Source organism: Pseudomonas sp. FG1, assembly GCF_034313875.1.
GTDB lineage: Bacteria > Pseudomonadota > Gammaproteobacteria > Pseudomonadales > Pseudomonadaceae > Aquipseudomonas > Aquipseudomonas veronii.
Genome location: NZ_JAVIWP010000001.1, coordinates 4912346 through 5026805 on the forward strand (window position 1 = coordinate 4912346; position 114460 = coordinate 5026805).

Here is a 114460-nt window from a genome sequence, read left to right on the forward strand (position 1 = left end):
GCTCCAGTACAGCAAAAACGCAATCACGCTGACCACGCCATAGGCCGCCAGCGGCAGCACGGTCTCGCCGCGATGCCACACCAATACCGAGCCCAATAACGGCGCCGCGCACAACAGCGCAAAGATCAGCGCCTTCAGGCGTGGGTGCTGAATCATCATGCCTTGGCCGCAGACCAATCGATCCAGCCGAACTGCCAGGTCGCCAGGATCAGCAAGCCGAATGCAATCCGATACCAGGCAAATGCCGCATAGCTATGGCTGGCGATGAACTTGAGCAGGCCCTTGACCGCAATCATCGCGAAGATGAACGAGGTGACAAACCCGATGGCGAACACCGGCAGGTCAGCCGGCTGGAACAGGTCGCGGTACTTGTAGCCCGAATACACCGCCGCACCGACCATGGTCGGCATGGCCAGGAAGAACGAAAACTCGGTGGCAGCCTTGCGCGACAGGCCGAACAGCAGGCCGCCGATAATGGTCGAGCCCGAGCGCGAGGTGCCCGGGATCATCGCCAGGCACTGGGCAAAACCGACCTTGAGCGCGTCCTTCCAGCTGATCTCATCGACGCTCTCGGCATGCACTTCATGCTCGCGCCGCTCGGCCCACAACATCACGATGCCGCCCACCACCAACGCCGTGGCGACGGTGATCGGGTTGAACAGGTAATGGTGAATCAGGTCAGCGAAAATCACCCCCAGCACCACGGCCGGCAGGAATGCGATCAGCAGGTTGACGGTAAAGCGCTGCGCATTGCGCTGGGTCGGCAAACCGGTCACCACGTCGAGGATCTTGCGGCGAAACTCCCAGACCACCGCCAGAATCGCGCCGAGCTGAATGATGATGTTGAACGCCATGGCGCGTTCGCCACCAAAGTTAAGCAAATCGGCGACGATAATCTGGTGGCCGGTACTGGAGATCGGCAAAAACTCCGTCAGCCCTTCTACCACGCCGAGTATCAACGCCTGTGCGGCGGTCCACAAATCCATACGTCCCCCAAAGGTCTTGTTCTAAGACAAGCCTCGTTAGTCTTTTTAATGGTTCACTGACGACGAGCGCACAAAAAGGCCCGGTGCTGATAATCAACGCCGGTCTGCAAAAATTCCGTGAAAAATCAGGCAGTACTCAGGTTTTTCGATTTCAGGCCGAAAGCCTATCAGACAAGGCTTAAAAGTCGATGCAGCGCCGACAATTATAAAAAGTACGGAGTGACAGGACGATGAACAGTTTACGCAATATGTCGATCAGCCGCCGTCTCTGGTTGATCCTGGTAGTTGCCGTGTTGATGCTGTTGGCCCTGGGTTTGCTGATGCTCAAACAGATCCATGACGACCTCTATGAAGCCAAAAGCCTGCAGACCCGACACGTCGTACAGACCGCCAGTGGAATCCTGACGTTTTATCACAGCCTCGAAACCAGCGGCGTCATGCCCCGTGAAGCGGCACAAAAACAAGCCCTGAGCGCGGTGCGCGGCCTGCGCTATAACAAAGACGAATATTTCTGGATCAACGACCTGACGCCGGTGATGATCATGCACCCGGCCAACCCCAAGCTCGATGGCCAGAACCTCTCGTCGATTCGCGACCCGGACGGCTTTGCGATATTCAACGAGTTCGTGAGCCTGGCCAAGGCCAAGGGTGCCGGTATCGTCAATTACCGTTGGCCGAAGCCGGGTGCCGATACGCCGATAGAAAAAACCTCGTATATCCAGTTGTTCGAACCGTGGGGCTGGATCATCGGCTCCGGCGTGTATGTGGATGACGTGCAAGCCGAATTCAACGCGCAAGTGTGGAAAGCCTCGGGTGTCGGCCTGGGCATCGCCGTGGTCATGGCCCTGCTGGTCTCGTTGATTGTGCGCAGCATCGTGCGCCCGCTGCAGGCCGCCGTGAATGCCATGGCCAGTATCGCCAGCGGCGAGAGCGACCTGACGCGCAGCCTCGACACCCATGGCCGCGACGAAGTCACTCAACTGTCCCAGCACTTCAACAGCTTCACCGCCAAGCTGCGCCACGTCGTCGGCCAGTTGCAGATGTGCGCCAATGCGCTGGGCCAGTCGTCCACGGAGCTGGGCAACAACGCCAGCCAGGCCCACGACCGCAGCCAGCAACAGTCGCAACAGATGGAACTGGTGGCCACCGCGGTCAATGAAGTCACCTACGGCGTGCAGGACGTGGCCAAGAACGCCGAGCATGCCGCCAGCGAAATGCGCGATGCCCAAGCCCAGGCCGAGCAAGGCCAAGTGAACATCGACAGCAGCTTGCAGCAGATCGACCAACTGTCCACCACCATCAGCCAGGCCGTGGAAGTGATTCGCACCCTGTCGAGCGAAAGCACGCAGATCGGTGGCGTGCTCGAAGTGATCCGCTCCATCGCTGACCAGACCAACCTGCTCGCCCTCAACGCCGCCATCGAAGCCGCGCGTGCCGGCGAGCAAGGCCGCGGGTTTGCGGTGGTGGCGGACGAAGTGCGGCTGCTGGCCCAACGCACGCAGAAATCCACTGCTGAAATCCAGGTCATGATCGAGCGTCTGCAAGGTCACTCGGAAGCGGCGGTCAAGGTCATCAGCGACAGCCACAGCGCGTCGCAACTGACCATCGAACAGGCCGGCCAGGCCGGGGCCAGCCTCACCGCCATCGGCCAGGCCCTGCGCAACCTCAATGGCCTGAATGCCTCGATCGCCAGCGCCACCCTGCAACAGGCCCACGTGGTCGAGGACATCAACCAGAACGTGACCCAAGCCGCCGGGTTGTCCCACAACACGGCAGTGGCGGCCGAACAGTCCAGCGTGGCCAGCGCACACTTGCGCGGGTTGAGCGAGCAGCTCGACGGCCTGCTGCGTCAATTCAAAGTCTGACGCCACTCAAACTGTGGGAGGGGGCAAGCTCCCTCCCACATTTGCCTTCCTGTGTTTTGAAGATTGGTTACAATCCCCGCCCTTTCCCTCTCTCCCAAGGAACCACCATGTCCGGGCTTGAACTGTTCGCCGCCGCGCTGGGGGTGATCGCTGTCTGGCTGACGGTCAAACAAAACCCCTGGTGCTGGCCCATCGGCCTGGTGATGGTGCTGCTCTACACTTGGGTGTTCTACGACGTGAAACTCTATTCCGACATGCTGTTGCAGGTGGTCTACGCCGCCCTGCAAGTCTACGGCTGGTGGCAGTGGACCCGACGCGCCGGGGACATCAAGCCAGGTCGCCAGGTCACCAGCCTGGGCTGGTCCGCGATCCTTACCAGCCTGGCTATCGGCGCGGTCGGCAGCCTGTTGCTCGGCGCCGCCATGGCCCACTGGACCGACGCCGCCCAACCCTGGCTCGACGCCGCCCTCACCGGCTTCAGCCTGGTGGCGCAGATGTGGATGGCGCAAAAGCGCGTGCAGTGCTGGCCATTGTGGATTGTCGTGGATGTGATTTTCGTCGGGCTGTTCCTCTATAAAGGCCTCTACCTCACCGCCGCGCTCTATGCGCTGTTCACCGCGATCGCCGTGCAAGGCTGGCGCGAATGGCGTGCCGACGCGGCGTTGCGCGCATGAAGGTGGTGGTCCTGGCCGGCCCCGAATCCAGCGGTAAAAGCTGGTTGGCCGCGCAGTTGCAAACGCAGTTCGGCGGGCTGATGGTGGGCGAGTACGTGCGGCACTTCATCGACCACCATCAGCGCGACACCACGCTGGCCGACATCCCGGCCATCGCCCGTGGACAACTGGCCTGGGAAGATGCCGCCCGCGCCGAGCGCCCTGCGCTGTTGATCCTCGACACGCACCTGCTGACCAACAGACTCTGGAGCCAGACCCTGTTCGGCGACTATCCGACATGGCTTGACGACGAACTGCTGGCCCGCCACTACGACCTGCACCTGCTGCTGTCCCCCGACGACGTGGAATGGACCGCCGACGGCCAGCGTTGCCAGCCGGAACTGGCCGACCGCCAGGCGTTTTTCCAGCACAGCCTGGATTGGATGCAGCAGCATCGACAGGCCCTGGTGGTGATCAGGGGAAATTGGGAAGAACGCCGCGCCAAAGCCTTCGCAGCCGTCAACCAACTCCTGTAGGAGCGAGCTTGCTCGCGAAAAACGCAAGAACACCGCGTTAATCCAGAATGCCCGCGTTATCGTTGACGCTCTTCGCGAGCAAGCTCGCTCCTACAGTGAGTTGCGGCGCTTAGTAGCCCAGGGACAGGCCGGTATTGCGACGCGGGTCGTTGGCCCCATAGAAACGGTTGTTGCCGACCGGCTTGCCGTCCAGGGACGGCGCGCCCACCAGGATCGCCGCCAAGTGGTTGGCATCCTGTGGCCCGGCAAACTTGTGGCCCCAGCTCTCAAGGATCTTCTGCGTATCCGGGCTGACCGCGAAGGTCTCCAGGTTAGTGGTGTCCGGCATCCACTGCTGGTGGAAACGCGGCGCGTCGACGGCCTCCTGGATGTTCATCTTGTAATCGATGACGTTGAGAATGGTCAGCAAGGTCGCGGTAATGATGCGACTGCCGCCCGGCGTGCCGACCACCATCACCGCCTTGCCATCCTTGGTCACAATGGTCGGGCTCATCGACGACAGCGGCGCCTTGCCTGGTGCGATGGCGTTGGCTTCACCCTGGACCAGGCCGTACATGTTCGGCACGCCGACCTTGACGGTGAAATCGTCCATTTCATCGTTGAGGATCACCCCGGTCTTGCTCGCCATCACGCCGGCACCGAACCAGTCATTGAGGGTGTAGGTCACCGAGACCGCGTTGCCCCACTTGTCGACGATGGAATAGTGGGTGGTGTTGTTGCCTTCATGGGGCGCTACGCCCGGTTTGATCGCCTGGGAGTCGCCGGCCTTGTTCGGCTCGATGGCGTCCCGCAGTTTCGTGGCGTAGTTTTTGTCCAGCAGGTGTTCGATCGGGTTCTTTACGAAGTCCGGATCGCCGAGGTAGCTGTTGCGGTCCACATACGCGTGGCGCATGGCTTCAATCTGGTAGTGCAGGCCCTGGGCCGAGTGGTAGCCCAGGTCGGCCATCGGGTAGCCTTCGAGGATGTTCATGATCTGGCAGATCACCACGCCACCGGAGCTCGGCGGTGGTGCCGAAACCACGTGGTAGCCACGGTAGTCGCACTCGATGGGCGCCAGTTCACGGGTCTTGTACTTGTCGAGGTCGGCCTGGGTGATGATGCCCTTGCCGGCCTGGCTGGAATCCACCAACGCCTTGGCGACCCAGCCTTTATAGAAACCGTCGCTGCCCTTGGCGGAGATTTCCTTGAGGGTCTTGGCCAGGTCTTTCTGCACCAGCTTCTGGCCGACCTGCAACGGCTGGCCGTTGTGCAGGAAGATTGCGCGCAGGTCCTTGTCTTTTTCGAACTCGCCGGTGGCGGTGTGCAGCAGGTCGATATCACCCTGCTCCAGCGCGAAGCCGTTTTCCGCCAGCTTGATCGCCGGGGCAATCACCTGGGCGCGCTTGAGGGTGCCGTATTTGCTCAGGGCCAGCTCCATGCCGGACACGGTGCCGGGGACGCCGACGGCCAGGTGGCCCTTGGCGCTCAGGCCTTCGACGACGTTGCCGGCCTTGTCCAGGTACATGTCGGCGGTGGCGGCCAGCGGGGCTTTTTCGCGGAAGTCGAGGAAGGTCTTGCGCCCGTCGGCCAGTTGCACGGTCATGAAGCCGCCGCCGCCCAGGTTACCCGCCGCCGGGTACACCACTGCCAACGCGTAGCCCACGGCCACGGCGGCATCCACCGCGTTGCCGCCGGCCTTGAGCACATCCACACCGACATGCGTGGCCAAATGCTGGGCCGTTACCACCATGCCATTTTCACCGGCCACCGGGGCCTGGGAGGCGGCTTGCACGCCGCTGACCGTCAATACCAGCGCAGTGGCAATCAAAGTACGGCTGAAGGGTTGGTATTTCATCCTTGGCTACTCGGGTTATTGAGATGCACCAAAATAGCCCGACTTGGATGCAATCCCCAGCGCAGTGGCGTTTTTATGACAGAACCTGTCGGTCACGGAACGATTCAGCGCTGGCCTCGACGGCCAATGGCGCTAGAATCGGCGCCATTCTTCACCTGACTCTCCGACACGAGCCTCCCCATGAGCTTTGATTTCGACACGATCCACCCCCGCCTCGGCACCGGCAGCACCAAGTGGAACCGTTACCCGCCCGACGTGTTGCCGATGTGGATCGCCGACATGGACATCGCCGCGCCACCCGCCGTGCTTCAAGCCCTGCACCAGCGTCTCGACCAGCAGATTCTCGGCTACAGCGTGGCCGGCCCGGACGTGCGCGCGGCCATCGTTGCCGACCTGTGGGCCAAATACGCCTGGCGCGTGCAACCGGACGAATTGCTGTTTCTGCCCGGGGTAGAACCCGGTTTCAATATGGCGCTGCATGCCTTCGTGCAGCCCGGTCAAGCGGTGGTGCTGCAAACCCCCAACTATCGGCCGATTCGCCTGGCGCCCGGAAACTGGAACCTGCCGCGCATCGAGGTGCCGTTCAAGCTGGTCAACGCGCAGTACATCACGCCGATGCCGCTGCTGCGCCAGGCGCTGACAGGGGCCGGCGCATTATTGCTGAGCAACCCGCACAACCCGGTGGGCAAAGTCTTCCCCCGCGAAGAACTGCTCGCAGTGGCCAATGCCTGCCTGGAACAGGGCGCGCTGATCATCAGCGATGAAATCCACGCCGAGCTGTGCTTCGACGGCCGTCGCCACATCCCCACCGCCAGCCTCAGCCCGGAAATCGCCCAGCGCACCATCACGCTGATGTCCGCGAGCAAGGCCTACAACGTGGCCGGCCTGAAGACCTGTTTTGCCGTAGTGCAAAACGCCGAGATGCGCGAGCGCTTCAACCAGGCGCGTTGCGGCATGGTCGACAGCGTCAGCCCCCTGGGCCTGGAAGCCACCCGCGCGGCCTACAGCCAATGCAGCGACTGGCTCGAGGCGTTGCTGCAGTACTTGCAGGCCAACCGCGACTACCTGCTCGACGCGGTAAAAACCCGCCTGCCCGGCGTGGTCATGCATGCGCCTCAAGGCACCTTTCTGGCGTGGCTGGATTGCAGCGCCCTAGGCCTGGACGACCCGCAACAGTTCTTCCTGGAACAGGCCAAGGTCGGTTTGAGCGCGGGGATCGAATTCGGCGATGACTGCCAGCAGTTCGTGCGCCTGAACTTCGGCTGCCCGCGGGCGTTGCTGGAAGAGGGTCTGCAGCGGATGGAACGCAGCTTGCTCACCCGTTAAAACTGACTGGCCCCTTCCCGGAGCCAGTCGTTCGATGGTGTTGGCCCACCCTTGGGCGTGCGTCAGGTTTGAGGATTACCAGTTTCAACCTTCATGCTGCTCACCTGCACAGTCCGGATGGATGAGACCGCTTGGCGTGGCGCATTTATCACCATAGTCACACCGTCGTTGGTGATGAACATTGGTCGTGCCCGATCATCCTCCGTATCGCTGGAAAAGGCATTGTTGAAGACAAGTGCGCGGCTATTCCACGGCGTATCGCCGCTCGTATCAACGGATAAATCACCGGTGGGCGAAACACGCCAGCCAGAGTTGACCGTTGAGCGTGAACATATGGTTCTCATCATTACCCTGGATAAAACTTTGCCCTCGTTCAACCGTAGTCACATTGGAAAAAGACTGGAAATGCGCGATTTTCTTCAGCCCTTCCGTATTCGATTCCTGGGTTTTTATCGAGATCGTATTCGTCTTGAAGTTAACGACGTGCCCCGCGTATCGGGCTACTTTGTCCGCTCCATCTTCTTTATAGGGGGTCGTTAGTATGATATTATCGACTTAAGTTCCCTGTATAGATGAATGCCTTGATCGGAAAACACTAGCAAAGCAAAAAGCATTCAACTGTCAGACTTATCTATTTACCGTCATTATCGTTTGATAACAATATATTTCGACTGCACGCCTGAAACTCAAACACTAAAGAATACGCGCGACCAATGCCCTTGCCCCCTTCCACCCAAGATCGGTACGCAGCTCCATACGCGGCTCAAAAACAGCGCCAACAGTAAGAAGGTCGAAACCCACAACGACACTCCCAAACTGTTTGACTACCTGCAGCGCCCCCTCACTAAGTTCCAGGCATTTATCTCATTTTATACCCTGCACCAACGCTCATAAAAACCATGCACCCTTTGAATACTCCGACAGGTTCGACTCAGCCAGGACTTCGAGTCCCTCTGCGGCGTAGTTGCCAGCCAGAACGCCGGCGACCAGAGCCTCGGCGTCAACAGCGCCGCCATCGCCAGCAAGCGGGCGCCTACAGTGAATTACGCAAGTCTTTAGAGTTTGGCGATGGAAACTTCAGTCGATTTCACAAAGGCAATCACTTCACTGCCCACCTTCAACTCCAGGTCACGCACCGAGCGCGTGGTGATCACTGAAGTAACGATGCCGGACGCGGTCTGCACGTCGATTTCCGACACCACTTCCCCCAGCAGAATCTCCTTGATCACGCCCTTGAACTGATTACGCACGTTGATCGCTTTAATGGTCATGTCGGCTTTCCTTTTGGCTGTCAGGTCGATCTGCACGAATGTGCAGAGCCTCAAAGTGCGCCACCCACAAAAACATTAAAAGGAATATATAACTATTTGTTTATTCCATGCGGGTATATCAAGACTGTTTCACCGCCAACAGTCGATCAACAGCTTGCCCTCCCCGCTACAGCCTTCTCCGCTCGAAACCACGTAAACATGCGTGGGCTGGCCTTGCAACCACGCGAAGCCGTCAGCCTGCTGGGCCCCAGTGTCTGAAACCTTCCGTCGAAACGAAACAAAACAACTGCCACATTTTTGATCGCCAGTGTCTTCAAGTGAGTGTGACCCAATACCGCGTCCGCGCCTGCACCTCGAACCCTAGACTCGAGGCCAGCAGGCTGAGGATGCGGTCGGTGTCATCCAGGCGAAAACTGCCCGTCACCCGCAACGTCTCCAGGTTCGGCGCCCAGCGCAACACCCCTGGGCGATAGCGCGCCAGCTCACGCAGAAAATCCCCCAGCGCCTGGTTCTGTGCAGTCAGCACGCCGTCGCGCCAGCCCAGTTGCAGCACATCGAACGGCACCCACGCACCGAGCCCGCCGGCGCTCAATGGCGCTTGCTGGCCGTCCTGCAACGTCGCCAGTTGCCCGTTCACGTCGCGCACCTGCACGCGGCCCTTGAGCACCGACACCCGGCAGCCGGCAGCCAGTTCGCGCACGCACACCTCGGCCTGACTGACCCGTACCTCGCCGTAGCGCGTGCGTAGCGTCATCGCGTGTGCGCCCGGCACGTTCAGCGCCAGTTCGCCGTCCACCAGCGTGATGCGCCGTTGCGCCGGGTCCACATCCACGGCCGTGGCGGTATTCAGTTGCAGGCTGCCGCCCTCGGCCAACGGCAGGCGCCTGCGCTCGCCGGTGGCGGTGTGCAGGTCGGCGCGCCAACTATCTATAGGTAACTGGCGACTGATCAACCAGGCCGTCGGCACCAACGCCGCCACGCCCAACGCACGCTTGAGCAACGCCCGCCGCCCCACTTGCGGGCGGTCGAGGCTGGCCATCGCCAACGCCTGGGGCAGCGCGCTGAAGCGCTGGCGCAGGGCCTGGGCTTTCTGCCAGGTGTGTTCGTGCTGCGGATGACTGTCGCGCCAGTGCTGCAACGCGGCATGATCGCGTTCAGTGGCCGCCCCCGATTCCAGCAGCGCCAGCCATTGCGCGGCCGCTCGCGCAACCTCACGGTTCACAGGTCCACCAGCAGGCAATGTTCATAGGCTTGCGCCATGTAACGCTTGACCGTGCGCTCCGACACCTCAAGCCGCTCGGCAATCTCTCGATAGCCCAGGCCCTCCAGCTGACTCCAAAGAAACGCCCGGCGCACCAGTGCAGGCAAGCCGTCGAGCAATTCATCCAGGGCTTGCAGGGTTTCCAACACCAGCCAGCGCTGCTCGGGAGATGGCACGCAGGCTGGCGGCAGGTTGCCAAGAGCCGTCAGATAAGCCTGCTCAAGGCTGCGTCGCTGATGAAAATTAACCAGCAGGCGCTTGCCCACCGTCACCAGATAGGCCCGCGGTTCCTGCATCTGCGCGAGCGGCTGGGCACTGGCGAGCACCCGCACGAAAGTGTCCTGGCTCAGGTCAGCCGCATCCCAGGCATTGCCCAGGCGCCGCCGCAGCCAGCTTTCCAACCAACTGCGATGGTCGCGATACAGGCTCGACAACGTCGGTTCGGCGGCGTGCGAAGGGACAACAGCATCATTCATGGCAAGCAACCTGCGCAGCGCGATTGAGTCTCAAATGAGATTAATTCTAATTAATATCGCGGCGAGACACCACGTTCTTTTCAACGGGGCGTTCATACGGGCATCAAAGGCCAGTGAACCCAGGCTTTGCCACCACAGGTGTGCCTGGCAGCGACCTAAAACCGCACACGTTGTCCGTTGACCATGCTGATCACACCCCATATAGTGTGCCCACGCCAACAAACAACCACTACATAGTGTGCGAACTCGTAAAACGCTGACCACACTATGCGCAGTATTTCAATGCCTTGAAGCCTGCAAATCACTTATTTTTGGACGGGTTCACACACCGTCAGCACAGACCAGGAAGGAGTATTTCAATGCTGAGTTGGGATGAAGTCGACAACGAAGACACCGGTGCAGCGGTGATCAGAGGCGCCAACGCCGGCCACGCCACCGAAGCCAACATGGACCGCCTCGACGGTGCCGGCGCCGCTGCCGCCATCGAAGCCCGCGCCGTCACCGCCAACGACTCCGCCGCGATCATCCGCGCCAAGGCTGCCCTCGACAAACTCGACATCGCCGAAGGCCTCGCCGAACTCGAAGGCGCCTCCGCCCGCGTCGCTGTCGACGAAAAGCGCATGATCAACTGCCGCGCCGACCTCAACCAACTCGTGCCCTTCAAGTACGACTGGGCCTGGCAGAAATACCTCGACGGCTGCGCCAACCACTGGATGCCGCAAGAGGTCAACATGACCGCCGACATCGCGCTGTGGAAAAACCCCGAAGGCCTGACCGACGACGAACGCCGCATCGTCATGCGCAACCTCGGCTTCTTCTCCACCGCCGACTCGCTGGTCGCCAACAACCTGGTCCTGGCCGTGTACCGCCTGATCACCAACCCGGAGTGCCGCCAGTACATCCTGCGCCAGGCCTTCGAAGAGGCGATCCACACCCACGCCTACCAGTACTGCATCGAATCGCTGGCCATGGATGAAGGCGAGATCTTCAACATGTACCACGAGATCCCATCGGTCGCGAAAAAAGCCGCCTGGGGCCTGAAATACACGCGCTCCATCTCCGACCCGAAATTCGAAACCGGCACCGTCGACACCGACAAAGAATTGTTGCGCAACCTGGTGGCCTACTACTGCGTACTGGAAGGCATCTTCTTCTATTGCGGCTTCACCCAGATCCTCTCCATGGGCCGCCGCAACAAAATGACCGGCGTGGCCGAGCAGTTCCAGTACATCCTGCGCGACGAGTCGATGCACCTGAACTTCGGCATCGACGTGATCAACCAGATCAAAATCGAAAACCCACACCTGTGGGACGCCGAGATGAAGGAAGAAGCGACCCAGATGATCCTGCAAGGGACCCAACTGGAGATCGAATACGCGCGCGACACCATGCCACGCGGTGTACTCGGCATGAACGCGGCGATGATGGAGGACTACCTCAAGTTCATCGCTAACCGTCGTCTGTCACAGATCGGCTTGAAGGAAGAGTATCCAGGGACGACTAACCCGTTCCCATGGATGAGCGAGATCATGGACTTGAAGAAAGAGAAGAATTTCTTTGAGACCCGTGTGATCGAGTACCAGACTGGCGGTGCGTTGAGCTGGGATTGATTGAAAAAACGGCCCCTTCAGGGGCCGTGTTGTTTCACCTGTCGATGTTTTTTTATGCCCAATCAAACCATCAAGACCCCCTGCGTCGGCCTGTGCTCCACCGTTTACGGTGACCTGGTCTGCCGCGGGTGCAAGCGTTATCACCATGAAGTCATCCAGTGGAATGGCTACAACGCCGAGGAAAAACAGGCGGTGTGGCTGCGCCTTGAGCAACTGCTGGTGCAGGTGATGGCCTCCAAGCTGGACGTGTTCGACCCACAACGCCTGCGCCAGCAACTGGAAAGCCGCAAGATTCGCTTTATGCCGCATCAGTCGCCGTATTGCTGGGCCTACCAGTTGATTGCCCGGGGTGCGCGGGTGATTACCAGGCTGGATGCATATGGCCTGGTGTTGCTGCCGGAGTTTCGCGAGCACAGCCTGGCGGATTTGCGCGATGGGATTGATCGCGAGTTTTTCCTGCTGTCCGAGGCGCATTACCAGCGGTATATCGCCCCCGTGTTCTTGAAAGAGGCCTTTGGGCCAGCCCTGATCGCCACGCTCTAAATGTGGGAGGGGGCTTGCTCCCGATAGCAGTGTGTCAGTCAGCTTATATGTCACTGACCCGGCGCAATCGGGGGCAAGCCCCCTCCCACATTTAGGTCCAGGACGCTGCACGCTCCGCCTGGAGGCCATAGCGTTCAATCGCCTGCTGGCATACCTGCCGATCCAGACTGCCCTGCTCCGCCAATGCCGTCAGCGCGGCCAGCACGAGGTGATGGCGATCCACCTCAAAAAAATCCCGCAACGCCGCCCGTGTATCGCTGCGCCCGAAACCGTCGGTGCCGAGCACGGTGTAGGGGGAATCCAGGTACGAAGCAATCATCTGCGGCACCGCCCGCACGTAGTCCGACACCGCAACCACCGGGGCGCCCTTGGGCAAGCAATCATTCACATGACTGACGCGCTGGATCGCCTGCGGATGCAAGCGATTCCAACGCTCCACCTCCCGCGCCTGCCGTGCCAGTTCGCTGAAGCTGGTCACGCTGTAGACCTCACTCGCCACCTGCCAATCGTCCGCCAATAGCTGCGCAGCCGCCTGGGCTTCACGCACCAGCGTACCCGAACCGAGCAGGCGCACCTGGGCGTCAGGCGCGCCCTGCAAGCGGTACATACCTTTGATGATCGCCGCTTCCACCCCCTCGGGCAGGCTCGGCTGCGGGTAGTTTTCGTTCATCAGGGTCACGTAGTAGAACTCGTCGACATCATGCTCCAGCATCTGGCGCATGCCGTGGTCGAGGATCACCGCAAACTCCCCGGGAAACGCCGGGTCGTAGGCACGGCAGTTGGGGACGCTGGCGGCGCTCAGGTGGCTGCTGCCGTCCTGATGCTGCAGGCCCTCGCCGCCGAGGGTGGTGCGGCCGGCGGTGGCGCCCAGCAGGAAGCCACGGGCGCGCTGGTCGGCGGCGGCCCAGATCAGGTCGCCCACGCGCTGAAAGCCGAACATCGAGTAATAGATGTAGAACGGCAACATGCGCAGGCCATGCACCGAATAGCTGGTGGCCGCCGCGACCCAGGAGCTGATGGCGCTGGCTTCGCTGATGCCCTCTTCGAGGATCTGCCCGTCAGTGGCTTCGCGGTAGCTGAGGATCGAGCCGATATCTTCCGGCTCGTAGCGTTGGCCGACGCTGGAGTAGATGCCGATCTGCTTGAACAGGTTGGCCATGCCGAAGGTACGCGCCTCGTCGGCGACGATCGGCACGATGCGTGGCCCCAGGTGCTTGTCCTTGAGCAAGTTGGTGAGCATACGCACGAAGGCCATGGTGGTGGACATCTCCTTACCCGCGGCAGCCGTGGCGAAGCCGGCGTAACCGGCCAGAGGCGGCACACTGACCGGCGCGGCGGCCTGGCAGCGACTGGGCACATAGCCGCCCAGGGCGTTGCGCCGTTGATGCAGGTAGCGCAACTCCAGGCTGTCAGCGGCCGGTTTGAAGAAACTCAACGACTCGGTCTGCTCATCCGTCAGCGGCAACTGGAAACGATTGCGGAAGGCGATCAGCGCCTCGCGATCGAGTTTCTTCTGCTGGTGGGTGGTCATCTTGCCCTGCCCGGCTTCGCCCATGCCGAAGCCTTTTTTGGTCTGGGCCAGGATCACCGTGGGCTTGCCCTTGACCCGCCGCGCCGCGTGGTAGGCGGCGTGGATCTTGACCATGTCGTGGCCGCCGCGCTTGAGGCGGTCGATCTGTTCGTCGCTCATGCCCTCGACCAGCCTGGCCAGGGACGCGCTCTGGCCGAAGAAGTGCTCGCGGTTGTAGGCGCCGTCCTTGGCGGCGAAGGTCTGGAACTGCCCGTCCACGGTCTGCGACAGCGTATTGACCAGGGCGCCGTCGCTGTCCTTGGCGAGCAAGGCGTCCCAGTCCGAGCCCCACACCAGCTTGATCACGTTCCAGCCGGCGCCGCCGAACAACGCCTCCAGCTCATCGATGATCCGCCCATTGCCACGCACCGGGCCGTCGAGGCGTTGCAGGTTGCAGTTGACCACCCAGGTCAGGTTGTCCAGGCCTTCGCGAGCGGCCAGGGTCAGGGCCGACATGCTTTCCGGCTCGTCCATTTCGCCGTCGCCGAATACGCCCCAGACGTGGCGCTCGGTGGTGTCCTGCAAGCCGCGGTGCTGCAGGTAACGCATAAAGCGCGCCTGGAAAATCGAGCTGATCGGGCCGATGCCCATGGAGCCGGTGGGAAACTGCCAGAAGTCCGGCATCAACCACGGGTGCGGGTAACTCGACAAACCGCGCGCGCCGACCTTGGCCCCGCCGATTTCCTGCCGGTAGTGCGCCAGGTCCTGCTCGCTCATGCGCCCCTCCAGGAACGCCCGCGCATAAATGCCCGGCGCGGAATGCGGCTGGTAGAACACCAGGTCGCCGCCAAAGCCGTCGTGGCGGGCACGGAAAAAGTGATTGAAGCCCACTTCGAACAAATCCGCCGCGCTGGCGTAGCTGGCGATATGACCGCCGAGCTCGCCATACGCCTGGTTGGCGCGCACCACCATGGCCAGGGCGTTCCAGCGCACCAGCGAGGCCAGGCGCTCTTCGGTGGCCAGGTCGCCGGGAAACGCCGGCTGCTGCTCGACGCTGATGCTATTGATATACGGAGTGCCGTGACGGGGTTTCCAGTCGATGTGCGGGGCGCCGCCTTCACGGGCCAGCACGTCGAGGATCTGCCGCGCCCGCGCGGGGCCGGCGTTGGCCACCAGCGAGGCCAGGGCGTCGCGCCACTCGTCCTGCTCGATTTGATCACCGGCGAGCTGATCCGTTGTGGTGTGATTCACTGCGCTCGCAAAACCGTTCATGGGCACCTCCAGGCTTTTTTTCCAGTTTATGTCGATGACTGAGGATTTTTTGCCTGATATCAGGCGTACCAAAGCGTATTTTGAGCATGAATCGCTGCCAATCAGACGTTTCCCAGCACGTTGTGCTCCAACCCCCCGAAACCTCGCCATTGTGTTTAAAATGCCGCCCGCTCAACGAACGACGCTCAACGATGAACCCCGACGCCCTCGCCACACTGCACGCCCACCTGCTGACCGCCCTGGCCACGCCACCGACCGAAACCCGGCGCCTGTTCCACGGACGCGGCCGGTGCTGGCCGGGCCTGGAGCAACTGACCGTGGACTGGCTGCAGGGCGTGGTGCTGGTTGCGCTGTTCAAGGAGCCGGAGGCGGCGCACCTGGACGCGCTGAAACAGCTGCTGGTTCAGTTCGAATGGGCGCAGTCCGGCGCCCACACGGTAGCCCTGCAGCACCGCTACCTGCCGCAAAGCACCACCGAATGGCTGGTGGGCGATGCGATCGATGAGCTGACGATTACCGAAGGCGGCCTGCGCTACCTGATCGACCTCGGTAAAAAACAGAACAGCGGGCTGTTTCTCGACATGCGCTACGGCCGCAACTGGGTGCGCGAACAGGCCAAGGGGCTGCGGGTACTCAACCTGTTCGCCTACACCTGCGGGTTTTCCGTGGCGGCCATCGAGGGCGGCGCCGAGCATGTGGTGAACCTGGACATGGCCCGCGGCGCCCTCAGCCGGGGTCGCGACAACCATCGCCTGAATGGGCATGACCTGAGCCGCGTTACCTTTCTTGGCCACGACTTGTTCAAGTCCTGGGCCAAGGTCATCCACAGCGGCCCCTATGATCTGGTGATCATCGACCCGCCGTCCTTCCAGAAAGGCAGTTTCCTGCTGACCAAGGATTACCAGCGCGTGCTGCGCCGCCTGCCGGATTTGCTCACGCCACAAGGCACGGTGCTGGCGTGCATGAATGACCCGGCGTTCGGCGAGGACTTCCTGATCGATGGCGTGACCCGCGAAGCACCGGGCCTGCGCTTTGTCGAGCGGCTGGAAAACCCGCCGGAATTCCCGGATATCGATCGGCAAAGCGGCTTGAAAGCCTTGGTGTTCCGCCAAGGCTGATGCCGAAACGTCCGACGCTTGCTACGCTAAGCAATCACCGGGGTGGTGAACCTTATCCTCCCCTTCCCGGTCGATACCTGCATCCCCTGGCCAGACTCGACGCTGCCACAGCGTCGGCTGCCCCGTTTCACCCTTTGGAGAACCGCCCGTGATATCGACCCTGCATGTAGCCAGACTGAAAGCCTGGGGCGCCCACGGCTTCACTGCCACCGGAGTGGTGTTGGCCTTCCTGGCCACGCTGGCCTTGCTGGAGAACTCACCCAAGGCGTGCCTGCTGTGGCTGGGCCTGGCACTGGTGGTCGATGGCGTCGACGGTTCCCTGGCCCGCCGCGTGAATGTCAGCACGGTACTGCCCAGCTTTGACGGCTCGGTGCTGGACCTGGTGATCGATTACCTGACCTATGTGTTTATCCCGGCACTGTTTATCTACCGCTATATCGACCTGCCGGACTTTACCCACCTGTTCACGGTGTCGGTGATCCTGGTGTCGTCGCTGTTCTGCTTCTGCAACGTGAACATGAAAAGCAAGGACAACTACTTCGTCGGCTTCCCTGCCGCCTGGAACGTGGTAGCCCTCTGCGTGTATATCATCCAGCCCGACGCGTGGGTGACGTTGCTCACGGTGATTGGCCTGGCGCTGCTGACCGTGACGCCGATGAAGTTCCTGCACCCGTTCCGGGTCAAGCGGTTCATGCCGATCAACATCGCGGTGACCACGCTCTGGTTGCTGTGCAGCTTCTTGATGGTGGTGGATTACCCGAACACCAACCCGTGGACGTTTGGGTTGTGGTCGCTGATGTCGGCGTACTTCCTCGGGATCTGCATCTGGCGCACCGCGCTGGAGTGGCTGGGCACCCACAAATAGCCAGGCCGGCACCGTTTGAATGTGGGAGGAGGCTTGCTCCCTCCCACATTTGGATTTGCGTACACCGGGCAGGTAAGATGGCCGCCTTTCGCATAGCGCCCTGCCAACCATAAGCCCTGCCCATGCCCTTCGAACTCAGCGTAGACCTCACTACCCTCGCCATCCTGGCCGTCGTTGCGTTCATCGCCGGCTTCATCGACGCCATCGCCGGCGGTGGCGGCTTGCTCACCACCCCGGCCCTGCTCACCGCCGGCATGCCGCCCCATTTGGTACTGGGCACCAACAAACTCAGCTCCACCTTCGGCTCGGCCACCGCCGGTTTCACCTTTTACCGACGCAAGCTGTTTCACCCGCGCCAGTGGGTACATGCCATCGTCGGTACGTTTATCGGCGCCCTGGCCGGCGCCATCGTCGCCCACTACCTGCCCGCCGAAACCCTGAACAAGATGCTCCCGGTGATCGTCTTCGGTTGTGGCCTGTACCTGTTGTTCGGCGGCACGCCCAAGGCGCCGCTGGAGGGCGACGCACCGATCAAGAAGAAATGGCAGGCCACCCAAGGCTTCGGCCTGGGCTTCTACGACGGCGTGGCCGGCCCCGGCACCGGCGCGTTCTGGACGGTGAGCACGATGCTGCTGCACCCCATCGACCTGGTCAAAGCCAGCGGCGTGGCGCGCAGCATGAACTTCGTCAGCAACGCGGCGGCGCTGTCGGTGTTTATCATCAACGGTTCGGTGGACTGGATCGTCGGGCTGGCCATGGGCGTGTCGGTGATGGTGGGCGCGTTCTTTGGCGCACGCAGCGCAATCAGCGGCGGCGCCAAATTCATTCGCCCGGTGTTTATCACCGTGGTCCTCGGCCTGACGGTGCGCCTAGCCTGGCAGCACTGGTTCAGCGTGGCCTAAGCGACGGGCCACGTAGAGGTCGATCAGATAACGCGCAATCGAGCGTGACGCCGGCAACGGCGGCAAGTCGTGGATGTTGAACCACTGCGCGTCCTCGATCTCATCGGCCTGGGGCACGATATCGCCACCGGCGTACTCGGCATGGAAGCCCAGCATCATCGAATGAGGAAACGGCCAGCACTGGCTGCCCACGTACTGGATATTGCGGACTTCCAGCTGCACTTCTTCGTGAACTTCGCGGATCAGGCAGTCTTCGGCCGACTCACCCGGCTCGGCAAACCCCGCCAGCGTGCTGTAGACCCCGGGGACAAAGCGCGGCGACCGCGCCAGCAGGATCTCGTCGCCACGGGTCACCAGCACAATCATGCTCGGCGAGATGCGCGGGTAGCTGCGCAGGTCACAAGCCTCGCAGAACATCGCCCGCTCCCGAGGCACCTGGACCATGGCCTGACCGCAACTGCCACAAAAACGGTGTTCCCGCGCCCAGGTGCCGATCTGCGCGGCATAGGCCAGCACTTTGTACAGCCGATGATCGCCTTGCAGCATGAAGCCGCGCAGGCCTTGCCAACTGCATCCAGGCACGTCGCTGGCGGCATTGAGTTCGAGCAGGTACACCGGCTCGCCGTCAAGATGGCCGATGCCGTGTTCGGCGAACACCGCCAGGTCCTGGCGCTTGAGCCATTCCCGCGGGAACAGCGCGCCATTGGTGTCGTGTAAAAAACCCTCGCGGCTGCGCGCGACGGCCCAGCCGCCGGGGGTTTGGTTGTCCAGCAGTGTGGTGGTAATCCAGCCTGGGGTCATATCAGTCAATCCACGAATTCGGGTTTCTGCTTGCTCATATGGGCCGCGATGGCCACGCGCAAGTCGTTGGATTGCAACATAGCCGCGTTCCAGGTGGCAACGTATTCCAAACCGTCATTGACTGTATGGTCACGCATGTAGCTGATCATGGCCTTGGTGCCGGTCACGGCAATCGGCGATTTGGCGGCGATTTCCCGGGCGATGTCCAGTACGCCGGCCAACAGGCTTTCCTGATCGGGATACACGCGATTGACCAGGCCGATACTGCGCGCTTCCTCGGCGCCGAACTGGCGACCGGTGTAGGCCAGCTCGCGCAGCATGCCATCGCCGATGATGCGCGGCAGGCGCTGCAGGGTGCCGACGTCGGCCGCCATGCCGATGTCGATTTCCTTGATGGAAAACTGCGCGTCCTCGGCGGCGTAACGCATGTCGCAGGCGCTGATCAGGTCGATGGCACCGCCGATGCAGTAGCCCTGGATCGCGGCCAGCACCGGCTTGCGGCAGGTGTCGACAGCGTTGAACGAGGCTTGCAGTTCGAGGATCTTGCGCCGCAACAGGCGTGCATTACGGCCCACGTCCTTGCCAAAATCATTGGCCACCGAGGCCAGCATCATCAGGTCGATGCCGGACGAAAAATGTTTGCCGGCACCGCTGAGCACCACGACGCGCACGGCGTCGGTGTCGTCGACCCAGCGGAAGATATCGATGATCTCGGTCCAGAACGCCGCGTTCATGGCGTTGATCTTTTCCGGGCGGTTGATCTGCACATGGGCAACGCTGCCAATGAGCTCGACGACGAAGGCTTGGTATTCGGACATGGCAGTGATCCCTGACTGGCGAGTAATAAGAGCCGAACTATAACAAGGGTGAGCCACGGCGCATCAGCCAAAAACGGGACTGCTAAAATTCATCCGGGACGGGCTGCTGGCCTTGGAAAAGGCTGGATAAAAACCGCCTCAGGCGCCATCCTTCGCGCTTTAAGCCGCTGCCGCAGCGGCGCTCGACGTTTAAAGGATACGCCCCATGCTCACCCAACCTCTGGCCCCCGCCGATTTCGACCTGATCGAAGAAACCCTGCTCAAGTACGGTGACGACCACTCGGTGCTGAACCTCGCCGAACTCGATGGTTACTTCTGCGCACTGGTGTCCAGCCCGGCACCGGTGGATATCGCCGAGTGGTTCCCGGCGATCTGGGGCGGGCAGAACCCGCAGTGGGAAAGTGCCGAAGAAGCCAAGCAGTTCCTCGAACTGTGCGTTCGCCACATGAACGCCCGCGCCGCCCAACTGGCCACCGACGCCAAAGGTTTCCGGGCGCGCTTCGACGACACGGAGCATCAGGGCCAGACCCTGACCCTCGCCGAAGAATGGTGCTTTGGCTATATCCGTGGCGCCGCTATCGGCAACTGGCCTGAACTGCCCGCCGAACAGGCCGCACTGCTGGAGAAAATCTCCTGGTGCGCCGAACAGGACAACTTCGAACTGCCGGCGGACCTCGATGTACAGGCGCATCAGCAGCGCGTCAGCGAGATCGAACCGGCGGCGCGGGCGCTGCATGATTACTCGCTCGCCCAGCGCTAAACCTCGACAAGCGTGACGTCTATGCCCGATTATTCGGGTCCGCCCGTCGGCCACTCCGTGCCACCTTGCCTTGAATCAGGAGCCTTGTACCTTGAGTTCGCAGAAAACCGTGACCGTTACACCGCCCACTTTCCCCCTCAATGGCAAGGTCGCGCCCCCCGGCTCCAAATCCATTACCAACCGCGCGCTGTTGCTCGCCGCCCTGGCCAAGGGCACCAGCCGCCTCAGCGGCGCGTTGAAGAGCGATGACACCCGGCACATGTCGGTGGCCCTGCGCCAGATGGGCGTGATCATCGACGAGCCGGACGACACCACCTTCGTGGTCACGGGCCAAGGCCAGCTGCAATTGCCTGCGCAGCCGCTGTTCCTCGGCAATGCCGGCACCGCGATGCGTTTTCTCACCGCCGCCGTCGCCACCGTGCAAGGCACCGTGGTGCTGGACGGCGACGACTACATGCGCAAACGCCCGATCGGCCCGCTGCTCGCCACCCTCGGCCAGAACGGCATCCAGGTCGACAGCCCGACCGGTTGCCCGCCGGTTACCGTGCATGGCGTGGGCAAGGTCCAGGCCAAGCGCTTTGAGATCGACGGCGGTCTGTCCAGCCAATACGTATCGGCCTTGCTGATGCTCGCGGCCTGCGGCGCAGCGCCGATTGAAGTGGCGCTGACTGGCAAGGACATCGGCGCCCGCGGCTATGTGGACCTGACCCTCGACTGCATGCGTGCATTCGGCGCGCAGGTCGAGGTGGTCGACGACACCACCTGGCGCGTCGCTCCCAGCGGCTACACCGCCCATGACTACCTGATCGAACCGGACGCCTCCGCCGCCACCTACCTGTGGGCGGCTGAAGTGCTGACCGGCGGGCACATCGATATCGGCGTCGCCGCACACGACTTCACCCAGCCGGACGCCAAGGCCCAGGCACTGATCGCGCAGTTCCCGAACATGCAGGCCACAGTGGTGGGTTCACAAATGCAGGACGCGATCCCGACACTTGCCGTACTGGCCGCGTTCAACAACAGCCCGGTGCGCTTCACCGAACTGGCCAACCTGCGGGTCAAGGAATGTGACCGCGTGCAGGCGCTGCACGACGGCCTCAACCAGATCCGCCCAGGCCTGGCCCGCATCGAAGGCGATGACCTGCTGGTGGCCAGCGATCCGGCACTGGCAGGCACGGCCTGCACTGCACTGATCGACACCCACGCCGATCACCGCATCGCCATGTGTTTCGCCCTGGCCGGACTGAAGGTCTCGGGTATTCGTATTCAGGACCCGGACTGCGTGGCCAAGACCTATCCTGACTACTGGAAGGCACTGGGCAGCCTGGGTGTCGCCCTGCGCTACTGAGTCCGCGGCGTCGAGATGGGGAGGGCTTGATCATGAACATTCGCCAACCCTGCCCGCCCGGCGCCTGTGTCTGTGACCGCGAACAGCTGCTGCAAACCCCAGGCGCCGACCTGCGCATCCTCAACCTGACGCGCCAGGAAGAAAAACGCCTGATCGAACGCCTGGAAGACCTGCAAAGCCTGCAAGACCTCGAACACATGCAGCAGCGCATGTACGCGCTATTGGGTATCCGCGTGCAGGTCGCGCCGGGGCACACCGAGGTCAAGAGCATGCGCGGGATTCAGATCGTCATCGACGAACTGCCCGGCCTGTGCCGCAAGACCCGGCAATCGATCCCGGCGGCGATTCGCCGAGGCCTGGAGAAACGACCGGAGATTGCCTACCGGCTGCTGGATGCACATGACCTGCTTGGACTCTAGTCGGTCCTTTCAGTGCATCGGCACCAAGCTGCGGCTCCAGGCCTGAGGCGTGCCGCAACTAACGTAGTTACCAGATGAAATTATCGCCGCCTTTCACGCCATGCCCATTAAGCACGTCCCGGTAAGTCATAGTGGGATACTTGATAAGCCTGTCCACTTGCTCGGAGTTCAAATCTTGAACTTCTCTAGGCGATATATTTGGAAACTCTTTCCCATGTGCATCCACCACTTGCTGAAAGTTCATATTGGGATATTTATCGAGCGTATTGTGTTGGTCAAAGGTCAAGTTTTGCAGGTCGCCATTCGATAGATTTGGAAACGGACTGTCTTCGTTCGCATTGTTTTCCTGCTCTTGTCTCACTTGATCTTGCGTGGGTTTTCCCTGGGATGTGTCAATGGGAGGAGCAATCGGTGCGGATCCAGATGCAGCAGAAATTGAAGTCATTATCAAATCTCCAGTGATTGTGAACGCCTTGATTGGTCGTCGAACGGTTTCTGGTTCCCTGCTCGCAACGAAATCATCCGGCGACCGTCTCGGTTTCGAACAGACCCTGGCCCACTGCCTTGGCGTGATCCAGATGCACCTGCACCTGGCCGCTTTCCGACTCCAGCAGCAACGCTGACGTCAGCACCTGCGCGCCACAGTAATCGAAGATCCCGTAATCGATCTGCGTGTGCATGGCCTTGGCATAACCATGGCGCTCAAACGCGCTTTGATCGGCAGCACCGAGGGCCAGCAGGTGAACCTGCAAGTGCCGCAGTTTCTTCACCACCGGAGTGTCGGGGCCGTAGTCGATCGCCCAGCCGTTGACGAACACGCGGTCGATCCACCCCTTGAGCAGGCCTGGCAGCGACCACCAGTAAATGGGGAACACCAAAACCAGGGCGTCGGCGCGGTCGATGCGGGCTTGTTCGGCGGCGACGTCAGCCGGCGGTTCGGCGCGGGTGCGATGTACGCGCTGGTCGGCAGCGTTGTAGCGCGGGTCGAAGCCTTCGGCGGCAAGGTCGGCGATTTCGAACGTATGGCCAGACGCGCTCAGCCCGGCGGCGACTTGCGCGGCGAGGCTGTGGGTGAGGGATTGCGGGTCGTGATGAGCTACAACGATCAGTGCGTGCATGACAGTGACTCCCATTGGGTTTATGCTGGGCTTAAGTTACCCTTGGTAAGTTACTTTTGGTATATAAGCATGTCAAGCAGTGAATCCCCTGCCCCGCGTCGTCGCCTGTCGCGTGAAGATCGTCTGCGCCAATTGTTGGACGTGGCCTGGCAACTGGTGCGTGAAGAAGGCACCGAAGCCCTGACCCTCGGCCACCTGGCGGAACGAGCGGGCGTGACCAAGCCGGTGGTCTATGACCATTTCGTTACCCGCGCGGGGTTGCTGGCGGCGTTGTATGAGGATTTCGATGGGCGCCAGAATCAGGTGCTTGCCGACGCCCTCGAAGCCAGCAGCCCGACCCTGGAAGATCGCGCGTGGGTGATCGCCTCATCCTATGTCGACTGCGTGTTGTTGCAGGGCCGGGAAATTCCGGGGGTGATCGCGGCGCTGAGCAGCTCGCCGGAGCTGGAAAGCCTCAAGCGCAAGTACGAAGCACTCTTTCTCGATAAGTGCCGCGACGTCATGGCCCCCTTCGCGCCGGGCGGCAGCGTGTCCCAGGCCGGGCTGCGGGCCATGCTCGGGGCGGCGGAGGCCTTGTCTCATGCGGCGGCCAGCGGTGAGCTCAGCCGTGAAGAGGCGCAACAGGAGTTGCTGGCGACCATTCTGGCAATGGTCAATCGCGGGGCGCGCAGCGCCCGTTGAGAGGCGTTTTTCAGCCTCGCCCCTGCACAAACAAGCGGACCTTGTGCGCCAGTTGATCCAGGTGCCGGTCGCGTTGCTTCTCGGCATCCACCATGGCGCGCTTGCCATGTTTTTGCAGCAGGTAGGTATGAATCTGCCGCACTTCCAATGAGCTATAGATAGCGGCTACATCCAGCACGCCCATCAAGCCATCGGTGGCGTAGGCGCGGGTGTTCATCAGCACCTGCGTGCCGCGCGCGCCGCGCACCTGAAAGCCCATCGCCGCGAAGGCCGGCACTTTGTCCACGGCGCAGGCCAGTTCGGCGTGAGGGTAACGTGCCAGCACCTCTTGCATCATGCCCCGCGCCACGCCCTGGCGCCGGCTGCCTGCCTGTACGGCCATGAACGCCACACCGCAGGCTTCTGGGTCGTCCTTGACCGGCAAGTACAGCAAAAACCCAATGACTTTTTCCGGGTCTTGCGCAGACGTCGCGACGATCAGTTCGACCGCGATCCCCTTCGACCCGTCCAGCGCCTGCAGGTACAAATGCACCTCAAAGCCGATGGCATATTGGTAAATGTTGTAGAGCAGGTTACTCGGCGGCAGCGCGACGCTGCTGATGTCGGTGAGGTTGTCGACCACCATCTGCAGGATCTGGCTGTTGACCGGTTCGGGGCACGGCGTGGTGTAGCGGGTAAGGCTGAACATGCAAATTCCTGGGGTTTCGCGTCAAGGCAGATGGGATTGTACCTGTTGCAGCAGGTTCGGGATCGATAGGCATACCCGCCATGCTCTGCACGCCTGGCGGCTCGCATGCACATCGCCCCGGGGACGGGCCGCACTGTCATCGTCCGCACACCTCGCGCAAACATCCGCGCAACCAACGATGGGCTAGATCGGCGTCCAACCGTGGGTGCCAGAGCATTGCCACGGTAAACGCGGGTAACGCCACCGGCAGCGCAAAACAGAACAGGTCGCGCCGGTCTGGGGTATAGCGTTCGGGCACCGAAGCAATCAGGTCGGTGTTGCGTGCCAGGGCGATGGCGCTGGAAAAACTCGCGACGATGCTGCCGATCTGCCGCGTCAGGCCCTGGGCTTCAAGGACGTCGTCGATCTGGCCGCGGTCCTGGCCGCGCCGCGATACGTAAAGGTGTCGGCCCTCGGCAAACCGTGCAGCGCTGATCTCGCCTTGGCTCAGGGGATGGCCGCTGCGCACCACGCCGATCAGGCGATCGCGAAACAGCGCCTGGGTCAGCACTTCAGGGCTGGCCGTGGGGTCGACCACGCCGATGTCCAGGTCGACGCTGCCTTCGCGCAGTTGCGCAGTGTCCTTGTCGGTCTTGCTGACGAAGCGCAGGCGCACGCCGGGGGCGTCCTCGGCGAGACGGGCGAGCAACGCCGAACCGAAGCCTTCGACAAACTCCTCGCTGGTTCGCAGGGTGAAGGTGCGGACCACGTGGGCCATCTCCAGCGCCTGTGCCGGGCGCAACACCGCCTGGGCGCCCTGCACCAGTTGGCTGACCTGTTCGCGCAGTGCCAACGCCCGGGGCGTCGGCACCAGGCCACGGCCAGCGCGGACCAGCAACGGGTCGCCGGTGGTCGCACGCAAGCGCGCCAACGCCCGGCTCATGGCCGAAGGGCTCAACCGCAGGCGCTTGGCCGCACGGGCGACACTGCCTTCGGCGAGCAATACATCCAGGGTGATCAGTAAATTGAGATCGGGCATCAGCGCTCCATGGTAGGCGTCACATGCAGGTATTTAGTGCAACTCATGCGTCTTCCGCCATGTTAGGCCACGCCGTAGATTTGCGACAGTTGCGTTCATTCAAGGAATCTTCCATGCATACCTCTTCCCGTGGCGGTCTTGTCAGCCTGTGCCTGTCCATGTTGCTGGCCGCCCTTGGCACCAGCATTGCCAATGTCGGCCTGCCCAGCCTCGCGCAGGCCTTCAATGCATCCTTTCACGCGACGCAATGGGTGGTGCTCACCTACCTGCTGGCGATCACGGCAGTCATCGTCAATGCCGGGCGCCTGGGCGATCGGCTGGGGCGACGGCGGCTGTTGATCGCTGGCTTGCTGCTGTTCGCCTTGGCCGGCGGGTTATGCGGTGTCGCGCCTGGCCTGCGGTGGCTGATTGCAGCGCGCAGCCTGCAAGGTTTGGGCGCGGCGATCATGATGGCGATGACGTTAGCGATGGTCGGCGACACCGTCCCCCAAGCGCGCACTGCGCGTGTCATGGGCTTGCTCGGCACGATGTCAGCCGTCGGTACCGCCATGGGCCCCGGCGTGGGCGGCCTGTTGCTCAGTGTGTGGGGGTGGCGCGCGCTGTTTCTGGTGGGGATGCCGCTGGGCTTGCTCGCGGCCGCCCTCGCCTGGCGCTACTTGCCGGTGGATCAGCCACCCGCGCCACTGGCCAGCGGCACCGGCATTTGGCGCTCATTGCAGTCGACCTCGTTGCGCGCCGGCCTGGCGATGAGTGCGTTGGTGTCGGCGGTGATCATGGCCACCTTTGTCGTCGGGCCGTTCTACTTGTCCCGAGGGCTTGGGCTCGATCCGGCCGGGATGGGCCTGGCAATGGCCGTCGGCCCTGGTGTCGCGGCGCTCACCGGCATTCCGGCCGGTCGTCTGAGCGAACGCTTTGGCAGCCACGTCATGACACTCGTGGGGCTGGCTGTCTGCGGCAGTGGCGCCCTGTCGCTGTGCCTTGCGTCCGGGCTGGTCACTTATCTTGCCTCACTGATTACGCTGACCGCGGGCTACAGCCTGTTCCAGGCCGCCAACAACACTGCGGTGATGAGCGAAGCCGATGCGGCACGCCGAGGCACGATCTCAGGCCTGCTGAACCTGTCACGCAACCTGGGGCTGATTTTCGGTGCGTCGGCATTGGGCGCGATGTTTGCCTGGACCACTCCCGATGTCACCCACGCCACGCCGCAATCCGTGGCTGACGGTCTGCACGCAACCTTTACCGCAGCATTCGCTTTGATCCTGCTCGCCAGCGCCATGGCATGGCGGCGACAACCCGCGCGTCAGCTGGCGTGAGCCGAATATCCTCGCTCATGAAGGGTGGATCAGCCTCGCCATGCCGGCGCGGCGGGTGGTGGCGTTTGCCTTGTATGACTAGGGCCGTGAACATCCGGCATTCAAAACCCGAGGAAAAAAGTTCGGACCAACGGGTGCATGGACGCCCCTACATCGCGCATCATGGGCACTTTCAAGTTCAAGGGTAACGTCCATGCGCGTGCTGTCATTGATGATGGGTCTGACGACGCTGGCCGCCAGCCTGGTGTTCTGCGCCAGCGCGATGGCGAATGAAGAAAGTCAGTTAGTGCAACAGATCAACGCTTACCGCAGCCAGGTGCAACGCTGCGGCGACCAAGGTTCCCAGGAACTGCCACCGCTGGCCAGCGATACACGCCTGGTGCTGCCGGCCAGTAATGTCGGCGACTTGCAGCAGGCCCTCGCCCGCGCGGCGTACCCGATGGTCAACGTGCAGGCAATCAGCCTGTCCGGGCCCAAGGATGCCCAGGCGGCCATGAAAGCCGTGCGCGAGAGTTTCTGCCGCGTGGTGCTGGACCCGCAATTCGTCGACATCGGCGTGAGCAACAGCGGCCAGGACTGGCGCATCGTGCTCGCCCGCCCACTGCTGTCCAGCGGCCTGGGCGATTGGCAGACCGAAGGCAGGCAATTGCTGAACCTGATCAACGCCGCCCGCACACAACCGCGCCAATGCGGTCCCCAGGCGTTCACCGCGACCACGCCACTGTCGTGGAACGACACCTTGGCCAGTGCCGCCAACAGCCACACACGCAACATGGCCAACGGCAATTTCTTCGACCATCTGGACCACGACGGCCGCACCCCGGGCGACCGTGCCGAGCTGGCCGGGTACAGCGCGAAGAACATCGGCGAAAACATCGCGGCCGGCCTCGACACCCCGCGCAAAGTGGTGGACGGCTGGCTCGCCAGCCCCGGCCATTGCGCCAACCTGATGAACCCGCAATTCCGTGAATTGGGCGCCGCCTACGCCATGGACCCGAAGAGCGATGCAGGCATTTATTGGACAGCGGTGTTCGGAACACAACAGTAAGTGAACACCCGCGATGAGATCTATCCCAGCGGGTGAAGCATCAAAGTGCCATCTCATGGATAATTGCGCTGAACCGGCAGCAATCATTTCTGTCTGTTGCTTATTGGCCTGACGCATCAGGCATCCAAACAGACCGTGGCAAACAAGGTGTTCACCCGATGATGAATTGGCTGCAAAGCAGCAGCGACATGGCCGAGCGGGTACGCCAGCACGACTGGGCCAGTACGCCCCTGGGTCCGCTGGAACACTGGCCGGATGTGCTCAAGACCACCGTGGCGCTGTGCTTTGCTTCAAGTTTCCCCCAAGCCATCGTGTGGGGGCCTCAATTGACGACCCTCTATAACGACGCGTTCATTCCGATACTGGGCAATAAACCCTATGCCCTGGGGCGTCCATTCAGCGAGATCTGGAGCGAGGTCTGGGACGACATCAGCCCCATCGCCGATGCGGCTTTCCAGGGCCATGCGACCTATATCGAAAACTTCCCGCTGGTGATCGAACGCGGCGCGGCGCCGGAACAAGCGTACTTCACGTTCTGCTATAGCCCGATCCGCGACCCGCGGGGCCACGTCGTCGGCATGCTCGACACCGTGACCGAAACCACCGCCACGGTGTTCCTTTCGCGCCGCCTTGCGGTGCTGGATACCATCGGCAGCACGGTCGCCAATGCCACCGATGCCGAAGCCATCGTGACCGCCACCACGCACCTGCTGGCGCAGCACCTGCAAGTGTCCATCTGCGCCTACGCCGATATGGACGCCGATGAAGACGGCTTCACCATCCGTGACAACTGGACGGCTCCCGGCTCGCCCAGCATCGTCGGCCACTACCGCCTGCAGGCCTTCGGGCAGACCGCGGTTAAGTGCCTGCGGGCCGGTGAGCCACTGGTGATCGGCAACAACCGGCTCGAACTGCCCGCGCAGGAAGCCGCGGCGTTCCAGGCCCTGGGCATCACCGCCACGATCTGCATACCACTGATCAAACACGGTCGCCTTACGGCCTTGATGGCGGTTCACAGCACAGCAGAGCGGACCTGGTCGCCGTATGACCTGGCGCTGTTGGCCGAAGTCACCGAGCGGTCCTGGGCGCACATCGAACGGGTGCGCGCCGATGCCGCCGTGCGCGAAGGGTTGGCGGCCTTTACCGAATTGAACGCCACCCTCGAGCAGCGTGTGGAAGAACGCACCGCTGCGCTGGCCCAGGCCGAAGCGGCGTTGCGTCAATCGCAGAAACTCGAAGCCATCGGCCAATTGACCGGCGGCGTGGCCCATGACTTCAACAACCTGCTGACCATCATTCGTTCGTCGGTGGACTTTTTGCGTCAGCCCGGGCTGCCCGAAGAACGGCGCCAACGCTACATGCGCGCGGTATCCGACACCGTCGAGCGCGCCAGCAAGTTGACCAGCCAGTTACTTGCGTTCGCGCGCCGCCAACCGCTGAACCCGGAAGTCTTCGATGTGGCGCAGCGGGTCAAGGACATTGGCGAGATGCTCGAGAGTGTCACCGGTGCGCGCATTCATGTGCAGGTTCAATTGCCCGAGCGGCCGTGCCATGTCCGGGTCGACTCGAGCCAGTTCGAAACCGCGCTGATCAATATCGCACTCAACGCCCGCGATGCCATGGACGGCCAGGGCACCCTGACCCTGCGCGTGGACACGTTGGACGCGATGCCGCGCATCCGGGGCGATGCCCAAGCCTGCCAGCCGTTTGTCACGGTGGCCCTGGCCGACACCGGCAGCGGCATTCCGGGGGAAACGTTCGAGCGCATTTTCGAGCCGTTCTTTACCACCAAGGCCGTGGGCAAAGGCACGGGCCTGGGGTTGTCACAGGTGTTCGGCTTCGCCAAGCAGTCCGGTGGCAATGTCGACGTGGCCAGCCGTCTTGGCCAGGGCACAGTGTTTACCCTGTATCTGCCCGAGGTCGAACCGGAGGACGCCCGCCACGAGCCCTCCCCTAGTGACCCGGCACCGCCCCACGACACGAGCCTGCGCAACATCCTGATCGTGGAAGACAACCTGGACGTAGGCCGTTTCGCCAACCAGATCCTCCAGGACCTCGGTTACCAGACCACCTGGGCGACCGATGCCGAACAGGCACTGGCGCTGGCCGGTCCGGATGCCGCGGCTTTCGACGCGATTTTCTCGGACGTGGTGATGCCGGGCATGACCGGCGTGGCGATGGCCAGGCTCCTGCGCCAACGTCGCGCCGACCTGCCGGTGGTGCTCACCTCCGGCTACAGCGAAGAACTCGCGGAAAGCGGCTACGAAGGGTTCGAGTTCCTCGCCAAGCCCTACTCCGCCGACCAAGTGGCGCGGGTGCTGGCCAAGGCCATGTTCAAGGACTGAGCCCTACTCCGCCACGGCCACTTGATTGCGGCCGAGGGCCTTGGCGCGGTATAGCGCCTTGTCGGCGGTGTTCATCAACGCGTGCAGGTCGCCATCCAAGGTGCAGGTCGACGCCACGCCGAGACTGGCGGTCATGCCCTGCACAGGTTCGGAAGCCATGCAGGAGATGGCCTTGATCAACTGCTCAGCGATACCCCGGGCGGTTTCCAGCGAGGTATTGGGCAGCAACACCGCAAACTCCTCGCCCCCCAGACGACCGTACACATCGGCCTGGCGAAACGACGCGGTGATCACTCCGCCGATCTGCCGCAATACCTGGTCGCCGGCCTGGTGGCCGTAGGTATCGTTGATTTCCTTGAAGTGGTCCATGTCGATCATCAACGCGCACAGCGGCTGCCGGTTGAGACGGCACTGCGCGTACAGCAATTGTGCATGTTCAAAAAACGCGCGGCGGTTCATCAGCCCGGTCAGTTCATCGGTCTGTGCGGCGCGCGCGGAAATAGTGTGGGCGCGTTCCATCTGCCTGGTCAGGCGGAAGGCTTTTTCCAGGGCGCCGGACAACTTGCGCGAGGCACTGACCACAAACGAGGAAAACACCAGCACCGCAATCGCCACGCCGACCTGCATCGACGACGGCTGAAACAGCAGCCACAGCGTACACGGCAGCAACACCAGGCCCATGGACACCATGGTCATGTAGCGATACGCCGAATAGCACGAGACAGCGCTGACGGACATGCCCACGGTAAACAACATCACCAGTACTTGGGACATCCGGTCGTCGCTGGGCATTACCGCAAAGGCACCGGCGCCCCAGATGCTCGCGGACAGTATCAAGGTGAGCCAGTAACGGCGCTCCCAGCGTTCCGGCGTGCGCTCGCTGTGGGGGCTGCGAAACCACTCGAGGAACATTTTCACCCGCAGCAGCGATGACGCCGCCAGCACCGCCAGCCATACCTGCATGACCTGGTGGTCAAAACGGTCCCAACACAGCCAGCAAAGCATCGCCGCCGCGAAATAACTGCCGAAAATGGCGGCAAATGACTGACGAAACAGCTGATGCAAACGGTCGGTTCGCACCTGCCCCTCAATAACGCAATCCTGGTCTTGCTCATGCCCAAGGCCATTCATGAAAACCGCCTGATTCAACTGCCGCGACAAAGGTGCCATTGTGGCACCCTGCCACTAGCGCGGACAATAGACGCCAGCACCTTGGCGCCGTTAACTGTCTTGCGGACGCAAAATCAGCACGCCCAATGGCGGCAGATTCAACGACAGCGACACCGGTTGACCATGATGCGGTTCATCTTCGGTGAATACCCCCCCGCCATTGCCATAATTCGAACCGGCATACGTGTCCGCATCGCTGTTGATCACCTCGCTCCAACGCCCGGCGAATGGCACGCCGACCTTGTAGGCTTCACGGGGCACCGGGGTGAAGTTGGCCACCACCAGTACCGGCCTGCCGTCCTTGCTCCAGCGCAGCCAGGCGTAGACGCTGTTGATCGCATCGTCGCCGATCAGCCACTGGAAGCCCTGGGGCGCGTCGTCCTGTTCATACAGGGCCGGTTCCTCGCGGTACAGGCGATTCAAGTCACTCACCAGCTTCTGCACCCCACGGTGTTCGGGGTATTGCAGCAGGTACCAGTCCAGTTGCTGGTCGTGGTTCCACTCGCGCCATTGGCCGAACTCGCAGCCCATGAACAGCAGCTTCTTGCCCGGGTGCGTCCACATGAAACTCAGGTAGGCGCGCAGGTTGGCGAATTTCTGCCAGCGGTCGCCGGGCATCTTGTCGATCAGCGAGTGCTTGCCGTGGACCACTTCATCGTGGGAGATCGGCAGGATGAAGCGCTCGGACCAGGCATACACCAGGCCAAAACTCAGTTCATTGTGATGGTGGGCGCGGTATACCGGGTCTTGCTGGATGTAATGCAGGGAATCGTTCATCCAGCCCATGTTCCACTTGTAGTTGAAGCCCAGGCCGCCCTGTTGGGTTGGCTGGCTGACGCCCGGCCAGGCCGTGGATTCTTCGGCGATCACCAGCGCGCCGGGGGCTTCGAGGGCGACCACGTCGTTCAAGTGCCGCAGGAAGTCGATGGCTTCGAGGTTCTCGCGGCCGCCATGGCGGTTGGGCACCCATTCGCCGGCCTTGCGCGAATAGTCGCGATACAGCATCGAGGCCACGGCATCGACGCGCAGGCCATCGACGTGGAAGTGTTTGAGCCAATGCAGCGCCGAGGCCAGCATAAAGCCATGTACTTCGGTGCGACCCAGGTTGTAGATCAGTGTGTCCCAATCCTGGTGGAAGCCTTCCAGCGGGTTGGCGTATTCGTACAGCGCCGTGCCATCGAATTGCGCGAGGCCGTGGGCATCGGTGGGAAAATGCGCCGGTACCCAGTCGAGGATCACGCCGATGTCGGCCTGGTGACAGGCATTGACGAACTCGGCGAATGCTTGCGGCGAACCGAAGCGCGCAGTCGGCGCGAACTGGGACAACGCTTGATAGCCCCAGGAACCGCCGAACGGGTGTTCCATGATCGGCATCAGCTCGATATGGGTAAAGCCCAGCTGTTGCACATACGGAATCAGCCGCTCGGCCAGTTCACCCCAGCCGTACTGGCGCGAAACCTCTCCGGCCTCGTCCAGTTCGCACTGCCAGGAGCCCAGGTGCAACTCATAAATCGACAGCGGCGCCGTGGGCTTCTGCTTTTGCGCACGCGCCTGCATCCACGCGTGATCCTGCCAGTCGACCAGCAACGGCGACGCGACTTTCGATGCCGTGTCGGGTGGCATCTGGGTGGCCAGGGCCATCGGGTCGGCCTTGAGCGGCAAAATGCCGTGGGCCCCGAGAATCTCGTATTTGTAGGCCGCGCCCGCTTGCAAGCGTGGGATAAAGATCTCCCACACACCGGCCGGATGGCGCAGGCGCATCGGGTGGCGGCGGCCGTCCCAGATATTGAAGTCGCCGACCACCGACACGCGCCGGGCGTTCGGTGCCCACACGGCGAACCGCACGCCCTGCACGCCATCGACCGTGGTCAACTGGGCGCCCAGGCAGCTGCTGAGGTCACGGTGATTGCCTTCGGCAAACAGGTACAGGTCCATTTCCCCCAGCAGCAGTTGCTGGAAACTGTAAGGGTCTTCGGTGATCTGTTCGACACCGGCCCATTGGATCTTCAACAGGTAGGCCTGGCGGCTGCTGAAATGCCCGATAAACAGACCCGGCACCTGGGTCGCGTCGAGGCTGCCGATCGGCTCGCCAGTGTCGCGACTCAGCAACTGGACACTCAAGGCCTCCGGCAGGAACGCACGGATAAACTGGCCGCCCTGCTCGTCATCATGGGGCCCGAGAATCGAGAACGGATCATGGTGTTCGGCGCGCACCAGCGCTTCGACGTCGTTGGACGCCGGCATTGCTGTCAGTTTCGGCTGCAGCGGTTCTTTATTCGTAAAACTCATGACGTCTCCCCACCGCGTACAGATTTCGATCCAGGTATGAGCCCGCTGAGCAAACCGTGTAACCCCTGCAAGGGCACCGGCAGCCAGGTCGGGCGGTTTTCCGCTTCATAAGCCACTTCGTACGCGGCCTTCTCCAGGCTGAACAAGGTCAGCGCTGCGTCCTGGCCTTTGGCATCCTGCCAGTCATGCGCCAGTGTAGCCGTCGCCGCGTGATAAGCCTTGATAAATGCCAGACGCGCCTCAATCAGGTAGCGCTCGGTCACACGCTGGCGCGCCGCGTCCGCTGCGGGTGAGTGGTCCACACCTTGCACATTCAGGGCCATGGCCGCCGCGTAATCAAACGAACGCAGCACGCCGCTGACGTCTTTATACGGGCTGTGCTTGCCGCGCCGTTCGTGCAGCGGCCGCGCCGGTTCCCCTTCAAAGTCGATCAGGTAGGCGTCGCCTTTCACTACCAGCACCTGGCCCAGGTGCAAGTCACCGTGGACGCGAATGCGCAAGCCGCCCAACGTGGCCTGCGCCAACGCCCGGACCTGAGCGCCGATGGCTTTTTTCTGCTCCAACAATTCACTGACCCGCGCCTGATCGGCCGGGTTCAATTGGTTTTGATGCAGTTTGAGCAATTGCAGGGCGCGCTCGATCTGCGCCGCGATGTCCTTGGCCCAGGCCTCGGCATCCTTGGCCGTGGTGACTTCGGCTTGGAAGTCTGGGTTGGCCGTCGGCGCCGCCAGCACGCCGTGCATTTCACCCAGGCGCTGCCCGAGCAAAGCGGCAAAGTCGGCCAGCTCGCCCAAGGCGTTGTAATGCTGCTCCTGTTCGGACATCGCTTCGGCCAGTTCGTCGCGGATCGCGCGCTCCAGGTTGTTCTGGGTCCAGCCCCAGGCGTCGCCCTGGTTGCTCAGGTAGCCCTGGGCAATCATCAACAGGTTGTCCTGGCCCTGGCCGTCACGCCGAATCATCGAACCGAGCAACGGCGAAATGTTCGGGTAACCGGCTGCGGTCAGGTAGGCGCTCATCTCCAGCTCCGGATGGACCCCGGCGCTGACCTTGCGGATCAGCTTGAGCACCAGGCTCTCGCCCACCACCACCGAGCTGTTGGACTGCTCGGCGGCCAGGTAGCGCACGGGCGACTCATCAGTCAGCGCCAGCCTGGCCAGTTGCGGCGTGGCTTCAAAGCGCAGCTCGCCCTCGCTGCTGTTCAACACGGTGCCGGCCTGCAAGGCCTGGATCACCGCGCGGATAAAGTGTTCCAGGCTGAACGCATCGGTCACCAACCCCACCTGACGCACGCGCCGCACACGGGCCAGGGCCAGTTGTTGCGGCAAGGCGCTGGTGAACTGGTCTTCGCCGAGAAAGCCGAACGGCAACTGGTAACGGCTGACCTGCCCCCCGGCGCTCACCTCGATTTCGCTGAGCAGCACCGGGTGCTGCAGGTCGCCGAACCGCACGCCGTAGGCGATATGCACGCTATCGATGGCCGTGTCCTTGCCGGCGAACCAGCGGCGCTTGGGCAGCCAGGCCGGCAGCGAGGTGTGCTCCAGGACGGCGCGACACGGTGCGTCGAGCAGCTCCTCCATGCGCTTTTTCAGAACCAGGGTGGTGAAGTCCGGCATGCTTTGCACCGGTTCCACATGCCAACTGGGCATCTGGTTTTCCGCCGCCAGCACGAACCAATAGAAGCCATACGGCGCCAGGGTCAGCAGGAAATTCAACTGGCCGATGGGCGGGAACGCATTACCGCCGAGCATCTCCACCGGCACCATGCCGGCGAAGGCCGAGAGGTCCAACTCGGCCGCCTGGGCGCTGCGCGAGACGTTGGCCACGCACAGGATGATCTCGGTGCGGCCGTCGTCCCCGGTGAATTCGCGGGTATAGGCGAGGATGCGCCGGTTGCTCGGCGAGAGCATCTTCAGGCTGCCGCGGCCGAAGGCCTTGGACTGCTTGCGCACCGCAAGCATGCGGCGGGTCCAGTTGAGCAGCGAATGCGGGTCCTGGGCCTGGGTTTCGACGTTGACCGACTGATAGCCGTATTGCGCGTCCATGATCGGCGGCAGCACCAGGCTGGCCGGGTCGGCGCGAGAAAAGCCGCCGTTGCGGTCGATGGACCACTGCATCGGCGTGCGCACGCCGTCGCGGTCGCCCAGGTAGATGTTGTCGCCCATGCCGATTTCATCACCGTAATACAGGGTTGGCGTGCCCGGCATCGACAGCAACAGGCTGTTGAGCAGTTCGACGCGACGCCGGTCACGCTCCATCAGCGGCGCCAGGCGGCGGCGAATGCCCAGGTTGATCCGCGCGCGACGGTCGGCGGCGTAGTAGTTCCACAGGTAGTCGCGTTCTTTGTCGGTGACCATTTCCAGGGTCAGTTCATCGTGGTTGCGCAGGAAGATCGCCCATTGGCAATTGGCCGGAATTTCCGGGGTCTGGCGCAGGATGTCGGTGATCGGGAAACGGTCCTCCTGGGCCAGCGCCATGTACATGCGCGGCATCAGCGGGAAGTGAAAGGCCATGTGGCATTCATCGCCGTCGTCGCCCTTTTTGTCACCGAAGTACATCTGCGTGTCTTCCGGCCACTGGTTGGCTTCGGCCAGCAGCATGCGGTCGGGGTAATGGGCGTCGATCTCGGCGCGGATCTGCTTGAGGACGTCGTGGGTCTCCGGCAGGTTTTCGTTGTTGGTGCCGTCGCGCTCGATCAGGTACGGGATCGCGTCCAGGCGCAGGCCGTCGATGCCCATGTCGAGCCAGAAGCGCATCACCGACAGCACGGCTTTCATCACTTGCGGATTGTCGAAGTTGAGGTCGGGCTGGTGGGAATAGAAACGGTGCCAGAAGTACTGGCCGGCCACCGGGTCCCAGGTCCAGTTGGACTTCTCGGTATCGAGGAAGATGACGCGCGTGCCGTCGTACTTCTGATCGTCGTCGGACCACACGTAGAAGTCCCGCGCCGCCGAGCCGGGCTTGGCCTTGCGTGCGCGCTGAAACCACGGGTGCTGGTCGGAGGTGTGGTTGATCACCAGTTCGGTGATCACCCGCAGCCCGCGTTGGTGGGCTTCGGCGATAAAGCGCCGGGCGTCGGCCATGGTCCCGTAGTCGCTGTGCACGCCGCGGTACTCGGCGATGTCATAGCCGTCGTCGCGACGTGGCGAGGGGTAGAACGGCAGGAGCCAGATGGTGTTCACACCGAGGTCGGCGATGTAGTCGAGTTTGGCGATCAGCCCGGGAAAGTCACCGATGCCGTCGTTATTGGAGTCGAAATAGGATTTGACGTGAACCTGATAGATCACCGCGTCCTTGTACCACAGCGGGTCTTTGATAAAGGTGGCAGCCTTGGGTTTCTTCGCCATTGGAAACTCCTGAAAACTCGAGGATTCTTGCGGACTGAAGCGGGTCGATGTGCGGGGCTTGCGCCCGATAGCGGCAGGACAGTCACTTGATCCATAGGCTGGCATAGCGCTTTCGGGAGCAAGCCCCCGCCCACATGTCGATCCTTAGTACGTGGTGATGCGCCAGATCCCGAACGGCATCTGCGGCTCCAGCCGCATCCATTGGGTCTTGCCGTACCACGTCCAGCGATGGCCGTTCATCAAATCTTCGCCCTGGGTGTGGGCGTCGTCCGGCAGGCCCAGCTCCCACAGCGGCAATTCGAATTGCGCTTCCTGGGCATTGAATGGGTCGAGGTTGACCGCCACCAGGATGAAATTGCTGCCGTCTTCGCTGCGCTTGCCGAAGTACAGGATGTTCTCGTTCCAGGCGTTGTAGAGCGTTAGCCCCAGATGCGTGTGCAATGCCGGGTTTTGCCGGCGGATGCGGTTGAGTTGGGCGATCTCGGCGATGATGTTGCCGGGTGCGGTGAAGTCCCGGGGGCGGATCTCGTATTTTTCCGAGTCCTGGTACTCTTCCTTGCCCGGCACCGGCGCGGCTTCGCACAGTTCGAAGCCGGAATACATGCCCCACAACCCCGAGCCCATGCTCGCCAGCGCGGCGCGGATCAAGAAACCCGGGCGCCCGGACTCATGCAGGAAAGCGGGGTTGATGTCCGGGGTGTTGACGAAGAAGTTCGGCCGGTAGCACTCGCGCCATGGCGACTCGTTCAATTGCGCCAAGTACTCGCTCAGCTCGGCCTTGGTGTTGCGCCAGGTGAAATAGGTGTAGCTCTGGGAGTAACCGACCTTGCCCAGGCGCGCCATCATCGCCGGTGTGGTGAATGCTTCGGCGAGGAAGATCACCTCCGGGTACTTGGACCGCACATCGCTGATCAGCCATTGCCAGAATGGCAGCGGCTTGGTGTGAGGGTTATCGACGCGGAATGTCTTCACGCCCTCCTCGACCCAAGCGAGCACGATGTCACGCAGTTCGGTCCACAGGCTGGGGATCGCATCGGCGGCGTAGAAATCGACGTTGACGATGTCCTGGTACTTTTTCGGCGGGTTTTCCGCGTATTTGATCGTGCCGTCCGGGCGCCAGTTGAACCAGCCCGGGTGCTGCTTGAGCCACGGGTGGTCCTGGGAGCACTGAATGGCAAAGTCCAGGGCGACTTCCAGGCCATGGTCGGCGGCCGCCTTGACCAGGCGCCGAAAATCGTCGCGGCTGCCCAGTTGCGGATGAATCGCGTCGTGACCGCCCTCCTCGCTGCCGATCGCGTAGGGGCTGCCCGGATCGTGCTGCTCGGCCCTCAAGGCATTGTTTTTGCCTTTACGGTGGCTGCGGCCGATGGGGTGGATCGGCGGGAAGTACAGCACGTCGAACCCCATGTCATGGATCATCGACAGCCGCGAATGCACGTCGAGGAACGTACCGTGACGCGCTGGATGGTCGGTGATAGAGCGCGGAAACAGCTCATACCAACTGGCAAACTGCGCACGCTCGCGCTCCACGTCGAGCGGGTACGCGGGACTGATGCTCAAATAGGCGCGGTGATCGGCCCGGGTCATCAGGTACGCACTGTCTTCGTGCAGGAACAGCGCAACCTGCTCGGTTTCCAGCAGGCCGGAGAGCTCGTGGTGCAAGCGCATCAGGCGCTCGCGCAGCTCACTGTCACTGCGCTCGGCGGCCAGCAGCACCAGGCTGCGGCCTTCCTGCAACTCAAGGCTGACCGGCACGCCAGCCTCATGTTTCTTGCGCAGTTCGTAGCAGAAGCTGGCAAAGCTATCGATCCAGGCTTCGATGCAATATTCATGGGGCCCTTGGGCGGTGACGGTAAACGCGCCCTCCCAGCCGTCGTTGCCGATATCGGCCATGACCTCGCTGTGCCAGCTTTCATCGTGCAAGGCGCGCCAGCGGATCAGCACCGCGAGCGTGTCGTGGCCGTCGGCGAACACCTTGCTGGTGACATTGATGCGTTGGCCCACCACGGCCTTGACCGCAAATTCGCCGCCGTCGATCACCGGCATGGTGCTTTCAATCGCTATGCGAGGCAGCAACAACGCCTGGGACAGCGGCAATACACAATCGTCTGGAGTCAGTGTTTCAGCAGTCATCGAGCATCTTCCCCTTACGCCCTGTGGACGCTCTTTGCTTGATCCGAATTCTGATACGGCACCGCTCTCCCTGAGCAGGGCCACATAAGGTCCGAGCCCGGGGCCGGGTGAAAAGTTCAGGTGGATGTGCCGCCATCGACGGGGGAATCAATTCCCCCGGGCGGCTGTCCACCGATAGAGCAAAGCACAAAGGAGGCCACACCGATGAATATCCCGATCCCCGCGCAAACGCCCGATCCGAATATCGACAAGCCGACCCTGCCGCCCACCGAACCGGCTGCGCCTCCTGAGGAGGAACCGCCGCAAGACCCGCCCGTGCGGGTGGAGGAACCCTCAGCCCAATGCTATCCCCTCACCATCACCAGACGATGACAAGGAGTTCACCATGCCTGTACGTATCGAAAACCAGATCTGCTACTTCACGGTCGATGACAACGGCCAGGAACAAAGCCTGCCCGCGTCCCAGGTCACCATCAGTACCGACAGCGAAAAATCCATGTCTTTTGTGGCGCTGAACGACGACCGGATCTACATCACCGAGGTCGAGGCCGACGCGCTGACCGTCGCCGGCGCCCAGGATGGGCGCAAACACCTGAAGGCCAGCGACAGTGATTCGGTGATTTGATTGATCTGTATCAGCACACGCTGAATCGAGCTGCGCCCCAGGCGCCACGGGGTGCAGCACATTGTCGCAGCAGGGCCTTTGCAGCGCATCTGATCCGCTTTTTATCGCCACACCTGAGTCTGTTATGCAAACAGCACGACGAGCATAGTTCACCGGCCTGATGGAGGCTGATGAGCAAACGACCATGAGCGAAATGATCCCCGTCCGAACCGTGGAAATCCACGAGCCTGCGCACCCGAAGAAGGTGACGGCCAAATCCAGCGATAACCAGATCCATACCCGTAGCTTCACCGGCCTGTACCGCACCTTGCGCGTGGCTGGTGCAGGCATTCTGTTCCTGGCGTTTTTCGGCACGGTGTGGCTGAACTGGGGCGGGCGCCAGGCCGTACTGTGGGACCTGGCCGAAAGCAAGTTCCACATATTCGGCGCCACGTTCTGGCCGCAGGACTTCATCCTGCTGTCGGCGCTGTTGATCATCTGCGCCTTCGGCCTGTTTGCGATCACCGTGTTCGCCGGCCGGGTGTGGTGCGGCTACACCTGCCCGCAAAGCTCGTTCACCTGGCTGTTCATGTGGTGCGAAAAAGTCACCGAAGGCGAGCGCAACCAGCGTATCAAGCTGCAAGCGGCACCCTGGAGCCTGAACAAACTGGCGCGGCGCTCGGCCAAACATACGCTGTGGCTGGGGATCAGCGTGCTGACCGGGTTGACCTTTGTCGGTTACTTCACACCCATTCGCCCGCTGGCCAGCGAACTGCTGACCTGGCAGATGGGCGGCGTGAGCCTGTTCTGGGTGGTGTTTTTCACCGCCGCCACTTACCTCAACGCCGGCTGGCTGCGCGAAGCGGTGTGCATGCACATGTGCCCATATGCGCGGTTCCAGAGCGTGATGTTCGACAAAGACACGCTGACCATCTCCTACGATGCGGCCCGTGGCGAACACCGCGGCCCGCGCAAGCGTGAAGCCAAACCGGCGGACGTCGGCCTCGGCGACTGCATCGATTGCCAATTGTGCGTGCAAGTGTGCCCCACCGGCATCGATATCCGCGACGGCCTGCAAATGGAATGCATCGGCTGCGCGGCGTGCATCGATGCCTGCGACTCGATCATGGACAAAATGGGCTACGCCCGCGGCCTGGTGAGTTACACCAGCGAACATCAACTGCAAGGCGGCAAGACCCACCTGCTCAGGCCACGCCTGATCGGCTACAGTGCGGTGTTGCTGGTGATGATCGCGGCGTTGGTCGTGGCACTGGTGCAGCGGCCGATGGTGTCGCTGGACGTGACCAAGGACCGCGGCATGTTCCGCGAAAACAGCCAGGGCCTGATCGAAAACATCTACAGCCTCAAGGTCATCAACAAGACCCAGCAACCCCAGGACTACCGCCTGGAACTGGTGGATGGCGAAGGCTTCCAGCTGCAAGGCAAGACCCAGATCAGCCTGGCCCCGGGGGAAATCAGCGACGTGCCGGTGTCGGTGGCGTTGCTGGCGGACAAGCCGGCGAGCAGTTCGCAGATCCTGCGCTTCAAGGTCACCGACGTCGACGAACCATGGGTCTACAGCGCTGCAGACAGCCGTTTCGTGGCACCGTTGAACCGCTGAGGGTTGGCCAGCATAAGAGATCAAATGTGGCAGCCGCTAAGCCGGCGGCCACATTTCGCCCTGCGTACATCTTGAGAAGATTAATTTGGCTACCATGAAACGCTACGAAAAATTCGCCGACGACATCGCAGAACTGATCCGCTCCGGCGTGCTCGGCCCTGGCCAGCGAGTGCCTTCGGTGCGCTATGCCAGCCAGACCTACGGCGTCAGCCCGTCCACGGTGTTCCAGGCGTACTACCTGCTGGAACGCCGCGGCCTGATCCGGGCGCGACCGCGTTCTGGCTACTTCGTCAACACCCATGCGCCCAGCCCGTTCTCCGAACCGGTGGTGAGTGAACACGTGCATGAATCCACCGAAGTCGATGTGAGCGAATTGGTGTTCTCGGTGCTCGAGTCCATCAAAGACCCGAATACCGTGCCGTTCGGCTCGGCCTTCCCCAGCCCGATGCTGTTCCCGTTGCCCCGCCTGGCTCGCTCCCTGGCCAGCGCTGCCCGTGAGATGGACCCGCGCCTGGTGGTTACCGACATGTCGCCGGGCAACCCGCAACTGCGCCGGCAGATTGCCCTGCGTTATATGGTCGGCGGCCTGATGTTGCCGATGGAAGAGCTGCTGATCACCAACGGCGCCCTCGAAGCCCTGAACCTGTGCCTGCAGGCCGTCACCGAGCCGGGCGATCTGGTGGCCATTGAAGCACCGGCGTTTTATGCCTGCCTGCAAGTGCTCGAACGCCTGAAACTCAAAGCGGTGGAAATCCCCGTGCATCCGCGTGACGGCATCGACCTCAACGCCCTGGCGCAAAGCCTGGAGCGCTACCCGATCAAAGCCTGTTGGACCATGACCAGTTTCCAGAACCCCATGGGCGCCACGCTGCCGGAAGCGAAGAAACAGGAATTGGTGGAGCTGCTGCGCCGCCATCAGGTGCCGTTGATCGAGGACGACGTCTACGCAGAGTTGTACTACGGACAACAGGCACCGAAACCCGCCAAGGCCTTCGACACCGAGGGCCTGGTGATGCACTGCGGCTCCTTCGCCAAGAGCCTCGCACCGGGTTATCGCATTGGCTGGGTGGCGGCCGGGCGCTATGCGCAGAAGGTCGAGCGTTTGAAGCTGATGACCTCGTTGTGCCCGTCGATGCCCGCCCAGGCGGCGATTGCCGACTACCTGCAACATGGCGGCTATGACCGGCACTTGCGCAAATTGCGCTACGCCCTGGAAGAACAGCAAAGCGCCATGCTCGCGGCCATTGCCCGGTATTTTCCGGCGCAGACGCGGGTCAGCCAGCCGGCCGGCGGGTATTTCCTCTGGCTGGAATTGCCGGAGCAGACGGATTCATTGAAGTTGTTCCAGATGGCCTTGGCCCAAGGCATCAGCATCGCGCCGGGGCCGATTTTTTCGGCGACCCAGCGTTTCAGGAACTGTATCCGCCTGAACTACGGCAGCCCGTGGTCGGAAGCATCGGAAAAAGCGATGGAGACGTTGGGACGCATTGTGCGCTCGTTTTGACGCGGAACCAGATCGACGCACGTACCACACAGGACACTCACTATTCCTGGTTCGAACCAGAGGTTTCCTATGAGCGTTTCTGTACCCCCAAGGCCTGCACCCCTGCCCATCCCGCCCAACTACATGCGTGCCGTCGAACAAAAGCAGGTTCGCGAGATGTACGCTCCGCTGGACCGACCGGCCGGCGACCTGCGCTCGGCACAGCAGATCATCGACCAGAGCCCGGTCATGACGCACTTCCTGCAAGGCCGCGACAGTTACGCGATCGCTGATGATCTTAAGCAGCAGGTCGGTGACTGGACCCCATCCAACGCAGACCCGGATGCGCGTGCTGACGCGGCTTACAACCTGGAAAAAGTGCTGCAGTTTCTCGACAACCTTGACGACCGCACCTTGAATGGCAGCCATGCCCGCAACGGGCGTATCGATGGGTTCTTCAACGACGGCTACAGCACCCTGGATAACTCCGAAGCCAGCCGGCTCAAGGCGTTTTCCTTTAAAGGCTATGAAGTGCTGCGCCATCTGCCGAGCTGAAGGCCGAGGGCCTCAACGACCGCCGCCCAGGTCGACGAACGTCCCGGTGGCATAGGACGCCTTGTCCGACAACAACCAGACAATCGCCTCCGCCACCTCGTCCGGCCGGCCGCCACGGGCCATGGGAATCCCGGACTCCAGCTTGCTGACCCGGTCCGGATCACCGCTCAGGGCATGGAAGTCGGTGTAGATATAGCCGGGGCGCACCGCGTTGACACGAATGCCCTCGCCCGCCACTTCCTTCGACAGCCCGATGGTAAAGCTGTCCAGCGCGCCCTTGGAGGCGGCGTAGTCGACATATTCACCCGGCGAACCGAGGCGCGCCGCCACCGACGACACATTGACGATGCTGCCGCCCTGCCCACCATGCCGGGGTGACATACGCAGCACCGCGTGCTTGGCGCACAGAATCGGGCCGAGCACGTTGGTCTTCATGATCTTCAGGATGCGGAACTCGGACATTTCATCAACACGGGATTTATGCCCCACGGTGCCGGCATTGTTGACCAGTGCCGTCACCCGCCCCAACTCGTTGTCAACACGATGGAACAGCGCGATCACCTCATCCTCGATGCTCACATCGGCGCGCACCGCAATGGCCTGGGCGCCCAGCGCACGGACCTGGTCGAGCACGCGATGAGCGGCCTCTTCGTCCGACTGGAAGTTGATGCAAATGCGATAGCCCTGGCGAGCCGCCAGCAATGCCGTCGCGGCGCCAATCCCACGACCGCCCCCGGTGATGATGAGGACTTTGTCCATGCCTACGCTCTCCTGAATCAACCAAATGTTTAGAGTTGGCCCCAAGAATACCCGTCAAGCACGCTGCTTGTCAGGCGCCAGCGCTGCTTGTGCCCGCAGGATGTCGGCCATGAAGCCATCCGCCGGTAACGGATGCCCGAGCAAGTAGCCCTGCAACGCGTTGCACCCCAGGCGTGTGAGGAAGCTCTGCTGGACATCGGTTTCCACCCCTTCGGCGACAATCCGCAGCCCAAGGGCCTGGCCCAGGGCGACGATGGCCGAGACGATGGCGGCGTCGTCGCCGTCGTGTTCCAGGTCTCGCACAAAGCCACGGTCGATCTTCAGTTCGTTGGCCGGCAGGCGCTTGAGGTACATCAGGCTGGAATAGCCGGTGCCGAAGTCATCAATGGACAGATCGACCCCCATTTCCGACAGCTGCTGCAACACCGTCATGCTTGCATCGGCATCGCTCATGGCGGTGGTTTCGGTAATCTCCAGCGTCAGGCTGTTGGCCGGCAACTGGTGGCGATCCAACGCGGCGGCGACACTCTTGACCAGGCCGGCGTGGCAAAACTGCAACGCCGACAGGTTCACCGCGATTCGCCAGCCTTCATAACCCTGGGCGTACCACACGCGCATCTGACGGCAGGCTTCGTCGAGCACCCACTCGCCAATCGGAATGATCAGCCCGGTTTTTTCCGCCAGCTCGATAAAGGCCGCCGGCAGCAACAAGCCCTCTTGCGGATGCTCCCAGCGCAGCAAGGCTTCGGCGCCTATCGGGGCACCGCTGACAGCGTCGAACTTGGGCTGGTAGTACAAGCGGAACTGCTGCTGCTCGACTGCGTTGCGCAAGTCCTGCAACAACTGCAGTTGCTTGCGCGCGTTAGAGTTCATCGACACATCGAAGAAGCTGTAGCCATTCTTGCCCATGCCCTTGGCGTGGTACATCGCGGCGTCGGCGTTCATCAGCAGTTCCTGGGGCGTACTGCCGTTGCCCGGGAACATCGCGATACCGACGCTGGCTGAAATTTTCAGCACGTGTTCCGCCACCTGGAACGCGCGATTGATCAGCACCACCTGGCGTTCGGCAAGGCCCAGGGCATCATTGGGCTGCGTCAGTTGCACCAACAGCACAAACTCATCACCGCCGATGCGCGCCAGGGTGTCCTGGCTGCGCAGATCTTCACGCAGGCGCTGGCTGACTTCGCGCAACAACTGGTCGCCCATGTGATGGCCGAAGGCATCGTTGACCGGCTTGAAGCCGTCCAGATCGATAAACATCAGGGCCAGGCAACCGCCCTGCTCTTTCACCGCCTGCATGGCTTGCTGAATCCGGTCGGCGAGCAGGGTGCGATTGGGCAGGCCGGTCAGGGTGTCGTGCAGGGCCAGGTGGGTCAGTTCCTGATTGGCCAACGTCAGCGAGTCGGCCAGCACCGCGGTACGCGCCTCCAGGCGCGCGTCGAGCAACGACGTGAGCAGCGCGATAACCAGCACGGCCAGGCTGGTGACCAACACCAGGTTATCCAGGCCCTTGCCGCTCAAGCCGGTCAGCGCGGCGCCGCAGAAACTGTCGTCGGCAAAACGCGCCGCCGCCATGCCGGTGTAGTGCATGCCGACGATGGCCACGCCCATCACCACGGCGGCGCCACCGCGCGCCAGACGCACATAAGGCGTGTTGCGCCGCAGATTGAAGGCGATCCACAGTGCCGCGCCAGACGCCGCCACCGCGATCAGCAACGAGGCGCCAAACAACGCGGGGTCGTAATCGATGCCCGGCAGCATCCGCATCGCGGCCATGCCGGTGTAATGCATGCTGCTGATGCCGGCGCCCATGATCAGCGCGCCAAACCCCAGTTGCCACATAGGCAGGCGCTGCTGGCTGACCAGCCACAAGGCAAAGCCGCAGGACAACACCGCGATCAACAGCGACAACGCGGTAATGTCCAGGTCAAAACCCAGGGCGAACGGCAACCTGAGCGCCAACATGCCGATAAAGTGCATGGACCACACGCCCACGCCCATGGCCAATGCCCCGCCCAGCATCCACAAGTAGATGGCGCGACCCTTGGCCGTGGCGATGCGACCGGAGAGGTCGAGCGCGGTGTAGGAAGCAAGCACCGCGACGAACAGGGAGATCACGACCAGAGAGGGAGAATAACTACCGATGAGCATGGAACTTCTCGAGAGCGACGGGTTGTAAACACCCGCCCCGGGTGGCAAAGCCGCGGATTGTAGCGAGAATAATTATTGAACAGGTGATTAATTATCATAGGGCCAACATCGGCAATTTGACGTCAATCTGCCCATTCAAAAAGGCCCGGACTTCACTCCTTTTCCGCCACTTGAGTCTGCCCATCCCAACCACCGCCCAACGCGGCGATCAGTTGCACGCTGGCCACCAATCGCGTCTGCAGCAAGGTCAGCACGGTGCGTTCGTTACTCAGCGCCGTCGCCTGCACGGTAACCACATCCAGGTAAGCGATCAGCCCCGCTTTGTATTGGTTCTGGGTCAGGCGCAGCGATTCGCGAGCGGCCTCCAGGGCTTCGTTGCTGACCACGGCTTCGTCTTCCAGCACCTTGAGCTGGACCATGTAGTTTTCCACTTCGCGGAAACCATCCAGCACGGTCTGGCGGTACTTGGCCACGGTTTCATCGTAACTGGCCACGGTGCGGTCGACTTCCGCCGAGCGCTGGCCGCCGTCGAACAGGGTCATCGCCAGTTTCGGCCCGACCGACCAGAAGCGGTTCGGCAGGCTAATCCAGTCTGAATAGGTGCTGCTGGAATAACCGCCAGCCAGGCTCAGGCTCAGGTCCGGGTAATAGGCGGCCTTGGCCACGCCGATATTGGCGTTGGCGGCGATCACCGAGCGTTCGGCCGAGGCGATGTCCGGGCGCCGTTCGAGCAATTGCGACGGCAGGCTCACCGGAATCTGCGGCAAGGCCGGAATGTCCTTGCTCACGGCCAGGTTGAAGTTGGCCGGTGCCTCGCCGATCAACACGGCGATGGCGTTTTCCAGCTGGGCACGCTGCCAGATCAGGTCGATCAGGCTGGCCTGGGTGGACTTGAGCTGGGTTTGCGCCTGGGCCACGGCTTCCTTGCCGGAGACGCCGGCGCGGTATTGGTTTTCGGTCATCTGCAGGGAGCGCTGATAGGTGTCCAGCGTGGCCTGCAGCAGCCGGGTCTGCTCATCCATGACGCGCAGTTGCAGGTAGCTTTGCACCAACTCCGACTGCTGGCTCAAGCGCATCGCGGCCAGGTCCGCCGAGCTGGCTTCGGCGCTGGCCTCTTTGGCTTCCAGGCCCCGACGCAACTTGCCCCAGACATCGGCTTCCCAGCTCACGCCCAACTGCGCGTTGAGGGTGTCGCGGATGCCGCTGCTGGAACTGCTGAGGCTGGCGTTGCTGCTGCCGGTGCCCTGGCTGGCGCGGGTTTTCCCGACGCTCAGGTCCACCGTCGGGTAAAACGCCCCACGGGAACTGCGCACCAGCGCCTGGGCCTGGCGGAAGCGCGCTTCGGCCTGGGCGACGGTCTGGTTGGCATTGTTCAGCCGGACCACGAGGTCATTGAGCTGACGGTCGCCGTACAGCTCCCACCAGGCACCACGGGCCAGCGCATCGCTCGGCGTAGCCTGGCGCCAGCCCTGGGCTTGCTTGAACTGCGCCGGCTCGATGACCGACGGGCGCGTGTAGTCGGGGCCGACGGCGCAAGCGCTGAGCAACACCCCGCAGAGCACCAGGCTGGCGACGCGGGAACCACGGGGCATGGCCAATGTGGCGAAAATTGAATCGGTCATAGCGCAGTGTCCAGGGCAGCATCGGTACGCACGCCGCGCCAAGCGTTGAAACGATGGCGCGCGCGGTCGAGATAAAGGTAAACCACCGGGGTGGTGTAAAGGGTCAGGATCTGGCTGAAGACCAGCCCGCCGATAATGGTCAGGCCCAGGGGCTGGCGCATTTCCGCACCTTCGGCCCTGCCGAGCAACAACGGCAAGGCACCGAGGATCGCCGCCAGCGTGGTCATCAGGATCGGCCGCAGACGCAACAGGCAGGCGCTGCGAATCGAATCCAGCGGGCTCAGGCCATCATTGCGCTCCAGTTGCAGCGCCAGGTCGATCATCAGGATCGCGTTTTTCTTCACCACCCCGATCAACAGGAACAAGCCGAGCAAGGAGATCAGGCTGAACTCGCCGCCCAGCAGGTAGATGGAGAGCAAGGCTCCGACGCCGGCCGACGGCAAGGTCGAGAGGATCGTCAGCGGGTGGATATAACTTTCATACAGAATACCCAACACCAGGTACACCGCCACCAGCGCGCCGAGGATCATGAACGGCTGGCCCTTCTGGGTCGCCGCAAAGGCATCGGCGGTGCCGGCCATCTTGGCGATGACGTCCTCCGGCAAGCCCACCTTGGCAATTGCCCGCTCGATGGCCGCGGTGCCCTGCTCCACCGTCACGCCGGGGGCTATGTCAAAGGCGATGTTTTCCGAGGCGAACTGGCCTTCGTGACTGACCCGGTCGTCCGCCAGGCTGTTCTCATAATGGGCAATGGTCGATAACGGCACCCGCGCGCCTGTGGAGGTGATCACCTGCATCTGGTTCAGGGTGATCGGGTCCTGGGCGTATTTCGGGTTGACCTCCATCACCACCTGATACTGGTTGAGGCTGTCATAGATAGTCGAAATCTGCCGCTGGCTGTAGGCGTTGTTCAGCACCGCAGTGACCATGTTCATATCGATACCCAGGCGCTTGGCCTGGTCGCGGTCGACGACCAGCGTCACCTGGGCCGCGCCCCGGCCTTCGCGGGCGTCGATGGCGGTGAGTTCGGGTAACGCACGCAGTGCGGCCACGACCTTCGGGTACCACAGGCGCAGTGCAGACAGATCACCGCTTTGCAGGATGTAGGAATACTGCGCACTGGTCTGGTCACGCCCGCCACCGAATTGCAGGTCCTGATCAGCCATCAGGAACAGCCGCCCGCCCGGCACCAGGGGCACGTTCTTGCGCAGACGCTCAATCACCGCCTGGGCGGAGACCTTGCGCTCGCTGATGGGTTTGAGTCGAACCAGCATCACCGCGTTGTTGGTGCCGCTGTTGCCGCCGATGAAACCGGCCACGCTGAGCACCGCCGGGTCTTGCAACACGGCCTTGCGGAAAATCTCCATCTTCGGCTGCATCACGCTGAACGACAGCCCATCGTCGCCGCGCACAAAGCCGATCAATTGCCCGGTGTCCTGCTGGGGCATGAAGGTTTTCGGCACCACCACATACAGCGCGATATTCACCCCCACCGTGATGAGCAGGCTGAGCAAGGTCAGGCGCCGATGGCGCAGCACCCAGTCCAGGCTGGTGGCGTAGGCCGAGACCATGCGGTCGTTGACCTTCTGGCTCCAACGCTGCAAACCGGTCAGTTGGCCTTTGATATGAGGCTTGAGCCAACGCGCGCAGAGCATCGGCGTGAGGGTCAGCGAGACCACCAGCGACACGATGATCGCCGCCGACAAGGTGATGGAAAACTCACGGAACAGGCTGGTGACGATCCCGCCCATGAACAGGATGGACAGGAACACCGCCACCAGCGACACGTTCATCGACAGCAAGGTAAAGCCGACTTCCTTGGCCCCCAGGTACGCCGCCTTCATCGGCGGCACGCCTTCGTCGATATGCCGGGAAATGTTCTCCAGCACCACGATGGCATCGTCCACCACTAGGCCGGTGGCGAGGATCAGCGCCATCAGCGAGAAGTTGTTCAGCGAGAAACCAAACAGGTACATCACCGCGAAGGTGCCGACCAGCGACACCGGCACCGCCAGGGTTGGAATCAGCGACGCACGGAAGTTACCGAGGAACAGGTAGACCACCAGGATCACCAGCCCAACGGCAATCAGCAAGGTCATCTCGGCCTCGTGCAGGGTGGCGGTGATCACCGGCGAGCGATCCATCGCCAGGCTCAGCTTGACGCTGGACGGCAGCACCGCCTGCAATGCCGGCAACTGCGCCTTGATCTGCCGGACGGTCTCGATGATGTTGGCACCGGACTGGCGGTTGATCACCAGCAGCACCGCCGAATCGTTGTTGAAGAAGCCGCTGTTGTAGCGGTCTTCCACACCGTCGCTGATCTTCGCCACATCGCCCAGGCGCAGGGCCGCGCCGTTCTGGTAGCGGATCAGCAGCGGTTCATAGTCCTTGGCTTTTTCCAGTTGGTCGTTGGCCTGGATCTGCCAGTTGCGCTCGGCGTCTTCCAGGGAACCCTTGGGCCGACGCTGGTTGGCGTTGGCGATGGTGTTGCGCACATCGTCGAGGGCCACGCCGTACTGGTCGAGGGCCTTGGGTTCGAGTTCGATCCGCACCGCCGGCAGGGAACTGCCGCCGATCTGCACTTCACCCACGCCCGGCACCTGGGACAGGCTTTGCGACAGGATGGTCGACGCCAGGTCGTACAGCTGGCCCTTCTGCAATACGTCCGAGGTCAGCGACAGCACCATGATCGGCGCCTGCGACGGGTTGATCTTCTTGTAGGTCGGCATGCTGCGCATGCCGCTGGGCAGCAGGTTGCGCGAAGCATTGATCGCCGCCTGCACTTCGCGCGCCGCGCCGTTGATATCACGGTTGGAATCGAACGCCAGGATCACCCGCGTCGAACCCTGGCTCGACGAACTGCTCATGGTGGTAATGCCGGCAATCGCGCCGAACGAGCGCTCCAGCGGCGTGGCCACGGTGGACGCCATCACCTCGGGGCTGGCGCCGGGCAGGCTGGCCGACACCACGATCACCGGGAAGTCGATCTGCGGCAGCGGCGACACCGGCAGCAAATTGAAGCTGACACCGCCCAGCAACATGATCGCCAGGCTCAACAGCATGGTCGCGACCGGGCGGCGAATGAAAGGTCCGGACAGGTTCATGACTCAACCGGCTCCAGGCGTTGCGGCTCTTTGCGCCAGCGCCGCCCCAGGCGATCGAAGTACAGGTAGATCACCGGCGTGGTGAACAGGGTCAATACCTGGCTCACCAGCAAACCGCCGACCATCACCAGGCCCAGGGGTTGACGCAGCTCAGCACCGGAACCGGTGGCCAGCATCAACGGCACCGCGCCGAACAGCGCGGCCAGGGTGGTCATCAGGATCGGCCGGAAGCGCAACAGCGCCGCCTGGTAGATCGCGGTCTGCGGGTCAAGGCCCTGGTTGCGTTCGGCGTCGAGGGCGAAGTCGATCATCATGATCGCGTTCTTCTTGACGATACCGATCAGCAAAATGATGCCGATGATCGCGATCATGCCCAGGTCATTGCCGCTGAGCAGCAACGCCAGCAACGCCCCCACCGCCGCCGAAGGCAGGGTCGAGAGGATGGTGACCGGGTGGATGTAGCTCTCGTAGAGCACGCCGAGCACGATGTACATGGTGACCACCGCCGCCAGGATCAGCAGCAAGGTGCTCGACAGCGAGGCTTCGAACGCCTGGGCCGCGCCCTGGAACTGGGTCTGCACGCCCACCGGCATGCCGATGTCTTTCTGGGTCTGGTTGATCAACTCCACGCCCTTGCCCAGCGCGACGCCAGGGGCCAGGTTGAACGACATCATCACCGCCGGGAACTGACCGATATGGGCAATCGCCAACTGCGCCTGGCGCTGTTCCACATGGGCCAGGCTCGACAGCCGCACCTGGCCGCCGTCGGTGGTCTTGACGTGGATCTGGTTCAGCGCATCCGGCCCCAGGGTCTCGCCCGACTGGGCCTGCAACACCACGCGGTATTGGCTGGCCTGGGTGTAGATGGTGGAAATCTGCCGCTGACCGAAGGCGTCGTACAGCGCATCGGTGATGGTCGACACGTTGACGCCCAGGCGCGAGGCCGCATCGCGGTCGATCACCAGGTACACCTGCAGGCCCTTGTCCTGCAGGTCGCTGGCGACGTCGGTGAGCTGCGGCAACTGGCTCAAGGCATGGACCAGCTTTTCACTCCACAACGCCAGCAGTTCGGCATCGGGTGACGACATGCTGAACTGGTACTGGGTGCGGCTGACGCGGTCTTCGATGGTCAGATCCTGCACCGGCTGCATGTACAGGCGGATGCCCACCAGTTTGTCGATTTGCGGCTGCAGGCGGGTGATCACCTGGGCCGCGCTCAAGTTCCGCTGCCCATGGGCCTTGAGGTTGATCAGCAAGCGACCGCTGTTGAGGGTGGCGTTGTCGCCATCCACACCGATGTAGGACGACAGGCTTTCCACCGCCGGGTCGGCCAGGATGATCTTCGCCAGCTCCTGCTGGCGCTGGCTCATGGCCGCGAAGGAAATCGACTGCGGCGCCTCGGAAATGCCCTGGATCACCCCGGTGTCCTGCACCGGGAAAAAGCCCTTGGGCACCACCAGGTACAGCACCACGGTGAGGCCCAGGGTGGCGATGGCCACCAGCAACGTCAGCGGCTGGTGCTTGAGCACCCACTGCAACTTGCGCCCGTAGGCCGCGATCAACCAATCGATCCAGGCGCCGCTGGCCTTGTAGAAACGGCTCTGTTCTGCTTCCTCGGGCTCACGCTTGAGCAGGCGCGCGCACATCATCGGCGTCAGGGTCAGGGACACCACCAGGGAAATCAGGATCGCCACCGCCAGGGTGATGGCGAACTCGCGGAACAGGCGCCCGACCACATCGCCCATGAACAGCAACGGAATCAATACGGCGATCAGCGACAGGGTCAGGGAAATCAGGGTGAAGCCGATCTGTTTGGCGCCCTTGAGCGCGGCGGCCAGCGGGGTTTCACCTTCCTCGATATAACGCGAGATGTTCTCCAGCATCACGATCGCATCGTCGACCACGAAGCCAGTGGCGATGGTCAGGGCCATCAGCGTCAGGTTGTTGATCGAGAAACCCGCCAGGTACATCACGCCAAAGGTGCCCACCAGTGACAGTGGCACAGCGATGGACGGGATGATCGTCGCGCTGACGCGGCGCAGGAACAGGAAGGTCACCATCACCACCAGGGCAATCGCGATCAGCAATTCGTGCTGCACGTCGGTGACCGAGGCGCGGATGGTCTGGGTACGGTCGGTCAGCACCGTCACATCCAGGCCGGCCGGCAGGTTATCGGTGATGCTCGGCAGCAGGGCCTTGATACGGTCGACTACCTCGATCACGTTGGCGCCGGGTTGGCGCTGGATATTCAGCAGCACGGCCTGGTTTTCGTTGGCCCAGGCGGCGAGGCGTTCGTTTTCGGCGCCGTCGACGATCTGCGCGACGTCCTTCAGACGCAGCGGCGCGCCATTTTTGTAGGCCAGGATCAGTTCGGCGTATTGCTGCGGCGACACCAGTTGGTCGTTGGCGTCGAGCATCGACACGCGGGTCGGCCCGTCGAAGTTGCCCTTGGGCTGGTTGACGTTGGACGCGGTAATCAGCGTGCGTACATCCGACAGGTTCAAGCCGTTGGCCGCCAGGGCCTCGGGGTTGACCTTGATACGCACGGCCTGGCGCTGGCCACCGGCAATGCTGACCATGCCGACGCCGCTGATCTGCGCGATCTTTTGCGCCATGCGTGTGTCGACCAGGTCATTGAGCTTGGGCAGCAGCATGGTCTTGGAGGTAATCGCCAGGGTCAGCACCGGGGTATCCGCCGGGTTGACCTTGTTGTACACCGGCGGCGCCGGCAAGTCCTTGGGCAGCAGGTTGGTCGCGGCGTTGATCGCGGCCTGCACCTGTTGCTCGGCGACATCCATATTGATGTCGAGGTTGAAGCGCAGGGTCAGCACCGAGGCCCCGCCGGAGCTGGTGGAGGCCATCTGGGTCAAGCCGGGCATTTGCCCGAACTGGCGCTCCAGGGGCGCGGTGACTGCGCTGGTCATCACATCCGGGCTGGCGCCGGGGTACAGGGTCATCACCCGGATGGTCGGGTAGTCCACCTGGGGCAAGGCCGAGACCGGCAACAAGCGGTACGAGATGATCCCTGCCAGGACAATCGCCAGCATGCTCAGCGTGGTAGCGACCGGGCGAAGGATAAACAGCCGCGACAGGTTCATGAACCGACCTTTTGCGCCTTGCCGGCGTCAGCGCCGGTCTCCCCTTTGGCCGCGGGCTTGCCTTGCAGGTGCTCGGTCGGCGTGGTCGGGACTTGACTGCTGTCGTTGACCACTTCGACTTCACTGCCGTCCTTCAGGCGGTCGGTGCCTTCCAGCACCACGCGGTCGCCGGCGACCAGGCCTTGCTTGATCACGGTGTTGTCGCCGTCGCTATCGCCGACCACCAGGGGCTGGACCTTGACCTTCTTGTCGCCGTCGAGCTTGTAGACAAAGGTGCCGGCGTTGCCGAACTGGATGGCAGCGGACGGTGCCAGCACGACGTTGTGCAGGGTGTCGGCGAGCAGATGCACATTGACGAACTGATTGGGGAACAGCGCCTGGTCTTTGTTATCGAAGCGCGCCTTGAACTTCAAGGTGCCGGTGGTGACGTCGATCTGGTTATCCAGGCTCTGCAGCACGCCGGTGGCTTGGCGCTTGGCGTCGCCGCGGTCCCAGGCTTCCACCGGCAGCTTGTTGCCGGCGTGGTAACGGGCGAGCACGGTTTCCAGGCTGTTCTCCGGCAGAGTGAAGGCCACGCTGATCGGCTGGGTCTGAGTGATCACCGCCAGCGCCGTGGTGTCGTTGGCGGCCACCAGGTTACCGACGTCGAGCTGACGCAGGCCGACGCGCCCGGTGATCGGCGCGCGGATCTTGGTGAATTCGAGGTTGAGCTTGGCGTCGTCGACCGCGCCCTGGTTGGTCTTGACCGTGCCCTGGTATTGCAGGACCAGCGCTTCGGCGGTGTCCAGGGTTTGCTTGGCGATACTGTCCTGGGCATACAAGCCGCGATAACGCTCGACATCGACCTGGGCGTTTTTCAACTGGGCCTGGCTCTGCATCAGCGTGCCCTGGGCCTGGAGCAAGGCGTTCTGGTAACTGCGCGGGTCGATTTCCGCCAGCAGGTCGCCGGCCTTGACCATCTGCCCTTCTTCAAAGGCGATCTTCACCAACTCGCCGCCCACCCGGCTTCGTACATTAATAGTGTTGAGCGCGGTGACCGTCCCCAGTGCCTTGTAGTACACCGGGAACTCCCCCAGCACCGCTGGCGCCACGCGCACCGGCACCGGGCCGGTGGAGCCGCCGAAACCAGGGCGCGCCATGCCCGTTTTACCGGTGCGGCCGGCTGGCGCTTCTGGATGGGGCGCGCCGGTGGGCCAGAATTTCCAGCACAGGCCGGCGATAACCAGCAGCACGAGCAGGCCGAACAGCCAGCGACGGGAGTTGCGGGGGGAGGATTGCATGGAGTGATCAACCATTGGGCGCGAGGGCTTCTTCTTTGGGAGGCTGAAAGATAAGCACTGGGGCGCGTTAAGAAAAGCGCCTTTACCGGCTATTTACCTTGGGCTTACAACTTTTAACTTTTGAGCTTAGTCCACCGGCTATTTCGCTAAACATCTGACCAGCAAATAAAAACGGCCTGGACTAGGCCAGGCCGCAATTATGTACCGCGCAGTGTTACTGCATAACGACAGTAATGCGCAGAAACAGTTACTTCAAAACAGCCAGGGCGGCTTCGTAGTTTGGCTCTTGGCCGATTTCAGGGACCAGTTCGCTGTGCAGTACATTGTCGTTTTCATCCAGCACAACGACGGCACGGGCGGTCAGAGCCCGGAGCGGGCCGTCAGCAATCGAAACGCCGTAGTCAACGGCGAAATCAGCGTTGCGGAAGTCCGACAGGCTCTGCACGTTGTCCAGGCCTTCGGTGCCGCAAAAACGCTTCTGGGCAAACGGCAGGTCAGAGGAGATGCACAGCACCACGGTGTTGGCCACTTTGTCGGCCTGGGCGTTGAACGTGCGTACCGACGTGGCACAGGTCGGGGTGTCGACGCTTGGGAAGATGTTCAGCACTTTGCGCTTGCCGGCGAAGGTGGCCAGGGTCACGTCCGACAGATCGCCGGCGGTCAGGGTGAAGTCTGGCGCCTTGGAGCCGGTTTGCGGCAGTTCGCCTTCAACTTGGACGGGGTTACCACGAAGGGTGACTTGAGCCATGAACGGAATCCTTATGCTGGGTTTGGTTAAACGAATTCGAGAGGCGGAAGTTAACCACAAAGTGCCGTGGCGACCTACCGCCAGACACAAATTGTCATGTCTCGCCGGGCACGCGGGCGGTTGTGGTTTAATTGCGCGGTTTTCGTCCCCGCTCAAGGAATCTGTTGTTGATGAATCAGCCCGCCACCAAAGTCCTGGTCATTGGTTATGTCTGGCCGGAACCGCGCTCCTCGGCTGCCGGCGGGCATATGATGCAGATTCTCGAAACTTTTCTTACACAAGGATGGGATATTACCTTCAGCAGCCCGGCGACCATCGGCGAGCACAAAGCCGACCTGCCGGCACTCGGTATCACCGAGTGCGCCATCGAACTCAATAACAGCAGTTTCGACGACTTTATCCGCGAACTGGCCCCGGACATCGTGCTGTTCGACCGCTTCATGATGGAAGAACAGTTCGGCTGGCGCGTCGAGAAGCACTGCCCCGCGGCCTTGCGGGTGCTGGAAACCTCCGACCTGCAAAGCCTGCGCGACGCACGCCAGCAGCGGCTCAAGGACGACCTCAAGGCGCAACCGGGCAACGATGACTTCAGCGCCTTGTTCGCACCGGGCCTGGAAGACGAGTTCCAGCGCATGGCCGACACCGACCTGGCCAAGCGCGAGATCGCGGCCATCTATCGCTGCGACATCAGCCTGATGATCTCCGACGTGGAAATCCGTCTGCTCACCGAGCACTTCAAGGTGCCCGCCGCCCTGCTCCACTGGTGCCCATTGATGCTCGAGCCGCCAACCGAAGCATTCGCCCCCTTCGACGAGCGCGCGCACTTCCTCAGCATCGGCAACTTCCGTCACGCGCCGAACTGGGATGCCGTGCTCTGGATGAAGAACAGTGTGTGGCCGTTGATCCGCCAGCAACTGCCAGGCGCCCAACTGCATATCTATGGTGCCTACACCCCGCCCAAGGCGACGGCCCTGCACAACGCGGCCCAGGGGTTTCATGTGATGAACTGGGCCGAGGATGCCCTGCAAGTGATGACAGCGGCGCGCATCTGCCTGGCGCCGTTGCGCTTCGGTGCGGGGATCAAGGGCAAGCTGGCGGATGCCATGCTCTGCGGCACGCCGAATATCACCACACCGGTCGGCGCCGAAGCCATGGGCGACGAGCAGCCGTGGCCGGGGGCAATCGCCCACAGCGCCACGGCGTTGGCCGATGCCGCCGTGAGCCTTTACCAGGACCGCGAACGCTGGACCCAGGCCCAGGAGCACGGGCGCCAACTCCTGGCCCGCCGGTATGACCAAAACATCCACGGCCCCGCGTTGGTGGAATGCCTGGAACAGTGCCGCAACGACCTCGCCGCCCACCGCCGAAATAATTTCACCGGTAGCATGCTGCGCCACCATGCCCACAAAAGTACGCAATACATGTCGCAGTGGATCGAGGCAAAAAACCGTAACCTTTAGCGCATCGGGAAGCGTGAATATCGTAACTTCGACGTGCCGCCGCTGCGCGGCACGTCACTCGGGGCAGCCCTAAACCTTAACGTCCCCAAACATACCTCACCTCATCCAGCGACACGCCACCACGGACCAGCGTGCGACGGCTGCCAGGCTCTTCTCTTCCGCCGAGCCCCTGATAAAAGCGAACAGCTCTTTCGTTTGCCGATAAAACCCATAAGGTAATATTTTTATAACCTTGATCAAACAAACGGTTTAAACCTGACTCCCACAATTTGGCACCGATTCCTTTACCCCAATACTCTGCCAAAATATAGATAGCCATGACCTCTCCCGACTCCGCTGCGGGCTTGTCTTCATCACGGCAACGGCCCACTGAAATCCAACCGACAACGTTTCCATCCACTTCTGAAACTAAAACGTCAGAGTCTTTGCTTTCGATTGCCTGAGCCCAATAAGCCTCCCTTTTTGGCAATGTCGCAGTCAGCGAGGCCAAAAAATCAGCCGGCATCAGATTCGCATAAGCGTGTTGCCAGCTACTGACATGAACATCAGCAATGCTCTTCGCGTCCTTGGGCAGTGCATCACGAATCATAACCAACTCCTTGTTCGTGTTCTGTTTCAGATAAAACGCTTCTTTGCTCCTAGCGACCATGCCCTCTCGATTAGCACGACGCCTGCTCGTAAACGCTTTTGTTAATAGCACAGGCCAGTGAAATATATTAAGTCGCCGATAACCCAAAACGGCCTTCAGGGATGCTCCAACCAACTTGCCGCTGGCAGCGACAGCACACAAGGGGGCATTATTGCGAAGCGCAACCACAATAAAGCGACGGCAGCATGACCCGAGCAACGCGAATCACCGACCCTTCCTACGAGCTGATGGACGATCACAACGGTCTGTCCATCATCTATCGCCAGCACGGTTTCCCTTGCCCGTTGGTGCGCTGGCATTTCCATAAGGAATACGAGCTGCACCTGATCGTCGCCAGTTCCGGCAAGGTGTTCATCGGCGACTACATCGGCAACTTCTACCCGGAAAGCCTGTTCCTTACCGGCCCCAACCTGCCTCACAACTGGATCAGCCAGGTCGAGGAAGACGAAGTGGTGCCCAAGCGCGACATGCTGGTGAATTTCACCGATGAGCTGCTTGAGAACGGCAGTCACATTTTTACTGAGCTCAAGACCCTCGCGCCGCTACTGGAGCGGGCGCAGTCCGGCATCGAGTTTCGCTGCAAGAAGACCATCGCCCAGGCCATGACACTCATGCAACGCATCGAGGACGCCCAGGGCATGGCGCGCCTGGGGCACTTCTTTATCCTGCTGGACGTGTTGAGCGCGTGTGAGGACTACCAACTGCTGTCCGGCGTGACCACGCCGCAACTGGCCGACGAACACAGCATCGACCGCACCAACCGGGCGGTGGACTACATCTTTGCGCATTACGCACGGGAGTTGTCACTGGAGGAAGTGGCCGATTACCTGGGGATGAAACCGACGTATTTCTCGCGGGTGTTCAAGCAGGCCACCGGGCGCACGTTTATCGAATTCGTCAATCGCCTGCGCATCAGCAAATCCTGCGAACTGCTGGCCGATGGCGACAAAGCCGTCACCGATGTGTGCTTCGAGTCGGGGTTCAACAACATTTCCAACTTCAATCGCCGCTTCCAGCAACTTAAAGGCATGACCCCTTCCCACTACCGGCGCCTGGCGGTGCAGCGGCTCACCGAACAGAACCTGGCTTAATCGATTCGGCTTTTGGTGAGCGAGTACAAAAAAGTATCAGTCCCAGTGCGCCCAAGGATTTGTCACACCCCCCATTTGAGGGCTGTAATCAACGCACACTCTTCCTGGCTCCGCGTGGGAAGACACAACAACAATAACTGTCCTTCTGCAGCCCCTGGGCGCAGAAAAGGAGTGCGCGATGAAGTTCACAGTAAAAACACTGCTTGCCTGTTCTTGCATGACGGCATGCATGACCCTCAGCGCCGTCAGCCTTGGCGCGCAAACCCTGACCATTGCCACCGTCAACAACAGCGACATGATCCGCATGCAAAAGCTCTCGAAGACCTTCGAGGCCGAGCACCCGGACATCAAGTTGAATTGGGTGGTGCTCGAAGAAAACGTCCTGCGCCAACGCTTGACCACCGACATCGCCACCCAGGGCGGGCAGTTCGACGTGTTGACCATCGGCATGTACGAAGCCGCACTCTGGGGCGCCAAGGGCTGGCTGGAACCGATGAAGGACCTGCCGGCGTCCTACGACCTCGACGATGTGTTCCCTTCCGTGCGTGACGGTTTGTCCGTCAAGGGTTCGCTGTACGCCCTACCGTTCTATGCCGAAAGTTCGATCACCTATTACCGCACCGACCTGTTCAAAGACGCGGGGCTGAGCATGCCCGAGCATCCGACCTGGACGCAGATCGGTGAATACGCGGCAAAGCTCACCGACAGAAACAAAGAACAATACGGCCTGTGCCTACGCGGCAAAGCCGGTTGGGGTGAAAACATGGCGCTGATCACCACCCTGGCCAACGGCTATGGCGCGCGCTGGTTCGACGAAAAATGGCAGCCTGAATTCAATGGCCCCGAATGGAAGGACGCGCTGAACTTCTACGTCGACAACATGAAGAAATCCGGCCCGCCGGGCGCTTCGAGCAACGGTTTCAACGAAAACCTCGCGCTGTTCAACAGCGGCAAGTGCGCGATCTGGGTCGACGCCAGCGTGGCCGGCTCGTTCGTCACCGACAAGACCCAAAGCAAGGTGGCAGACCACGTCGGCTTCACCTTCGCCCCCCACGAGAAGACCGACAAAGGCACCTCGTGGCTGTACTCCTGGAGCCTGGCGATCCCGACCAGCTCCAAAGCCAAGGACGCCGCCAAGCTGTTCACCAGTTGGGCGACTTCCAAGGAATACGGCGCCCTGGTTGCCAAGACCGACGGCATCGCCAACGTCCCACCGGGAACGCGCAAGTCGACCTACAGCGACGCGTACATGCAGGCCGCGCCGTTCGCCAAGGTCACCCTGGAATCGCTGAAAGTCGCCAACCCGACCCAACCGACGCTCAAGCCGGTGCCGTATATCGGTATCCAACTGGTGACCATTCCTGAGTTCCAGGCGATCGGTACCCAGGTCGGCAAGTTCTTCTCGGGTGCGCTGACCGGTCAGCAAACCGTGGATCAAGCCTTGAGCGCCGCGCAGACCACCACCGAGCGTGAAATGAAGCGGGCCGGTTATCCCAAGTAACCCCCGATCCTGTAGGAGCGAGCTTGCTCGCGAAAAAGGTACATCCGACGCCGACATGCGCCTGAAATACCTTCGCGAGCAAGCTCGCTCCTACAGGAGTTTTGCGCACCTGCCTCTAATCGGTCTTGATCACCATGAATACAACACGCAAAAGCCGCCTGGCCAACCCCGGCTGGTTTCTCGTCAGCCCCTCGGTAGCCTTGTTGCTACTGTGGATGATCGTGCCGCTGGGCATGACCCTGTACTTTTCGCTGATCCGCTACAACCTGCTCTACCCCGGCGAAAACCAGTTCGTGGGGCTGGAGAACTTCACCTACTTCATCACCGATTCGGGCTTCCTGCCCGGCGCCACCAATACCCTGTTGCTGGTGGGCAGCGTGTTGCTGATCAGCGTGGTGTTCGGCGTATTGATCAGCGCCCTGCTGGAGGCCAGTGAGTTCTTCGGCCGCGGCCTGGTGCGAGTGTTGTTGATCTCGCCGTTCTTCATCATGCCCACCGTCGGTGCGCTGATCTGGAAGAACCTGATTTTCCACCCGGTCTCGGGGATTCTCGCCGCCGTGTGGAAGCTGTTCGGCGCGCAGCCGGTGGATTGGCTGGCGCATTACCCACTGCTGTCGATCATCATCATCGTCTCGTGGCAATGGCTGCCCTTCGCGATCCTGCTGCTGATGACCGCCATGCAGTCCCTCGACCAGGAACAAAAGGAAGCCGCACGCCTGGACGGTGCCGGCGCCATCGCGATCTTCTGGCACCTGACCCTGCCCCACCTGGCGCGCCCGATTGCCGTGGTGGTGATGATCGAAACGATCTTCCTGCTCTCGGTGTTCGCCGAAATCTTCACCACCACCAACGGCGGCCCCGGCTACGCCTCGACCAACCTCGCCTACCTGATCTACAACCAGGCGCTGGTGCAGTTCGATGTGGGCATGGCCTCGGCCGGCGGCTTGATTGCCGTGGTCATCGCCAACATCGCGGCGATCATCCTGGTGCGGATGATCGGCAAAAACCTGACTGACAAGCCTTGAGGGCCGCGCCATGACGCTTCAACAATCCCGCCGCCTGCAAAGCCTGCTGCTCGGCACCCTGGCCTGGGCCATCGCGATCCTGATCTTCTTCCCGATCTTCTGGATGGTGCTGACCAGCTTCAAGAGCGAGATCGATGCGTTCGCCACGCCGCCGCAGTTCATCTTCACGCCGACGCTGGAGAACTACCTGCACATCAACGAACGCAGCAATTACTTCAGCTACGCGTGGAACTCGGTGCTGATTTCGTTCAGCGCCACCGCCTTGTGCCTGCTGATCTCGGTGCCGGCGGCCTACTCCATGGCGTTCTACGAGACCCAACGCACCAAGGGCACCCTGCTGTGGATGCTGTCGACCAAGATGCTGCCACCGGTGGGCGTGCTGATGCCGATCTACCTGCTGGCCAAGAGCTTTGGCCTGCTGGATACGCGTATCGCGCTGATCATCATCTACACCCTGATCAACCTGCCGATCGTGGTGTGGATGGTTTACACCTACTTCAAGGACATCCCCAAAGACATCCTCGAAGCCGCCCGCCTGGACGGCGCCACCCTGTGGCAGGAAATGGTCCGCGTGCTGCTGCCGATCGCCAAGGGCGGGCTGGCGTCCACGGTGCTGCTGTCGCTGATCCTGTGCTGGAACGAGGCGTTCTGGTCGCTGAACCTGACCTCGTCGAATGCCGCGCCGCTGACCGCGCTGATCGCCTCCTACTCCAGTCCCGAAGGCTTGTTCTGGGCCAAATTGTCGGCCGTGTCGACCCTGGCCTGCGCGCCGATCCTGATTTTTGGCTGGATCAGCCAGAAACAGCTGGTGCGCGGGTTGTCCTTCGGCGCCGTGAAATAACGGCTTCTCTCTAACAAAAACGAATTCAGAAGCGGAGGCCCATCCCATGGCCAACCTGAAAATCAAGAATCTGCAAAAAGGCTTCGAAGGCTTTTCCATCATCAAGGGCATCGACCTGGAAGTGAACGACAAGGAGTTCGTGGTCTTCGTTGGCCCGTCGGGTTGCGGTAAATCCACGCTGCTGCGGCTGATCGCCGGCCTGGAAGAAGTCAGCGAAGGCACCATCGAGCTCGATGGCCGCGACATCACCGAAGTCACCCCGGCCAAGCGCGACCTGGCGATGGTGTTCCAGACCTACGCGCTGTACCCGCACATGAGCGTGCGCAAGAACATGTCGTTTGCCCTCGACCTGGCCGGCGTCGACAAAAAGCTGGTGGAGAGCAAAGTCAGCGAAGCGGCGCGCATCCTCGAACTGGGCCCACTGCTGGAGCGCAAGCCCAAGCAGCTGTCCGGCGGCCAACGCCAGCGCGTGGCGATCGGCCGGGCGATTGTGCGCAACCCGAAGATTTTCCTGTTCGACGAACCACTGTCCAACCTCGACGCCGCGCTGCGTGTGCAGATGCGCCTGGAACTGGCGCGCCTGCATAAAGAGCTGCAAGCGACCATGATCTATGTGACCCACGATCAGGTCGAAGCCATGACCCTGGCCGACAAAGTGGTGGTGCTCAACAGCGGCCGCATCGAGCAGGTCGGTTCGCCACTGGAGCTGTATCACCAGCCGGCCAACCTGTTTGTCGCGGGCTTTCTCGGCACGCCGAAAATGGGCTTCCTCAAGGGCAAGGTCACGCGGGTCGAGGGCCAGGGCTGCGACGTGCAACTGGACGCCGGCAGCCTGATCAGCCTGCCGCTGAGCGGCGCCACCTTGAGCGTGGGCAGCGCGGTGACCCTGGGCATTCGCCCGGAACACCTGGAGATCGCCGCACCGGGCCAGGCCGGCCTGACCGTCACCGCCGACGTCGGCGAGCGCCTGGGCAGCGACACCTTCTGCCACGTCATCACCGCCAACGGCGAGCCGCTGACCATGCGGATTCGCGGCGACATGGCCAGCCAGTATGGCGAGACGCTGCACCTGCACCTGGACCCGGCGCACTGCCACCTGTTCGACACCGACGGCGTGGCCGTCACCCGCCCACTGCGCGCCGCCGCCTGATTTCGCGAGAGTTATGATGAAACTGAATAAACACAACCTCACCCAATTGGCGCCGGAAGTGAAAATCCCGACTTACGCCATTGCCGATACCCGCCAGGGCATCGCCCATATCGGCGTCGGCGGTTTCCACCGCGCGCATCAGGCGTATTACACCGATGCGCTGATGAATACCGGCGAGGGTCTGGACTGGAGCATTTGCGGCATCGGCCTGCGCAGCGAGGACCGCAAGGCCCGCGACGACCTGGCCGGCCAGGACTACCTGTTCACCCTGTATGAACTGGGCGACAGCGACGACACCGAAGTGCGCGTGATCGGCTCGATCAGCGACATGCTGCTGGCCGAGGACGGCGCCCAGGGGCTGATCGACAAACTGGCCAGCCCGCACATCCGCATCGTCTCGCTGACCATCACCGAAGGCGGCTACTGCATCGACGACAGCAATGGCGAGTTCATGGCCCACCTGCCGCAGATCCAGCACGACCTGGCACACCCGCAGGCGCCGAAAACCGTGTTCGGCTTTATCTGCGCCGCACTGACCCAACGTCGCGCCGCCGGCACGCCGGCATTTACCGTGATGTCCTGCGATAACCTGCCGCACAACGGCTCCGTCACGCGCAAGGCCCTGCTGGCCTTCGCCGCCCTGCACGACGCCGAACTGCATGACTGGATCCAGGCCAACGTGACGTTCCCCAACGCCATGGTCGACCGCATCACGCCGATGACCAGTACCGCGCATCGCCTGCAATTGCACGATGAGCACGGCATCGACGATGCCTGGCCGGTGGTGTGTGAGCCGTTTGTGCAATGGGTGCTGGAAGACCGCTTCGTCAACGGCCGCCCGGCCTGGGAAAAGGTCGGCGTGCAGTTCACCGATGACGTCACACCTTATGAGGAAATGAAGATCGGCCTGCTCAACGGCAGCCACCTGGCCCTGACTTACCTGGGGTTTCTCAAGGGGTATCGGTTCGTTCACGAGACCATGAATGACCCGTTGTTCGTCGCGTACATGCGCGCCTACATGGACCTGGACGTCACGCCGAACCTGGCGCCGGTGCAGGGCATCGACCTCACGCAGTACAAGCAGACCCTGGTCGATCGCTTCTCCAACCAGGCGATTGCCGACCAGTTGGAGCGCGTGTGTTCCGATGGCTCGTCGAAGTTTCCCAAGTTCACCGTGCCGACGATCAACCGCCTGATTGCCGATGGGCGCGAGACCGAGCGCGCAGCGTTGGTGGTGGCCGCGTGGGCGTTGTACCTCAAGGGTGTCGACGAGACTGGCGCGGCCTACAAAATTCCCGACCCGCGCGCCGAGTTTTGCCAGGGCCTGGTGAGTGACGATGCGCGGATCAGTCAGCGCCTGCTCGGCGTGGAGGAGATTTTCGGCACGGCTATTCCCAAGTCGGCTGAGTTTGTGGCAGCGTTCGAGCGGTGCTATGCGAGCCTGCGCGACAACGGCGTCACAAAAACATTGCAGCAACTCCTGAAGAAACCGGTTTAAACCTGTGGGAGGGGGCTTGCCCCCGATAGCGGTGGGTCAGTAAAGAACATTTACACTGAAACACCGCCATCAGGGGCAAGCCCCTCCCACATTTGAAGCGCATTTACAATCCAACAACAATGCTGAGCAAACCCTCATGACCCAGCAAAACCTGTTCCTCGGCATCGACTGCGGCACCCAAGGCACCAAAGCCATCGTCCTCGACGCCTCCAGCGGCAAGGTGCTGGGCCTGGGCGCCGCGGCACACACGCTGATCAGCGGCGCCAACGGCCGGCGCGAGCAGCACACCCAGGAGTGGCTGGACGCCTTTACCGAAGCCACCCACCGCGCCCTGCAACAGGCCGGCGTGGACGGCCAGGATATCCTCGGCATCGGCGTGTCCGGCCAGCAACACGGCCTGGTGTTGCTCGATGACAGCGGCCAGGTGCTGCGCCCGGCCAAGTTGTGGTGCGACACCGAAACCGCCGCCGAAAACGAGCGCCTGTTGCAATACCTGGGGGGCGAAAGCGCTTCGCTGGAGCGTCTCGGCGTCGCGATCGCGCCGGGCTACACCGTGTCCAAACTGCTGTGGACCCGCGAGCAGCACCCCGAGGTGTTCGCGCGCATCGCGCATATCCTGCTGCCCCACGACTACCTCAACTACTGGCTCACCGGCCGCGCCGTCGCGGAATACGGCGATGCCTCGGGCACCGGCTACTTCAACGTGCGCAGCCGTACCTGGGACGTGGCGCTGCTCCAGCACATCGACCCCAGCGGCCGCCTGCAGGCAGCCTTGCCGACGCTGATCGAAGCCGACCAAGCCGTCGGCACGATCCTGCCGGCCATCGCCGAACGCCTGGGCATCAACCCCGACGCCATCGTGTCCAGCGGCGGCGGCGACAACATGATGGGCGCCATCGGCACCGGCAACATCGCCCCCGGCGTGATCACCATGAGCCTGGGTTCATCGGGCACCGTGTATGCCTTCGCCGACCAGCCCAACGTCAGCCCCCAGGCGTCGGTCGCGACCTTCTGTTCCTCCAGCGGCGGCTGGTTGCCGTTGATCTGCACGATGAACCTGACCAACGCCACCGGGGTGATTCGCGAACTGTTCGACCTCGACCTCGACGCCTTCAACGCCCTGGTCGAGCAGGCGCCGATCGGTGCCGACGGCGTGAGCATGCTGCCGTTCCTCAATGGCGAACGCGTACCCGCCCTGCCCCACGCCACCGGCAGCCTGCATGGCTTGACCATGACCAACCTGACCCGCGCCAACCTGTGTCGCGCGGTCGTCGAGGGCACCACCTTCGGCTTGCGTTACGGCCTTGATCTGTTGCGCCAGACCGGCCTGCACAGCCAGAGCATCCGCCTGATCGGCGGCGGCTCGAAAAGCCCGGTGTGGCGGCAGATGGTTGCCGATATCATGCACACCGAAGTGATCTGCACCGAACAAAGCGAAGCGGCGGCCCTGGGCGCGGCGATCCAGGCGGCGTGGAGCCAGTCCGGCGAGTCCCTGGCCAGCCTGTGCGAAAAATGCGTGAGCGTCGACCCGGCCAGCCGGACCCTGCCGGTGGCCGACAATGTCAGCGCCTATCAACACGCCTACGAGCGCTATCAGCAACACGTGGCAACCCTTTAAGAGCGAACGACTATGTATCTGGTGTGCGGTGAAGCGCTGTTTGATTTTTTCAGCGAGGACGATCCCAGCGGGCAAGCCTCCAAACTCAATTACAAGGCGATTGCCGGTGGTTCGCCGTTCAACGTCGCTGTCGGTTTACGCCGGCTCGGCATCGAGGCCGCGCTGTTCGGCGGCGTGTCCACCGACTTCCTCGGGCAGCGCTTGTTGCAGGTGCTCAGGGACGAAGGCGTCAACCCGCAGTTCCTGGTGGAATTCGCCGCGCCGACCACCCTGGCGATGGTCGCCGTCGGCGCCGATGGCTCGCCGCAATACAGCTTTCGCGGCGAAGGCTGCGCCGACCGCCAATTGACGCGCGCACACCTGCCAACCCTGGGCGATGAGGTTCGCGGGCTGCATGTAGGTTCGTTCTCCCTGGTGGTGCAACCGATTGGCGACACCCTGCTGGCCCTGGTCCAGCGCGAAAGCGGCAAGCGCTTGATCAGCCTCGACCCCAACGTGCGGCTCAACCCGCAACCGGATATCCAGCTGTGGCGCGAGCGCGTGGCCGAACTGGTCAAGTACGCCGACCTGATCAAGGTCAGCGATGAAGACCTGCACCTGCTCTACCCCGACCAATCGCCGGAAAGCGTGCTTGAGGGCTGGTTGCAACACCGCTGCCAGTTGGTCTTCCTCACTCGCGGCGGTAACGGCGCCAGCGTGTTCAGCCGCCAGCACGGGCACTGGTCGCAACCGGCGGTGGAGGTGGTGATGGCCGATACCGTGGGTGCCGGGGACACCTTCCAGGCGGCGTTGATTGCCTGGCTGACCGAGCAGCAACTGGATTCGGTCGAGGGCCTGCAGCAACTGACCCGCGCCCAGATCGACGCGATGCTGGGCTTTGCGATCCGTGCGGCCGCCATGACCTGCGGCAAAACGGGCCCGGACCTGCCCTATCGGCAACAGTTGGGGTGAACAAACGATCACAGGCTGCGGCGTTCAGCATGGATTGACGGGTAGCAACAACATCGGGCCTGGTATTTACCAGGCCCGCAGATCGGTGAAAGCAACGCTCGCTATCTAGTAGTGGCCGCGCCCTGCTGCTCTTTGCAGTGCAGGCCCCTGCGATTGCTTGAGGTCTTCGCGCAACCCGGTGATCAGGTTGCAAATGGCTCGACTGCTGTCGAGTTTGTCAGCATTGATGCCTTTGACTTCCAGATCCACCCGGTCACGGTCACGATCGTCATAGACCTTGATCGTCAACGAGGCATCTTCAGCTTTGGTGCATTCACACCGTTTAGGCAGGAAACTTCCTTCAATGATACTGCGAAGTTCTAATTCCGAAAGCATGGTCAACCTCTCCTTTCTTGAGACGGCCAATCGATTGTTATAAGTCTTGCAGGCACTTACCCGCCACGTCCTGCCAACCCTGGAAGACGTTTACAATCAATAAGCCTACTCGGCAAAATCCGTTCTCGTTGTAACCTTTCCTCATAAGCAGTACCCAGTCTTGTATAACTTTGTTCAACTCAAATTCACTCGACGAACATCATCGCCGAACAGCTTCGATTAAACGTTTAACCCTGGACTTTGCGTTAACCGGCACTGTGTGCTGCGGCTCTTTCAGCAACATGTCGCAAACTATCAAAGTTGATATTGGCCCCTGAGTTGACCGCCACCAGCGTCTGCCCGCGCACGCGGTGTTGCCCCACATAGCGGCGAATGCCCGCCACGGCCAAGGCGCCGGACGGCTCGACGATGGAACGCGTATCGTCGTAGATCAGCTTGATGGCACTGCACAGTTCATCGTTGCTGACCGTGATGACGTCATCCACCCAATCCCGGCAGATCTCAAAGCCATAGGCGCCGATCTGCGCCACTGCCGTGCCATCGGCAAACCCGTCCACACTGGGCAGCACCACGCGTTCACCGGCGCGCAAGGCTGCCAACAGGCAACTCGAGCCTTCGGCTTCGACGCCAACGATGCGTACCTCGGGCCGCAGGTATTTGACGTAGGCGGCGATCCCGCCGATCAGGCCGCCACCGCCCACCGGCACGAAGATCGCGTCCAGCGCGCCCTGCTGCTGGCGCAGGATTTCCATGCCCACCGTGCCTTGGCCGGCGATCACGTCCGGATCGTCGAACGGCGAGACAAACGTACAACCGCAGGCTTCGGCCAGTTGCAACGCATGGGCCAGGGCAAACGGAAAGCTCTCACCGTGCAGCACCGCTTGCGCCCCTCGCGAGCGCACACCCAGCACCTTCAACTCCGGCGTGCTGCACGGCATGACGATCGTCGCCTTGATCCCCAATTCCCGCGCCGCCAGCGCTACGCCTTGCGCATGGTTGCCGGCCGATGCGGTGATCACGCCGCAGGCCTTCTGCTCGGCGCTGAGTTGCATCAGCTTGTTGTAGGCGCCACGGATCTTGAAGGAAAAGGTCGGTTGCAGATCTTCGCGCTTGAGCAACACCTGGTTGTCGAGCAACAGCGACAGCGCCGGGGCGACCTGCAAGGGGGTTCGCACGGCCAAATCGTAGACCGGCGCGGCGAGGATCTTTTTGACGTAGTGCTCAAGCAGTCCCGAGACAGCGGTAGATGGGACGGGGCAAGTGCTCATGGGAGTCTCCTGGCTTGGGTAAGGGCACCTGGAGACGGAAAAACAAAACCCGCCTCTAGGGCGGGTTTGGGTGCAGCCGAGCGCTATCCCGCCAAATGAGGAATGGCGGTAATAATAATTGGCTGGCAACGCAGGGTTTGAAATGTCATGTCACGAAATTACCCGGCGGTGGCCGGTCAAGTCAATGGCAAGGGGCCATTTCGCTGACGGGGCTTTACGATGGACATACGAAACGTATACGATCCGTATATTCATCTGACACAGTGAAGCACATGGGCATCGTCAAGATCACCGACCAACTGCACGAACAACTACGCCTGGCCAGTGCGGCCATGGACCGTTCCATCAACGCCCAGGCCGAGTTCTGGATCAAGATCGGCCTGCTCGCCGAACTCAACCCGCATTTGCCCTACAACGAGCTGATCAACAAGCTGTTGCTGGACAAGCCGGACCTGATCCGGGGGCGCAGTTGATGATCAAAACCGCCGCACAACTCGCCGTGATGCGCGAATCCGGGCGCCTGCTGGCCCAGGTGTTCAGCATGCTCGACGGTTTTGTCGCCGCCGGACGCTCCACCCTGGAGCTGGACAGCGCCGTCGAAGCCTTCATCCGCCACGAGCTCAAAGCCCGCCCGGCGAGCCTCGGGCAATACGACTACCCCTTCTCCATCAACACCTCGGTCAACGAAGTGGTGTGCCACGGCATGCCCAGCGCCACGCAAGTCCTCAAGGACGGCGACATCGTCAACATCGACATCACCCTGGAAAAAGGCGGCTTTATCGCCGACTCGAGCAAGATGTACATGATCGGTACCGTCTCGCCGAAGGCACGCCGCCTGGTGGAGATGACCTTCGAGGCGATGTGGGCCGGTATCCGCCAGGTCAAGCCCGGCGCCCGCCTGGGCGACATCGGCCATGCGATCCAGCACCATGCGCAGGCCAATGGTTACAGCGTGGTACGCGAATACTGCGGCCACGGCATCGGCCGGCAGATGCATGAAGACCCCCAGATCCTGCACTTCGGCCGCCCCGGCACCGGGCTGGAGCTGCGCGAAGGCATGGTGTTTACCATCGAGCCAATGCTGAACCAGGGCAGCGCCAAGGTGCGCAGCCTGAAGGACGGCTGGACGGTGGTGACCAAGGACAACAGTCTGTCGGCCCAGTGGGAACACACCGTGGCGGTGACGGCGGACGGGTTCGAGGTGCTGACCCTGCAACCCGCGTCCTGAGCCAGCGCCCACAGACGTGGGGGTTCACATCACATTCGCACCGCCTGCCATCCGCTTGAGCCCGAGCACCATCAACCCGGCGCCCAGGCCCATCGCTAACAGAAACAGCGGGTACGACACCCACCACGGCGTACCCGCCGTCATCATGCTGAACTCCGACATGCCGCCAATGCTGGCGATCAGGTTGAGCGGCAGAAACACCACATTGATCAACGTCAGCTTGCGCAACAGGTTGTTCATGCTGTTGTTCATCAGGTTGCCGCGCGCGTCGATCAGCCCGGAGAACACGTTGGAATAAATCTCCGCCTGTTTGTAGCACTGGTGGTTCTCGATGATCAGGTCGTCGATCAGGCCGAGAATCTCGGCGCTGAAATGCTCCTTCTCGCCGTGGTTGCGCAGCCGCGACAGCACGGCGCCATTGCTGTGCAGCGCGTTGATGTAATAGATCAGGCTTTCGCTGAGGTTGAACATCTGCATCAGATGATGGTTGCTCATGGACGCGTTGAACTGTTGCTGCAACTCCCGCGCGACCAGCTTGATCACCTTGAGGTGGCCGAGGTAGTGGTGGATGTTGTTGAGCAGCAGATCGAGCAGCACATCCAGCGGTGTGTGCAACGGACGGCGGGCGCCGAGCCCGGACAGCGGGGTTTCATCGGTGGCGATCACCAACAGCCGGCCAGGTGAAAACAGCAGGCCGCAGGACGACACCTCAAACACCAGGGTGCCCCCGCCGGAGTAGTTCTCCGGGCGCTTCCAGATCAGAAACAGGTTGTCTGGGTGAAATTCGATGCGCGAGACTTCGTCCGGGTCGAGCGCCGAGGCCAGGGCATGCTCGTCCAGTTTGTGGTGCTCAAGCAGCCAGTTGCGCTCGGCATGGTCAGGGTTGCTGAACAACATGATCGGGGCCTCGTCACTGTCCCCGCTGCGCAACTTTCCATCGATCAATTCAAAGCGCTGGATCATCGCGACTCACCAGACCTGGCCCTGACGCTTCAACTCCAGGCGTCGGACGAATTCCTCCAGCACCAGGCCATACAGGTCGTCCTGCAAGTAGGCATCTTCGATACCGGCATCCAGGTTGGGGTTGTCGTTGACCTCGATCACCACCACCTTGTCCCCCGATTGCTTGAGGTCCACGCCGTAAAGGCCGTCGCCGATCAGATTGGCGGTCTTCACCGCCAGCTCCACCACGGCCTTGGGCGCCTCGTGGACCGCCAGGGTGCGGCATTCGCCGTTGATGTCCTGGCCGATGGCCTTGTGGTTGTAGATCTGCCAATGGCCCTTGGACATGAAGTATTGGCAGGCAAAGATCGGTTTGCGGTTGAGTACGCCGATACGCCAGTCGTACTCGGTGTAGAAAAACTCCTGGGCCAGCAGCAACACCGAATGCTCGAACAGTTCAGCGGTGGCCGTGAGCAAGGCCTCCTGGCTTTCGACCTTGATCACCCCGCGGGAGAAACAGCCGTCGGGGATTTTCAGCACCAACGGGAAGCCGAGGCGTTCGCCGACCCGTTCGAAGTCTTCCGGTCGCTCCTTGTAGAGAATCTCGGTGGCCGGCATGCCCAGTTGATGGCTGTTGAGCAGGTCGGTGAGGTAGACCTTGTTGGTACAGCGCAGGATCGACGCGGGGTCGTCCATCACCACCAGGCCTTCGCTTTCGGCTTTCTTGGCGAAACGGTAGGTATGGTTGTCGACGCTGGTGGTCTCGCGGATCAACAAGGCGTCGTATTCGGCCAGGCGCGCGTAGTCCTTGCGCTCGATCAGCTCCACATCGATACCCAAACCCTTGCCGACCCTGATGAAATTTTCCAGGGCCCTGGCGTTGGACGGCGGCAATTGCTCCTGGGGATCATGCAGGATCGCCAGGTCATAGCGGGCCAATCGGCGTGAGCGCGGCTGACGCCAGATCTTGCGGCTGAAGTTGTCGAGGGCGTGGGCGAATTGATCTTCCTGGTCATCACGTAGCTTGTGCAATACGCCGGACTTGACCCCTTCGATATGCCAGCCGTTATTCTTTTTGAATTCAACTAACAAGATCGGGCACGGAAACGCTTCAAACAATTGGCGCGCCAACTCCTGCAACGGATCAATATTGGTTCGGCCAAAATAAAGTGTCAGCGTAAAGCCTTCGGTATTGCTGTAAAGATGATGACTCAAGGCTTTATCGAGGGTTTTATCCAGATCATCCAGGGCCAGCCCGTACAGTGACTTCTTGGTCAGTTCACTGATGGTCCGCACCGATGGAATCACCTTGTGCCCACGAGCCTCGGCCAACAGTGAGCAGTAGTAACCGTGCCCCAGGTACTTATAGCCGCGACACAGGTTGATCACCTGCACACGCTTGCCGGTCTCGCTTTCGCGGGTTTGTTCGAGATATTCCTGGGCCGTGACGATGTCTTCGCTGGGGAAGTAGGAGGCCCAGTCTTCCTTGCGTTCGACAATGATCACCACTTGGCTCGTGCCTCTGGTCGGAGCAGAAAAATAACCTTTGGAAGTTATTGTCGCCGCGACTGTTTGCTCGGATACTTCACGCCAATGACTTTGTACCGCCGACATAATATTTGATCCGCTTTAGAGAACTCGACCTTTTCTATTAAGCACGATCTTTTAGAGAAGTCCCGTTTCGTTACATAACTTTTACGGCGGTCATATGGCTCTTTTCTTTCGCGTTGCAAGCCCCAGCGATGTGCCGACATTGGTGGCACTGGAACAGCACTGTTTCACCACCGATCGACTGTCGCCGCGCAGTTTTCACTGGATGATCAGCCGCGCCCATGGCGAGTTGCTGGTGGCCGAACAGGACGGCCAATTGCTCGGGTATGCGCTGGTGTTGTTCCATCGCGGCACGTCCCTGGCGCGGCTGTACTCGATTGCCATCGCCGAACACGCGCGCGGCCTCGGCCTGGGCAAGCAGTTGCTGAGTCGCATCGAGGCCTGCGCGGTGGAGCATGACTGTGCGTACCTGCGCCTCGAAGTGCGCAGCGACAACCCCGGCGCCCTCGCCCTGTATGAACGCAACGGCTACCGGCGCTTTGCGCTGATCAACGATTACTACGAAGACCACGCCCCGGCCCTGCGCCTGGAAAAACGCATCGTCCAGCACCAGGACGCGCGCGTGGAGCGTGTGCCGTATTACCCGCAAACCACCGACTTCACCTGTGGCGCCGCCTGCCTGCTGATGGCCATGGGCGCGTTGGTGCCGGAGCGCGTCGCCACACGCCGCGAAGAACTGCAAATCTGGCGTGAAGCGACCACCGTGTTCATGACCGCCGGCCATGGCGGTTGCAGCCCTCAAGGCCTGGCGCTGGCCGCCTGGCGTCGGGGCTTTCGTGTGCGGATGCAGGTGAATGTACGCGGGCCGTTGTTTCTCGACGGCGTGCGCGATCAGCATAAAAAGGACGTCATGCGTTTAGTGCATGACGCCTTCGAGGAAGAGTTGGCCGGCAGCACGGTCGAACAGGTACTCGGCGGCGCGCTGGATCTGCCCAAGGTACTGCGCGACGGCGGGCAGCCGTTGGTGCTGATCAGCAGCTATCGGCTGACCCGCTCCAAGTCGCCGCATTGGGTGATGGTCACCGACTGCGACGACGACTTTGTCTACCTGCACGACCCGGATGTGGACCACAGCCAGCACCGCCAGCCCCTGGACTGCCAGCACCTGCCGGTCAGCCACGCAGAGTTCGAGCGCATGTGCCGGTTCGGCAACAACAAACTGCGCGCGGCGGTGGTATTGTTCAAGCCACCGGCTTGATCGAGGCGGTGAGCAGCGGCAATACGCGACCGCGTACCTTAGAAAGCCAGCTTATAACCGATGGTCATCAACATGATCGCCAGGCACGGGCGCAGCACGCCGTCCGGGACTTTACCGGCCATGTGGCTACCGATGTAGATACCCGGCAGCGACCCCATCAGCAAAAAGCCCAGCAGGTGCCAATCCATATTGCCCATGCCGGCGTGGCCCAGGCCCGCTACCAGCGTCAGGGGTACGGCGTGGGCGATCTCGGTGCCGACCAGGCGCCGCGTGGCGAGGAACGGGTAAAGGATAAACAGCGCCACGGTGCCGAGGGCTCCGGCGCCGATGGAGGTCAGTGCCACCATGGCGCCGAGGACCGCCCCCGTGACCACCGTCAGCGCGTTCAGGTTGCGCGGGTGCATGTGGTAATCGTCGCCGGCATGGCGCTGGGCGAAGGCCAACAGGCGATGCTTGAACAGAATCGCCAGGGCGGTCAGCAGCAACACCACGCCGAGCGCCTGTTTGATCACGGCGTTCATCGCGCTGGGGTCGGTGTGCAGGCTGGCGAGGAACCACAGGGTCAGCAGCACGGCGGGCACGCTGCCCAAGGTGAGCCAGCCGGTGATGGTCCAGTCGATGTTCTTGTTTTTGCCATGCACCAGCACCCCACCGGACTTGGTGATGGCGGCGTACAACAAGTCGGTGCCCACGGCGGTGGCCGGGTTAATGCCGAACCACAGCAGGATCGGGGTCATCAAGGAGCCCCCGCCGACACCGGTCATGCCGACGATAAAACCAACGATCAGGCCTGCAACTACGAAACCAACGTTACCCACATCCATCACAGCTACCTGCGGCCTTGTAAAATTCTGGCCGCAGGATAGCGATTTTTCTTATAACCACTTATATCAATATGATCTGACTTTATGCCTTTTACGTCAGTCGCTGGCAAACGTAGGCCTGGGTCTGATAGGGAAAGGCCACGGTATCGCGGCCTTTCAACGCTGGGTGAGTAGCGATCAGGTTGCGTAATTGCGCGGTGACCTCGGCTTTTTCAGCGGCGGGCAGTGCCGCGATAAAGCTGACGGAGAGGAAGCGATCCATGATCACTTCCTGCGGACTGCCGACGTGGTTGTAGGGAAAACAGGTCATCTCGGGGGCGGAAAAATACTCGCCGGTGAACGCCTCGCGCCATTTTCCGCTGTGAAAGCGCGGCGTATCGCCCTCGTAAGGCGTGATGATCGCGGTGATCGCTGCCACCCAGTCCACCGATTCATCCCGCACATTCCACACCAGCCCCAGACGCCCGTCGGGCTTGAGCACGCGGTGAATTTCGGCCAACGCGGCCTGGGTGGAGAACCAGTGGAAGGACTGGGCGCAGACCAGCGCATCGGCGCAGGCGGACGCCAGGGGGATGGATTCAGCGGTGCCGTTGACCAAGCGCACATCCGGCAACAACCTGGCCAATTGCGCAGCCATCGCCTGCACGGGTTCGACGGCAATCAGCGTCGGCGCCAGGGCGTTCAGCAGGCGCGTGAACTTGCCGGTGCCGGCGCCCAGGTCGATCACCGTCGACTGCGCGTCGATGCGCAGTACGTCAGCCAGCCAGCCCGTGAGTTGCCGCGGATAGTTCGGTCGGCCCTGGGCGTAAGTGACGGCCTGGGTCGAAAAACCCTGTTGCGCAGACGTGTGAACACCGGTCATTGCCAATCTCTCCTCGGGTAAAGCGGGGACACAGTGTGCGCCTTCCCACCCGGTTTTTCTAATCCGTCACACTCGGCAACCACACACGAAACCGCGCACCGCCGAGCGGTGAAGCCTGCGCGGTCAGGGTGCCGCCCTGGGCTTCGAGGGCGCGCCGACTGATCGCCAGGCCCAGGCCAAACCCGCCGGTGGAGCGGTCGCGGCTGCGGTCCAGGCGATAGAACGGCTCGAAGATGCGTTCGCGCTGGTCCGGCGGAATACCGATGCCATCATCGTCCACGCAGATTTCGCAGCCCGTGGGACATACCTTGACCCCCACCTGGATGCGTTTGTCGCAGTAACGCGTGGCATTGCGCAGCAGGTTTTGCAGGGCGCGGGCGGTCAGGCGCGGGTCGAGGTTGAAGCGCTCGACGCTGCAGTCGAGCACCACGTCGATCACAATCTCGGGGTTCTCCAGTTCGTCGTCGACGCTGCCCAGCACGCTGTCGATAAATTCATCGAGCACCACCTCGACCCGCTCCGGTAACTGCGCAGGGTTTTGCAGGCGGCTGTAGGAAAGCAACTCCAGCACCAGCTCATCCAGCTCACGGATATGCGCCACCAGGCTTTGCAGGCGCTCGCGGCTGGCCTGGGGCAGGTCTTCGGACAACGCCAGGGCCAGGCCGAAATCCAGGCGTGTCAGGGGGGTGCGCAGTTCGTGGGAGACCGCGTTGAGCAAGTCACGCTGCTGGTTCAGCAGGTGTTCGATGTCATCGGCCATGGTGTCGAACACCGTCGCCAGGCTGCCAATATTGGAACTTGGCGGAATGCGCGTGCGTTCGCCAAAATTCCCCTTGCCCAACTGCGTGGCAGTGCTTTTCAGGCGCTCCAGGTCGCGCCAGTGCGGGCGCAGCCATACCAGCAGGCAGGCGAGCAGCGCGGCACCGATCAGTACGTTCATCGACCAGTACAACAGGTTCATGTCCAGCGGGTCCGGCGGGATCGTCAGCTTGACCGCGAACTGCGGGTTGATCGGTGCGCTGACCTCGGCCATCCACCCCCACTCGCCCAGGCGGATCACCGGTTTGCCTTGCGCCAGCAACTGCTCTTCTTCGGGGGTGTAACGGGCGTCCTGGTGCAGCAGCAGTTCGACCTTGAGCGGCGCGAAGTCACGGCCCAGTTGCTCGGTGACCTGGGACCAGTGCTCCACCGGCGCCCGCTGGTATTGCTTGACGATGAGTTTCTGCAGGCCGCGGGACTGTTCGACGTTGTAGTCCACGTAGCGGTGCTCGAACACCTGGATCACCAACTTGGGAATCAGGAAGATCGCCGCGCTGTAGGTGACGATCGTGATCAGATAGAGGCGCAGCAGCACACGGAACATGGCTCAGCATTCCCACTCGGATCGGCTGAACAGATAGCCTTTGCCCCACACCGTCTTGATCTTGCGCGCTTCCCCGGCGTGGTCGTCGAACTTGCGGCGCAGCTTGGAGATGGCCACGTCCACCGAGCGGTCGGTGCCGTTGAACTCGATCCCGCGCAGGCGTTGCAGGATCTGGTCGCGGCTGAGCACTTCACCGGCATGCCGCGCCAGCACCACCAGCAGGTTGTATTCGCCGCTGGACAACTCCACCGCCTGTTCGCGCCAGGTCGCGGTGCGTTCCGACAGGTCGATGCACAGGTTGCCGATGACGATCTGGTCGTTGGCCACCTGCGGTTCGGACAAGCTGCTGCGGCGCAACAGCGTGCGGACCCGGGCCAGCAGCACGCGGGGCTCGCAGGGTTTGGTGACGTAGTCGTCGGCGCCCATTTCCAGGCCCAGCACCTGGTCGTGGCTGTCATCGCGGGCGGTCAGCATCAGGATCGGCAGGCCCGCCGAATCGGCGCGCAGCAAACGGCACACTTGCAGGCCGTCGAGGCCAGGCAGCATCAGGTCGAGGATCACCAGGTCCGGCGGGTTGAGCCGCGCGCGTTCGCGAACATGGTCACCCCGGCTGAGCACGCTGACGTGGTAGCCATTGCGCTCCAGGTAGCTGGCAATCAGTTCGGAGAGCGCGGCGTCGTCTTCGACCAGGAGGATGTTGGGCATGGTGTTTCCAAATAATGCGGTTATGGGTCTTACACAAATCCCACGTGGGAGGGGACTTGCGCCCTGCCACATTTGATCTTCAGTGTTTGCAAGGTTGTGCAAGGATATACGCCCGCGGCCGAACGTGGGCTGCACCTTACATTTCTTCACAGACGACCTACACAGCTTCACAGCACTGCGGCGCGGACGGCATTAGGATGCGCCAGTCAATATTGGGATAAGAGCATGTCGAAGAATCTGTTTGCGCCGTTTTGCTTGCTGGCCCTGACACTCGCCCTGAGTGCGTGTGACAAGTCGTCCGCCGAAGCACCGGCAACGCCCCTGGCCACAGTCCGCATCGAAACCCTCGAGGCCAAACCCCTGTCCATCAGCAGTGAACTGAGCGGGCGCATTGCCGCGCCGCGCATCGCCGAAGTGCGCGCGCGGGTCGCCGGGGTGGTGATGCAGCGGGTGTTCAAGGAAGGCCATGACGTGAAACAGGGCGACGTGCTGTTTCGCATCGACCCAGCCCCGTTCAAGGCCGACCTGGACAGCGCTCAGGCCAACCTGAGCAAGGCCGAGGCCAATGCGTTCCAGGCGCGCCTGCAAGAACAGCGCTACAGCCAACTGGTCGAAGGCAACGCCATCAGCGGCCAGGACTACGACAACGCCCGCGCCGCCCTGCGCCAGACCAACGCCGAGGTCGCCGCGAACAAGGCCGCCGTCGAACGGGCCAAACTGAACCTGGGCTATGCCACCGTCACCGCGCCGATTTCCGGGCGCATCGGGCGTGCGCTGGTGACCGAAGGCGCGCTGGTCGGCCAGAACGAGGCCACGCCGCTGGCGATCATCCAGCAATTGGACCCGATCCACGCCGACCTGACCCAGTCCACCCGTGAGTTGAACGAGCTGCGCCGCGCCTTCCGCGCCGGCAGCCTGAAACAGGTCGGCCAGGACCAGGCCAAGGCCACGCTGATCCAGGACGACGGCAGCCTGTATCCGCTGCCGGGCAAATTGCTCTTCGCCGAGATCAGCGTCGACCCCGGCACTGGGCAGATCATCGTGCGCAGCGAGTTCCCCAACCCGGACCTCGACCTGCTGCCCGGCAGTTTTGTGCGCGTGCGCCTGGAGCAGGCGGTCGACCGCCAAGGCATCAGCGTGCCGCAACGTGCGATCACCCGTGACAGCGCCGGCATCCCGATGGTGCTGTTGTTGGACGCCGAACAAACCGTGAGCCTGCAACCGGTGGAATTGGGCGCCGTGATCGATGACCGCTGGATCGTCAGCGCCGGCCTCAAGGCCGGTGACCGCATCGTCGTCGAGGGTGTGCAACACGTGCGTCCCGGTGAAAAAGTTCAAGTGGATGACAGCACGCCGCCGCCCGCCCAGGCTTCCGGCCAATAAGGATCTTTGACCATGCCGCAGTTCTTTATTGACCGCCCGATCTTCGCCTGGGTGGTCGCCCTGTTTATCCTGCTGGCCGGCGCGCTCGCCATCCCGCAGTTGCCGGTGGCCCAGTACCCCAACGTCGCACCGCCGAAAGTCGAGATCTACGCGGTGTACCCCGGCGCTTCGGCGCAGACCCTGGATGAAAGCGTGGTCAGCCTGATCGAGCAAGAGCTCAATGGCGCCGATCACCTGCTGTATTTCGAATCCCAGAGCAGCCTCGGCTCGGCCACCATCACCGCGACTTTCCAGCCGGGCACCAACCCGGAGATGGCTCAGGTCGATGTGCAGAACCGCCTCAAGGCCGTGGAATCGCGCTTGCCCCAGGCGGTGACCCAGCAGGGTTTACAGGTGGAGAAAGTCTCCGCCGGCTTCCTGCTGCTGGTGACCCTGACCTCCAGCGACGGCAAGCTCGATGACGTGGCGCTCAGCGACTACCTGGCGCGCAACGTGATGAACGAGCTCAAGCGCCTTGACGGGGTGGGCAAGGCCCAGCTGTATGGCGCCGAGCGGGCCATGCGGGTGTGGATCGACCCGCAGAAGCTGATCGCTTTCAACCTGACCCCGGCCGACGTGAATGCCGCGATCAGCGCGCAGAACGCCCAGGTTTCCGCCGGCAGCATCGGCGACTTGCCGGGCACCAAGACCCAGGAAATCACCGCGGCAATCCTGGTCAAGGGCCAGTTGTCCACGCCGGCCGAGTTCGCCGACATCGTGCTCAAGGCCAACCCCGACGGTTCCACCGTGCGTATCGGCGATGTGGCACGGGTGGAAGTCGGCAGCCAGGAATACCAGTTCTCCACACGCCTGAACGGCAAGCCGTCCACCGCCGTCAGTGTGCAACTGTCGCCGGGCGCCAATGCGCTGAGCACCGCGAACATGGTGCGGGCGAAGATGGATGAGCTGTCGCGCTACTTCCCGGCCAATGTCGAATACAAGATCCCGTATGACACCTCGCCGTTCGTCAAAGTCTCAATCACCAAGGTGGTCTACACCCTGCTCGAAGCGATGGCGCTGGTGTTCGCGGTGATGTTCCTGTTCCTGCAGAACGTGCGCTACACGCTGATCCCGACCCTGGTGGTGCCGATTGCGTTGATGGGCACCTTCGCCACCATGCTGTTGCTCGGGTTCTCGATCAACGTGCTGACCATGTTCGGCATGGTGCTGGCCATCGGTATCCTGGTGGACGATGCGATCGTGGTGGTGGAGAACGTCGAGCGGATCATGGTCAGCGAGGGCCTGTCGCCCAAAGAGGCCACGCGTAAGGCCATGGGCCAGATCACCGGGGCCATCATCGGCATTACGTTGGTGCTGGTGGCGGTGTTTCTGCCGATGGCATTCATGCCAGGCTCGGTGGGGGTGATCTACCAGCAGTTTTCGCTGTCGATGGCCACCTCGATCCTGTTCTCGGCGTTCCTCGCCCTGACCTTGACCCCGGCACTTTGCGCGACCCTGCTCAAGCCGATCGCCAAGGATGAGCACCACACCAAGGGCGGGTTCTTCGGCTGGTTCAACCGGCGTTTCGAACGGCTCACCGACCGCTACGAAGGCTGGGTGGCGTATGCCCTCAAGCGCAGCGGCCGTTACCTGCTGATCTACCTGGTGCTGCTGGTGGGCCTGGGGCTGATGTTCAGTCGCCTGCCCTCCTCGTTCCTGCCGGTGGAGGACCAGGGTTACACCATCACCGATATCCAGTTGCCGCCGGGCGCGAGCAAGAACCGCACGGTGCAGGTGGCCGAACAGATCGAAGCGCACAACGCCAAAGAGCCCGGGGTTGGTGACACCACCATGATCATGGGCTTCAGTTTCTCCGGCTCCGGGCAGAACGCGGCGCTGGCGTTCACCACGCTCAAGGATTGGTCGCAACGCAGCAGCGACGATTCGGCCGCCGCGATTGCCGACCGCGCCAACATGGCGTTCACCGAACTGAAAGACGCGATTGCCTATGCGATCCTGCCTCCACCGGTGGACGGCCTCGGCACCAGCAGCGGTTTCGAGTTCCGCCTGCAGGACCGTGGCGGCGTCGGCCACGCGGCGTTGATGGCGGCGCGTACCGAACTGCTGGACGCTGCGGGAAAAAGCCCGATCCTGGCCAACGTGCGTGAAAGCGCCCTGGCCGAAGCGCCGCAAGTGCAGCTGCAGGTCGACCGCAAGCAGGCCAACGCGCTGGGTGTGTCCTTCGCCGATGTGGGCAATGTACTGTCGTCGGCCATCGGTTCGACCTACGTCAATGACTTCCCCAACCAGGGGCGCATGCAGCGCGTGGTGGTGCAGGCCGAAGGCGACCAACGCAGCCAGGTCGCGGATCTGTTGAAGATCAACGTGCGCAACAAGGCCGGCGAGATGGTGCCGCTGTCGGCGTTCGTCGTAGCCAAGTGGACCCAGGGGCCGACGCAGTTGACCCGTTACAACGGCTACCCGGCCATCGCCATTTCCGGTGAAGCGGCACCGGGGCACAGCACGGGCGAGGCGATGGAAGAAATCCAGCGCCTGGTCAACCAACTGCCGGCGGGCCTGGGCCAGGAATGGACCGGCCTGTCGTTGCAGGAACGCCTGTCCGGCTCCCAGGCGCCGCTGTTGCTGGGCCTGTCGCTGCTGATCGTGTTCCTGTGCCTGGCCGCCCTGTATGAAAGCTGGTCGATCCCGACGTCGGTGCTGCTGGTGGTGCCGCTGGGCGTGCTCGGCGCGGTGTTGGCCGTGACCTTGCGCGGCATGCCCAACGATGTGTTCTTCAAGGTCGGGCTGATCACCATCATCGGCCTGTCGGCGAAGAACGCGATCCTGATCATCGAGTTCGCCAAGGACCTGTACGAGCAGGGCGAAGACTTGCTCGACGCGACCTTGAAGGCCGCGCGGCTGCGCTTGCGGCCGATCATCATGACCTCGCTGGCGTTCATCCTCGGCGTGGTGCCCCTGGCGATTGCCACCGGCGCCAGTTCGGCGAGCCAGCAAGCGATCGGTACGGGGGTGATCGGCGGGATGATCACCGCGACGCTGGCGGTGGTGTTTGTGCCGGTGTTCTTTGTGGTCGTCATGAAGCTGGTGCGCAAGCGTCCATAACCCGCGCAAAAATGCGCTATGGTGCTCACAACCGCCCTTGTTGTGAGCACCCATGCCCTTCCTCGCCCGCACCCACCCTCGCCTCTCTTGCGCCGCCGTCCTGGGCCTTGCCGTTGGCATCCTGGTACCCGCCGATACACTCGTGAGCAAAATCCTGATCGGCTGGAATGCCGGCGTCTGGATCTACCTGGTGCTGATGCTGTGGCTGACCATCCGCGCCAAGGCCGAAGACGTCAAACGCATCGCCGAGATCGAGGATGAGAACGCCGGCCTGGTGCTGTTCACGGTGTGCATCGCGGCCATCGCCAGCCTGGCCACCATCACCTTCGAACTGGTCGGCAGCAAGGACCTGAGCACCGCCGAGCGGCTGTTGCACTACGGTTTTACCGGCCTGACGGTCATCGGCTCATGGTTGTTGATCGGGGTGATCTTCAGCGTTCACTACGCCCGGCTCTATTACACCTGGGCCGGCAAAGAGCCGGCGCTGCGCTTTGCCGAGGGGTTGTTGACCCCCAACTATTGGGACTTCCTGTACTTTTCCTTCACCATCGGCGTCGCCGTGCAAACGTCGGACGTGGGTGTTGCCACCCGCAGCATGCGCAAGGTGGTACTGGGACAATCGCTGATCGGGTTTCTGTTCAACACGGCGATCCTCGGCTTTTCGATCAATATTGCCGCAGGACTGTTCAATTGACGCTGCACAAACCTTCTAGACGCCCACGGCTCGATGGGCGCTAGATAACATCGTCTATTCCGCCTCGGTGTTGTGATGGCCGCGCACAATTGGATCGATCTGTCCCAGGACGCCGACACCGGCATCGAGACCCTGCGCGCGCATTTCGAGGGGCACGCCTATGATCCCCATTGGCACGACAGCTACCTGATCGGCGTGACCGAACAAGGCGTGCAGCAATTCAACTGCCGCCGCACGCGCCACAACAGCGTGCCCGGCCAGGTGTTCCTGGTGGAACCCGGCGAGTTGCATGACGGCGATGCGCCCACGGCCGACGGCTTTACCTACCATATGCTCTACCTCGACCCGCAGTGGTTGACGCGGGAAGTGAGCGCGGTCTTCGAAGAGGCTCCCGTCAACAGCCAGCTGAGTTTTGCCGCGACCTTGACCAACGACCCGCGCCTGGCACTCGCCACCAGCCAAGCCTTTCGCACCCTGCACAGTGGCGAATTGCGCATCGTGCGACAACGGGCCATGGACCAGTTGCTCGAACGCCTCACCGGCCAGCTCCACTGGCGCAGCCGTTACCGTGACGACCCACGCCTGCCGCTGGTCGCCCACAAAGCCCGGGAATACCTGCATGCCCACCTGCATCACGATGTGGGCATGGACGCGCTGGCGCTGGCCTGCGGCGTCGACCGCTTCCGCCTGACCCGTGCGTTCAGGAGCGCGTTTGGCCTGCCGCCCCATGCTTATCTGGTGCAACTGCGCCTGGCCCGCGCGCGGCACTTGCTGGCCAAAGGTGAACAACCGGCCGATGTGGCGATCGCCCTGGGTTTTGCCGATCAGAGCCACCTGGGCCGCTGGTTCGTGCGCGCTTATGGCCTGACGCCGGCGGCCTACCGCAAGCGCTGCTCAAACCTTCCAGACAGGTGATACGCGGGCTTGTGAAGATCGACGCCATCAATGGGTCTATCGGAGTCGTCCACCATGCTGTCCACACTGCTGCCTTTCATGCTGTTTGCCTTCGTCGCCTCAATTACCCCCGGCCCGACCAATATCCTGGTACTGAGCAACAGCGCCCGTTTCGGTTTCAGGGCCACGCTGCCAATCATCCTGGGCGCCTGCGCCGGCGCGGCGCTGCTCGTGCTGGTGGTGGGCTCGGGGTTTGGCCAGTCCTTGGTGCAGCTACCCAAGCTGCAAACTGCCATGCAATGGATCGGCATTGCCTGGCTGAATTACCTGGCCTGGCAGATTTTCAGCGCCCCCACCCGGGCCATCGAAGCGGATACACGCCAAAAACCCCTGAGCCTGATCGGCGCCGCCAGCCTGCAATTGATCAACCCGAAAAGCTGGATGATGGCACTGGCGGTAGTCAGCGTTTTTACCGGCAATGGTGCGGAGCGCCAAAGCCAGGTGGTGTACCTCTCCCTGGCGTTTTTCCTGATATCGATCCCCTGCCTGGGCACCTGGGCGCTGTTGGGTGCCGGGTCCGCACGGGTGTTGCGTTCGACCAGCGCCATGCAGCGTTTCAACCGCGGTATGGCCGTGCTGCTGTTGGCGGCGGCTTGGTTAAGTGTGCTGGCCTGAACACACCGGCTATCTGGCTTTGTCCTACAACTTCTTGACGGCTTTCGTACTTTAGTGGTTTCCTGAAACCGGTTTCAGTCATTCCAATAAAAATAGAAGGTCGATGACCGTGAACAGTTTCTCTGCCGCCCAGCGCAGCCGCGTGACCATGCTCGACGTCGCCCAGCGCGCCGGCGTGTCCAAAGCCAGCGTGTCGCGTTTCATCGGCGACGACCGCGCCCTGCTCTCCGACGCCATCGCCCTGCGCATCGAGCACGCCATCGCCGAACTCGGCTATCGCCCCAACCAGATGGCCCGTGGCTTGAAACGCGGACGCACGCGCCTGATCGGTATGCTGGTGGCCGATATCCGCAACCCCTATTCCATTGCCGTGATGCACGGTGTCGAAACCGCCTGCCGCCAGCACGGCTACAGCCTGGTGGTGTGCAACACCGACCGCGATGACGAGCAGGAACGCCAGCACCTGGCGGCGCTGCGTTCGTACAACATCGAAGGGCTGATCGTGAACACCCTCGGCCACCACCTCGAACAACTGCTGGAACTGCAACGGGAAATGCCCCTGGTGCTGGTGGACCGCAAGGTCGCACCGTTGCACAGCGACCTGGTGGGTTTGGATAACCCGGCCGCGGTACACATGGCGCTGGAACACCTTGAGCAACAGGGCTACCGCGAGATAGTGCTGGTCAGCGAGGCCACCGATGGCACCAGTTCGCGCCTGGAGCGCCTTGACAGTTTCACCGCCGAGATTGCCCGCCGCCCGGCGTTGAGTGGCACGGTGCTGGAACTGGACGGCGCGCTGGAAAAGCGCCTGCGCAGCTTCCTGGCCAAGCCCGGCGCCAAAGCCGTGTTCTGCGCCAACGGCATCGCCGCCCTCGCCTGCACCCGCGCGCTCAAGGCGCTGGAGTGCGACCTGTTCGCGGACGTCGGCCTGATCGCCCTGGATGACCTGGACTGGTACCCGCTGGTGGGCACCGGCATCACCGCCCTCGCCCAACCGACGCAGGCGATTGGCGCGAGTGCCTTCGACTGCCTGCTCAAGCGCCTGCGCGGCGATACGGCGCCGGCCCGCACCCTGGATTTCCTGCCCGAACTGATCGTTCGCGGTTCCACCCAACCCACCTCGTAGCCGCTGTCGAGCCCTCGCGGACGTCAATTCAATAGGTTGCGCAGAAAAATGAAACCGGTTTCAGAGGTACACAATCATGCATGAATACCCCGTCTCCATCAGCCTTTCCAGCTACGGCGCCGACCTCGTCCGCCAGCAGGGCCAATTGAGTTTTGTCGCCCTGCTGGCGGCGGCCGGTGCCCGGCGCATCGAGTGGCGCGAAGAGCTGCTGACCATTGAACAACCGGCACAACTGGCCCGGGCGGCGGCCGAACAAGGCCTGGAGTGCGTGTTCTCTTCGCCGCTGGAACTGTGGGTCGCCGGCCGCGCCCAGCCGAATGCCGAGCTCGCCGCGACCCTTGATCGCGCCCAGGCCTTTGGTGCGCGCTGGCTGAAAGTCTCCCTCGGCTACTTCACCGACACCAACGACCTGCACAGCCTGCACGCCCTGCTCAACCGCCACCCGGTCAAGTTGCTGGTGGAAAACGACCAGACCCTGCATGGCGGCCGCATCGAACCGCTGCAACGTTTCTTCAGCGAAGTCGAGCGCCTTGGCCTGCCGGTGAAGATGACGTTCGATATCGGTAACTGGCACTGGCAGGACCAGTCCGCGCTCACCGCCGCGCGCCTGCTCGGCCGGCATGTCGACTACCTGCACTGCAAGGCCGTGGCGCGTCGTGCGGACGGCAAGCTGGTGGCGCTGCCGCCCGGCGCCACCGACCTGCATCTGTGGGAACAACTGCTGGGCCACATGACTCAAGGTATTACCCGGGCGGTGGAATTCCCGCTGCAAGGCGATGACCTGGTCGAAGTCACCGCCCGGCAGGTCGCCACCCTCGCCCTGCTTGGCCAACCCCGTGCGGAGTACGCCCATGTCTGAGATCGATATCCTGTCGTTCGGCGAAACCATGGCGATGTTTGTCGCCGAACAAAGCGGCGACCTGGCCCAGGTGGGCCACTTCCACAAACGCATCGCCGGGGCCGACAGCAATGTCGCCATCGGCCTGTCGCGCCTGGGCTTCAACGTCGCCTGGCTGAGCCGGGTGGGCAACGACTCCCTGGGCCGCTTTGTGCTCGACACACTCAAGCAACAAGGCCTGGATTGCCGGCACGTGGCGGTCGACCCGCTGCACCCCACCGGTTTTCAGCTCAAGTCCCGCGAAGAAGCCGGCGATGATCCCCAGGTCGAGTACTTCCGCAAGGGCTCGGCGGCCAGCCACTTATCCATCGCGGCCATCAGCCCGGCGCTGCTGCAGGCGCGCCACCTGCACGCCACCGGCATCCCGCCGGCCTTGTCCGAGGCCACCGGCGAGTTGTCCCGCGAGCTGATGACGCAAATGCGCAAGGCCGGGCGCAGCGTGTCGTTCGACCCGAACCTGCGCCCGGCGCTGTGGCCCAGCCAGCAGCAGATGATCCGCGAGATCAACGCCCTCGCAGGCTTGGCCGATTGGGTCTTGCCGGGCTTGAACGAAGGTCGCCTGCTTACCGGTTTCGACGACCCGGCGGACATCGCCGCGTTTTACCTGGACCAGGGCGCCGAAGCCGTGGCCATCAAGCTCGGCCCGGACGGCGCGTATTACCGCACCCAACTGGACCAAGGCTTTGTCGCCGCCGTGAGCGTGGACAAAGTGGTCGACACCGTCGGCGCCGGTGATGGCTTTGCCGTCGGCATGATCAGCGCCCTGCTGGAAAACCTCAGCTTCCCCGAGGCGGTACACCGCGGCAACTGGATCGGCAGCCGTGCCGTGCAGAGCCGCGGCGATATGGAAGGCTTACCCACACGCACGGAGCTGCCGACCCGATCCGTTGCTTGACCCACTCCCTGTTGCCACAACTACAACAAGCTCAGGAGCAACCCCATGGATACCTTGAAACTCGCCACCCGCCGTTGGTGGTACATCATGCCCATCGTCTTTATCACCTACAGCCTGGCGTACCTGGACCGCGCCAACTATGGTTTCGCCGCCGCCAGCGGCATGGCTGAAGACCTGATGATCACACCCGGCATGTCGTCCCTGCTCGGCGCACTGTTCTTCCTCGGTTACTTTTTCTTCCAGGTGCCGGGCGCGATCTACGCGCAAAAGCGCAGCGTGAAGAAGTTGATTTTCGTCAGCCTGATCCTCTGGGGCGGCCTGGCCACCCTGACCGGCGTGGTGTCCAACGCCTACATGCTGGTCGCCATTCGCTTCATGCTCGGCGTGGTCGAAGCGGCGGTGATGCCGGCGATGCTGGTGTACCTGTGCCACTGGTTCACCCGTGCCGAACGCTCGCGGGCCAATACGTTCCTGATCCTCGGCAACCCGGTGACCATGCTGTGGATGTCGGTGGTGTCCGGCTACCTGGTGCAGCATTTCAGCTGGCGTTGGATGTTCATCGTCGAAGGCCTGCCGGCGGTGCTGTGGGCGTTTATCTGGTGGCGCCTGGCCGATGAGCGGCCCAAGGATGCCCAGTGGCTGAGCGACAGCGAAAAGCACCAGTTGGAAACCGCCCTCGCCGCCGAACAGGTGGGGATCAAAGCGGTGAAGAACTACGCCGAAGCGTTTCGCTCGCCCAAGGTGATCATCCTCGCGCTGCAGTTCTTCTGCTGGAGCATCGGCGTGTACGGCTTTGTGCTGTGGCTGCCGTCGATCCTCAAGGCCGGCTTGCAGATGGACATGGTCGAGGCCGGCTGGTTGTCGGCGCTGCCGTACCTGGCGGCGGTGATCGGCATGCTGGTGGTGTCGTGGGGTTCGGACAAGCTGCAAAAACGTAAACGGTTTGTGTGGCCGCCGTTGTTGATCGCCTCTATCGCTTTCTATGCGTCCTACGTGCTCGGCGCCGAACATTTCTGGTGGTCCTACACCCTGCTGGTGATTGCCGGCGCGTGCATGTATGCGCCCTATGGACCGTTTTTCGCGATTGTCCCGGAGATCCTGCCGGCCAACGTCGCCGGCGGCGCCATGGCGTTGATCAACAGCATGGGCGCGCTCGGTTCGTTCGGCGGTTCGTACCTGGTGGGTTACCTCAATAGCAGCACCGGTTCCCCCGGCGCCTCTTACCTGCTGATGAGCGGCGCGTTGATGGTCTCGGTGGTGCTGACGATGTTCCTCAAGCCCGGCGCCAGCGACCGCGAGTGCGCGCCGTTGCAGTCCCTCGAATTAAAGGTGAAGACCTGATGAAAAAGTCTGTCGTTCTGTACAAAAAACTCTCCGCGCCGCTGATGGCCCGGCTGCATGAGCACGCCGAGGTCACGCTGATCGACGCGCTCGACCCGCCCGGCCTGGCCAAACTGCGCGACGCCCTCCCCGGCGCCCAGGGGTTGCTGGGCGCGAGCCTGCGCCTGGACGCCGCGTTGCTGGACCTGGCACCGCAACTGGAGGCGGTGGCCAGCGTGTCCGTCGGCGTCGACAACTACGACATCGAGTACCTGACCCGGCGCGGCATCCTGCTCAGCAACACGCCCGATGTGCTCACCGAAACCACCGCCGACACCGGCTTCGCGCTGATCCTCGCCACCGCACGCCGGGTGGTCGAACTGGCCGATATGGTGCGTGCCGGCCAGTGGCACAAGAACATCGGCCCGGCGCATTTCGGCAGCGACGTGCATGGCAAGACCCTGGGCATCATCGGCATGGGCCGCATTGGTGAAGCGCTGGCCCAGCGCGGGCATTTCGGCTTCGGCATGCCGGTGCTCTACCACAGTCACTCGCCCAAGCCACAGGTGGAAGAACGGTTCGGCGCGCAGTACCGTCGCCTGAACGACTTGCTGCAACAAGCAGACTTCGTCTGCCTGACACTGCCGCTCACCGCCGAAACCGAGCGGTTGATCGGCGCGCAAGAATTCGCCCTGATGGGCCCGGAGACGATCTTTATCAATATCTCCCGCGGCAAGGTGGTGGATGAAGCCGCGCTGGTCGAGGCCTTGCAGCAGCGCACGATTCGCGCGGCGGGGCTGGATGTGTTCGAGCGCGAGCCGCTGCCCCACGACTCGCCGTTGCTGCGCTTGAACAATGTGGTGGCCACGCCGCATATCGGCTCGGCGACCCATGAGACGCGGGAAGCGATGGCCGAGTGCGCGGTGGATAATCTGCTCGCGGCGCTCGCCGGTCAGAAGCCGAAAAACCTGGTGAATCCAAGCGCCTGGATGCAATAGCTTCTGACACAACATAGAGCAAATGTGGGAGGGAGCTTGCTCCCGATGGCGCTGGATCAGTCAGTAGATGAGTTGACTGACCCATTGCTATCGGGGCAAGCCCCTCCCACATTGGGATTGCACTGCAAAGTGGCTCAGATAACGAACCTGGCCACCATCGCATTCAAATCCACCGCCAGGCGCGACAGCTCATGGCTGGCCGCGCTGGTCTGGTTGGCGCCCGCCGCCGACTGGGTCGCCAGGTCGCGGATGTTGACCAGGTTTCGGTCTACTTCACGGGACACCTGGGCCTGTTCTTCCGAGGCGCTGGCGATCACCAGGTTGCGCTCGTTGATCAGGCTGATCGACTGGGTGATCTGCTCCAGTGCCACGCCGGCCGCGCGGGCCATTTCCAGGGTGTTATGGGTGCGCTGGTTGCTCTGTTGCATGGATTGCACGGCTTCACCGGTGCCGTTCTGGATACCGGCGACCATTTTCTCGATTTCCTGGGTCGACTGCGCGGTGCGATGGGCCAGGGCCCGCACCTCGTCGGCCACCACCGCGAAGCCGCGTCCGGCTTCACCGGCGCGGGCGGCTTCGATCGCCGCGTTGAGCGCCAGCAGGTTGGTCTGCTCGGCAATCGCCCGGATCACGTCGAGGACCTTGCCGATGTCGCGCCCCTGAGTGGCCAGACCTTCGATCAGCAGCGAGGTGTTTTGCACATCCTGGGTCATGGTCTGGATCGCGCCGACGGTCTCAACCACCCGGTCGCGGCCTTCCCGTGCCGCCTGGTTGGACTGCGTGGAGGCTTCGGAGGTGGACACGGCGTTCCGCGCCACCTCTTCCACGGCAGCGGTCATCTCATTGACGGCCGTGGCGGCCTGGTCGATTTCGTTGTTTTGTTGCTGCAAGCCTTTGGAGGCTTCTTCGGTGACGGCGCTCAACTCTTCCGCCGCCGAGGCCAATTGCGTGGCCGAACCGGCGATGTGCTGGATGGTCTGGCGCAAGTTGGTTTGCATGGCCGACAACGCACTGATCAAACGCGCCGGTTCATCCTTGCCATCGTCTTCAATGACTTTGCTCAAGTCGCCGCCGGCAATGGTTTGCGCCACTTCCACGGCTTTGCGCAGCGGCGTGACGATGCTGCGGGTCAGCAACCAGGCCAGCAACACCGTGAGCAAGGCGGCGGCCACGGCCACGACGACGATCCCACTGATCGCGCTGTCATAGCTGCGTCCGGCCTGCTCGCTGGTCTGCTTGGCGCCAGCGGAGTTGAGGGCGATCAGCTTGTTCAACTGCTCGCCCATCTGATCGGTGCCGTTCTTGATCCGGGTATTGATCAAGGCGCGCATCTCATCGACCTTGTTTTGCTGGGACAGCGCCAGCATCTCGGCCTGGGCCGTCAGGTAGTTGTCCAAGGTGCCGACAAACGTCTTGTACAGGGCCGCTTCCTCAGGCACGGAAGGTAACGCTGAGTAACCGGCCTGGGCGGCTCTGACCTTGTCGATCAGTACGGCGATGCGCGTTTGCGCCTCTTGCAACGCGGCCGGTTCACGGTTGACCAATACGCGGAACGACAAGATACGCATGCGCAACACGTTTTCCGTGAGGCTGCCCAAGTAGGCCACGCTGGGCAGTTGGTTGCTGCTCATATCCACCGACGCCTGACGGATCAGCGTCATGCGGTTGACTGCAAACACTCCCAATACAACCACCAACAACGCAATGAATGCGAAACCGAGAGACGCTCGAGGGGCAATATTCAGATGACGAAGAGACATAGAGGTATTCTCAAGAAGGAGTGTCTGCGCGCATCCCTGCAGCGGAATGATCAGCTGGCGTCAACACGCTGCTCTGACCTTGGTCACCACTTGTTGTCATTGTTGGGTGGGCCTATGAAAGATATCGGCAGGCCCAGCGGTTTTCGCAGGGCCTCCATAAATATTTTTTTACACTTCTGACGATCAGCGGTTTCTGGCATCCTGCGCCTCCATTTTCTGTCCAGAGCCCGCATTTTGTCTGACGCTCAAGCCCCGCGCCCGCGCTATAAATCCGACCTGATCTACGGCCTGGAAGACCGTCCGCACTTCTCTGCCGCAATGTTTGCCGCCTTGCAGCATGTGTTGGCGAGCTTTGTCGGCATCATCACCCCTACGCTGATCGTCGGCGGCGTGCTGGGCCTGGAAAGCGAGGTGCCGTACCTGGTGAGCATGGCCTTGTTCGTGTCGGGGCTCGGCACTTTTGTGCAGGCGCGCACGTTCGGCCCGATCGGTTCGGGGTTGTTGTGCCTGCAGGGCACCAGTTTTTCGTTTATCAGCGTGATTCTCAGTGCCGGGTTCATGGTCAAGGCCCGGGGTGGCGGCACCGATGAGATTCTCTCGACGATCTTCGGCATCTGTTTTTTCGCGGCGTTTATCGAAGTCGTGCTCAGCCAGTTCATCGGCAAGTTGCGCAAGCTGATCACCCCGGTGGTGACCGGCACCATCATCACCCTGATGGGCCTGTCGCTGATCAAGGTGGCAGTCACCGACATGGCCGGCGGCTTCGGCGCCGACAACCTCGGCGCCGCGAGCAATATGGGGCTGGCCGCGCTGGTGCTACTCACCATCGTGGTACTCAACCGCTTCAACAACCCGTTCCTGCGCCTGGGTTCGATCGTGATCGGCCTGACCCTGGGCTTCATCGTGGCCTGGTGGCTGGGCCGTGTGGATATGGCGGCCTTGCCCCAGGTGCCGTTGATCAGCGTGCCGGTGCCGTTCAAGTACGGCTTCTCGTTCGACTGGGTGGCGTTTATCCCGGTGGCGGTGATCTTCCTGATTTCGCCCCTGGAGGCCGCCGGTGATCTGACGGCCAACTCGATGATTTCCCAACAGCCGGTCAAGGGCCCGCTGTACATCAAGCGCATCAAGTCCGGCCTGCTGGCGGACGGCCTCAACTCGGCGATGGCCGCGACCTTCAACAGCCTGCCGATGGTGACGTTCGCCCAGAACAACGGCGTGATCCAACTCACCGGCGTAGCCAGCCGTTATGTGGCGTACTTCATTGCCGGCCTGCTGGTGCTGCTGGGGCTGTTCCCGATGATCGGCGCGGTGCTGCAACTGATGCCCAAGCCGGTATTGGGCGGCGCGACGCTGATCATGTTCGGCACCGTCGCCGTGGCGGGGATCAAGATCCTCGCTGAAGCCGGCCTGCACCGCCGCAATATGCTGATCGTGGCGATCTCCCTGGGCATGGGCCTGGGTGTCGCCGCCGTGCCGGAAGTGTTGCGCGACCTGCCCAAGGCGCTGCACAACATCTTCGAATCGCCGATCACCGTAGGCGCGTTCTGTGCAATCCTGCTGAACATTTTCCTGCCGGAAGAGTTCTTAGAGCTGGAAGAAGATGAATTTGATCCGGAGTCCTCAACCCTCAAAGTGATGCAAGACCCGGACGTCACGCACTAGGAGCACCTTCGTATGCGCAAGCTCATGGTTCTATCGATACTGCTGCTGACCTTGAGCGCTTGCGCCCTGTTCCCCAATCGCGACCCGGTCACTATCAACGTGGTGGGCATCGAGCCGCTGCAAAGCCAGGACCTGGAAGTGCGCTTCGCCGTGAAACTGCGGGTGCAGAACCCCAATGAAACGGCGATCGACTACAACGGCGTGGCCCTGGACCTGGAGGTCAATGGCCGGCCGCTGGCGTCGGGGGTGAGTGATCAGCGCGGAAGCATCCCACGCTTTTCCGAGACGGTTCTGATGGTGCCGGTCAGCGTTTCAGCGTTTTCCGTGTTGCGGCAAACCCTCGGCCTGAGCCAGACCCAGAGTTTGAACAACCTGCCCTACGTATTGCGCGGCAAATTGGCCGGCGGGCTGTTCGGCACCATGCGGTTTGTCGATCGTGGAACACTGGACCTGCCGAATACCGCTACTTGGTAACCCCCCATGCAACCGACCTTGGTCACCCAACGCCTGATTCTGCGCCCGCTGACGCTCGACGATGCCGAGGGCATCCAGCAACAGTTCCCCCATTGGGAAGTGGTGCGTTATCTCAATGCGCTGGTGCCGTGGCCCTACCCGGCTGACGGCGCGCGTCACTACCTGGAACACATCGCGTTGCCCGCCATGGCCCGGGGCGAGGAATGGCATTGGGCGATCCGCCTGCAAAGCGCGCCGGAGCAATTGATCGGCAATATCAGCCTGATGGACGAACCCGATAATAACCGTGGATTCTGGTTGGGGCCGCGATGGCAGGGCCAGGGGTTGATGTCCGAAGCGAGCGAGGCAGTGACCGCCTATTGGTTCGAGGTGCTTGAGCGGCCCGTGCTGCGCGTGCCGAAAGCTGCGCCCAACCTGAAGTCGCGGCGGATTTCAGAACGCACGGGCATGCGTCTGATCAGGACAGACGAAGGTGAGTTTGTCGAGGGTATTTTTCCACGGGACATCTGGGAAATGACCCGTGAAGAGTGGCTGGATCGCCGCTCTTTCAAGCGATAGACATCAACCGGTGGGAGTAGGCTGACTCCCACCGGTTTTTACCGCACTCAGTCCGTGATGTAGCGCACGCCCGGCTTGGCCCGCTCATCGACCACCAGCTCGAAAACATCCGGCCGGGCGTAATGCCCCACCACGTCATAGTCATACCGTGCGCGCACCAGATCGTCGGTATTGATCTGCGCTCTCAAGAGCCCGGCCTCACCCAGCAGCGGCCCAGCCAGGATGTCGCCCATGGGGCCGACAATCACACTGCCGCCTGCAATCAACGGACGATCTGAAGGCCAGTTGGCCACCTCAACGCCCAGCGCCGCGGGCGATGCCTGCACCTGGCACGCACTGACCACAAAACAGCGGCTCTCGTGGGCAATGTGGCGCATGCTCACCTGCCACATCTCGCGCTCATCCACCGTGGGCGCACACCATACCTGCACACCCTTGGCGTACATCGCCGTTCGCAGCAGGGGCATCATGTTTTCCCAGCACACCGCGCCGCCGATGCGCCCGACCGCCGCGTCGATCACCGGCAGTGTGGAACCATCGCCCTTGCCCCAGATCAGCCGCTCGGTGCCGGTGGGCATCAGCTTGCGGTGCTTGGCCACCAGGCCGTGCGCCGGCTCGAAGTACAGCATGGTGCAATACAAGGTGCTGGCGCTGCGCTCGATCACGCCCAGGACCAGGCTGGCACCGGTTCGCGCCGACAAACCGGCCAACGCTTCGGTTTCGGCGCCGGGCACGTCGATGGCGTTGGCAAAATATCGCGCAAAGGCTTCGCGACCTTCGGGCAGGCGATAACCGAGTTGCGTGCCGAAGCCTTCGCCTTTGGGATAACCGCCCAGCAGCGCCTCGGGCATCACCACCAATTGCGCGCCACTGCGCAGGATCGGCTCTTCATAGGCCAGGATTTGCGCCAGGGTGTCGGCCTTGCCGCCGGGCAAGGAACCGATTTGCAAGGCGGCCACAATAGAAACAGGCATCAGGATCACTCCGAACAATGAGGGGTTGCCCATTCTCCAGCCAGCCCGGATCATGAATAAAGCCCACCTCAGTGCTGAATGATATGAGCCAAATAAATATCACCCAAGTCGACCTCAACCTGCTGAAAACCTTCGAAGCCCTGCACGACGAATCCAGCGCCAGCCGCGCAGCGTTGCGCCTGGGCGTCACCCAATCGGCGATCAGCGCGGGCCTGCGGCGTTTGCGCGAGGTGTATGGCGACCAACTGTTCGTGCGAACCGGCCGTGGCCTGGCGCCGACCTTGCGGGCCAACCAGTTGAAGCCGGTGATCAGTGAGGCGTTGGACCGCTGCCGACAGAGCCTGGCAATGACCCACCCGGACACCCAGCAGTATCAGGGACGCTCCGTGGTGCTGGGTTTATCCGACGACTTCGAGATTGCCTACGGCCGCCGCCTGATGGCGGAAATTGCCCAGCGGTTGCCGAAATTGCGTGTGATTTTCCGTCAGACCCACAGCCAGATCGTCGCCGCCGCCCTGCTCGACCGCAGCCTCGACCTGGCGATTACCGCCGGCGGCTTTGCCGAACGCCGCCTAAGCCGGCAGGTGCTGGGAGAAGGTGATTACCGCTGCCTGGTCGACCCGCACAGCCTGGCGCCAGGCCAGCAATGCATCGACCTGCACGCGTTCGTTAGCCGCGAGCATGTGCTGGTGTCATCCGGCGGGTTTATCGGGATCACCGATGAAGGGCTGGCGGCACAAGGGCTGAGCCGCCAGGTGTGTGCCTCCACCAGCCACTTCGCCGCGTTGCCGTTTCTGCTCAAGGGCAGCCAGGCGGTGGCGACCATTCCCGGGCACGCCGCCGAAGCCATCGCCGGCATGACCGGCTTGCAGGTTCTGCCGTGCCCGCTGGCGCTGCCGCGCTACCCGGTGGAACTGGGCTGGCGCACCCAGGCTCAGCTTGATCCGATGTTGCTGAAAGTGCGCGAGGCGATTGTCGCCAGCTTTACTTCGCCGCCGCCATCAGCTTGTTGACTTCGCTGCGCACCATGTTGGAGAACTCCGGCGGCGACATGCCGTCGAGTTCCGCGCGAACCCATTCGGCCCACTTGCCCTTGCGTTTGGCGCGCTCGCCGAACAGGCGCGCGGCTTCGCCCTTGGCCTTGCCCAGGTTGCTTTGCCACAGGTCGTAGAGACGGGACTTTTCATCTTCCAGCTCGGCGCGTTCGGCGAGGGTCTTGTTGGCGAGATTGAAGCTCATGTTGAATTTCCTGCTGCACAAATAGGTGACATCTTACACTGTAGGTCTAAGTTTCCTGATTCGGATTTCGCATACCCACGCCGGCCGGCAAAAAACTGCAACTTTTGCCGCCGCCCGACACTCCATTGTTCACTGTCACATTTACCTGCAAGGAGTCACACAATGGCCCGTAAATCTGCCGCCCAAGTCGTCGAAGATCAAATCAAGGATCAAGCGTTCAGCGAACTCACTGCACTGATCGAAGAGTCGGACAAACTGCTCAAAAACAGTGCTTCCCTGGTCGGCGAAGAAGGTGAAACGCTGCGCGAGCAGGTCGCTATCAAGCTCAAGCAAGCGCTCGACTCGGTGTCCAATGTGCGCGAGCGCAGCAAGCCGGTGGTGGATGCCACCGAAACCTACATCGGCGGTCACCCGTGGCAGACCGTGGCGATCTCGGCAGGCTTTGGCCTGGTGGTCGGCCTGCTGCTCGGTCGTCGCAACTAATACTGTAGGCCTTGCGTAGCCACTACCGAACCCTGGCGAGGTAGCGGCTACGCGGGTTTTCAGACGGCCCACTCACGTAGTTGATTCAACGCCTGCGCGTCCACTTCAATGCCTGCCGCCAACGACTTCGCCCGCGTGCGATGACGTCGATCCCCCGGCAACCGCCGCAACCCCACCGCGTGCATCTGCCGCACCAGTTCCTGGCTGCGCTCGGCGAAGTTTTGCCCGGCGGTTTTGCTCGGGTCGATCAGGATCAACAACTGGCCGGTCCACGGCGTGCGGGCGCCAGGGTGATCGGCCCAGTTGAACTCAAACGAGAAGTTGCCGCCGGTCAGGGCCGCGGCCAGTAACTCGACCATCATCGACAGCGCCGAGCCCTTGTGCCCGCCGAACGGCAACAACGCACCGCCTTCGAGGATGGCCTTGGGGTCCTGGGTCGGCTGGCCCAGGCTGTCGACGCCCATGCCCGGCGGCAGGCGCTCGCCGTTGCGCGCAGCAATCTGCACGTCACCATGGGCGATGGCGCTGGTGGCCAGGTCGAACACAATCGGCGCGCCGTCCGCCCGTGGCGCGGCAAACGCGATCGGGTTGGTGCCGAACAGCGGGCGATCGGCGCCATGGGGCACCACGCAGGTCATGCTGTTGACCACGCTCAGCGCCACCAGGCCTTGCTCGGCGAAGGGTTCGACATCCGGCCACAGCGCGGCGAAGTGATGGGAGTTGTGTATCGCCAGCAACGCAATACCGGCGCTGCGGGCCTTGTCCACCAGCAACGCACGGGCCGCCGCCAACGCCGGTTGGGCGAAGCCATTCGCGGCGTCGACCCGCACGAAGCCGGAAGCGACATCCGTGACCACCGGCGTGGCCTTGCCATCGACCCAGCCGCTCTCCAGCGTGCTGATGTATCCGGGCATCCGAAAGATGCCATGGCTGTGGGCGCCGTCGCGCTCGGCGCTGGCGCAATTGTGCGCGAGGATCTGCGCCACTTGCGGCGACGTGCCGTGCTTCACAAACACCGCGTGCAGCAACCCCACCAGGTCGTTGAAACCGATGAACGCTGAAGAATTGTCAACTCTCGGGGACTGGGCAGACATCGGTAGCTCCGATTTTGTAATTGGAAGAGACAACAAGAATCCAGACCGACGATTAAACAACGCCTCCCGTGCCTGCTGTCAACGGGCGCTTGAGTTATCTACTGCCTGACGCCCTTCGCCGTCCATTACGGTGTGTCGCGACTCCATCACCAGCCTGTTTGGGCGTGCCCCAACGAGAATAAAAGTTCAATTGATGCGCAATTGCCATGAAGGCTGTTCTCGCCCCCGGTCTCGGGAGGTTAGAATGTGGGAAATCAGGATGAATTAATGACCGAAAAGTCTGCTTTAGAAGCCGAATATGACGCCATCACCGACGCCGCCGCGCATTGGTGCATGCGCTTGCATGCAAGTGATTGCACGGCGGACGAACGACAGGCCTTTCAACAATGGCACGATGCTCATCCGCTGCATGCCTTCGAATACGCGGCGATGCTGGAAATCTGGGACGTGGCCGATCACTTGCCACGCCATGCGCCGCTCGTAGCGCCGTTCAGACCGCGTCGCCGGCTGCGCGATTACGCGGTGGCTGCCGCAGTGTGCTTGGCCGCGCTGCCCCTGGCGGCGTTCACCGGCTGGGAAGCGGGCTGGTTGCCGACTGCCTATGAACGGTTCGAGGCCAGCAATGGCCTGCGCCAGGTCACCCTGGCCGATGGCAGCCAGGTTGAGCTCAACCTGGGCACCGAACTGGTCTACGCCGATTACAAGGACCAGCGCCGGGTCACACTGAGCAAGGGCGAGGCGTTTTTCAAGGTCAGCCATGACAGCACCCATCCGTTTGTCGTCAAGGCCGGTGAAGGACAGGTGCGCGTGACCGGCACCCAATTCAACGTGTGGAAATACGAAAATCAGGTGCGGGTGATGCTGCTCGAAGGCTCGGTGCAGATTTCCAGCGACCCGGCGCACGGCAGCGTGCCGCTGACCCCAGGCATGCAAGCCAGCTATCAACCAGGCGATGCCACCCCGCGCGTGCGCCCGATCAACCCCAACGACAGCGCCCTCGCCTGGCGCCAGGGCAAATTGGTCCTGGACAACCTGGCCCTGGCCGACGCGTTACCGTTGATCAACCGCTACCTGAACAAACCCGTGATGCTGGCCGATATCGGCACCGGAACGATCCGCATCGGCGGCATCTATAACATCAGCGAGGTCAACAACCTCGTTCCCTCCCTGCCCAAGGTTTTGCCGGTCTACCTGACCCAGAACCAAGATGGCAATCCCGTCCTCAACTCCATCCCACGTAAAGCGCCCAAGGGCTGAGGCTTCTGCCTGTCCCTGCGAGCCTGTTCGAACCCGCAGTGTCCATTTCTGAAACACCCTCCTCCTCTGAACGGCCCTGACGGCGCGGCTTCATCGTTTTGTCATACGCAGTGTTACATCACTGATACAACCTCCCGAAAGCATGACCTGCGGGCCGGCCATCGGGCTGGCATCGGCGCGGTGTATCAGCGCTGAAACAGCGTGGCCATCACTTAGCCTGCTATGTTTCATATCTATCTGATTAACAACAACAAAACAAAAGCGGCACGCCTTCTGCTCTATTCCTTACAGCGCTGTTTAGGGTCAGCGCAACGAAAAAGGAATGCCGCCGTGATCACACTCACTCAAGGTTCGATGAATGTACTGCTGGTCAGCTGTGTACTCAGCATCGGCGTCAGCGTTCCGAGCTTTGCTGCCGACGGTGTCATCGTGACCGGGCGTGAAGTGCAAGGTCATATGTACGGTCGCGCATCGTTCGGTCCAGACCCCTACCCCACCACTGCCAACGCCAATCCCAGCAGAGAAATCAACAGTGCCACCTCAAGTGAACTCAGTGATTTGGATATCGGCGGCATCAGCAGTGGCTCGAGCATCGCCCGTTCCATACAGACTGCGGGGAACTTGTCTGGCGTGACCTCCACGCAAAGCAGCATGTCGACACTGGGTACCGGTGCAACGGCCGGCCACGGCGCGGGCAGCAGCATGGGCGGCCAGATCAGCAACTCGATCCAGCGCGGCATGGCCCCCCTGAACAACATTGGCAACATGATGGGGGGCAAGTAATGAATCGCACTCTTCTGATCCTCGCCCTGCTGAGCAGCACCACTGCATGGGCAGACGACTCCGCGGTGATCAACAACAGCGGAAAAAACTACAACGGCAACTTCTCGATCAACCAGTCGGCCGGCATCCAACAGCAAACGGCCAACAACCGTGCCATCACACTGGGTGGACAAGCCACCACCGTCAATATCCAAAACCTGAACGGCAAGGTCGATCCGTCGCTGAACGCCAAGGCCGCGATCGCAGGAACCTCTTTTACCAATGGCAACGGCATGCTGGGCATCAACCAGACAGCCGGGGCGAATAACCAATCAATCAATGCCGTGCGGGTCAGCATCAACCCTGGCCCGCAAAGCATCGACGACAGCGTCCTGTTGCAGCAGAACACGACGACGCTGGCAACCGACTCAGGGTTCACCCCTACCACTGGCAGTCGCCAGGTCGTCACAAGCGACCAGGCCTTCACAGGCAGCCGAGGAGTGATTCAGGTGAACCAGAGTGCAGGGGTGGGGAACCGAGTGGCTAACACCCTGGGCATCACTATCAAGTAAATGCTTGGTAGTACTCGCTAGACCGTACCAACACTTAACCAACTAAATTAGAAGCAAGGAGAAACACCATGAAACCTCAAATGGCTCTGAAACCAATGGTTTTCGCTCTGGCCGCGCTGATGGCTGCTGCTGCACAAGCAAATGGTGGTGGCTGGCATCCGGCCCCTCAACCCACCGGGGTTGTGGCCGCTGTTGTGACAGACGTACAAAATAGCGCTGGCAACAAGTTCGACGACACCAAAACCGAAAACAACGCTTCGGCCGATGGCTCGGTAAACAGCAACAGTGGTAACACTGGGGTCAACGTCCAGGCTGGCAGTGGCAACCAAGCAGACAACTCTGCTGCCATCTCCAGCGCCAAAGGCGACTTCGCGTCGGTATTCGCCGTGGTCGATGTCAATCAAAACAGCTTGCTGAACACCTACTCCAACAAAGGCACGCAAAACAACGCCTCCTTGGACAAATCGCTTAACAGCAACTCTGGCAACCTGGGTTACAACGGCCAGGCCGGTCAAGGCAACCAGGGTAAAAACAACATGGCAATCACTACCGCTGACGGCAATAACATCGCGGCAGCGGCCAACACCGAGCAAAACTCGCTCGGCAACAGCTACCTGAACGCTGCTGCTACCAGCCACGGTTATGGCTATGGCTATGGCGGCAAACCTCAGTATGTGTCCAACAACTCGAGCCTCGACAGCTCGGTTAACAGCAACTCCGGCAACGTAGGCGTAAACCTGCAGTCGGGCTTGGGCAACCAAAGCAGCAACAGCCTGTCCATCGGTCAGGGTTGCAGCAGCTGCGCCAGCGGCGTTCGCTTCTGATCCAACGGGGCCTTGGCAACAAGGCCCTTTTTTATTCCAGTGTCCAACAGGTCATTCGATCATGCGCCTCGCGACCCTCACCCTCCTGATGTTGCTCACCGGCCCAACATGGGCAGGCACGATGGCGATCTCCGCCATGCCCGGCGGTGCAGTCATCTATAAAAAGGTCGAGAGTATCCGTGAGCGTCGGTTCGCCAACCTGGTGGAACAGAAAACCGATTTCAGCTGCGGTGCTGCGGCACTTGCCACCATCCTGCGCCAAGCCTACTGGCTGGACGTCGACGAAGAACACATCATCAAAGGCATGCTGGTCAACGCCGACCAGAACCTGGTACGCACCCAGGGTTTTTCCATGCTGGATATGAAGCGCTATCTCGAAAGCATCGGCATGCGTGCCCGGGGCTACAAGATCGCACCAGACACTCTGGTGACCGTGAAGATCCCTGTGGTGGTGCTGCTGGAAATCCGGGGCTACAAGCACTTCGTGGTGATGCAACGCGCAGACAAGGACTGGGTATACATCGGCGACCCGGTGCTGGGCCACAAACGCTATTCGCGCGACGATTTCGTCAAGGGTTGGAATGGCATCGTATTTGCGGTGTTGGGCGAAGGTTATGACAAGGCCAATGTCCTGCTTGACCCGCCTACCCCTCTCAGTGCCAAGAACAAACTGAATGAATTCAGACCCGTGGGCGATGCCGAGCTGATGGACTTCGGTTTTATCCAAAGCGACTTCTTCTAAGAAGCGCCATTAGGGGCAGGAAGCTCCAGGAGCGAGAGATGAACACTTCCCGTTGGCTGACGGTCTTGTGTCTGGCAGCCTCAATGCCCGCTTATGCTTCATCGGGGTTCAAGCCTATCGAACTGAAAGACTCGGAAATGGCCGAGTTGCGTGGTCGTTATGTGATGCCGGGGCGGATCATCAGCTTCGGCATCGTCATGAGCAGCACCTGGACCAACTCGGTGGGTGACTCGATCACCGGCAAAGCCAGCATGCAGATCGACAAAGCGACCATCACCCCGCAGTTTTACGTACAGACCGTCGGCGTCAAAGGCACGGGCACCAACCAGACCACAGGCACCGGTTCGGTAGTCGGCGGCGCGGGCCTGGGCAGCGGCCAAGGCGTGACCCAAAGCGTGCGTGCGGCCGGCGATGGCAACACCGCTTACAACAATGTCGGCATCAACGTCACCGAAAACGGCCTCGCACCGGGCAACCTGGTGCAATCAGGCCAGGTGCTGGTCGCCGGAGGCGTGGTCACCGGCAGCAGTGCGGCAGGCGATGTTGCCGTTTCGGCCAGGAACGGTGGCTTGCAAATGGCCATTCAGGCCAATAACAACCAGGGCAACAGCCTTCAACAGATCGGTGCTGGCAATGTACTGCAAGGTACGGTGCTTACCGGCAACACGAATTTTGTCAACAATATGACCCAGCTCAACATTGTCATGGGCAACAGCCTGAACAATGGCGCGCTGAACTGCAATCTTGACCAACTCAAAGGCCTACGCACTCTCGGATATTGAACTACGCTGAGCCTCGACACTTTACGCATTAAAAAAGGACGGCTTATTTCATGCATCGATCGCTATCATTACGTGCGGTTGTTTGTTTAAGTACGCTCTTACCTGCGTCCATGTTGTATGCCGCGCCGGACGCCGATATCGAGACGCTCAAACAAGAACTCTTGGAACTCAAACAGCGTTACGACGTGCAGCAAAAGGCCCTGGCGGTGCTGGAACAACGGGTGCGCCAGGTCGAAGACCAGCCGGCGACTCCAGCGCCCAAACGTCTGGCAAAATCCCCGTCGGACTTCAAAAAAGGTGGGACCACCGTCGCAGGTACAGGCGCGGCAGCTGCCTCCGGGGGAGCGGGTGGCGGCGGCAGTTCCTATGGGCAGTCGCTTAAGGACGACTCGGCGCCTGCGCAAAGCGTCAGCAACCTTTACAACGAAGCCAGCGGCTTCTTCGGCAACGGCAAATTCAGCTTCGAAACCGGCATAACTTATGCGCGCTACGACGCCCGTCAGTTGACCGTCAACGGTTTCCTCGCTCTGGACTCGATTTTCCTGGGTAATATCAACCTTGACCGAATCAAGGCGGATAACTGGACGCTGGACCTGACCGGACGCTACAACGTCGATAACCGCTGGCAATTCGACGTCAACGTGCCAGTGGTCTACCGCGAGTCCACCTACCAATCCGGCGGTGCCGGCAACAATGCCCAGGCCACGTCGGAAGCGTCAGTGACCCGTGACCCGACCATCGGCGATGTCAACTTCGGTGTCGCTTACAAGTTCCTCGACGAAACCGCCAACTTGCCGGATGCAGTCGTGTCGGTGCGGGTCAAGGCGCCAACGGGTAAAGAGCCGTTTGGCATCAAACTGGTCAAGCAAACCACCAACGACAACCTCTACGTGCCGGAAAGCCTGCCCACCGGCAATGGCGTCTGGTCGGTCACGCCGGGCATTTCCCTGGTCAAGACGTTCGACCCGGCGGTGTTGTTTGGCTCGCTCTCCTATACCCATAACTTCGAGGACTCGTTTGACGATATCAGCAGTGACGTGAATCAGAAGGTCGGCGGCAAAGTCCGCCTGGGTGATAGCTTCCAGTTCGGCGTCGGTGTCGCCTTCGCCCTCAACGAGAAGATGAGTATGTCGTTCTCGGTTTCCGACCTGGTCCAACGCAAGAGCAAGCTCAAGCCAGACGGCGGGGATTGGCAATCGGTGGTCTCCAGCGATGCCAACGCCGGTTATTTCAACGTGGGCATGACCATCGCGGCGTCGGATAACCTGACGATCGTGCCGAACCTGGCCATTGGCATGACGGATGATGCGCCGGACTTCACCTTCAGCCTGAAATTCCCGTACTACTTCTAAACCGCGCACAGGGAAAAGCCCCGCAACGATAAGGGTCGTTGCGGGGCTTTTCGGTTTACCCGCCCTAGCGGATCTGGTGTTTGTGCAACAACCGGTAGAACGTCGGCCGGGAAATCCCCAGCACACGGGCCGCGACACTCAGGTTGTCGCTGTGCCGGTTGAGCACATCGCACAGCGCCTGGCGTTCGGCGCGGTGTTTATAGTCTTCCAGTGTAGCCATCGGCGACGAAATTGCCTGCTGACTCTGCAAACCCAGATCAACGGCTTCGATTTGCCGCCCTTCGGCCAGCACCAGGCCTCGGCGCACGCGGTTGGCCAGCTCACGCACATTGCCCGGCCAAGGGTGGTGCCCCATGGCCACCAGGGCGTCTTCGCTGAAGCTGCGGGGGCGGCGCCCGGTTTCCTGGCTGTAGAAGCGCGCAAAGTGGTTGGCCAGCATGGCGACGTCACCGTGGCGCTCGCGCAACGGCGCCGTGACTACTTGCAGCACATTCAAACGGTAATACAAGTCTTCACGAAACGTACCCTTCGCCACGGCCGCTTCCAGGTCGACGTGGGTCGCCGCCAGCACTCGCACATCCACCGGGATCGGCTGGCTGCCGCCGACGCGTTCGATCTGTTTTTCCTGCAGGAATCGCAGCAGGTTGGCCTGCAGCTCCATCGGCAAATCGCCGATCTCATCAAGAAACAACGTGCCGCCATTGGCCGCTTCGATCCGCCCGATCTTACGCTGGTGGGCGCCGGTAAACGCGCCCTTTTCGTGGCCAAACAGTTCGGATTGGATCAAGTGCTCCGGGATCGCGCCGCAGTTGATCGCGACAAACGGCTTGGCATGGCGCTGGGATTGGCGGTGCAGGGTTTTGGCCACCAGCTCTTTGCCGGTGCCGCTGTCGCCGCGAATCAGGACCGGGGACTCGGTGGGCGCCAATTTGGACAATAACTTGCGCAGCTCGCGGATCGGTCGGCTGTCGCCCAGCAGTTCATGTTCAGGCTCGTCCACCGCGGTGTAACCCTTGCCCCGCAGCCGTGCCATGCCAAAGGCGCGGCCGAGGGTGACCTGCACCCTGGACACATCGAACGGCAAGGTATGGAAGTCAAAAAACCATTCGCAGACAAAATCGCCGACATTCTGCAAGCGCAACACCTCTTGGGTGAGCACCGCGATCCACTCGGTGCCGCTGCGGCTGATCAGTTCCTTGACGGCTTCGGGCCGCTCCAGGTGATACGGCTGCAAGCGCAGCAAGCCGACATCGCAGGATCGCTCCCCCACGGCCGCCAACGTACAACTGTCCACCTCCCACCCCGCCGCACGCAAACCCGGTAACAACTCATAGCAGTCATCACAGGGGTCGACCACGAGCAAGCGGCGCTGCACAGGTGTAACAATCATGACTATTCCTTGGCGCCAGAATTGCTAAAGTTATTTATAAACAAAGGTTTGTGACGCCCGGCAATTACAGTATCAAAATCTTGACAGTTGCCTTGTATCGTTTTGCTATATGTCTTGGCAAAAAGCCACTCGACCGTCACATCCCAGCAAAAAAGTTGTACCTGCCGAATCGCGTATTCAGCTTTCAAAACAGCCGCTTACATGACGTCAATCACAGAAAGTTGAAAATTGTTGCTCTAACATGTGACCCGTACCCCGCCATCGCGCATCAGTACAAGTAACTCGCCGCACGGTCAGCCCAGCCGACGGCACTCACTTGATTGGGCATTTAGAGAGAAGACCCACATGAACGCCCCGCTCCGCATCAACGAAGCTCTTTTGATCGCAGACCGTGCTTTCCAACCCTTCCAGTGCGTGGCCTGGCACGATGGCAACGGTGCCCTCAGCCTGAGCGTCATCGACCGCACCAATACCCGCATCGGCACTAAACAACTGTCGTCGAGCGCGTATACCGACCCGGCACAACTGGAAGATTTGTTGTTGCAGGCGCGCGCCGAGCTCGATAAAGATGGCTACCAGTTGCAGTCCTGGGCCATGCCGAAGTAATCCGAAACTGCAACTTGCGAGCACTGTGTTGTAAAAGACAGGGCTCGCAAGTTCAGTATTAAACGCTGACGTTCTAACTTGGCGTATCGAACACTTTGTGTGGCACCTTGAGAATAAACCGCTCGATCGCTTGCGCCGCACCGTCTTCGAGATTGCTGCCGGTGACCACATCGGCCTGGCGCTTGACGGGCTCTTCAGCCTGCCCCATGGCAATCGACAATCCGGCCACATGAAACATTGCCGGGTCGTTGCCACCATCGCCGATCACTGCAGTCTGTGCCAACGGCACTCCGAGGTGCGCGGCCAAGGCTTTCAAGGCCTCGCCTTTGTTGGCTTTCATGGCGGTCACATCCAGGTAGATCGGTTGCGAACGCGAGACCTGGGCCAAGCCCTGCACCTTGGGCTGCAATTGCGCTTCAAGCTCCATCAATAATTGCGTGTTGCGACTGGCGGCGACGATCTTGTCGACCCGATCCAGGTACGGTTCAAAACTCTCCACCACCAGCGGTCCATAACCCAAGCCAGCAGTTTCAACTGCCACCATGGGCCCAGGCGGATCGCGCCGCAGCCATTCACCATCGGCAAACAGCCAGACTTCCACATCCGGCTCGCCGGAAAACAGCGCCAACGCCACCAGCGCCGCCTCCGCCGGCAGCCTGTGCGCGACCAGCACGCTGCCGTCAGGGTTGACCAGTGTGCCACCATTGAAGCCCGCCACCGGCACGTCGATGCCAAACGCTTCGACCATATGCATCATGGCCTTGGGCGGACGCCCGCTGGCCAGGCTGAATAACACGCCGGCTTCACGCAAGGCACGAACCGTTGAAAGGGTGCGTTGGGTCGCGGTGTGATCCGGGCGCAACAAAGTGCCGTCCATATCACTCAACACAAACCGGATGGGATGCTTCGCAGTATCACTCATCCGAGCGAGTGCCAGGCACGGCGATCGCGGGCCAGCAACGCATCGGCCGCCGCCGGACCATCTTCACCGGCCTTGTAGGCCTGGATCCCGTCGTCTTCCTTCCACGCATCGAGAAACGGCTGCACCGCACGCCAGCCGTTTTCGATGTTGTCGGCGCGCTGGAACAGGGTCTGGTCGCCGGTCATGCAGTCGTAGATCAAGGTTTCGTAACCCGTCGACGGCTGCATTTCGAAGAAGTCTTCGTAGGCAAACCCCAACTCAATGTTGGCCATGTCCAAGGTCGGCCCAGGCCTTTTCGCCAGCAGGTCGAACCACATGCCTTCGTTGGGCTGGATCTGGATCTTGAGGAACGTGGGCCGCAGCTCATTCACTTCGGTGTCGCGGAACTGCGCATAAGGCGCCGGCTTGAAGCAGATCACGATCTCGGTATCGCGAATGCTCATGCGTTTGCCGGTGCGCAGATAGAACGGCACACCCACCCAGCGCCAGTTGTCGATCATCACTTTCAGGGCGACAAACGTTTCGGTGCTGCTGTCGGGCGCGACGTTGGCCTCGTCGCGATAACCGGGAACCGGCTTGCCACCAATCTCTCCGGCGCTGTACTGGCCACGCACCGAATTGGCCCGCGCATCCTCTGCGGACCAAGGGCGCACGGCACCGATCACCTTGGCCTTTTCACCCCTCACAGCGTCGGCACCAAACGCCGCCGGCGGTTCCATGGAGACCATTGCCAGCAGTTGGAACAGGTGATTAGGCACCATGTCACGCAGGGTGCCGGTTTTTTCGAAGAAATTGCCCCGGGTTTCCACGCCGACGGTTTCGGCGGCGGTGATCTGTACGTGGTCGATGTAATGGTTGTTCCAGAACGCCTCGAACAGCACGTTGGAGAAGCGGCTGATCAGGATGTTCTGTACCGTTTCCTTGCCCAGGTAATGGTCGATGCGATAGATCTGCTTCTCGCTCATCACCTTGAGCAAACAGGCGTTCAAGGCTTCGGCGGTGGCCAGGTCGGAACCGAACGGCTTTTCGATCACCACGCGGCGGAAGTGATCGTCGCTCTCCGTCAACAAACCGGCACTGCCCAGGCGCTGCACCACGTCACTGAAGAAGCGCGGCGCGGTGGCCAGGTAGAACACCGCATTGCCGGTGCCGCTGTCGGCGATTTTTTCGGCGATGTCCGCGTAGGTGCTGTCGTCGAGGAAATCACCCTCGACGTAGCTGATACCTTTGGCCAACTGCGCCCACAGCTGTGGGTCCAGTGCGTTGTCGGCATTGCCCTTGACCTTGCTCGCGGCTTCGGTGCGAATGAAGTCCTCGAGTTTCTTGGCAAAGTCGGCATCGCTGATGGCGTTGTGATCAACGCCGACAATGCGCAAGCCCTCGCCCAGCAGCCCGTCACGACTCAGGTTGTACAGCGCCGGCATAAGCAGGCGCTTGACCAGGTCGCCATGGGCGCCAAACAGAAACAGCGTGGTGGGAGGAGCGGGTTCGGCCTTGGGTTTCTTGCCGTTGGCGGTCATTTTTTGGACGTCTCCACGTGACCACCGAAGCCAAAGCGCATGGCAGACAACATCTTGTCACCGTAGGTGCTCTGCTGGCGCGAACGGAAACGCGCAAACAACGACGTGGACAGCACCGGCACCGGCACGGCTTGTTCCATGGCGGCTTCGATGGTCCAACGGCCTTCGCCGCTGTCGGCAACCGAGCCGGAGTAGCCCTCGAGTTTCGGGTCGGTGGCCAGGGCGTCGGCGGTCAGGTCCAGCAGCCAGGACGACACCACGCTGCCACGACGCCAGACTTCGGCGATATCGGCAACATTCAGGTCGAAACGTTGGTCTTCTGCGAGGTTTTCCGAGTTTTTGGTCTTGAGGATGTCAAAGCCTTCGGCAAACGCCTGCATCATCCCGTACTCGATACCGTTGTGAATCATCTTCACGAAGTGCCCCGAACCTGCAGGGCCGGCATGAATGTAACCGTGCTCGGCGCGAGGGTCTGCGGCGGCCGAGCGGTCCTTGGTACGGGGGATGGAACCCAGGCCCGGCGCCAGGCTGGCGAAGATCGGATCAAGGCGCTGCACGGTCGCGGCGTCGCCGCCGATCATCATGCAGTAGCCACGCTCCAGGCCCCAGACGCCGCCCGAGGTGCCGACGTCGACGTAGTGCAGGCCTTTTTCCGACAGGGCCTTGGCACGACGCACGTCGTCCTTGTAGTTGGTGTTGCCGCCGTCGATGATCACGTCACCGTGGTCCAGCAGGTCGCTCAGTTCATTGATGGTGTTTTCGGTGGGGTCGCCTGCCGGCAACATCACCCACACGGCGCGAGGCTTCTGCAGCCCGGCGACCAGCGCCTTCAAATCGGCAACGCCGGTGGCGCCCTCTTCGCTCAGGCCTTTGACAAATGCTTCGTTACGGTCGTAAACAACGGTGGTATGCCCATTGAGCATCAGGCGCCGCGCAATATTACCGCCCATGCGGCCTAGTCCAATAATCCCCAGTTGCATGTGCTGATGCTCCTAACTACTAAAAAATGTGTGACATAGTTTATAGCGCAATGAGGCTAATGAGGGTTAGTTCAGAGCGGATCGGTATAGTTTCATGAGAAAAAGTAGCCAGCATTTCACCATTACCGCCGCAAAAGTCACACGACCGCCAAAAATAAAAAAGTTCCCTTGATACATAAAAGAATCCAGAATTGCTTCCGACTGATGCCCAGAACCTCCAATCATGCGTTCTGGCACCGCGATCTACCGGCTATTTGCGAGGTAAGCAATGAGCACAGCACAGATGACCCGCCCGCCACAGACCCTCTACGTCAGCATCCGTCGCGACGAGTTGCGCCAATTGAAGGCCGAACGCGACCAACTGCAACAGGAAGTCTTGCGCCTGCGCTCGCACCTGCAAGGCCAGCTGGATCAGCCTTCCAGCACACAGCCCGCCCTCTGCTGAGCGGTTTTGTAAGGTAACTCCTACAAAAAACTCACAAAGTTTTCACATCTCCTTCACGATACTCGCGCCCGAAGGGCTGCCTTACACAAGGGCGGCCTCTGCTGCGTGCGTCCCTGCGCGTCAGCTGAAAAATTATCGGGTTGGAGCGCTGGATGGCGATGTTCAAACGCAGCACTACGTCTGCGAAAGGTTTTGATTGGGCCGGCCTGGGTTGGCTGTTCCTGTTCTTCTGGTACTTCTCGGGTATTACCCAACTGCTGATTCAACTGACCGGCACTTCCGGTTTCAGTGGCTTTCGCCAAGCCTTCTTCATGAGTGCGTTGTGGTTGGCGCCGATGTTGTTATTCCCGCGCCGTACTCGCCTGCTGGCCGCCTTGATCGGAGTGGTGCTGTGGGCTTGCTCCATGGCCAGCCTGGGTTATTTCTTCATCTATCAGCAGGAATTCTCCCAGAGCGTCATCTTCATCATGTTCGAGTCGAACATTTCTGAAGCGGGCGAATACGCCACCCAATATTTCGCCTGGTGGATCGTGCTGGCATTCATTGCCCACACCGCCTTCGCCATCTTCCTGTGGACGCGCTTGCGCCCGGTTTACCTGCCTCGCGGCCAGTCGATACTGGCAGCGGTAGCCATTGTGCTGGCCGTCGTCGGCTACCCGTTGGTCAAGCAGATCGCCACGAGCGAAACCATGGAACTGGCCATCGACCGCTTTGAAACCCGCATCGAGCCGGCTGTGCCGTGGCAGATGATCGTCGCCTACCGCCGCTACACCGAGCAACTGGACAACATGCAAGGCATGCTGACCAGCGCCAGCCAGATCCCGCCGTTGAAAAACCTCAAGGACAGCATGGCCGGCCAGCCTTCGACCCTGGTGCTGGTGATCGGCGAGTCCACCAACCGCCAACGCATGAGCCTCTATGGCTACCCGCGCAATACCACGCCGGAGCTGGACAAGCTGCGTGACCAGTTGGCCGTGTTCGACAACGTCATCACCCCGCGCCCCTACACCATTGAAGCGCTGCAACAGGTGCTGACCTTCGCCGACGAAGAGAACCCGGACCTGTACCTCAAGACGCCGTCGATTGTCAGCGTGATGAAACAGGCCGGTTACAAGACCTTCTGGATCACCAACCAGCAGACCATGACCAAGCGCAACACCATGCTCACGACCTTTTCCGAACAGGCCGACGAGCAGGTCTACCTGAACAACAACCGCAACCAGAACGCCCGCCAATACGACGGTGACGTGCTGGCGCCATTCGCCAAGGCCCTGACCGACCCCGCCGAGCGCAAGCTCATCGTGGTCCACCTGCTGGGCACGCACATGAGCTACCAGTACCGCTATCCGCCAACCTTCGAGAAGTTCACCGATCGCCAGGGTGTTCCGGACGCTATCACCGATGCCCAGTTGCCGATCTACAACAGCTACGACAACGCCGTGCTGTACAACGACTTCGTGGTGTCGAGCCTGATCAAGGACTACGCCAAGACCGACCCCAACGGTTTCCTGCTGTACCTGTCGGACCACGGTGAAGACGTATTCGACTCCGCCGGCCACACCACCCTGGGCCGCAACGAAGGCAAGCCGACGGCGCCGATGTACACCATCCCGTTCATGGCCTACGCCTCACCGAAATGGCGCGAAACCCACGACTGGAAATTTGCCGGCGACCTGCAACGGCCCTACAGCAGCTCGCAGCTGATCCACACCTGGGCCGACTTGGCCGGCCTGAATTTCGATGAGCTGGACCACAGCAAAAGCCTGGTCAGCGACAGCTTCAAACCGCGCCCGTTGTTGATCGGCAACCCCTATGAGCGCCAGCAGAAAGCGCTGATCGACTTTAGCCTGATCAAACCGAAGACGGCCGAAAACGACGGCGTGGCACTCAAGTAAATACCGCCTTGTAACAGAACGATAACAATCATTCTCGTTTACACCTAAAGTTCCACGCCTCCTTTCGTCTTTGAGCCAAGGCCTTTTCATACTGAGAAGGCCGCAAAGACGACAAGGAGTCTTCCGCGATGTTCGCGCCCTTTACCCGTTCCATGACCGTTACCCTCGGCCTGTTCAGCCTGGCGCTGAGCCCGGAACTGCTGGCTGAAACCGACCCCGAACAGACACCCGCCACCGCCCTGGAGCTGGGCAGCACCCACATCAGCGCCGAAGGCCTGGGTGCCAATACCGAGCACACCGGGGCCTATACCACCGGCTCGATGAGTACCGCCACCCGGCTGAACCTGTCGATCAAGCAAACGCCTCAATCCATTTCGGTGGTCACCCGCCAACAGATGGACGATTTCAATCTCAATACCCTGACCGACGCTTTGCGCCAGACCACCGGCGTGACGGTCCAGCATCTGGATTCGGACCGGGCCGGGTATTCCTCCAGGGGTTATTCGATCAATAACTTCCAGGTGGACGGCATGCTCAATACGTTCGGGCGCATGAAGTCCGACTCGGACACCATCATCTACGACCGTATCGAAGTAGTACGCGGCGCCACCGGCCTGACGACCGGCGCCGGCGACCCCTCGGCGACCGTCAACATGATCCGCAAGCGCCCGACCGCGCAGTGGCAAGCCAAGACCGGCGTCAGCGGCGCCAGCCATGACAACTACTACAGCTACCTGGATGTGGGCGGCCCGCTGGCCTTTGACGGACGGCTGCGCGGGCGCACGGTGATGGCTTACCGTGACAGCCAATCCTTTCGCGACAACTACGCGCTGCAACGGGAAGTCGGCTACGGCATTCTGGAGGCCGACCTGACGGACGACACCGTGGTAGCCGTCGGCTTCGACTACCAGAACAAGCATGTGCAAGGCAGCTCCTGGGGCACCCTGCCCTACTGGAACAGCGACGGCAGCAAGGCCCGCCTGTCGCGCTCGGCCAACCTCGCGGCCGACTGGAGCTCCTGGCCCCTGAAGGACAAGACCACCTTCGCCTCCATCGATCACACGCTGGCGACGGACTGGCGCCTGAAAGCCGCCTACACCCATCGGCAAAGCGATACCGACGGCAAGGTGTATTACGGCGGCGCCGGTTTTCCGAATGCCGATGGCAGCGGCATGACGGCCTGGACCAACCAGATGGTCGGCACCTCGAAAATGGATGTGGTCGACTTCAACCTGGCCGGCACCTACGCGCTGTTGGGGCGCGAGCATGCGTTGATGCTGGGTTATGGCGAATCCGAGCAGCGCGACACGTCACCCTTCCAACGTTTTGCAACGCCCCAAGGCTACGAGACCATCGAAGACTGGAAACACATGGGCGGCATCGGCAAATTCCCCGACCGCACCACCGGCCTCAAGGGCGAACACAGCAGCAAAAAACAAAAGGCCGGCTACCTCGCCACACGCTTGAGCTTGACCGACACGCTGCATGCGGTACTGGGCAGCCGCTATGGCAGCTGGGAAATCGAAAGCGCCTCGCCCACGTACAACCTCGACAATCAATTGACCGCCTCAAGCAAATCCAGCCAGACCCACACAGACATGTGGACACCTTACGCGGGCCTGCTCTACGACCTGACGCCGGAATACACGGTGTACGCCAGCTACACCGACATC

101 protein-coding genes (2 of these 101 cut by a window edge) are annotated in these 114460 nt (G+C 61.8%); 60 read left to right on the plus strand and 41 right to left on the minus strand.

Annotated elements, in window-relative coordinates; genetic code table 11:
• Positions 1-159: the 5' end (the start) of a DUF1294 domain-containing protein gene (locus tag RGV59_RS22400; RefSeq protein ID WP_017847254.1), read on the minus strand. 225 nt of this gene lie to the left of the window's left edge; 159 of the gene's 384 nt are visible here — the first part of the coding sequence; its start codon is at positions 157-159; the stop codon falls past the left edge of the window.
• Positions 156-986 (minus strand): undecaprenyl-diphosphate phosphatase, encoded by an 831-nt coding sequence (locus RGV59_RS22405; protein ID WP_017847253.1) that lies wholly within the window; start codon positions 984-986, stop codon positions 156-158. The genes RGV59_RS22400 and RGV59_RS22405 overlap by 4 nt, the downstream gene beginning before the upstream one ends.
• Before the next feature lie 230 nt (positions 987-1216).
• On the opposite strand from RGV59_RS22405, the gene RGV59_RS22410 reads away from it, so the two are divergent.
• The 3 genes from RGV59_RS22410 to RGV59_RS22420 all read left to right on the plus strand — a co-directional run bounded on the left by RGV59_RS22410 (position 1217) and on the right by RGV59_RS22420 (position 4040).
• Positions 1217-2851, plus strand: coding sequence for a methyl-accepting chemotaxis protein (locus tag RGV59_RS22410; protein ID WP_017847252.1), 1635 nt, complete (start codon positions 1217-1219; stop codon positions 2849-2851).
• Positions 2852-2958: 107 nt separating this feature from the next.
• The gene (gene pnuC, locus RGV59_RS22415) at positions 2959-3525 is read left to right on the plus strand and encodes a nicotinamide riboside transporter PnuC (protein ID WP_017847251.1); all 567 of its coding nucleotides are present in this window, start codon (positions 2959-2961) and stop codon (positions 3523-3525) included.
• Entirely contained in the window at positions 3522-4040 is a 519-nt protein-coding gene (locus RGV59_RS22420; protein WP_017847250.1) for an AAA family ATPase, read from the plus strand. Before pnuC ends, RGV59_RS22420 begins: the two co-directional genes overlap by 4 nt.
• Positions 4041-4149: 109 nt before the next feature.
• Here RGV59_RS22420 and ggt read toward each other — a convergent pair whose 3' ends face one another.
• Complete coding sequence (gene ggt / locus RGV59_RS22425) at positions 4150-5874, minus strand: gamma-glutamyltransferase (protein ID WP_017847249.1); 1725 nt, start codon at positions 5872-5874, stop codon at positions 4150-4152.
• 180 nt (positions 5875-6054) lie between these two features.
• Here ggt and RGV59_RS22430 point away from each other — a divergent pair, with 180 nt between their 5' ends.
• Both RGV59_RS22430 and RGV59_RS22435 read left to right on the plus strand, forming a co-directional pair.
• Positions 6055-7200, plus strand: coding sequence for a MalY/PatB family protein (locus RGV59_RS22430; protein ID WP_046383215.1), 1146 nt, complete (start codon positions 6055-6057; stop codon positions 7198-7200).
• Between the two features lie 117 nt (positions 7201-7317).
• Complete coding sequence (locus tag RGV59_RS22435; protein WP_126586786.1) at positions 7318-7740, plus strand: hypothetical protein; 423 nt, start codon at positions 7318-7320, stop codon at positions 7738-7740.
• 515 nt (positions 7741-8255) lie between these two features.
• Here the strand turns inward: RGV59_RS22435 and RGV59_RS22440 are convergent.
• The 3 genes from RGV59_RS22440 to RGV59_RS22450 form a co-directional block, all read right to left on the minus strand.
• Positions 8256-8471: a TOBE domain-containing protein gene (locus tag RGV59_RS22440; RefSeq protein WP_003173733.1), complete on the minus strand. Its 216-nt coding sequence runs from the start codon at positions 8469-8471 to the stop codon at positions 8256-8258.
• Between the two features lie 313 nt (positions 8472-8784).
• On the minus strand, positions 8785-9693 hold the full coding sequence (locus tag RGV59_RS22445; RefSeq protein ID WP_126586788.1) for a FecR domain-containing protein: 909 nt from the start codon (positions 9691-9693) through the stop codon (positions 8785-8787).
• Positions 9690-10208 carry a sigma-70 family RNA polymerase sigma factor gene (locus RGV59_RS22450; RefSeq protein ID WP_017847246.1) on the minus strand — a complete coding sequence of 173 codons (519 nt, stop codon included), beginning with the start codon at positions 10206-10208 and terminating at the stop codon, positions 9690-9692. The genes RGV59_RS22445 and RGV59_RS22450 overlap by 4 nt, the downstream gene beginning before the upstream one ends.
• Before the next feature lie 359 nt (positions 10209-10567).
• Here RGV59_RS22450 and RGV59_RS22455 point away from each other — a divergent pair, with 359 nt between their 5' ends.
• Complete coding sequence (locus RGV59_RS22455; protein ID WP_079443666.1) at positions 10568-11818, plus strand: ribonucleotide-diphosphate reductase subunit beta; 1251 nt, start codon at positions 10568-10570, stop codon at positions 11816-11818.
• A gap of 54 nt (positions 11819-11872) precedes the next feature.
• Positions 11873-12361 carry a DUF1289 domain-containing protein gene (locus RGV59_RS22460; protein WP_017848468.1) on the plus strand — a complete coding sequence of 163 codons (489 nt, stop codon included), beginning with the start codon at positions 11873-11875 and terminating at the stop codon, positions 12359-12361.
• A 91-nt stretch (positions 12362-12452) separates the two neighbouring features.
• On the opposite strand, the gene mdeB is transcribed toward RGV59_RS22460, so the two are convergent.
• On the minus strand, positions 12453-15143 hold the full coding sequence (mdeB, locus tag RGV59_RS22465; protein ID WP_126586438.1) for an alpha-ketoglutarate dehydrogenase: 2691 nt from the start codon (positions 15141-15143) through the stop codon (positions 12453-12455).
• 191 nt (positions 15144-15334) lie between these two features.
• On the opposite strand from mdeB, the gene RGV59_RS22470 reads away from it, so the two are divergent.
• The 3 genes from RGV59_RS22470 to RGV59_RS22480 all read left to right on the plus strand — a co-directional run bounded on the left by RGV59_RS22470 (position 15335) and on the right by RGV59_RS22480 (position 18028).
• The gene (locus tag RGV59_RS22470; protein ID WP_046483619.1) at positions 15335-16261 is read left to right on the plus strand and encodes a class I SAM-dependent methyltransferase; all 927 of its coding nucleotides are present in this window, start codon (positions 15335-15337) and stop codon (positions 16259-16261) included.
• 148 nt (positions 16262-16409) lie between these two features.
• A complete protein-coding gene (gene pcsA / locus RGV59_RS22475; protein WP_017848465.1) occupies positions 16410-17126 on the plus strand; it encodes a phosphatidylcholine synthase in 717 nt (238 codons plus the stop codon).
• 122 nt (positions 17127-17248) lie between these two features.
• Positions 17249-18028 carry a TSUP family transporter gene (locus RGV59_RS22480; RefSeq protein ID WP_126586440.1) on the plus strand — a complete coding sequence of 260 codons (780 nt, stop codon included), beginning with the start codon at positions 17249-17251 and terminating at the stop codon, positions 18026-18028.
• Here RGV59_RS22480 and nudC read toward each other — a convergent pair.
• A complete protein-coding gene (gene nudC, locus RGV59_RS22485) occupies positions 17996-18829 on the minus strand; it encodes an NAD(+) diphosphatase (RefSeq protein ID WP_017848463.1) in 834 nt (277 codons plus the stop codon). The genes RGV59_RS22480 and nudC overlap by 33 nt on opposite strands.
• Positions 18830-18834: 5 nt before the next feature.
• Positions 18835-19647 carry a crotonase/enoyl-CoA hydratase family protein gene (locus RGV59_RS22490; protein WP_126586442.1) on the minus strand — a complete coding sequence of 271 codons (813 nt, stop codon included), beginning with the start codon at positions 19645-19647 and terminating at the stop codon, positions 18835-18837.
• Between the two features lie 205 nt (positions 19648-19852).
• Between RGV59_RS22490 and RGV59_RS22495 the strand changes: the two genes are divergently transcribed.
• The 3 genes from RGV59_RS22495 (at position 19853) to RGV59_RS22505 (ending at position 22174) form a co-directional block, all read left to right on the plus strand.
• Complete coding sequence (locus RGV59_RS22495) at positions 19853-20407, plus strand: UPF0149 family protein (protein WP_017848461.1); 555 nt, start codon at positions 19853-19855, stop codon at positions 20405-20407.
• A gap of 91 nt (positions 20408-20498) precedes the next feature.
• Complete coding sequence (gene aroA / locus RGV59_RS22500; RefSeq protein WP_017848460.1) at positions 20499-21755, plus strand: 3-phosphoshikimate 1-carboxyvinyltransferase; 1257 nt, start codon at positions 20499-20501, stop codon at positions 21753-21755.
• A gap of 32 nt (positions 21756-21787) precedes the next feature.
• On the plus strand, positions 21788-22174 hold the full coding sequence (locus RGV59_RS22505; protein ID WP_046383210.1) for a hypothetical protein: 387 nt from the start codon (positions 21788-21790) through the stop codon (positions 22172-22174).
• Positions 22175-22241: 67 nt separating this feature from the next.
• Here RGV59_RS22505 and RGV59_RS22510 read toward each other — a convergent pair whose 3' ends face one another.
• Positions 22242-22619, minus strand: a complete 378-nt coding sequence (locus RGV59_RS22510; protein ID WP_102618714.1) for a hypothetical protein — start codon at positions 22617-22619, stop codon at positions 22242-22244.
• A gap of 73 nt (positions 22620-22692) precedes the next feature.
• On the minus strand, positions 22693-23292 hold the full coding sequence (locus RGV59_RS22515) for an NAD(P)H-dependent oxidoreductase (RefSeq protein WP_017848457.1): 600 nt from the start codon (positions 23290-23292) through the stop codon (positions 22693-22695).
• A 69-nt stretch (positions 23293-23361) separates the two neighbouring features.
• Between RGV59_RS22515 and RGV59_RS22520 the strand changes: the two genes are divergently transcribed.
• Entirely contained in the window at positions 23362-23973 is a 612-nt protein-coding gene (locus RGV59_RS22520; protein WP_017848456.1) for a TetR/AcrR family transcriptional regulator, read from the plus strand.
• A gap of 10 nt (positions 23974-23983) precedes the next feature.
• Here the strand turns inward: RGV59_RS22520 and RGV59_RS22525 are convergent, their stop codons facing one another.
• Complete coding sequence (locus tag RGV59_RS22525) at positions 23984-24661, minus strand: GNAT family N-acetyltransferase (RefSeq protein ID WP_102618715.1); 678 nt, start codon at positions 24659-24661, stop codon at positions 23984-23986.
• A 136-nt stretch (positions 24662-24797) separates the two neighbouring features.
• On the minus strand, positions 24798-25679 hold the full coding sequence (locus tag RGV59_RS22530) for a LysR family transcriptional regulator (RefSeq protein ID WP_046383206.1): 882 nt from the start codon (positions 25677-25679) through the stop codon (positions 24798-24800).
• 113 nt (positions 25680-25792) lie between these two features.
• Here RGV59_RS22530 and RGV59_RS22535 point away from each other — a divergent pair, with 113 nt between their 5' ends.
• From RGV59_RS22535 to RGV59_RS22545, 3 genes are all read left to right on the plus strand, one after another.
• Positions 25793-26995 carry an MFS transporter gene (locus RGV59_RS22535; RefSeq protein ID WP_046483629.1) on the plus strand — a complete coding sequence of 401 codons (1203 nt, stop codon included), beginning with the start codon at positions 25793-25795 and terminating at the stop codon, positions 26993-26995.
• A 193-nt stretch (positions 26996-27188) separates the two neighbouring features.
• Positions 27189-28043, plus strand: coding sequence for a CAP domain-containing protein (locus RGV59_RS22540; protein WP_104903071.1), 855 nt, complete (start codon positions 27189-27191; stop codon positions 28041-28043).
• Between the two features lie 158 nt (positions 28044-28201).
• Positions 28202-30388, plus strand: a complete 2187-nt coding sequence (locus RGV59_RS22545; protein WP_126586443.1) for a GAF domain-containing protein — start codon at positions 28202-28204, stop codon at positions 30386-30388.
• Positions 30389-30391: 3 nt separating this feature from the next.
• On the opposite strand, the gene RGV59_RS22550 is transcribed toward RGV59_RS22545, so the two are convergent.
• The 4 genes from RGV59_RS22550 to RGV59_RS22565 all read right to left on the minus strand — a co-directional run bounded on the left by RGV59_RS22550 (position 30392) and on the right by RGV59_RS22565 (position 39324).
• Positions 30392-31558, minus strand: coding sequence for a sensor domain-containing diguanylate cyclase (locus tag RGV59_RS22550; RefSeq protein ID WP_046483636.1), 1167 nt, complete (start codon positions 31556-31558; stop codon positions 30392-30394).
• Positions 31559-31609: 51 nt separating this feature from the next.
• Positions 31610-33847, minus strand: a complete 2238-nt coding sequence (gene glgB, locus RGV59_RS22555) for a 1,4-alpha-glucan branching protein GlgB (protein WP_322247054.1) — start codon at positions 33845-33847, stop codon at positions 31610-31612.
• The gene (treS, locus tag RGV59_RS22560; RefSeq protein ID WP_126586447.1) at positions 33844-37191 is read right to left on the minus strand and encodes a maltose alpha-D-glucosyltransferase; all 3348 of its coding nucleotides are present in this window, start codon (positions 37189-37191) and stop codon (positions 33844-33846) included. The genes glgB and treS overlap by 4 nt, the downstream gene beginning before the upstream one ends.
• Positions 37192-37335: 144 nt before the next feature.
• Positions 37336-39324, minus strand: a complete 1989-nt coding sequence (locus RGV59_RS22565) for an alpha-1,4-glucan--maltose-1-phosphate maltosyltransferase (RefSeq protein WP_126586449.1) — start codon at positions 39322-39324, stop codon at positions 37336-37338.
• A gap of 204 nt (positions 39325-39528) precedes the next feature.
• On the opposite strand from RGV59_RS22565, the gene RGV59_RS22570 reads away from it, so the two are divergent.
• The 5 genes from RGV59_RS22570 (at position 39529) to RGV59_RS22590 (ending at position 43587) form a co-directional block, all read left to right on the plus strand.
• Positions 39529-39696, plus strand: a complete 168-nt coding sequence (locus RGV59_RS22570; RefSeq protein ID WP_164887046.1) for a hypothetical protein — start codon at positions 39529-39531, stop codon at positions 39694-39696.
• A 13-nt stretch (positions 39697-39709) separates the two neighbouring features.
• A complete protein-coding gene (locus RGV59_RS22575) occupies positions 39710-39949 on the plus strand; it encodes a DUF3203 family protein (RefSeq protein ID WP_046483643.1) in 240 nt (79 codons plus the stop codon).
• A 184-nt stretch (positions 39950-40133) separates the two neighbouring features.
• Positions 40134-41549 carry a cytochrome c oxidase accessory protein CcoG gene (ccoG, locus tag RGV59_RS22580; protein WP_126586451.1) on the plus strand — a complete coding sequence of 472 codons (1416 nt, stop codon included), beginning with the start codon at positions 40134-40136 and terminating at the stop codon, positions 41547-41549.
• 94 nt (positions 41550-41643) lie between these two features.
• Positions 41644-43053, plus strand: coding sequence for a GntR family transcriptional regulator MpaR (gene mapR, locus RGV59_RS22585; RefSeq protein ID WP_017848443.1), 1410 nt, complete (start codon positions 41644-41646; stop codon positions 43051-43053).
• A 69-nt stretch (positions 43054-43122) separates the two neighbouring features.
• The gene (locus tag RGV59_RS22590; RefSeq protein ID WP_226940717.1) at positions 43123-43587 is read left to right on the plus strand and encodes a hypothetical protein; all 465 of its coding nucleotides are present in this window, start codon (positions 43123-43125) and stop codon (positions 43585-43587) included.
• Between the two features lie 12 nt (positions 43588-43599).
• Here the strand turns inward: RGV59_RS22590 and RGV59_RS22595 are convergent, their stop codons facing one another.
• From RGV59_RS22595 to tpx, 7 genes are all read right to left on the minus strand, one after another.
• Positions 43600-44346 carry an SDR family oxidoreductase gene (locus RGV59_RS22595; RefSeq protein WP_046383198.1) on the minus strand — a complete coding sequence of 249 codons (747 nt, stop codon included), beginning with the start codon at positions 44344-44346 and terminating at the stop codon, positions 43600-43602.
• A gap of 54 nt (positions 44347-44400) precedes the next feature.
• On the minus strand, positions 44401-46497 hold the full coding sequence (locus RGV59_RS22600; RefSeq protein ID WP_104903066.1) for a putative bifunctional diguanylate cyclase/phosphodiesterase: 2097 nt from the start codon (positions 46495-46497) through the stop codon (positions 44401-44403).
• A 152-nt stretch (positions 46498-46649) separates the two neighbouring features.
• Complete coding sequence (locus RGV59_RS22605; RefSeq protein WP_126586453.1) at positions 46650-48119, minus strand: efflux transporter outer membrane subunit; 1470 nt, start codon at positions 48117-48119, stop codon at positions 46650-46652.
• Complete coding sequence (locus tag RGV59_RS22610) at positions 48116-51223, minus strand: efflux RND transporter permease subunit (RefSeq protein ID WP_102618159.1); 3108 nt, start codon at positions 51221-51223, stop codon at positions 48116-48118. The genes RGV59_RS22605 and RGV59_RS22610 overlap by 4 nt, the downstream gene beginning before the upstream one ends.
• A complete protein-coding gene (locus tag RGV59_RS22615) occupies positions 51220-54321 on the minus strand; it encodes an MdtB/MuxB family multidrug efflux RND transporter permease subunit (RefSeq protein ID WP_102618160.1) in 3102 nt (1033 codons plus the stop codon). The genes RGV59_RS22610 and RGV59_RS22615 overlap by 4 nt, the downstream gene beginning before the upstream one ends.
• Positions 54318-55616 carry an MdtA/MuxA family multidrug efflux RND transporter periplasmic adaptor subunit gene (locus RGV59_RS22620; protein WP_026140210.1) on the minus strand — a complete coding sequence of 433 codons (1299 nt, stop codon included), beginning with the start codon at positions 55614-55616 and terminating at the stop codon, positions 54318-54320. Before RGV59_RS22620 ends, RGV59_RS22615 begins: the two co-directional genes overlap by 4 nt.
• A 232-nt stretch (positions 55617-55848) precedes the next feature.
• A complete protein-coding gene (gene tpx / locus RGV59_RS22625) occupies positions 55849-56349 on the minus strand; it encodes a thiol peroxidase (RefSeq protein ID WP_017848435.1) in 501 nt (166 codons plus the stop codon).
• A gap of 170 nt (positions 56350-56519) precedes the next feature.
• Here tpx and RGV59_RS22630 point away from each other — a divergent pair, with 170 nt between their 5' ends.
• Positions 56520-57809: a glycosyltransferase gene (locus tag RGV59_RS22630; RefSeq protein ID WP_104903065.1), complete on the plus strand. Its 1290-nt coding sequence runs from the start codon at positions 56520-56522 to the stop codon at positions 57807-57809.
• A 76-nt stretch (positions 57810-57885) separates the two neighbouring features.
• Here the strand turns inward: RGV59_RS22630 and RGV59_RS22635 are convergent, their stop codons facing one another.
• Positions 57886-58398 (minus strand): GNAT family N-acetyltransferase, encoded by a 513-nt coding sequence (locus tag RGV59_RS22635; RefSeq protein WP_046385261.1) that lies wholly within the window; start codon positions 58396-58398, stop codon positions 57886-57888.
• Between the two features lie 245 nt (positions 58399-58643).
• Here RGV59_RS22635 and RGV59_RS22640 point away from each other — a divergent pair, with 245 nt between their 5' ends.
• The 8 genes from RGV59_RS22640 to RGV59_RS22675 all read left to right on the plus strand — a co-directional run bounded on the left by RGV59_RS22640 (position 58644) and on the right by RGV59_RS22675 (position 68133).
• Complete coding sequence (locus RGV59_RS22640) at positions 58644-59549, plus strand: AraC family transcriptional regulator (protein WP_017848432.1); 906 nt, start codon at positions 58644-58646, stop codon at positions 59547-59549.
• Positions 59550-59727: 178 nt separating this feature from the next.
• On the plus strand, positions 59728-61050 hold the full coding sequence (locus RGV59_RS22645; protein WP_102618162.1) for an ABC transporter substrate-binding protein: 1323 nt from the start codon (positions 59728-59730) through the stop codon (positions 61048-61050).
• A 134-nt stretch (positions 61051-61184) separates the two neighbouring features.
• A complete protein-coding gene (locus RGV59_RS22650; RefSeq protein WP_046385260.1) occupies positions 61185-62075 on the plus strand; it encodes a carbohydrate ABC transporter permease in 891 nt (296 codons plus the stop codon).
• A 10-nt stretch (positions 62076-62085) separates the two neighbouring features.
• Positions 62086-62916 (plus strand): carbohydrate ABC transporter permease, encoded by an 831-nt coding sequence (locus RGV59_RS22655; RefSeq protein ID WP_126586455.1) that lies wholly within the window; start codon positions 62086-62088, stop codon positions 62914-62916.
• A gap of 46 nt (positions 62917-62962) precedes the next feature.
• Positions 62963-64066: an ABC transporter ATP-binding protein gene (locus RGV59_RS22660; protein WP_046383191.1), complete on the plus strand. Its 1104-nt coding sequence runs from the start codon at positions 62963-62965 to the stop codon at positions 64064-64066.
• Between the two features lie 16 nt (positions 64067-64082).
• The gene (locus RGV59_RS22665; protein ID WP_126586456.1) at positions 64083-65564 is read left to right on the plus strand and encodes a mannitol dehydrogenase family protein; all 1482 of its coding nucleotides are present in this window, start codon (positions 64083-64085) and stop codon (positions 65562-65564) included.
• A 136-nt stretch (positions 65565-65700) separates the two neighbouring features.
• A complete protein-coding gene (gene xylB, locus RGV59_RS22670) occupies positions 65701-67182 on the plus strand; it encodes a xylulokinase (protein ID WP_046383189.1) in 1482 nt (493 codons plus the stop codon).
• A gap of 12 nt (positions 67183-67194) precedes the next feature.
• Positions 67195-68133, plus strand: coding sequence for a carbohydrate kinase family protein (locus RGV59_RS22675; protein ID WP_046483665.1), 939 nt, complete (start codon positions 67195-67197; stop codon positions 68131-68133).
• Between the two features lie 105 nt (positions 68134-68238).
• Here RGV59_RS22675 and RGV59_RS22680 read toward each other — a convergent pair whose 3' ends face one another.
• Both RGV59_RS22680 and ilvA read right to left on the minus strand, forming a co-directional pair.
• Entirely contained in the window at positions 68239-68508 is a 270-nt protein-coding gene (locus tag RGV59_RS22680; protein WP_017848424.1) for a DUF1652 domain-containing protein, read from the minus strand.
• Between the two features lie 245 nt (positions 68509-68753).
• Complete coding sequence (ilvA, locus tag RGV59_RS22685) at positions 68754-69776, minus strand: threonine ammonia-lyase, biosynthetic (RefSeq protein ID WP_079443655.1); 1023 nt, start codon at positions 69774-69776, stop codon at positions 68754-68756.
• 272 nt (positions 69777-70048) lie between these two features.
• On the opposite strand from ilvA, the gene RGV59_RS22690 reads away from it, so the two are divergent.
• Together RGV59_RS22690 and map are read left to right on the plus strand one after the other, a co-directional pair.
• Positions 70049-70249 (plus strand): ParD-like family protein, encoded by a 201-nt coding sequence (locus tag RGV59_RS22690; protein WP_003190946.1) that lies wholly within the window; start codon positions 70049-70051, stop codon positions 70247-70249.
• Positions 70249-71004, plus strand: a complete 756-nt coding sequence (gene map / locus RGV59_RS22695; protein WP_126586458.1) for a type I methionyl aminopeptidase — start codon at positions 70249-70251, stop codon at positions 71002-71004. The genes RGV59_RS22690 and map overlap by 1 nt, the downstream gene beginning before the upstream one ends.
• Before the next feature lie 24 nt (positions 71005-71028).
• On the opposite strand, the gene RGV59_RS22700 is transcribed toward map, so the two are convergent.
• Both RGV59_RS22700 and RGV59_RS22705 read right to left on the minus strand, forming a co-directional pair.
• A complete protein-coding gene (locus RGV59_RS22700; RefSeq protein WP_046483671.1) occupies positions 71029-71967 on the minus strand; it encodes a magnesium transporter CorA family protein in 939 nt (312 codons plus the stop codon).
• A gap of 6 nt (positions 71968-71973) precedes the next feature.
• A complete protein-coding gene (locus RGV59_RS22705) occupies positions 71974-73560 on the minus strand; it encodes a RimK family protein (RefSeq protein ID WP_126586460.1) in 1587 nt (528 codons plus the stop codon).
• 94 nt (positions 73561-73654) lie between these two features.
• Here RGV59_RS22705 and RGV59_RS22710 point away from each other — a divergent pair, with 94 nt between their 5' ends.
• A complete protein-coding gene (locus RGV59_RS22710; RefSeq protein ID WP_126586462.1) occupies positions 73655-74755 on the plus strand; it encodes a GNAT family N-acetyltransferase/peptidase C39 family protein in 1101 nt (366 codons plus the stop codon).
• A gap of 38 nt (positions 74756-74793) precedes the next feature.
• On the opposite strand, the gene RGV59_RS22715 is transcribed toward RGV59_RS22710, so the two are convergent.
• From RGV59_RS22715 to RGV59_RS22730, 4 genes are all read right to left on the minus strand, one after another.
• Positions 74794-75579, minus strand: a complete 786-nt coding sequence (locus RGV59_RS22715; protein ID WP_017848418.1) for a sulfite exporter TauE/SafE family protein — start codon at positions 75577-75579, stop codon at positions 74794-74796.
• 91 nt (positions 75580-75670) lie between these two features.
• Positions 75671-76441 (minus strand): class I SAM-dependent methyltransferase, encoded by a 771-nt coding sequence (locus RGV59_RS22720; protein WP_017848417.1) that lies wholly within the window; start codon positions 76439-76441, stop codon positions 75671-75673.
• 58 nt (positions 76442-76499) lie between these two features.
• Entirely contained in the window at positions 76500-77804 is a 1305-nt protein-coding gene (locus RGV59_RS22725; RefSeq protein WP_017848416.1) for an ATP-binding protein, read from the minus strand.
• A 3-nt stretch (positions 77805-77807) separates the two neighbouring features.
• On the minus strand, positions 77808-78509 hold the full coding sequence (locus tag RGV59_RS22730) for a response regulator transcription factor (RefSeq protein ID WP_017848415.1): 702 nt from the start codon (positions 78507-78509) through the stop codon (positions 77808-77810).
• A gap of 225 nt (positions 78510-78734) precedes the next feature.
• Here RGV59_RS22730 and RGV59_RS22735 point away from each other — a divergent pair, with 225 nt between their 5' ends.
• From RGV59_RS22735 to RGV59_RS22780, 10 genes are all read left to right on the plus strand, one after another.
• Positions 78735-79892 (plus strand): efflux RND transporter periplasmic adaptor subunit, encoded by a 1158-nt coding sequence (locus tag RGV59_RS22735; protein WP_046483679.1) that lies wholly within the window; start codon positions 78735-78737, stop codon positions 79890-79892.
• Between the two features lie 12 nt (positions 79893-79904).
• Positions 79905-82994 carry an efflux RND transporter permease subunit gene (locus tag RGV59_RS22740; protein ID WP_102618169.1) on the plus strand — a complete coding sequence of 1030 codons (3090 nt, stop codon included), beginning with the start codon at positions 79905-79907 and terminating at the stop codon, positions 82992-82994.
• A 52-nt stretch (positions 82995-83046) separates the two neighbouring features.
• On the plus strand, positions 83047-83688 hold the full coding sequence (locus RGV59_RS22745) for a DUF1345 domain-containing protein (RefSeq protein WP_017848412.1): 642 nt from the start codon (positions 83047-83049) through the stop codon (positions 83686-83688).
• Between the two features lie 75 nt (positions 83689-83763).
• Entirely contained in the window at positions 83764-84603 is an 840-nt protein-coding gene (locus RGV59_RS22750; RefSeq protein ID WP_017848411.1) for an AraC family transcriptional regulator, read from the plus strand.
• Between the two features lie 54 nt (positions 84604-84657).
• Positions 84658-85257 (plus strand): LysE family translocator, encoded by a 600-nt coding sequence (locus tag RGV59_RS22755; protein ID WP_017848410.1) that lies wholly within the window; start codon positions 84658-84660, stop codon positions 85255-85257.
• Between the two features lie 109 nt (positions 85258-85366).
• Positions 85367-86383 (plus strand): LacI family DNA-binding transcriptional regulator, encoded by a 1017-nt coding sequence (locus tag RGV59_RS22760; RefSeq protein ID WP_026140206.1) that lies wholly within the window; start codon positions 85367-85369, stop codon positions 86381-86383.
• Between the two features lie 76 nt (positions 86384-86459).
• Entirely contained in the window at positions 86460-87242 is a 783-nt protein-coding gene (locus RGV59_RS22765) for a sugar phosphate isomerase/epimerase family protein (protein WP_017848408.1), read from the plus strand.
• Positions 87235-88176 (plus strand): sugar kinase, encoded by a 942-nt coding sequence (locus RGV59_RS22770; protein WP_046483689.1) that lies wholly within the window; start codon positions 87235-87237, stop codon positions 88174-88176. Before RGV59_RS22765 ends, RGV59_RS22770 begins: the two co-directional genes overlap by 8 nt.
• A 45-nt stretch (positions 88177-88221) precedes the next feature.
• The gene (locus RGV59_RS22775) at positions 88222-89517 is read left to right on the plus strand and encodes an MFS transporter (protein ID WP_126586464.1); all 1296 of its coding nucleotides are present in this window, start codon (positions 88222-88224) and stop codon (positions 89515-89517) included.
• Entirely contained in the window at positions 89517-90494 is a 978-nt protein-coding gene (locus RGV59_RS22780) for an NAD(P)-dependent oxidoreductase (RefSeq protein ID WP_108526588.1), read from the plus strand. Before RGV59_RS22775 ends, RGV59_RS22780 begins: the two co-directional genes overlap by 1 nt.
• A 134-nt stretch (positions 90495-90628) precedes the next feature.
• On the opposite strand, the gene RGV59_RS22785 is transcribed toward RGV59_RS22780, so the two are convergent.
• Positions 90629-92254, minus strand: coding sequence for a methyl-accepting chemotaxis protein (locus RGV59_RS22785; RefSeq protein WP_126586466.1), 1626 nt, complete (start codon positions 92252-92254; stop codon positions 90629-90631).
• Positions 92255-92488: 234 nt separating this feature from the next.
• On the opposite strand from RGV59_RS22785, the gene RGV59_RS22790 reads away from it, so the two are divergent.
• The 3 genes from RGV59_RS22790 to RGV59_RS22800 are packed head-to-tail and all read left to right on the plus strand — an operon-like array spanning position 92489 to position 94948.
• Positions 92489-93916, plus strand: a complete 1428-nt coding sequence (locus tag RGV59_RS22790) for a nucleobase:cation symporter-2 family protein (protein ID WP_046383168.1) — start codon at positions 92489-92491, stop codon at positions 93914-93916.
• Between the two features lie 12 nt (positions 93917-93928).
• Entirely contained in the window at positions 93929-94390 is a 462-nt protein-coding gene (locus tag RGV59_RS22795; protein WP_017848402.1) for an LEA type 2 family protein, read from the plus strand.
• Positions 94391-94396: 6 nt separating this feature from the next.
• Positions 94397-94948 carry a GNAT family N-acetyltransferase gene (locus RGV59_RS22800; RefSeq protein ID WP_017848401.1) on the plus strand — a complete coding sequence of 184 codons (552 nt, stop codon included), beginning with the start codon at positions 94397-94399 and terminating at the stop codon, positions 94946-94948.
• A 47-nt stretch (positions 94949-94995) separates the two neighbouring features.
• Here RGV59_RS22800 and RGV59_RS22805 read toward each other — a convergent pair whose 3' ends face one another.
• On the minus strand, positions 94996-95922 hold the full coding sequence (locus RGV59_RS22805) for a carbon-nitrogen hydrolase family protein (protein WP_322247055.1): 927 nt from the start codon (positions 95920-95922) through the stop codon (positions 94996-94998).
• Positions 95923-96005: 83 nt separating this feature from the next.
• Here RGV59_RS22805 and RGV59_RS22810 point away from each other — a divergent pair, with 83 nt between their 5' ends.
• Complete coding sequence (locus tag RGV59_RS22810) at positions 96006-96935, plus strand: LysR family transcriptional regulator (RefSeq protein ID WP_079443641.1); 930 nt, start codon at positions 96006-96008, stop codon at positions 96933-96935.
• On the opposite strand, the gene RGV59_RS22815 is transcribed toward RGV59_RS22810, so the two are convergent.
• A complete protein-coding gene (locus RGV59_RS22815) occupies positions 96907-97161 on the minus strand; it encodes a hypothetical protein (protein ID WP_017848398.1) in 255 nt (84 codons plus the stop codon). The two genes, RGV59_RS22810 and RGV59_RS22815, sit on opposite strands and share 29 nt — an antisense overlap.
• A 162-nt stretch (positions 97162-97323) precedes the next feature.
• On the opposite strand from RGV59_RS22815, the gene RGV59_RS22820 reads away from it, so the two are divergent.
• Entirely contained in the window at positions 97324-97644 is a 321-nt protein-coding gene (locus RGV59_RS22820; RefSeq protein ID WP_017848397.1) for a DUF883 family protein, read from the plus strand.
• Between the two features lie 59 nt (positions 97645-97703).
• Here RGV59_RS22820 and RGV59_RS22825 read toward each other — a convergent pair whose 3' ends face one another.
• Entirely contained in the window at positions 97704-98738 is a 1035-nt protein-coding gene (locus RGV59_RS22825; protein WP_017848396.1) for an Ldh family oxidoreductase, read from the minus strand.
• A gap of 267 nt (positions 98739-99005) precedes the next feature.
• On the opposite strand from RGV59_RS22825, the gene RGV59_RS22830 reads away from it, so the two are divergent.
• The 7 genes from RGV59_RS22830 to RGV59_RS22860 all read left to right on the plus strand — a co-directional run bounded on the left by RGV59_RS22830 (position 99006) and on the right by RGV59_RS22860 (position 105029).
• Entirely contained in the window at positions 99006-99995 is a 990-nt protein-coding gene (locus tag RGV59_RS22830; RefSeq protein ID WP_126586468.1) for a FecR family protein, read from the plus strand.
• Positions 99996-100325: 330 nt separating this feature from the next.
• Positions 100326-100778: a hypothetical protein gene (locus tag RGV59_RS22835; RefSeq protein ID WP_026140202.1), complete on the plus strand. Its 453-nt coding sequence runs from the start codon at positions 100326-100328 to the stop codon at positions 100776-100778.
• Entirely contained in the window at positions 100778-101329 is a 552-nt protein-coding gene (locus RGV59_RS22840; RefSeq protein ID WP_017848393.1) for a hypothetical protein, read from the plus strand. Before RGV59_RS22835 ends, RGV59_RS22840 begins: the two co-directional genes overlap by 1 nt.
• Positions 101330-101397: 68 nt before the next feature.
• Positions 101398-102153, plus strand: coding sequence for a hypothetical protein (locus tag RGV59_RS22845; protein WP_046483704.1), 756 nt, complete (start codon positions 101398-101400; stop codon positions 102151-102153).
• 61 nt (positions 102154-102214) lie between these two features.
• Positions 102215-102895, plus strand: coding sequence for a C39 family peptidase (locus RGV59_RS22850; protein ID WP_017848391.1), 681 nt, complete (start codon positions 102215-102217; stop codon positions 102893-102895).
• A gap of 38 nt (positions 102896-102933) precedes the next feature.
• The gene (locus RGV59_RS22855) at positions 102934-103677 is read left to right on the plus strand and encodes a hypothetical protein (protein WP_046483706.1); all 744 of its coding nucleotides are present in this window, start codon (positions 102934-102936) and stop codon (positions 103675-103677) included.
• Positions 103678-103727: 50 nt separating this feature from the next.
• On the plus strand, positions 103728-105029 hold the full coding sequence (locus RGV59_RS22860; protein WP_026140201.1) for a hypothetical protein: 1302 nt from the start codon (positions 103728-103730) through the stop codon (positions 105027-105029).
• A 64-nt stretch (positions 105030-105093) separates the two neighbouring features.
• On the opposite strand, the gene RGV59_RS22865 is transcribed toward RGV59_RS22860, so the two are convergent.
• Positions 105094-106419, minus strand: coding sequence for a sigma-54 dependent transcriptional regulator (locus RGV59_RS22865; RefSeq protein WP_017848388.1), 1326 nt, complete (start codon positions 106417-106419; stop codon positions 105094-105096).
• 345 nt (positions 106420-106764) lie between these two features.
• On the opposite strand from RGV59_RS22865, the gene RGV59_RS22870 reads away from it, so the two are divergent.
• Positions 106765-107025: a hypothetical protein gene (locus RGV59_RS22870; protein ID WP_017848387.1), complete on the plus strand. Its 261-nt coding sequence runs from the start codon at positions 106765-106767 to the stop codon at positions 107023-107025.
• A 73-nt stretch (positions 107026-107098) separates the two neighbouring features.
• On the opposite strand, the gene RGV59_RS22875 is transcribed toward RGV59_RS22870, so the two are convergent.
• From RGV59_RS22875 to gnd, 3 genes are read right to left on the minus strand one after another with little or no spacing between them, the layout of a single operon-like run.
• Entirely contained in the window at positions 107099-107947 is an 849-nt protein-coding gene (locus RGV59_RS22875) for a Cof-type HAD-IIB family hydrolase (RefSeq protein WP_046483709.1), read from the minus strand.
• Positions 107944-109467, minus strand: a complete 1524-nt coding sequence (gene zwf, locus RGV59_RS22880; RefSeq protein ID WP_126586470.1) for a glucose-6-phosphate dehydrogenase — start codon at positions 109465-109467, stop codon at positions 107944-107946. Before zwf ends, RGV59_RS22875 begins: the two co-directional genes overlap by 4 nt.
• The gene (gnd, locus tag RGV59_RS22885) at positions 109464-110447 is read right to left on the minus strand and encodes a phosphogluconate dehydrogenase (NAD(+)-dependent, decarboxylating) (protein ID WP_017848384.1); all 984 of its coding nucleotides are present in this window, start codon (positions 110445-110447) and stop codon (positions 109464-109466) included. The genes zwf and gnd overlap by 4 nt, the downstream gene beginning before the upstream one ends.
• A 268-nt stretch (positions 110448-110715) precedes the next feature.
• Between gnd and RGV59_RS22890 the strand changes: the two genes are divergently transcribed.
• From RGV59_RS22890 to RGV59_RS22900, 3 genes are all read left to right on the plus strand, one after another.
• Positions 110716-110892, plus strand: a complete 177-nt coding sequence (locus RGV59_RS22890; protein ID WP_155678519.1) for a DUF6026 family protein — start codon at positions 110716-110718, stop codon at positions 110890-110892.
• 152 nt (positions 110893-111044) lie between these two features.
• The gene (locus RGV59_RS22895; RefSeq protein ID WP_017848382.1) at positions 111045-112787 is read left to right on the plus strand and encodes a phosphoethanolamine transferase CptA; all 1743 of its coding nucleotides are present in this window, start codon (positions 111045-111047) and stop codon (positions 112785-112787) included.
• Positions 112788-112915: 128 nt separating this feature from the next.
• Positions 112916-114460 carry the 5' portion of a TonB-dependent siderophore receptor gene (locus RGV59_RS22900; protein ID WP_126586472.1) on the plus strand. Its footprint extends 693 nt past the window's final position, so only the first 1545 of its 2238 coding nucleotides appear in the window; the start codon lies at positions 112916-112918; its stop codon lies off the right edge, out of view.

What these genes read in the sequence shown, in the direction of transcription:
- RGV59_RS22405 (WP_017847253.1), bottom strand. Translation starts at nt 986, where the DNA reads ATGGATTTGTGGACCGCCGCACAGGCGTTGATACTCGGCGTGGTAGAA.
- RGV59_RS22410 (WP_017847252.1), top strand. Translation starts at nt 1,217, where the DNA reads ATGAACAGTTTACGCAATATGTCGATCAGCCGCCGTCTCTGGTTGATC.
- pnuC (WP_017847251.1), top strand. Translation starts at nt 2,959, where the DNA reads ATGTCCGGGCTTGAACTGTTCGCCGCCGCGCTGGGGGTGATCGCTGTC.
- RGV59_RS22420 (WP_017847250.1), top strand. Translation starts at nt 3,522, where the DNA reads ATGAAGGTGGTGGTCCTGGCCGGCCCCGAATCCAGCGGTAAAAGCTGG.
- ggt (WP_017847249.1), bottom strand. Translation starts at nt 5,874, where the DNA reads ATGAAATACCAACCCTTCAGCCGTACTTTGATTGCCACTGCGCTGGTA.
- RGV59_RS22430 (WP_046383215.1), top strand. Translation starts at nt 6,055, where the DNA reads ATGAGCTTTGATTTCGACACGATCCACCCCCGCCTCGGCACCGGCAGC.
- RGV59_RS22435 (WP_126586786.1), top strand. Translation starts at nt 7,318, where the DNA reads ATGGATGAGACCGCTTGGCGTGGCGCATTTATCACCATAGTCACACCG.
- RGV59_RS22440 (WP_003173733.1), bottom strand. Translation starts at nt 8,471, where the DNA reads ATGACCATTAAAGCGATCAACGTGCGTAATCAGTTCAAGGGCGTGATC.
- RGV59_RS22450 (WP_017847246.1), bottom strand. Translation starts at nt 10,208, where the DNA reads ATGAATGATGCTGTTGTCCCTTCGCACGCCGCCGAACCGACGTTGTCG.
- RGV59_RS22455 (WP_079443666.1), top strand. Translation starts at nt 10,568, where the DNA reads ATGCTGAGTTGGGATGAAGTCGACAACGAAGACACCGGTGCAGCGGTG.
- RGV59_RS22460 (WP_017848468.1), top strand. Translation starts at nt 11,873, where the DNA reads ATGCCCAATCAAACCATCAAGACCCCCTGCGTCGGCCTGTGCTCCACC.
- mdeB (WP_126586438.1), bottom strand. Translation starts at nt 15,143, where the DNA reads ATGAACGGTTTTGCGAGCGCAGTGAATCACACCACAACGGATCAGCTC.
- RGV59_RS22470 (WP_046483619.1), top strand. Translation starts at nt 15,335, where the DNA reads ATGAACCCCGACGCCCTCGCCACACTGCACGCCCACCTGCTGACCGCC.
- RGV59_RS22480 (WP_126586440.1), top strand. Translation starts at nt 17,249, where the DNA reads ATGCCCTTCGAACTCAGCGTAGACCTCACTACCCTCGCCATCCTGGCC.
- nudC (WP_017848463.1), bottom strand. Translation starts at nt 18,829, where the DNA reads ATGACCCCAGGCTGGATTACCACCACACTGCTGGACAACCAAACCCCC.
- RGV59_RS22490 (WP_126586442.1), bottom strand. Translation starts at nt 19,647, where the DNA reads ATGTCCGAATACCAAGCCTTCGTCGTCGAGCTCATTGGCAGCGTTGCC.
- RGV59_RS22495 (WP_017848461.1), top strand. Translation starts at nt 19,853, where the DNA reads ATGCTCACCCAACCTCTGGCCCCCGCCGATTTCGACCTGATCGAAGAA.
- RGV59_RS22505 (WP_046383210.1), top strand. Translation starts at nt 21,788, where the DNA reads ATGAACATTCGCCAACCCTGCCCGCCCGGCGCCTGTGTCTGTGACCGC.
- RGV59_RS22510 (WP_102618714.1), bottom strand. Translation starts at nt 22,619, where the DNA reads ATGACTTCAATTTCTGCTGCATCTGGATCCGCACCGATTGCTCCTCCC.
- RGV59_RS22515 (WP_017848457.1), bottom strand. Translation starts at nt 23,292, where the DNA reads ATGCACGCACTGATCGTTGTAGCTCATCACGACCCGCAATCCCTCACC.
- RGV59_RS22520 (WP_017848456.1), top strand. Translation starts at nt 23,362, where the DNA reads ATGTCAAGCAGTGAATCCCCTGCCCCGCGTCGTCGCCTGTCGCGTGAA.
- RGV59_RS22525 (WP_102618715.1), bottom strand. Translation starts at nt 24,661, where the DNA reads ATGTTCAGCCTTACCCGCTACACCACGCCGTGCCCCGAACCGGTCAAC.
- RGV59_RS22530 (WP_046383206.1), bottom strand. Translation starts at nt 25,679, where the DNA reads ATGCCCGATCTCAATTTACTGATCACCCTGGATGTATTGCTCGCCGAA.
- RGV59_RS22535 (WP_046483629.1), top strand. Translation starts at nt 25,793, where the DNA reads ATGCATACCTCTTCCCGTGGCGGTCTTGTCAGCCTGTGCCTGTCCATG.
- RGV59_RS22540 (WP_104903071.1), top strand. Translation starts at nt 27,189, where the DNA reads ATGCGCGTGCTGTCATTGATGATGGGTCTGACGACGCTGGCCGCCAGC.
- RGV59_RS22545 (WP_126586443.1), top strand. Translation starts at nt 28,202, where the DNA reads ATGATGAATTGGCTGCAAAGCAGCAGCGACATGGCCGAGCGGGTACGC.
- RGV59_RS22550 (WP_046483636.1), bottom strand. Translation starts at nt 31,558, where the DNA reads ATGGCACCTTTGTCGCGGCAGTTGAATCAGGCGGTTTTCATGAATGGC.
- glgB (WP_322247054.1), bottom strand. Translation starts at nt 33,847, where the DNA reads ATGAGTTTTACGAATAAAGAACCGCTGCAGCCGAAACTGACAGCAATG.
- treS (WP_126586447.1), bottom strand. Translation starts at nt 37,191, where the DNA reads ATGGCGAAGAAACCCAAGGCTGCCACCTTTATCAAAGACCCGCTGTGG.
- RGV59_RS22565 (WP_126586449.1), bottom strand. Translation starts at nt 39,324, where the DNA reads ATGACTGCTGAAACACTGACTCCAGACGATTGTGTATTGCCGCTGTCC.
- RGV59_RS22570 (WP_164887046.1), top strand. Translation starts at nt 39,529, where the DNA reads ATGAATATCCCGATCCCCGCGCAAACGCCCGATCCGAATATCGACAAG.
- RGV59_RS22575 (WP_046483643.1), top strand. Translation starts at nt 39,710, where the DNA reads ATGCCTGTACGTATCGAAAACCAGATCTGCTACTTCACGGTCGATGAC.
- ccoG (WP_126586451.1), top strand. Translation starts at nt 40,134, where the DNA reads ATGAGCGAAATGATCCCCGTCCGAACCGTGGAAATCCACGAGCCTGCG.
- mapR (WP_017848443.1), top strand. Translation starts at nt 41,644, where the DNA reads ATGAAACGCTACGAAAAATTCGCCGACGACATCGCAGAACTGATCCGC.
- RGV59_RS22590 (WP_226940717.1), top strand. Translation starts at nt 43,123, where the DNA reads ATGAGCGTTTCTGTACCCCCAAGGCCTGCACCCCTGCCCATCCCGCCC.
- RGV59_RS22595 (WP_046383198.1), bottom strand. Translation starts at nt 44,346, where the DNA reads ATGGACAAAGTCCTCATCATCACCGGGGGCGGTCGTGGGATTGGCGCC.
- RGV59_RS22600 (WP_104903066.1), bottom strand. Translation starts at nt 46,497, where the DNA reads ATGCTCATCGGTAGTTATTCTCCCTCTCTGGTCGTGATCTCCCTGTTC.
- RGV59_RS22605 (WP_126586453.1), bottom strand. Translation starts at nt 48,119, where the DNA reads ATGACCGATTCAATTTTCGCCACATTGGCCATGCCCCGTGGTTCCCGC.
- RGV59_RS22610 (WP_102618159.1), bottom strand. Translation starts at nt 51,223, where the DNA reads ATGAACCTGTCCGGACCTTTCATTCGCCGCCCGGTCGCGACCATGCTG.
- RGV59_RS22615 (WP_102618160.1), bottom strand. Translation starts at nt 54,321, where the DNA reads ATGAACCTGTCGCGGCTGTTTATCCTTCGCCCGGTCGCTACCACGCTG.
- RGV59_RS22620 (WP_026140210.1), bottom strand. Translation starts at nt 55,616, where the DNA reads ATGGTTGATCACTCCATGCAATCCTCCCCCCGCAACTCCCGTCGCTGG.
- tpx (WP_017848435.1), bottom strand. Translation starts at nt 56,349, where the DNA reads ATGGCTCAAGTCACCCTTCGTGGTAACCCCGTCCAAGTTGAAGGCGAA.
- RGV59_RS22630 (WP_104903065.1), top strand. Translation starts at nt 56,520, where the DNA reads ATGAATCAGCCCGCCACCAAAGTCCTGGTCATTGGTTATGTCTGGCCG.
- RGV59_RS22635 (WP_046385261.1), bottom strand. Translation starts at nt 58,398, where the DNA reads ATGATTCGTGATGCACTGCCCAAGGACGCGAAGAGCATTGCTGATGTT.
- RGV59_RS22640 (WP_017848432.1), top strand. Translation starts at nt 58,644, where the DNA reads ATGACCCGAGCAACGCGAATCACCGACCCTTCCTACGAGCTGATGGAC.
- RGV59_RS22645 (WP_102618162.1), top strand. Translation starts at nt 59,728, where the DNA reads ATGAAGTTCACAGTAAAAACACTGCTTGCCTGTTCTTGCATGACGGCA.
- RGV59_RS22650 (WP_046385260.1), top strand. Translation starts at nt 61,185, where the DNA reads ATGAATACAACACGCAAAAGCCGCCTGGCCAACCCCGGCTGGTTTCTC.
- RGV59_RS22655 (WP_126586455.1), top strand. Translation starts at nt 62,086, where the DNA reads ATGACGCTTCAACAATCCCGCCGCCTGCAAAGCCTGCTGCTCGGCACC.
- RGV59_RS22660 (WP_046383191.1), top strand. Translation starts at nt 62,963, where the DNA reads ATGGCCAACCTGAAAATCAAGAATCTGCAAAAAGGCTTCGAAGGCTTT.
- RGV59_RS22665 (WP_126586456.1), top strand. Translation starts at nt 64,083, where the DNA reads ATGAAACTGAATAAACACAACCTCACCCAATTGGCGCCGGAAGTGAAA.
- xylB (WP_046383189.1), top strand. Translation starts at nt 65,701, where the DNA reads ATGACCCAGCAAAACCTGTTCCTCGGCATCGACTGCGGCACCCAAGGC.
- RGV59_RS22675 (WP_046483665.1), top strand. Translation starts at nt 67,195, where the DNA reads ATGTATCTGGTGTGCGGTGAAGCGCTGTTTGATTTTTTCAGCGAGGAC.
- RGV59_RS22680 (WP_017848424.1), bottom strand. Translation starts at nt 68,508, where the DNA reads ATGCTTTCGGAATTAGAACTTCGCAGTATCATTGAAGGAAGTTTCCTG.
- ilvA (WP_079443655.1), bottom strand. Translation starts at nt 69,776, where the DNA reads ATGAGCACTTGCCCCGTCCCATCTACCGCTGTCTCGGGACTGCTTGAG.
- RGV59_RS22690 (WP_003190946.1), top strand. Translation starts at nt 70,049, where the DNA reads ATGGGCATCGTCAAGATCACCGACCAACTGCACGAACAACTACGCCTG.
- map (WP_126586458.1), top strand. Translation starts at nt 70,249, where the DNA reads ATGATCAAAACCGCCGCACAACTCGCCGTGATGCGCGAATCCGGGCGC.
- RGV59_RS22700 (WP_046483671.1), bottom strand. Translation starts at nt 71,967, where the DNA reads ATGATCCAGCGCTTTGAATTGATCGATGGAAAGTTGCGCAGCGGGGAC.
- RGV59_RS22705 (WP_126586460.1), bottom strand. Translation starts at nt 73,560, where the DNA reads ATGTCGGCGGTACAAAGTCATTGGCGTGAAGTATCCGAGCAAACAGTC.
- RGV59_RS22710 (WP_126586462.1), top strand. Translation starts at nt 73,655, where the DNA reads ATGGCTCTTTTCTTTCGCGTTGCAAGCCCCAGCGATGTGCCGACATTG.
- RGV59_RS22715 (WP_017848418.1), bottom strand. Translation starts at nt 75,579, where the DNA reads ATGGATGTGGGTAACGTTGGTTTCGTAGTTGCAGGCCTGATCGTTGGT.
- RGV59_RS22720 (WP_017848417.1), bottom strand. Translation starts at nt 76,441, where the DNA reads ATGACCGGTGTTCACACGTCTGCGCAACAGGGTTTTTCGACCCAGGCC.
- RGV59_RS22725 (WP_017848416.1), bottom strand. Translation starts at nt 77,804, where the DNA reads ATGTTCCGTGTGCTGCTGCGCCTCTATCTGATCACGATCGTCACCTAC.
- RGV59_RS22730 (WP_017848415.1), bottom strand. Translation starts at nt 78,509, where the DNA reads ATGCCCAACATCCTCCTGGTCGAAGACGACGCCGCGCTCTCCGAACTG.
- RGV59_RS22735 (WP_046483679.1), top strand. Translation starts at nt 78,735, where the DNA reads ATGTCGAAGAATCTGTTTGCGCCGTTTTGCTTGCTGGCCCTGACACTC.
- RGV59_RS22740 (WP_102618169.1), top strand. Translation starts at nt 79,905, where the DNA reads ATGCCGCAGTTCTTTATTGACCGCCCGATCTTCGCCTGGGTGGTCGCC.
- RGV59_RS22745 (WP_017848412.1), top strand. Translation starts at nt 83,047, where the DNA reads ATGCCCTTCCTCGCCCGCACCCACCCTCGCCTCTCTTGCGCCGCCGTC.
- RGV59_RS22750 (WP_017848411.1), top strand. Translation starts at nt 83,764, where the DNA reads ATGGCCGCGCACAATTGGATCGATCTGTCCCAGGACGCCGACACCGGC.
- RGV59_RS22755 (WP_017848410.1), top strand. Translation starts at nt 84,658, where the DNA reads ATGCTGTCCACACTGCTGCCTTTCATGCTGTTTGCCTTCGTCGCCTCA.
- RGV59_RS22765 (WP_017848408.1), top strand. Translation starts at nt 86,460, where the DNA reads ATGCATGAATACCCCGTCTCCATCAGCCTTTCCAGCTACGGCGCCGAC.
- RGV59_RS22770 (WP_046483689.1), top strand. Translation starts at nt 87,235, where the DNA reads ATGTCTGAGATCGATATCCTGTCGTTCGGCGAAACCATGGCGATGTTT.
- RGV59_RS22775 (WP_126586464.1), top strand. Translation starts at nt 88,222, where the DNA reads ATGGATACCTTGAAACTCGCCACCCGCCGTTGGTGGTACATCATGCCC.
- RGV59_RS22780 (WP_108526588.1), top strand. Translation starts at nt 89,517, where the DNA reads ATGAAAAAGTCTGTCGTTCTGTACAAAAAACTCTCCGCGCCGCTGATG.
- RGV59_RS22785 (WP_126586466.1), bottom strand. Translation starts at nt 92,254, where the DNA reads ATGTCTCTTCGTCATCTGAATATTGCCCCTCGAGCGTCTCTCGGTTTC.
- RGV59_RS22795 (WP_017848402.1), top strand. Translation starts at nt 93,929, where the DNA reads ATGCGCAAGCTCATGGTTCTATCGATACTGCTGCTGACCTTGAGCGCT.
- RGV59_RS22800 (WP_017848401.1), top strand. Translation starts at nt 94,397, where the DNA reads ATGCAACCGACCTTGGTCACCCAACGCCTGATTCTGCGCCCGCTGACG.
- RGV59_RS22805 (WP_322247055.1), bottom strand. Translation starts at nt 95,922, where the DNA reads ATGCCTGTTTCTATTGTGGCCGCCTTGCAAATCGGTTCCTTGCCCGGC.
- RGV59_RS22810 (WP_079443641.1), top strand. Translation starts at nt 96,006, where the DNA reads ATGAGCCAAATAAATATCACCCAAGTCGACCTCAACCTGCTGAAAACC.
- RGV59_RS22815 (WP_017848398.1), bottom strand. Translation starts at nt 97,161, where the DNA reads ATGAGCTTCAATCTCGCCAACAAGACCCTCGCCGAACGCGCCGAGCTG.
- RGV59_RS22820 (WP_017848397.1), top strand. Translation starts at nt 97,324, where the DNA reads ATGGCCCGTAAATCTGCCGCCCAAGTCGTCGAAGATCAAATCAAGGAT.
- RGV59_RS22825 (WP_017848396.1), bottom strand. Translation starts at nt 98,738, where the DNA reads ATGTCTGCCCAGTCCCCGAGAGTTGACAATTCTTCAGCGTTCATCGGT.
- RGV59_RS22830 (WP_126586468.1), top strand. Translation starts at nt 99,006, where the DNA reads ATGACCGAAAAGTCTGCTTTAGAAGCCGAATATGACGCCATCACCGAC.
- RGV59_RS22840 (WP_017848393.1), top strand. Translation starts at nt 100,778, where the DNA reads ATGAATCGCACTCTTCTGATCCTCGCCCTGCTGAGCAGCACCACTGCA.
- RGV59_RS22845 (WP_046483704.1), top strand. Translation starts at nt 101,398, where the DNA reads ATGAAACCTCAAATGGCTCTGAAACCAATGGTTTTCGCTCTGGCCGCG.
- RGV59_RS22850 (WP_017848391.1), top strand. Translation starts at nt 102,215, where the DNA reads ATGCGCCTCGCGACCCTCACCCTCCTGATGTTGCTCACCGGCCCAACA.
- RGV59_RS22855 (WP_046483706.1), top strand. Translation starts at nt 102,934, where the DNA reads ATGAACACTTCCCGTTGGCTGACGGTCTTGTGTCTGGCAGCCTCAATG.
- RGV59_RS22860 (WP_026140201.1), top strand. Translation starts at nt 103,728, where the DNA reads ATGCATCGATCGCTATCATTACGTGCGGTTGTTTGTTTAAGTACGCTC.
- RGV59_RS22865 (WP_017848388.1), bottom strand. Translation starts at nt 106,419, where the DNA reads ATGATTGTTACACCTGTGCAGCGCCGCTTGCTCGTGGTCGACCCCTGT.
- RGV59_RS22870 (WP_017848387.1), top strand. Translation starts at nt 106,765, where the DNA reads ATGAACGCCCCGCTCCGCATCAACGAAGCTCTTTTGATCGCAGACCGT.
- RGV59_RS22875 (WP_046483709.1), bottom strand. Translation starts at nt 107,947, where the DNA reads ATGAGTGATACTGCGAAGCATCCCATCCGGTTTGTGTTGAGTGATATG.
- zwf (WP_126586470.1), bottom strand. Translation starts at nt 109,467, where the DNA reads ATGACCGCCAACGGCAAGAAACCCAAGGCCGAACCCGCTCCTCCCACC.
- gnd (WP_017848384.1), bottom strand. Translation starts at nt 110,447, where the DNA reads ATGCAACTGGGGATTATTGGACTAGGCCGCATGGGCGGTAATATTGCG.
- RGV59_RS22890 (WP_155678519.1), top strand. Translation starts at nt 110,716, where the DNA reads ATGAGCACAGCACAGATGACCCGCCCGCCACAGACCCTCTACGTCAGC.
- RGV59_RS22895 (WP_017848382.1), top strand. Translation starts at nt 111,045, where the DNA reads ATGGCGATGTTCAAACGCAGCACTACGTCTGCGAAAGGTTTTGATTGG.